General features: G+C 71.4%; 102 protein-coding genes and 3 tRNA genes (2 of these 105 only partly in view). 47 read left to right on the forward strand and 58 right to left on the reverse strand.

Annotated elements, in window-relative coordinates; translation table 11 throughout:
• Positions 1-265, forward strand: the 3' portion of a protein-coding gene (locus tag DEJ19_RS13965; RefSeq protein WP_111095884.1) for a hypothetical protein. The gene continues 200 nt to the left of window position 1, outside the view; only the last 265 of its 465 coding nucleotides appear in the window; its start codon lies off the left edge, out of view; it ends in the stop codon at positions 263-265.
• A 121-nt stretch (positions 266-386) separates the two neighbouring features.
• On the opposite strand, the gene DEJ19_RS13970 is transcribed toward DEJ19_RS13965, so the two are convergent.
• The 4 genes from DEJ19_RS13970 to DEJ19_RS13985 form a co-directional block, all read right to left on the reverse strand.
• Complete coding sequence (locus DEJ19_RS13970; RefSeq protein ID WP_111233993.1) at positions 387-2,216, reverse strand: glycoside hydrolase family 35 protein; 1,830 nt, start codon at positions 2,214-2,216, stop codon at positions 387-389.
• Positions 2,217-2,337: 121 nt separating this feature from the next.
• On the reverse strand, positions 2,338-3,672 hold the full coding sequence (locus tag DEJ19_RS13975; protein WP_171907769.1) for an ABC transporter substrate-binding protein: 1,335 nt from the start codon (positions 3,670-3,672) through the stop codon (positions 2,338-2,340).
• Positions 3,673-3,768: 96 nt separating this feature from the next.
• A complete protein-coding gene (locus DEJ19_RS13980; protein ID WP_084740502.1) occupies positions 3,769-4,740 on the reverse strand; it encodes a carbohydrate ABC transporter permease in 972 nt (323 codons plus the stop codon).
• On the reverse strand, positions 4,737-5,681 hold the full coding sequence (locus tag DEJ19_RS13985) for a carbohydrate ABC transporter permease (RefSeq protein WP_027466150.1): 945 nt from the start codon (positions 5,679-5,681) through the stop codon (positions 4,737-4,739). The genes DEJ19_RS13980 and DEJ19_RS13985 overlap by 4 nt, the downstream gene beginning before the upstream one ends.
• A 196-nt stretch (positions 5,682-5,877) precedes the next feature.
• Here DEJ19_RS13985 and DEJ19_RS13990 point away from each other — a divergent pair, with 196 nt between their 5' ends.
• Positions 5,878-6,903, forward strand: coding sequence for a LacI family DNA-binding transcriptional regulator (locus tag DEJ19_RS13990; RefSeq protein WP_181438279.1), 1,026 nt, complete (start codon positions 5,878-5,880; stop codon positions 6,901-6,903).
• Between the two features lie 497 nt (positions 6,904-7,400).
• On the opposite strand, the gene arfA is transcribed toward DEJ19_RS13990, so the two are convergent.
• The gene (gene arfA / locus DEJ19_RS13995) at positions 7,401-8,906 is read right to left on the reverse strand and encodes an arabinosylfuranosidase ArfA (RefSeq protein WP_110865198.1); all 1,506 of its coding nucleotides are present in this window, start codon (positions 8,904-8,906) and stop codon (positions 7,401-7,403) included.
• A 295-nt stretch (positions 8,907-9,201) separates the two neighbouring features.
• On the opposite strand from arfA, the gene DEJ19_RS14000 reads away from it, so the two are divergent.
• The 3 genes from DEJ19_RS14000 to DEJ19_RS14010 all read left to right on the forward strand — a co-directional run bounded on the left by DEJ19_RS14000 (position 9,202) and on the right by DEJ19_RS14010 (position 12,526).
• Positions 9,202-10,557 (forward strand): extracellular solute-binding protein, encoded by a 1,356-nt coding sequence (locus tag DEJ19_RS14000; RefSeq protein ID WP_111233992.1) that lies wholly within the window; start codon positions 9,202-9,204, stop codon positions 10,555-10,557.
• Between the two features lie 84 nt (positions 10,558-10,641).
• Positions 10,642-11,613 carry a carbohydrate ABC transporter permease gene (locus DEJ19_RS14005; protein WP_027466146.1) on the forward strand — a complete coding sequence of 324 codons (972 nt, stop codon included), beginning with the start codon at positions 10,642-10,644 and terminating at the stop codon, positions 11,611-11,613.
• A gap of 1 nt (position 11,614) precedes the next feature.
• A complete protein-coding gene (locus tag DEJ19_RS14010; RefSeq protein WP_027466145.1) occupies positions 11,615-12,526 on the forward strand; it encodes a carbohydrate ABC transporter permease in 912 nt (303 codons plus the stop codon).
• A 648-nt stretch (positions 12,527-13,174) separates the two neighbouring features.
• Here the strand turns inward: DEJ19_RS14010 and DEJ19_RS14015 are convergent.
• On the reverse strand, positions 13,175-14,005 hold the full coding sequence (locus DEJ19_RS14015) for a siderophore-interacting protein (RefSeq protein WP_111092962.1): 831 nt from the start codon (positions 14,003-14,005) through the stop codon (positions 13,175-13,177).
• 28 nt (positions 14,006-14,033) lie between these two features.
• On the opposite strand from DEJ19_RS14015, the gene DEJ19_RS14020 reads away from it, so the two are divergent.
• Genes DEJ19_RS14020 through DEJ19_RS14035 form a run of 4 tightly spaced genes read left to right on the forward strand, consistent with a single transcriptional unit; the run spans position 14,034 to position 18,218 of the window.
• Positions 14,034-15,137, forward strand: a complete 1,104-nt coding sequence (locus DEJ19_RS14020; protein ID WP_258370900.1) for a FecCD family ABC transporter permease — start codon at positions 14,034-14,036, stop codon at positions 15,135-15,137.
• An 11-nt stretch (positions 15,138-15,148) separates the two neighbouring features.
• Positions 15,149-16,267: a FecCD family ABC transporter permease gene (locus DEJ19_RS14025; RefSeq protein ID WP_111234000.1), complete on the forward strand. Its 1,119-nt coding sequence runs from the start codon at positions 15,149-15,151 to the stop codon at positions 16,265-16,267.
• Complete coding sequence (locus tag DEJ19_RS14030; protein ID WP_110865194.1) at positions 16,264-17,187, forward strand: ABC transporter ATP-binding protein; 924 nt, start codon at positions 16,264-16,266, stop codon at positions 17,185-17,187. Before DEJ19_RS14025 ends, DEJ19_RS14030 begins: the two co-directional genes overlap by 4 nt.
• 11 nt (positions 17,188-17,198) lie before the next feature.
• Positions 17,199-18,218 (forward strand): ABC transporter substrate-binding protein, encoded by a 1,020-nt coding sequence (locus tag DEJ19_RS14035; RefSeq protein ID WP_111023547.1) that lies wholly within the window; start codon positions 17,199-17,201, stop codon positions 18,216-18,218.
• A gap of 81 nt (positions 18,219-18,299) precedes the next feature.
• Here DEJ19_RS14035 and DEJ19_RS14040 read toward each other — a convergent pair whose 3' ends face one another.
• Together DEJ19_RS14040 and DEJ19_RS14045 are read right to left on the reverse strand one after the other, a co-directional pair.
• Positions 18,300-20,354: a transglycosylase domain-containing protein gene (locus DEJ19_RS14040; protein ID WP_258377463.1), complete on the reverse strand. Its 2,055-nt coding sequence runs from the start codon at positions 20,352-20,354 to the stop codon at positions 18,300-18,302.
• A 183-nt stretch (positions 20,355-20,537) separates the two neighbouring features.
• Positions 20,538-20,903 (reverse strand): winged helix-turn-helix transcriptional regulator, encoded by a 366-nt coding sequence (locus tag DEJ19_RS14045; protein WP_111233991.1) that lies wholly within the window; start codon positions 20,901-20,903, stop codon positions 20,538-20,540.
• An 82-nt stretch (positions 20,904-20,985) separates the two neighbouring features.
• Here DEJ19_RS14045 and DEJ19_RS14050 point away from each other — a divergent pair, with 82 nt between their 5' ends.
• The 4 genes from DEJ19_RS14050 to DEJ19_RS14065 are packed head-to-tail and all read left to right on the forward strand — an operon-like array spanning position 20,986 to position 23,576.
• Positions 20,986-22,041: an LLM class flavin-dependent oxidoreductase gene (locus DEJ19_RS14050; protein WP_111233990.1), complete on the forward strand. Its 1,056-nt coding sequence runs from the start codon at positions 20,986-20,988 to the stop codon at positions 22,039-22,041.
• On the forward strand, positions 22,038-22,712 hold the full coding sequence (locus DEJ19_RS14055; protein ID WP_111233989.1) for an NADPH-dependent F420 reductase: 675 nt from the start codon (positions 22,038-22,040) through the stop codon (positions 22,710-22,712). Before DEJ19_RS14050 ends, DEJ19_RS14055 begins: the two co-directional genes overlap by 4 nt.
• Before the next feature lie 47 nt (positions 22,713-22,759).
• Complete coding sequence (locus tag DEJ19_RS14060; protein ID WP_220035340.1) at positions 22,760-23,329, forward strand: GNAT family N-acetyltransferase; 570 nt, start codon at positions 22,760-22,762, stop codon at positions 23,327-23,329.
• Between the two features lie 55 nt (positions 23,330-23,384).
• Complete coding sequence (locus DEJ19_RS14065) at positions 23,385-23,576, forward strand: hypothetical protein (RefSeq protein ID WP_110862603.1); 192 nt, start codon at positions 23,385-23,387, stop codon at positions 23,574-23,576.
• Positions 23,577-23,607: 31 nt separating this feature from the next.
• Here DEJ19_RS14065 and DEJ19_RS14070 read toward each other — a convergent pair whose 3' ends face one another.
• Entirely contained in the window at positions 23,608-24,102 is a 495-nt protein-coding gene (locus tag DEJ19_RS14070; protein WP_111233988.1) for a MarR family winged helix-turn-helix transcriptional regulator, read from the reverse strand.
• A gap of 104 nt (positions 24,103-24,206) precedes the next feature.
• On the opposite strand from DEJ19_RS14070, the gene DEJ19_RS14075 reads away from it, so the two are divergent.
• Both DEJ19_RS14075 and DEJ19_RS14080 read left to right on the forward strand, forming a co-directional pair.
• Positions 24,207-25,139 carry an NADP-dependent oxidoreductase gene (locus DEJ19_RS14075; protein WP_111233987.1) on the forward strand — a complete coding sequence of 311 codons (933 nt, stop codon included), beginning with the start codon at positions 24,207-24,209 and terminating at the stop codon, positions 25,137-25,139.
• A gap of 56 nt (positions 25,140-25,195) precedes the next feature.
• A complete protein-coding gene (locus DEJ19_RS14080) occupies positions 25,196-26,185 on the forward strand; it encodes an alpha/beta hydrolase (RefSeq protein ID WP_110865188.1) in 990 nt (329 codons plus the stop codon).
• 32 nt (positions 26,186-26,217) lie between these two features.
• Here the strand turns inward: DEJ19_RS14080 and bla are convergent, their stop codons facing one another.
• Positions 26,218-27,174: a class A beta-lactamase gene (gene bla / locus DEJ19_RS14085; protein ID WP_111233986.1), complete on the reverse strand. Its 957-nt coding sequence runs from the start codon at positions 27,172-27,174 to the stop codon at positions 26,218-26,220.
• Between the two features lie 42 nt (positions 27,175-27,216).
• Here bla and DEJ19_RS14090 point away from each other — a divergent pair, with 42 nt between their 5' ends.
• Positions 27,217-27,774 carry a GNAT family N-acetyltransferase gene (locus DEJ19_RS14090; protein WP_111233985.1) on the forward strand — a complete coding sequence of 186 codons (558 nt, stop codon included), beginning with the start codon at positions 27,217-27,219 and terminating at the stop codon, positions 27,772-27,774.
• Between the two features lie 160 nt (positions 27,775-27,934).
• Here the strand turns inward: DEJ19_RS14090 and DEJ19_RS14095 are convergent, their stop codons facing one another.
• Complete coding sequence (locus DEJ19_RS14095; RefSeq protein ID WP_111233984.1) at positions 27,935-29,416, reverse strand: mannitol dehydrogenase family protein; 1,482 nt, start codon at positions 29,414-29,416, stop codon at positions 27,935-27,937.
• A gap of 185 nt (positions 29,417-29,601) precedes the next feature.
• Here DEJ19_RS14095 and DEJ19_RS14100 point away from each other — a divergent pair, with 185 nt between their 5' ends.
• The 5 genes from DEJ19_RS14100 (at position 29,602) to DEJ19_RS14120 (ending at position 35,041) form a co-directional block, all read left to right on the forward strand.
• Complete coding sequence (locus DEJ19_RS14100) at positions 29,602-30,240, forward strand: TetR/AcrR family transcriptional regulator (RefSeq protein WP_027466131.1); 639 nt, start codon at positions 29,602-29,604, stop codon at positions 30,238-30,240.
• A gap of 86 nt (positions 30,241-30,326) precedes the next feature.
• On the forward strand, positions 30,327-32,978 hold the full coding sequence (locus DEJ19_RS14105) for an MMPL family transporter (RefSeq protein WP_111233983.1): 2,652 nt from the start codon (positions 30,327-30,329) through the stop codon (positions 32,976-32,978).
• A gap of 196 nt (positions 32,979-33,174) precedes the next feature.
• A complete protein-coding gene (locus DEJ19_RS14110) occupies positions 33,175-33,618 on the forward strand; it encodes a MarR family winged helix-turn-helix transcriptional regulator (RefSeq protein ID WP_017888357.1) in 444 nt (147 codons plus the stop codon).
• Positions 33,619-33,669: 51 nt separating this feature from the next.
• Entirely contained in the window at positions 33,670-33,882 is a 213-nt protein-coding gene (locus tag DEJ19_RS14115; protein WP_027466129.1) for a hypothetical protein, read from the forward strand.
• A gap of 64 nt (positions 33,883-33,946) precedes the next feature.
• The gene (locus tag DEJ19_RS14120) at positions 33,947-35,041 is read left to right on the forward strand and encodes an alkene reductase (protein WP_111233982.1); all 1,095 of its coding nucleotides are present in this window, start codon (positions 33,947-33,949) and stop codon (positions 35,039-35,041) included.
• 94 nt (positions 35,042-35,135) lie between these two features.
• On the opposite strand, the gene DEJ19_RS14125 is transcribed toward DEJ19_RS14120, so the two are convergent.
• Positions 35,136-36,218, reverse strand: a complete 1,083-nt coding sequence (locus DEJ19_RS14125) for a hypothetical protein (protein ID WP_111233981.1) — start codon at positions 36,216-36,218, stop codon at positions 35,136-35,138.
• An 81-nt stretch (positions 36,219-36,299) separates the two neighbouring features.
• On the opposite strand from DEJ19_RS14125, the gene DEJ19_RS14130 reads away from it, so the two are divergent.
• The 5 genes from DEJ19_RS14130 (at position 36,300) to DEJ19_RS14150 (ending at position 41,909) form a co-directional block, all read left to right on the forward strand.
• Complete coding sequence (locus DEJ19_RS14130) at positions 36,300-38,414, forward strand: acyltransferase family protein (RefSeq protein WP_181441608.1); 2,115 nt, start codon at positions 36,300-36,302, stop codon at positions 38,412-38,414.
• 171 nt (positions 38,415-38,585) lie between these two features.
• Complete coding sequence (locus DEJ19_RS14135) at positions 38,586-40,256, forward strand: glycoside hydrolase domain-containing protein (RefSeq protein WP_181441607.1); 1,671 nt, start codon at positions 38,586-38,588, stop codon at positions 40,254-40,256.
• A gap of 29 nt (positions 40,257-40,285) precedes the next feature.
• Positions 40,286-40,507, forward strand: a complete 222-nt coding sequence (locus tag DEJ19_RS14140) for a hypothetical protein (RefSeq protein WP_111233977.1) — start codon at positions 40,286-40,288, stop codon at positions 40,505-40,507.
• Positions 40,504-41,184: a gamma subclass chorismate mutase AroQ gene (gene aroQ, locus DEJ19_RS14145; protein WP_284176457.1), complete on the forward strand. Its 681-nt coding sequence runs from the start codon at positions 40,504-40,506 to the stop codon at positions 41,182-41,184. Before DEJ19_RS14140 ends, aroQ begins: the two co-directional genes overlap by 4 nt.
• A 92-nt stretch (positions 41,185-41,276) precedes the next feature.
• Positions 41,277-41,909: a TetR/AcrR family transcriptional regulator gene (locus tag DEJ19_RS14150; protein ID WP_111233851.1), complete on the forward strand. Its 633-nt coding sequence runs from the start codon at positions 41,277-41,279 to the stop codon at positions 41,907-41,909.
• 127 nt (positions 41,910-42,036) lie between these two features.
• On the opposite strand, the gene DEJ19_RS14155 is transcribed toward DEJ19_RS14150, so the two are convergent.
• The 3 genes from DEJ19_RS14155 to DEJ19_RS14165 all read right to left on the reverse strand — a co-directional run bounded on the left by DEJ19_RS14155 (position 42,037) and on the right by DEJ19_RS14165 (position 44,456).
• Positions 42,037-42,109, reverse strand: a tRNA-Arg gene (locus tag DEJ19_RS14155).
• Between the two features lie 110 nt (positions 42,110-42,219).
• Positions 42,220-43,005, reverse strand: a complete 786-nt coding sequence (locus DEJ19_RS14160) for a dienelactone hydrolase family protein (protein WP_111233850.1) — start codon at positions 43,003-43,005, stop codon at positions 42,220-42,222.
• Positions 43,006-43,034: 29 nt separating this feature from the next.
• The gene (locus DEJ19_RS14165) at positions 43,035-44,456 is read right to left on the reverse strand and encodes a glucose-6-phosphate dehydrogenase (RefSeq protein WP_111101352.1); all 1,422 of its coding nucleotides are present in this window, start codon (positions 44,454-44,456) and stop codon (positions 43,035-43,037) included.
• Between the two features lie 76 nt (positions 44,457-44,532).
• Between DEJ19_RS14165 and DEJ19_RS14170 the strand changes: the two genes are divergently transcribed.
• From DEJ19_RS14170 to DEJ19_RS14185, 4 genes are all read left to right on the forward strand, one after another.
• On the forward strand, positions 44,533-45,690 hold the full coding sequence (locus tag DEJ19_RS14170; protein ID WP_181441590.1) for a Gfo/Idh/MocA family protein: 1,158 nt from the start codon (positions 44,533-44,535) through the stop codon (positions 45,688-45,690).
• Positions 45,687-46,613, forward strand: a complete 927-nt coding sequence (locus DEJ19_RS14175) for a sugar phosphate isomerase/epimerase family protein (protein ID WP_111233848.1) — start codon at positions 45,687-45,689, stop codon at positions 46,611-46,613. Before DEJ19_RS14170 ends, DEJ19_RS14175 begins: the two co-directional genes overlap by 4 nt.
• 134 nt (positions 46,614-46,747) lie before the next feature.
• Positions 46,748-48,562, forward strand: a complete 1,815-nt coding sequence (locus DEJ19_RS14180; RefSeq protein ID WP_111101350.1) for a thiamine pyrophosphate-requiring protein — start codon at positions 46,748-46,750, stop codon at positions 48,560-48,562.
• Positions 48,563-48,662: 100 nt separating this feature from the next.
• The gene (locus tag DEJ19_RS14185; protein WP_111233847.1) at positions 48,663-51,047 is read left to right on the forward strand and encodes a bifunctional metallophosphatase/5'-nucleotidase; all 2,385 of its coding nucleotides are present in this window, start codon (positions 48,663-48,665) and stop codon (positions 51,045-51,047) included.
• A 321-nt stretch (positions 51,048-51,368) separates the two neighbouring features.
• On the opposite strand, the gene efeB is transcribed toward DEJ19_RS14185, so the two are convergent.
• The 3 genes from efeB to efeU are packed head-to-tail and all read right to left on the reverse strand — an operon-like array spanning position 51,369 to position 55,496.
• Entirely contained in the window at positions 51,369-52,673 is a 1,305-nt protein-coding gene (gene efeB, locus DEJ19_RS14190; protein WP_111233846.1) for an iron uptake transporter deferrochelatase/peroxidase subunit, read from the reverse strand.
• Positions 52,670-53,899, reverse strand: coding sequence for an iron uptake system protein EfeO (gene efeO, locus DEJ19_RS14195; protein WP_111233845.1), 1,230 nt, complete (start codon positions 53,897-53,899; stop codon positions 52,670-52,672). Before efeO ends, efeB begins: the two co-directional genes overlap by 4 nt.
• Positions 53,886-55,496 (reverse strand): iron uptake transporter permease EfeU, encoded by a 1,611-nt coding sequence (gene efeU / locus DEJ19_RS14200; protein ID WP_111233844.1) that lies wholly within the window; start codon positions 55,494-55,496, stop codon positions 53,886-53,888. The genes efeO and efeU overlap by 14 nt, the downstream gene beginning before the upstream one ends.
• A gap of 69 nt (positions 55,497-55,565) precedes the next feature.
• Between efeU and DEJ19_RS14205 the strand changes: the two genes are divergently transcribed.
• Complete coding sequence (locus DEJ19_RS14205; RefSeq protein WP_071406483.1) at positions 55,566-56,327, forward strand: trimeric intracellular cation channel family protein; 762 nt, start codon at positions 55,566-55,568, stop codon at positions 56,325-56,327.
• 247 nt (positions 56,328-56,574) lie between these two features.
• The gene (locus tag DEJ19_RS14210) at positions 56,575-57,177 is read left to right on the forward strand and encodes a TetR/AcrR family transcriptional regulator (protein WP_111233843.1); all 603 of its coding nucleotides are present in this window, start codon (positions 56,575-56,577) and stop codon (positions 57,175-57,177) included.
• A gap of 369 nt (positions 57,178-57,546) precedes the next feature.
• Here the strand turns inward: DEJ19_RS14210 and DEJ19_RS14215 are convergent, their stop codons facing one another.
• The 5 genes from DEJ19_RS14215 to DEJ19_RS14235 form a co-directional block, all read right to left on the reverse strand.
• Positions 57,547-59,898 (reverse strand): transglutaminase TgpA family protein, encoded by a 2,352-nt coding sequence (locus tag DEJ19_RS14215; RefSeq protein ID WP_146250701.1) that lies wholly within the window; start codon positions 59,896-59,898, stop codon positions 57,547-57,549.
• 5 nt (positions 59,899-59,903) lie between these two features.
• The gene (locus tag DEJ19_RS14220) at positions 59,904-61,235 is read right to left on the reverse strand and encodes a DUF58 domain-containing protein (RefSeq protein ID WP_111233841.1); all 1,332 of its coding nucleotides are present in this window, start codon (positions 61,233-61,235) and stop codon (positions 59,904-59,906) included.
• Positions 61,235-62,239: an AAA family ATPase gene (locus tag DEJ19_RS14225; protein WP_071406487.1), complete on the reverse strand. Its 1,005-nt coding sequence runs from the start codon at positions 62,237-62,239 to the stop codon at positions 61,235-61,237. The genes DEJ19_RS14220 and DEJ19_RS14225 overlap by 1 nt, the downstream gene beginning before the upstream one ends.
• 203 nt (positions 62,240-62,442) lie before the next feature.
• Complete coding sequence (locus DEJ19_RS14230) at positions 62,443-63,447, reverse strand: sugar phosphate isomerase/epimerase family protein (protein ID WP_111032895.1); 1,005 nt, start codon at positions 63,445-63,447, stop codon at positions 62,443-62,445.
• Positions 63,444-64,685 (reverse strand): Gfo/Idh/MocA family protein, encoded by a 1,242-nt coding sequence (locus DEJ19_RS14235; RefSeq protein ID WP_111233840.1) that lies wholly within the window; start codon positions 64,683-64,685, stop codon positions 63,444-63,446. The genes DEJ19_RS14230 and DEJ19_RS14235 overlap by 4 nt, the downstream gene beginning before the upstream one ends.
• Before the next feature lie 116 nt (positions 64,686-64,801).
• Here DEJ19_RS14235 and DEJ19_RS14240 point away from each other — a divergent pair, with 116 nt between their 5' ends.
• A complete protein-coding gene (locus DEJ19_RS14240) occupies positions 64,802-65,806 on the forward strand; it encodes a LacI family DNA-binding transcriptional regulator (RefSeq protein ID WP_111233839.1) in 1,005 nt (334 codons plus the stop codon).
• Between the two features lie 204 nt (positions 65,807-66,010).
• Here the strand turns inward: DEJ19_RS14240 and DEJ19_RS14245 are convergent.
• From DEJ19_RS14245 to DEJ19_RS14260, 4 genes are all read right to left on the reverse strand, one after another.
• Positions 66,011-66,100 (reverse strand) — tRNA-Ser (locus tag DEJ19_RS14245).
• Positions 66,101-66,609: 509 nt separating this feature from the next.
• Complete coding sequence (locus DEJ19_RS14250; RefSeq protein ID WP_111233838.1) at positions 66,610-67,941, reverse strand: LCP family protein; 1,332 nt, start codon at positions 67,939-67,941, stop codon at positions 66,610-66,612.
• Between the two features lie 172 nt (positions 67,942-68,113).
• A complete protein-coding gene (locus DEJ19_RS14255; protein ID WP_110865503.1) occupies positions 68,114-68,794 on the reverse strand; it encodes a GntR family transcriptional regulator in 681 nt (226 codons plus the stop codon).
• A gap of 169 nt (positions 68,795-68,963) precedes the next feature.
• Positions 68,964-70,418 (reverse strand): MFS transporter, encoded by a 1,455-nt coding sequence (locus DEJ19_RS14260; RefSeq protein ID WP_371836744.1) that lies wholly within the window; start codon positions 70,416-70,418, stop codon positions 68,964-68,966.
• 205 nt (positions 70,419-70,623) lie between these two features.
• Between DEJ19_RS14260 and DEJ19_RS14265 the strand changes: the two genes are divergently transcribed.
• Complete coding sequence (locus DEJ19_RS14265; RefSeq protein ID WP_027466108.1) at positions 70,624-72,009, forward strand: MoxR family ATPase; 1,386 nt, start codon at positions 70,624-70,626, stop codon at positions 72,007-72,009.
• On the forward strand, positions 72,002-74,020 hold the full coding sequence (locus tag DEJ19_RS14270; protein WP_111233837.1) for a vWA domain-containing protein: 2,019 nt from the start codon (positions 72,002-72,004) through the stop codon (positions 74,018-74,020). The genes DEJ19_RS14265 and DEJ19_RS14270 overlap by 8 nt, the downstream gene beginning before the upstream one ends.
• Positions 74,021-74,090: 70 nt before the next feature.
• On the opposite strand, the gene DEJ19_RS14275 is transcribed toward DEJ19_RS14270, so the two are convergent.
• Genes DEJ19_RS14275 through DEJ19_RS14285 form a run of 3 tightly spaced genes read right to left on the reverse strand, consistent with a single transcriptional unit; the run spans position 74,091 to position 76,207 of the window.
• The gene (locus DEJ19_RS14275) at positions 74,091-74,849 is read right to left on the reverse strand and encodes an SCO1664 family protein (RefSeq protein WP_111087262.1); all 759 of its coding nucleotides are present in this window, start codon (positions 74,847-74,849) and stop codon (positions 74,091-74,093) included.
• A complete protein-coding gene (locus DEJ19_RS14280) occupies positions 74,846-75,373 on the reverse strand; it encodes a DUF3090 domain-containing protein (protein ID WP_071406497.1) in 528 nt (175 codons plus the stop codon). Before DEJ19_RS14280 ends, DEJ19_RS14275 begins: the two co-directional genes overlap by 4 nt.
• A 33-nt stretch (positions 75,374-75,406) precedes the next feature.
• Positions 75,407-76,207 (reverse strand): MSMEG_4193 family putative phosphomutase, encoded by an 801-nt coding sequence (locus DEJ19_RS14285; protein ID WP_111233836.1) that lies wholly within the window; start codon positions 76,205-76,207, stop codon positions 75,407-75,409.
• A gap of 68 nt (positions 76,208-76,275) precedes the next feature.
• Between DEJ19_RS14285 and DEJ19_RS14290 the strand changes: the two genes are divergently transcribed.
• The 3 genes from DEJ19_RS14290 to DEJ19_RS14300 all read left to right on the forward strand — a co-directional run bounded on the left by DEJ19_RS14290 (position 76,276) and on the right by DEJ19_RS14300 (position 79,163).
• Positions 76,276-77,493 carry an MFS transporter gene (locus DEJ19_RS14290; RefSeq protein ID WP_111233835.1) on the forward strand — a complete coding sequence of 406 codons (1,218 nt, stop codon included), beginning with the start codon at positions 76,276-76,278 and terminating at the stop codon, positions 77,491-77,493.
• Positions 77,494-77,503: 10 nt separating this feature from the next.
• Positions 77,504-78,658, forward strand: a complete 1,155-nt coding sequence (locus DEJ19_RS14295; RefSeq protein WP_111233834.1) for an AI-2E family transporter — start codon at positions 77,504-77,506, stop codon at positions 78,656-78,658.
• Between the two features lie 76 nt (positions 78,659-78,734).
• Positions 78,735-79,163, forward strand: coding sequence for a BLUF domain-containing protein (locus DEJ19_RS14300; RefSeq protein ID WP_111233833.1), 429 nt, complete (start codon positions 78,735-78,737; stop codon positions 79,161-79,163).
• A 24-nt stretch (positions 79,164-79,187) separates the two neighbouring features.
• Here the strand turns inward: DEJ19_RS14300 and DEJ19_RS14305 are convergent, their stop codons facing one another.
• The 5 genes from DEJ19_RS14305 to DEJ19_RS14325 form a co-directional block, all read right to left on the reverse strand.
• Positions 79,188-79,796 carry a ScbR family autoregulator-binding transcription factor gene (locus DEJ19_RS14305; protein ID WP_146250700.1) on the reverse strand — a complete coding sequence of 203 codons (609 nt, stop codon included), beginning with the start codon at positions 79,794-79,796 and terminating at the stop codon, positions 79,188-79,190.
• Positions 79,797-79,904: 108 nt separating this feature from the next.
• On the reverse strand, positions 79,905-80,375 hold the full coding sequence (locus tag DEJ19_RS14310; RefSeq protein ID WP_051596847.1) for a BLUF domain-containing protein: 471 nt from the start codon (positions 80,373-80,375) through the stop codon (positions 79,905-79,907).
• A gap of 145 nt (positions 80,376-80,520) precedes the next feature.
• Complete coding sequence (locus DEJ19_RS14315; RefSeq protein ID WP_220035336.1) at positions 80,521-81,894, reverse strand: ABC transporter substrate-binding protein; 1,374 nt, start codon at positions 81,892-81,894, stop codon at positions 80,521-80,523.
• Positions 81,895-81,920: 26 nt separating this feature from the next.
• On the reverse strand, positions 81,921-82,862 hold the full coding sequence (locus DEJ19_RS14320; protein WP_027466099.1) for a carbohydrate ABC transporter permease: 942 nt from the start codon (positions 82,860-82,862) through the stop codon (positions 81,921-81,923).
• An 11-nt stretch (positions 82,863-82,873) separates the two neighbouring features.
• Positions 82,874-83,848 carry a carbohydrate ABC transporter permease gene (locus tag DEJ19_RS14325; protein WP_258377449.1) on the reverse strand — a complete coding sequence of 325 codons (975 nt, stop codon included), beginning with the start codon at positions 83,846-83,848 and terminating at the stop codon, positions 82,874-82,876.
• Between the two features lie 202 nt (positions 83,849-84,050).
• Here DEJ19_RS14325 and DEJ19_RS14330 point away from each other — a divergent pair, with 202 nt between their 5' ends.
• Together DEJ19_RS14330 and DEJ19_RS14335 are read left to right on the forward strand one after the other, a co-directional pair.
• Positions 84,051-85,316, forward strand: a complete 1,266-nt coding sequence (locus DEJ19_RS14330) for a Gfo/Idh/MocA family protein (RefSeq protein WP_502869778.1) — start codon at positions 84,051-84,053, stop codon at positions 85,314-85,316.
• Between the two features lie 76 nt (positions 85,317-85,392).
• Positions 85,393-86,406: a LacI family DNA-binding transcriptional regulator gene (locus tag DEJ19_RS14335; RefSeq protein WP_258370904.1), complete on the forward strand. Its 1,014-nt coding sequence runs from the start codon at positions 85,393-85,395 to the stop codon at positions 86,404-86,406.
• 71 nt (positions 86,407-86,477) lie between these two features.
• Here the strand turns inward: DEJ19_RS14335 and DEJ19_RS14340 are convergent, their stop codons facing one another.
• On the reverse strand, positions 86,478-86,933 hold the full coding sequence (locus DEJ19_RS14340; protein WP_111233830.1) for a winged helix-turn-helix transcriptional regulator: 456 nt from the start codon (positions 86,931-86,933) through the stop codon (positions 86,478-86,480).
• A gap of 84 nt (positions 86,934-87,017) precedes the next feature.
• Between DEJ19_RS14340 and DEJ19_RS14345 the strand changes: the two genes are divergently transcribed.
• Positions 87,018-87,713, forward strand: coding sequence for an SDR family oxidoreductase (locus DEJ19_RS14345; RefSeq protein WP_111233829.1), 696 nt, complete (start codon positions 87,018-87,020; stop codon positions 87,711-87,713).
• 84 nt (positions 87,714-87,797) lie between these two features.
• Here DEJ19_RS14345 and DEJ19_RS14350 read toward each other — a convergent pair whose 3' ends face one another.
• The 5 genes from DEJ19_RS14350 to serS form a co-directional block, all read right to left on the reverse strand.
• Positions 87,798-88,361: a GrpB family protein gene (locus tag DEJ19_RS14350; RefSeq protein ID WP_111233828.1), complete on the reverse strand. Its 564-nt coding sequence runs from the start codon at positions 88,359-88,361 to the stop codon at positions 87,798-87,800.
• The gene (locus tag DEJ19_RS14355) at positions 88,358-88,924 is read right to left on the reverse strand and encodes a GNAT family N-acetyltransferase (RefSeq protein WP_111233827.1); all 567 of its coding nucleotides are present in this window, start codon (positions 88,922-88,924) and stop codon (positions 88,358-88,360) included. Before DEJ19_RS14355 ends, DEJ19_RS14350 begins: the two co-directional genes overlap by 4 nt.
• Positions 88,925-88,926: 2 nt before the next feature.
• Positions 88,927-89,011 (reverse strand) — tRNA-Ser (locus DEJ19_RS14360).
• Positions 89,012-89,094: 83 nt separating this feature from the next.
• A complete protein-coding gene (locus DEJ19_RS14365; protein WP_111029845.1) occupies positions 89,095-89,958 on the reverse strand; it encodes an HAD family hydrolase in 864 nt (287 codons plus the stop codon).
• The gene (gene serS, locus DEJ19_RS14370; protein WP_111233826.1) at positions 89,955-91,217 is read right to left on the reverse strand and encodes a serine--tRNA ligase; all 1,263 of its coding nucleotides are present in this window, start codon (positions 91,215-91,217) and stop codon (positions 89,955-89,957) included. The genes DEJ19_RS14365 and serS overlap by 4 nt, the downstream gene beginning before the upstream one ends.
• A gap of 54 nt (positions 91,218-91,271) precedes the next feature.
• On the opposite strand from serS, the gene DEJ19_RS14375 reads away from it, so the two are divergent.
• Positions 91,272-92,342 (forward strand): diacylglycerol/lipid kinase family protein, encoded by a 1,071-nt coding sequence (locus DEJ19_RS14375; RefSeq protein ID WP_111233825.1) that lies wholly within the window; start codon positions 91,272-91,274, stop codon positions 92,340-92,342.
• Positions 92,343-92,360: 18 nt separating this feature from the next.
• Here DEJ19_RS14375 and pheA read toward each other — a convergent pair whose 3' ends face one another.
• The 4 genes from pheA to DEJ19_RS14395 are packed head-to-tail and all read right to left on the reverse strand — an operon-like array spanning position 92,361 to position 95,789.
• Positions 92,361-93,317, reverse strand: a complete 957-nt coding sequence (pheA, locus tag DEJ19_RS14380) for a prephenate dehydratase (RefSeq protein ID WP_111233824.1) — start codon at positions 93,315-93,317, stop codon at positions 92,361-92,363.
• 39 nt (positions 93,318-93,356) lie between these two features.
• Entirely contained in the window at positions 93,357-93,902 is a 546-nt protein-coding gene (locus DEJ19_RS14385) for a MarR family winged helix-turn-helix transcriptional regulator (protein ID WP_017888293.1), read from the reverse strand.
• A 28-nt stretch (positions 93,903-93,930) separates the two neighbouring features.
• Entirely contained in the window at positions 93,931-94,410 is a 480-nt protein-coding gene (locus DEJ19_RS14390; protein WP_111233823.1) for a hypothetical protein, read from the reverse strand.
• Positions 94,407-95,789, reverse strand: a complete 1,383-nt coding sequence (locus tag DEJ19_RS14395; protein ID WP_111233822.1) for a molybdopterin-dependent oxidoreductase — start codon at positions 95,787-95,789, stop codon at positions 94,407-94,409. Before DEJ19_RS14395 ends, DEJ19_RS14390 begins: the two co-directional genes overlap by 4 nt.
• Before the next feature lie 87 nt (positions 95,790-95,876).
• On the opposite strand from DEJ19_RS14395, the gene DEJ19_RS14400 reads away from it, so the two are divergent.
• From DEJ19_RS14400 to DEJ19_RS14410, 3 genes are read left to right on the forward strand one after another with little or no spacing between them, the layout of a single operon-like run.
• Positions 95,877-97,316, forward strand: a complete 1,440-nt coding sequence (locus tag DEJ19_RS14400; RefSeq protein WP_111233821.1) for a glycosyltransferase 87 family protein — start codon at positions 95,877-95,879, stop codon at positions 97,314-97,316.
• Between the two features lie 5 nt (positions 97,317-97,321).
• A complete protein-coding gene (gene moaA / locus DEJ19_RS14405; RefSeq protein ID WP_111233820.1) occupies positions 97,322-98,374 on the forward strand; it encodes a GTP 3',8-cyclase MoaA in 1,053 nt (350 codons plus the stop codon).
• 3 nt (positions 98,375-98,377) lie between these two features.
• Positions 98,378-98,617 carry a MoaD/ThiS family protein gene (locus DEJ19_RS14410; RefSeq protein WP_111233819.1) on the forward strand — a complete coding sequence of 80 codons (240 nt, stop codon included), beginning with the start codon at positions 98,378-98,380 and terminating at the stop codon, positions 98,615-98,617.
• 675 nt (positions 98,618-99,292) lie between these two features.
• Here DEJ19_RS14410 and DEJ19_RS14415 read toward each other — a convergent pair.
• The 6 genes from DEJ19_RS14415 to DEJ19_RS14440 are packed head-to-tail and all read right to left on the reverse strand — an operon-like array spanning position 99,293 to position 104,578.
• A complete protein-coding gene (locus DEJ19_RS14415) occupies positions 99,293-100,393 on the reverse strand; it encodes a calcium:cation antiporter (protein ID WP_017888287.1) in 1,101 nt (366 codons plus the stop codon).
• 12 nt (positions 100,394-100,405) lie between these two features.
• Positions 100,406-101,446 carry an ABC transporter ATP-binding protein gene (locus tag DEJ19_RS14420; RefSeq protein ID WP_258377448.1) on the reverse strand — a complete coding sequence of 347 codons (1,041 nt, stop codon included), beginning with the start codon at positions 101,444-101,446 and terminating at the stop codon, positions 100,406-100,408.
• Positions 101,443-102,243: an ABC transporter permease gene (locus DEJ19_RS14425; RefSeq protein WP_111093072.1), complete on the reverse strand. Its 801-nt coding sequence runs from the start codon at positions 102,241-102,243 to the stop codon at positions 101,443-101,445. The genes DEJ19_RS14420 and DEJ19_RS14425 overlap by 4 nt, the downstream gene beginning before the upstream one ends.
• A 3-nt stretch (positions 102,244-102,246) precedes the next feature.
• A complete protein-coding gene (gene modA / locus DEJ19_RS14430) occupies positions 102,247-103,050 on the reverse strand; it encodes a molybdate ABC transporter substrate-binding protein (RefSeq protein ID WP_111233818.1) in 804 nt (267 codons plus the stop codon).
• Positions 103,047-103,463, reverse strand: a complete 417-nt coding sequence (locus DEJ19_RS14435) for a TOBE domain-containing protein (protein WP_111233817.1) — start codon at positions 103,461-103,463, stop codon at positions 103,047-103,049. Before DEJ19_RS14435 ends, modA begins: the two co-directional genes overlap by 4 nt.
• A 59-nt stretch (positions 103,464-103,522) precedes the next feature.
• The gene (locus tag DEJ19_RS14440) at positions 103,523-104,578 is read right to left on the reverse strand and encodes a ThiF family adenylyltransferase (protein ID WP_181441588.1); all 1,056 of its coding nucleotides are present in this window, start codon (positions 104,576-104,578) and stop codon (positions 103,523-103,525) included.
• Between the two features lie 95 nt (positions 104,579-104,673).
• Between DEJ19_RS14440 and DEJ19_RS14445 the strand changes: the two genes are divergently transcribed.
• The gene (locus DEJ19_RS14445) at positions 104,674-106,326 is read left to right on the forward strand and encodes a glycosyltransferase family 39 protein (protein WP_111233815.1); all 1,653 of its coding nucleotides are present in this window, start codon (positions 104,674-104,676) and stop codon (positions 106,324-106,326) included.
• 63 nt (positions 106,327-106,389) lie between these two features.
• Here DEJ19_RS14445 and DEJ19_RS14450 read toward each other — a convergent pair whose 3' ends face one another.
• The 5 genes from DEJ19_RS14450 to DEJ19_RS14470 all read right to left on the reverse strand — a co-directional run bounded on the left by DEJ19_RS14450 (position 106,390) and on the right by DEJ19_RS14470 (position 111,891).
• Complete coding sequence (locus DEJ19_RS14450; protein WP_110864073.1) at positions 106,390-107,322, reverse strand: 4-(cytidine 5'-diphospho)-2-C-methyl-D-erythritol kinase; 933 nt, start codon at positions 107,320-107,322, stop codon at positions 106,390-106,392.
• 9 nt (positions 107,323-107,331) lie between these two features.
• Complete coding sequence (locus tag DEJ19_RS14455; RefSeq protein ID WP_111233814.1) at positions 107,332-108,651, reverse strand: O-acetylhomoserine aminocarboxypropyltransferase/cysteine synthase family protein; 1,320 nt, start codon at positions 108,649-108,651, stop codon at positions 107,332-107,334.
• Complete coding sequence (locus DEJ19_RS14460; RefSeq protein WP_071406522.1) at positions 108,651-109,691, reverse strand: LLM class flavin-dependent oxidoreductase; 1,041 nt, start codon at positions 109,689-109,691, stop codon at positions 108,651-108,653. The genes DEJ19_RS14455 and DEJ19_RS14460 overlap by 1 nt, the downstream gene beginning before the upstream one ends.
• A gap of 85 nt (positions 109,692-109,776) precedes the next feature.
• Complete coding sequence (locus DEJ19_RS14465) at positions 109,777-110,775, reverse strand: ATP-grasp domain-containing protein (RefSeq protein WP_111233813.1); 999 nt, start codon at positions 110,773-110,775, stop codon at positions 109,777-109,779.
• Positions 110,776-111,048: 273 nt separating this feature from the next.
• On the reverse strand, positions 111,049-111,891 hold the full coding sequence (locus DEJ19_RS14470; RefSeq protein WP_111234342.1) for a helix-turn-helix transcriptional regulator: 843 nt from the start codon (positions 111,889-111,891) through the stop codon (positions 111,049-111,051).
• Between the two features lie 101 nt (positions 111,892-111,992).
• On the opposite strand from DEJ19_RS14470, the gene DEJ19_RS14475 reads away from it, so the two are divergent.
• Complete coding sequence (locus DEJ19_RS14475; RefSeq protein ID WP_110864077.1) at positions 111,993-112,733, forward strand: SDR family oxidoreductase; 741 nt, start codon at positions 111,993-111,995, stop codon at positions 112,731-112,733.
• A 119-nt stretch (positions 112,734-112,852) separates the two neighbouring features.
• On the opposite strand, the gene DEJ19_RS14480 is transcribed toward DEJ19_RS14475, so the two are convergent.
• The gene (locus DEJ19_RS14480; protein ID WP_027466058.1) at positions 112,853-113,125 is read right to left on the reverse strand and encodes a hypothetical protein; all 273 of its coding nucleotides are present in this window, start codon (positions 113,123-113,125) and stop codon (positions 112,853-112,855) included.
• 92 nt (positions 113,126-113,217) lie between these two features.
• Positions 113,218-113,408, reverse strand: the 3' end of a protein-coding gene (gene rsmA, locus DEJ19_RS14485) for a 16S rRNA (adenine(1518)-N(6)/adenine(1519)-N(6))-dimethyltransferase RsmA (protein ID WP_111087865.1). It continues 661 nt past the right edge of the window; only the last 191 of its 852 coding nucleotides appear in the window; the start codon falls outside the window, past its right edge; its stop codon occupies positions 113,218-113,220.

Below are 113,408 nucleotides of genomic sequence, written 5' to 3' on the forward strand. Positions count from 1 at the left end.
GCACCTGTGCGACGACACCCTCCGGTACTCCGGCTTCCTCTCGTCCTGGACCGCCCCGCGTGCGGGGATCACCGCGGTGCTCGACGACGCGTTCGTCGAGTGGCGCGACGATCACGGGGCCGAACACCGACGGCAGATCTGGCTGCTGACCCGGGCACGGGAGGACGACGGCACGAAGTTCGCTCCGCTCTGGCGGTGGCGACGCGAGGCACTCCTCGAAGTTCGAGCGTGGGCGGCGGCTCGCGAGGTCCGAAACGTCCCATGACGCCCGCGATGGAAAGCAGAATCGGGCGTACCTGGTCGAAACTTCCGACCACGTACGCCCGATTTGACCAGGGACGCCCGGTTCGACCTGGCCGCGGGCCCGATTCGACCGGGCCGCGCGACTAGGCCTCGGTGTGACCCAGGTCCGGCTCGACGAGCAGGCACGCGGTGCGGGACGCGGCGGCGTGCAGCTCGAGCACGACGAGCTCGTTGCGACCGTGGCGGAGCACCGGCCCCGGGATCGCCAGGGTCTGCTGCGGGCCTCGCGACCAGTACCGGCCGAGGCAGAACCCGTTGACCCAGGCGACACCCTTCCGGAACCCGTCGAGCGACAGGTACCGGTCGTCCACGGTGTCGAGGTCGAACGAGCCAGCTGCGAACGTCGGTCCGGCGAGCACCTCGCCGCCGGTCGGAACGACCTCGGACAGCGCGGTCACGGCGGCCGGGGCGATGGGGTCGAGGGCGAGCGGCGATGCCGTCCACCGGGCCACCGGGACGCCGTCGATCGAGACGCCCCCGATCAGGCCCTTCGGCTCGCCGATGCGGACGCCGTAGTCGACGCGGCCCTGGTCCTCGACGAGGAGCTCGAGCGTGCCGGTGACCGGTGGCAGGGCGATGGCGCGGTCGTGGTGCTCGCGCTCCAGGACGCCGACCACGACACCGTCGGCCGACACGATCGCGCGGTCACGCACCTCGGTGCCGACGGTCAGCACCCCGCCGGTGGGCAGCTCGACCTCGGCGCGGTAGGCGACGAAGCCGCTCGCGGCCCCGAGGGCGTCGAACGTCGGCGGCTCGTCGTGCGCGGACCACGTCGTGAGCGTGGGCAGCAGGGAACGGAGCGACGCGACGCGGTCCAGACGGACGGCGAGGTCAGTGGCGGGGGTGATCCGGGCCTCCAGGCCGTCGCCGGATGCGGCCACGGGACCGAGGCGACCCGACCCACCGGGCTCCATCGTCGCGGGCAGCGGCGGGACGGGCGCATAGCGCGCGATCACCGCACGGAAGGCGTGGAACTTCTCGGTCGGTCGGCCGGCCTCGTCGAGCGGGGCGTCGTAGTCGTACGACGTCGCGATCGGACGGTAGACGCCCTTGTCGTTCGCGCCGTTCGTGAAGCCGAAGTTCGTGCCGCCGTGGAACATGTAGATGTTCACCGAGCCGCCGGCGGCGAGGAGGACGTCGAGGTCCTCGGCACTGGCGGACGCCGGCGTGGTGTGGTGGTGCTCGCCCCAGCTGTCGAACCAGCCGTCCCAGAACTCCGAGCACATCAGGGGCCCGGTGGGCTGGGCCTGCCGCAGGCGCTCGAGCCGGGCGGCGGAGCGTGAGCCGAACGAACCGGTCTTGTGCAGCGAGGGCAGGGAGCCGTCCTCGAGCATCGTGCCCATCGGCTGGTCCACGCTCGTGAAGGGGACGGTCAGCCCGATGTCGCGGTGCATCTGCTCGAGTGCGCGCAGGTACCCGGGGTCGGAGCCGTAGGCGCCGTACTCGTTCTCGACCTGCACCAGGACGATGGGCCCGCCCTGGTCGATCTGCCGCGGGACCAGCACGGGGGCCAGGTGCTGCAGGTACGTCTCGACCGCTGCGAGGAACCCGGGCTCGTTGCGCCGGACACCCACGGAACCGTCGGCGAACAACCAGTACGGCAGACCGCCGTTCGTCCACTCGGCACAGATGTAGGGGCCGGGGCGGACGATGGCGTGCATGCCCTCGGCGGCGACGAGGTCGAGGAAGCGGCCGAGGTCCAGGCCACCCGACAGGTCGAACTCCCCGGGCGACGGCGCGTGCGCGTTCCAGGCGACGTAGGTCTCGATGGTGTTGAGGCCCATCAGCTTCGCCTTGCGGATCCGGTCGGCCCACAGGTCGGGGTGGACGCGGAAGTAGTGGATCGCGCCGGACAGGACCCGGTGCGGCTCGCCGTCGAGCAGGAAGTCGGTGTCGCCGATGGCGAAGCGCATGGTGTGGTTCTTTCGTTGCCGGCCGGGCCGGGCGTGGAGCGGGGCCAGGCGTCAGGCCGGGCCGGGCGTGGAGCGGGGCCGTGCGGACGTGTCCGCACGGCCCCGCGGGGATGCTGTCGAACTACTTCGACGAGACCGTGAAGCCCTGGTCCTTGCCGTACTTGGCGAGGGCCTTCTGCCAGGCCTGCAGGCCGGCGTCGAGCGAGGTGCCGTTCTCGTACGCCTGGCCGACGGTGTCGGCGTAGACGCTGTTCGCGTACACCTGGTACGGCAGGTAGGTGAAGTCGTTGTCCGAGGACTTCGACGCGTCGACGAGCACCTTGTTGATCTGCTGGCCGCCGAAGTACTCCGGCTTCTCGTCGAGGAACGCCGACGAGTCGAGGTCAGCGGTGGTCGACGGGAAGCCGCCGGACTCCATGAAGACCTTCGTGGACTCCTTCGAGGAGTTCAGCCACTTGAGGAAGCCCGCGGCGAGGGCCGGGTTCTTCGACTGCTTCATGACGACCTGGGCGCTGCCGCCGTTGTTCGCGGTCTGGGCGGTGCCACCGTCGTAGGTCGGCATCGGGGCGACGCGCCAGTCACCCGAGGCCTGGGCGACGCCGGACTCCAGGTTGCCGGGCATCCAGGCGCCGGTGATCATCGTGGCGATCTCACCGTTGCCGAGCTGCTTGTACCAGTCATCGGTCCAGCCGACCGTCTTCGACAGCAGGCCCTGCTCGACGAGCTCGTTCCAGGTGCTCGTCCACTTCTTTGTGCCCTCGTCCTGCAGGTTGATGGTCACCTTGTCACCGTCGGTGGTGAAGGGGGTGCCACCGGCCTGGGCGATCATGCTCGTGGTGAAGCCGGCGTCGCCGGAGTCCGCCGCGATGTAGGCCTTCGGGTCCGCCTCGTGCAGCTTCTTGGCCGCGGTGACGTACTCGTCCCAGGTCTTCGGCACGGCGATGTCGTGCTTGTCGAAGACCTTCTTGTTGTAGAACAGCGCCATGGGGCCGGAGTCCTGCGGCAGGCCGTAGACCTTGCCGTCGATCGACACCGAGCTCCAGGTGCTCTTCGCGAAGTCCTTCTCGAGCGAGTCGAAGCCGTAGCTCGACAGGTCGAGCAGCGACTCGGACAGGGCGAACTGCGGCAGGGCGTAGTACTCGACCTGGGCGACGTCGGGGGCGCCCGAGCCGGCCTTGATCGTGTTCTGCAGCTTCGTGTACTGGTCGGCACCGGTGCCGGCGTTGACGAGCTTGACCTTCACCTTGGGGTACTGCTTCTCGAACGCGGCGACCTGAGCCTTCGCCGACGGGGTCCACGACCAGTAGGTCAGGGTGCCACCGTCCTGCAGGGCCTTGTCGATGTCGTCGGCCGATCCGCCGGAGCCGGAGCCGCCGGAGGCGCACGCGGCGAGGGCGATCGCGGCGGTGACGCCGATGGCGAGGGCGCTGAGGCCGCGCCGGAGACGCTTGTTCATGGGAGTGCCTTTCACTTCTTCGTGGAGGGGGTGGTGCTGCTGTGTGCCGGACCGGAGGACAGGGGCGGGGTCGCCACGGGCCTCCTGTCCAAGGGATCAGGCCTTGACCGACCCGGCCGCGAGGCCGGACTGCCAGAAGCGCTGGAGGAAGAGGAACGCGACCACGATCGGGATGATCGTGAGGAGCGATCCCGTGACGACGAGGTTGTAGATCGGCTGCGCGCCGGACCCGGTGGCCTGCGCGTTCCACTGGTTCAGGCCGACCGTCAGCGGGTACCACTTCGGGTCGCTCAGCATGATGAGCGGCAGGAAGTAGTTGTTCCAGGTGGCGACGACCGCGAACAGCAGGACGGTGACGACACCGGGCGCGAGCAGGCGGAGCGCGATCGTGAAGAAGATCCGGAACTCACCGGCGCCGTCCATGCGGGCGGCCTCGAGCAGTTCGGCCGGGATCGCGTCGACCGCGTAGGTCCAGATCAGGTACATGCCGAACGGGCTGATCAGCGAGGGCAGGATGATCGCCCACGGGGTGTTGGTCAGGCCGACCTGCGAGAACAGCAGGAAGGTCGGGACCGCCAGGGCCGTGCCGGGGACCGCGATGGCGCCGAGGACGACGGCGAAGACCGCGCGGCGTCCGGGGAACTGGAACTTCGCCATGCCGTAGCCCGCGACGGTGGCGAGCAGGGTGGCCCCGCCGGCACCGACGACGACGTAGAGCAGCGTGTTGCCGAACCACTGCAGGAAGATGCCGTCGTTGTACGTCAGCGTGTCGACGATGTTCTGCCAGAGGTTGAAGTCCCCGCCGAACCACAGACCGAACGTGGAGAGCAGCGACGCCTGCGTCTTCGTGCTGTTCACGAGCAGGTAGAACAGCGGCGCGAACGAGTACACGACGAAGACGACCATGACCGCGGTCAGCAGGCCGGAACGCTTCGGCTTGCGTCCGTCGACGTGCTGGTCTGCCTTCCTGGAGGCGCGGATCGAGCGGGTGCGCGGCGCACGTTGCGTCGTGGTCGCCTCGGTCACCGTGGCCGCTGCGGGCCCGGCGGGGTGCTGGATGGTGCTCATCGGTTCTCCTCGCGGGTGCCGCGGACCTGGACGACGTAGGCGATCACCGCGGTGATCACGCCCATCACGATCGCGACCGTGGCGGAGTAGTTGAACTGCTGACCGCTGAAGGACAGCGAGTAGGCGTACATGTTCGGGGTGAAGGCGCTGCCGATGACGTTCGGGGCGAGCGTCTTGAGCAGGTTCGGCTCGTTGAAGAGCTGGAAGCTGCCGATGATCGAGAAGATCGTGGCGATGACCATCGGGCCGCGGAGCGCCGGGAGCTTGATCGAGAAGACCGTGCGCATCGGGCCGGCGCCGTCGAGCTCGGCCGCCTCGTACAGCTCACCGGGGACGGTGCGGAGTGCGGCGTAGAAGATCAGCATGTTGTAGCCCAGGAACTCCCACGTGACCACGTTGCCGATCGACGTCAGGACCCAGCTCGGGCTGAACGGCTGCAGCAGGTCGATGCCGAGCGCGTCGTTCGCGGCGCCCGTCAGCCCGAACTGGTTGCCGTAGATGAAGCCCCAGATCAAGGCCGCGACGACACCGGGAACGGCGTAGGGCAGGAACACCGCGATGCGGAAGAAGCTCGTCCCCCACAGCCGGGCGCTGTCCAGGGCCAGGGCGGCGACGAGCGCGAGGCCGAGCATGATCGGCACCTGGACGACCAGGAAGATCGCCACCCGACCGAACCCGGACCAGAACTTGGCGTCCTGGAAGAGCTGCACGTAGTTGGCGAACCAGACGAACTGGTTGCCACCGATGAGCTGGTCGCGGAACAGGCTGAGCCAGAGCGCGTAGCCGATCGGCACGATGAGCATCAGGACCAGGACGACGACGAACGGGCCGACGAACAGCCATCCGGTGAACCGTCCCCGCGGCTTGGGGCGGCGGCCGGCGGGGCGCTCGGCGGTGGGGCGCGGTGCTGCCTCACCGGGGCGCGCTGCGAGCGTGCTCATGTGACTCCTTCGTCTGCTGCGTTCGGGTGGTCGATGTCGGCGGCTCGGCCCGGGCCGGATCAGGATGTCCGGGCGGTCACCGATGTTGACGTCAACATCGAACGACGCGACGATAGCATGGCAACGTCAACATGCGCTAGCGTCCGGGGAGGCCGTCCGTTCGGCCCCTCGATCCGGAAGGAGCGCCAGCGTGACGATGGAGTCCCCCGCCGGCACCCGCCGCGCCCCCTCGATGGCCGCCGTGGCCGACGCCGCCGGAGTGTCGATGCAGACGGTCTCGCGCGTCGCCCGGGGCTTCGACAACGTCAGCCCGGAGACCCGCGACCGCGTCCAGCGCGCGATGGAGTCCCTCGGCTACCGGCCCAACCGTGCCGCCCGTGCCCTGCGCTCCGGCCGCTTCCGCACGATCGGCGTGATCATGTTCACGCTCGCGTCCTTCGGCAACATGCGCACGCTCGAGGCGATCGCCGACGCCGCCGGGGTCGCCGACTTCACGATCACCCTGCTGCCGATGGCCTCGCGCACCGAAGCGGGCGTCCGTTCCGCGTTCTCGCGCCTGCACGAACAGGCCGTCGACGGCGTCGTGATCATCATCGAGTCGCACATCATCGACACCGCCGAGGTCGTGCTGCCCGACGGCGTGCCGATGGTCATCATCGACTCCACGGGCAGCACCGACCACCCCGCGATCGACACCGACCAGGCCGACGGCGCCCGACAGGCCACGCAGCACCTGCTCGACCTCGGGCACGAGACCGTCTGGCACGTCGCCGGGCCGGAGTCGTCGTACTCGGCCGCACGTCGCCTCGCCGCGTGGCAGGACACCCTGACGCGCGCCGGTCGACCGGTGCCCCCGGTGTTCCGCGGCGGCTGGACGACCGAGCACGGCTACGAGGCCGGGCTCGAGATCGCCGCACGCCCGGAGATCACCGCGGTGTTCGCCGCGAACGACCAGACCGCCCTCGGTGTCCTGCGCGCCGCACACGAGTCCGGACGCCCGGTGCCGTCGTCGCTCAGCGTGGTGGGGTTCGACGACTCCCCCGAGTCCGACTCGTTCTGGCCGCCGCTCACCACCGTGCACCAGTCCTTCGACGAGGTCGGCCGCCGAGCGGTCGCGAACCTGCTCGCCCAGATCGACGGCGAGCGGGTCAGCGTCGCGGCAGACCTGGTGCCGGTGCGGCTCGTCGAGCGCGCGAGCACGGCGCCGCCGCCGGCGCGCTGACGCGGCGCGCGTTTCGCGCTCACCGCCACATCACGTGCGCACGCCCCCGTGATCTGTCGCCCAGCCCGTGAACTCGCGCACATGCCGGCCGGGAGGCCCGGTGCCAGGCCGGCACGGGCCTCCCGGCCGCCGCGCCGCGACGCCACGGCCCTTTCCGCGAAAGCGACAGAATCGCGCCGAACGTCCGTGGAGAACTGTCGGTTTCGCGGACCTGACCCGGCTAACTGCCGACCACCTGTCGCTTTGGCAACCACATGCCGGACGGGAGGCCCGGTGCCAGGCCGCCACGGGCCTCCCGGCCGCCGCGCGGGCCACGTCACGGGCCCAGCGACAGTCCACGCGCCCGTCACCCCGTGAGGTGTCGCTCACCCCGTGAAGTCGCGCCCGGCTCGCGCCGCCCGCCGCACCCCCGCAACGAGCAGAGGACGTCGGGCGCGAGCGCCCGACGTCCTCTGTGCTCACTCGACGCCCGCCGTGGCGTGCGCCGAGGCGCCTTGTCAGCCGATCGAGACGGCGGTCCAGGAGACCGGCGGGAGCTCGATCGTGACGGTGTCGCCCTCGCGGCGGACCGACTCGTTCGTGCGGAGCCCCACGCGCGAGGTGTTCTCCAGGTCGTTCACGGCGTGCAGGTCGTCGTCCCAGACGCCCTCGGCGTGGACGTCACCGGTCGCACCGATGCCGGCCAGGTCGATCGTCACCGTGGTCGGCTCGGACGGGTGGCGGTTGATCAGGAAGACCGCGGCCTTGCCGTCCTCGGACACGGTGGCGGCGGAGTCCACGACCGGGACCTCGCCGTGCTTGCCACCGTCGACCGTGTCACCCGAGGCCTTGACCTGCAGCGAGGTGCCCTGCGCCAGGCGCGAGGTGACCGAGAACGGGAAGAAGGTCGTCTGGCGCCAGGCCGGGCCACCGGGCTCGGTCATGATCGGGCCGATCACGTTGACGAGCTGGGCGAGCGAGGCCGAGGCGACGCGGTCGGCGTGGCGGAGCAGCGAGATGAGCAGGCCACCCACGACGACGGCGTCGGCGACGGTGTAGACGTCCTCGAGCAGACGCGGGGCGACGGGCCACTCGTCGAGCGTGAAGGTCTTGGCCTTCGCTTCCCACTTCTTGATCGACCAGACGTTCCACTCGTCGAACGAGATGTCGATGCGCTTGTCGGACTTCTTCTGCGCCTGGACGTGGTCGGCGGCCGTGGTGACCGTCTTGATGAAGTGGTCCATGTTGGCGCCCGAGGCGAGGAACGACGGCAGGTCGTCGTCCTCCTCGTAGTAGGCGTGCGCGGAGATGTAGTCGACGTCGTCGTAGGTGTGCTCGAGGACGGTGCGCTCCCACTCGCCGAACGTCGGCATCGACGCCCCGGAGGAACCGCAGGCGACGAGCTCGAGGTCGGGCTGGATCTGCCGCATGGCCTTGGCGGTCATGGCGGCGAGCTTGCCGTAGTCGTCGGCGTTCTTGTGGCCGAGCTGCCACGGGCCGTCCATCTCGTTGCCGAGGCACCACATCTTGATGGCGAAGGGTTCCTGGCGACCGTTCGAACGACGGTATTCGGACAGTGCGGTCCCGGCGTCGATGTTCGCGTACTCGAGGAGCTCGATCGCCTCCTGCGTGCCGCGGGTGCCGAGGTTCACGGCGAGCATGAGCTCCGAGCCGACCTGGTCGAGCCAGTGCTGGAACTCGTGCAGGCCGACCTCGTTGGTCTCGGTCGAGTGCCAGGCCAGGTCGAGGCGGCGGGGGCGCTGCTCGACGGGGCCGACGCCGTCCTCCCACTTGTACCCGGAGACGAAGTTGCCACCGGGGTAGCGGATGGCGGAGACGCCGAGTTCCTTGACGAGTTCGACGACGTCCTTGCGGAAGCCGTGCTCGTCGGCGGTCTCGTGGGTGGGCTCGTGGATGCCGTCGTAGACGTGGCGGCCGAGGTGCTCGACGAACCCGCCGAACAGGCGACGTCGCACCGGCCCCACGGTGAACGCGGCGTCGAGGACGAGGTGTGTGCGGGGCATGGATCTCCTTCGATCGTGGCAGTGCGGTTCGTGCGGGGAGCGGGTGGGGCCACGGACGGGAACCGAAGCGGGCCGTCACGAAAGTGAGCGCTCACCTGACAGAAACGCTACCGGGTTCCACGCCGTCGCGAAAGGGGTGGCGGATGCCGGGAGCGAGCGCTAATGTGAGCGCTCACGGAGCACCGGAAGGTCGTTCCGTGTCCGGAGCAGCAGTGCTCCGGGTTCGGAGCAGCGATGCTCCGGCGGGAGCACCGACCCTGTTCCCGAGCCCGGCCCATCCCGATGGAGTGATGCCATGCCGATCCCACCCGCAACACCCGCGTCGCGCCTCTCGCGCCGGGGCTTCCTCGCCGCCGGCGCAGCGGCCGCGACGGTCCTGCCGCTCGCCGCCTGCTCGAGCCCCCTCGCCGCCGGCCTCGCCGGCAGCGCACTCAACCCCGAGACCCTCGTCTTCTGGAACCTGTTCGGCGGCGGCGACGGCGTCCGCATGCAGGCCATGGAGGACGGCTACGCGAAGCAGCACGGCGGCTCGAGCGCGCTGCAGGGCACCACGTTCGCGTGGGGCAACCCGTACTACTCGAAGCTGACACTGGCGACCGTCGGGAACAAGCCGCCGGACGTCGCGGTCGCGCACCTGACCCGCGCGAAGCCGCTCTGGGACGGTGACCTGCTCGACCCGATCACGTCCGACGACCTGGCGAGCGTCGGCCTGAGCGCCGCCGACTTCAACCAGAAGGCCTGGGCGGCGCAGAAGACCGACGGCAACAACATCGCGGTCCCGCTCGACACCCACCCCTTCGTCCTCTTCTACAACGTCGACGTCTGCAAGAAGGCCGGCCTGATCGACGGCGACGGCAACCTCGTCGACCTCAACGGCATGGACAACTTCGAGAAGGCCCTCGCCGCGGTCGCCAAGGTCACCGGCGGCACGGCGCTCAACGTCGCGAACGTGGTGCCGGAGACGGCCACCCCGTGGCGCTTCTTCTGGACGATGTACAACCAGCTGAAGGACGCCACCCCGTTCATCAGCGACGGCGGGTCCAAGCTCACCGTCAACGAGGACGCCTACAACGAGGTCACGAGCCGCACTCAGAAGTGGGTGAAGGAGGGCTGGCTGAACAAGGCGCTCGACTACGCCACCGCGCAGTCGCTCATGTTCGACGGCAAGGCCGGCTTCTTCATGCAGGGCGAGTGGGAGATCAGCACCGCGCAGTCGATCAAGGGCCTGAACTTCGGCATGGCGCCGATCCCGCAGCTCTACGACAAGCCGGCGACCCAGGCGGACTCGCACACGTTCGTCCTGCCGAAGAAGGACCGCACGCCGGAGCAGCGCAAGCAGCACATGCTCTTCATCAAGCAGATGCTCGAGCAGAGCCTGACGTGGGCCGAGGGCGGGCACGTGCCGGCCTACATCCCGACGTTCGACAGCGCCGCGTACAAGAAGCTCACGCCGCAGTCGAACTACGCGGCCGCAGCCGAGACCGCCGTGTTCGACGACGCCGCCTGGTACGGCGGGTCGGGTTCGACGTTCGAGGGCACGGTGGGCGCCCAGCTCGCCCTCGTGCAGCAGGGCAGCTCGTCCCCCGCGCAGGCACTGCGCGCCATCAAGTCGCAGCTCGCGACGTACCTCAACACCCCGAGCCCCCTGTGACCCGGCACGCAACCGCCCGGCGGGACCACCCCGGGCAGACGACCCCCGCGATCGCCGTGAACACCGCGCGAAAGGCACGATGACGTGACCACAGCACCTGTCCTCGACCGGCCGACCGACGCGGCCACCGCGCCGCGTCTCCGCCGGAACCGCTCCTACGGCTCCAGCGTGAACCGCGGCCAGGGCCGCAGCGGCTGGCTGTTCCTCGCCCCGTTCGGCCTGTTCTACGTGGCCTTCCTGCTCGGCCCGACGGTCTGGATGATCGTCACGAGCTTCTTCAACACCTCGACCGTCCGCACCGGGCTCGGCAGCTTCGCCGGGTTCGCGAACTACGCCGAGATGCTCGGGCGCAGCGACTTCTGGTCGTCGCTCTGGCACACGCTGCAGTTCACGCTGTACACGACCCCGCCGCTCGTCATCCTGGCGTTCGTGTTCGCCGTGCTGACGAACCGGATGAACCGCGGGCAGTGGTTCTTCCGTCTGGCGTTCTTCCTGCCGTTCATCCTGCCGTCGGCGACGATCTCGCTGATCTGGGTGTTCATCTTCACGCCGAGCACCGGTCTGTGGGCGAGCCTGCAGTCGGCGATCGGCATGACGCCCGGCTCCGGCATGCTGTCGAGCCCGAACACGGCCATGATCGGTGTCGCGATCGCCACCGTGTGGTGGACCCTCGGCTTCAACTTCGTGCTCTACCTGGCCGGTCTGCAGGAGATCCCGCGCGAACTGTACGAAGCAGCCGCCGTCGACGGTGCGTCGAACTGGCAGCAGATCAAGTCGATCACGCTCCCCCTGCTCGGCCGCACGACGACGCTGGTCGTCCTGCTGCAGATCATCGCGAGCCTGAAGATCTTCGACCAGGTCTACCTGATGACGAACGGCGGGCCGGGCATCTCGACCCAGGTCTCGCTGCAGCTCATCACCGGCGTCGGCTTCACCGACAACCGGCTCGGTGCCGCATCGGCCGCGTCGGTCCTCCTGTTCATCGTGATCGTGGCGATCGCGGTCATCCGGCAGCTCGTCGAGCGCGCTGCCGCCAAGCGAGAGATCGGGGCCTGACATGACCGCCACCGAGAGCATCACCACCGGCCGCAAGCTCCGCACCGGCGTCTCGTCCGCCGCTCCGACGAGCGCCGCGAAGATCGGCGTCAGCGGTCGCGGCTTCACGATCGCGTCGGGGATCGTCCTGACGATCTTCGCGATCATCTGGCTCATCCCGAGCGTGTTCGCCCTGAAGACGTCACTGTCCGACAACGGCGTCGCCGCACTCGGCGCGAATGCGATCCTGTCGAACTGGAACCCGACGCTGCACTCGTACTCGTCGCTGTTCCAGGCCGGCGACATCTGGAACTGGTACCTCGCCAGCGCCATCACGAGCGTCGTCACGGCGGCACTCACCGTGCTGTTCGCGTCGATGGCGGCGTTCGCGCTGTCGCGGCTGGTGTTCCGTGGCCGCAACATCGCGTTCCTGCTCATCATCCTCGGGATCATGATCCCGACGCAGGTGCTGATCATCCCGATCTTCCAGGAGCTCAACGCGGTCGGCCTGCTCAACACCTACTGGTCGGTGATCTTCCCGCAGGTGCCCGCCGTGATCGCGGTGTTCATCTTCAAGCAGTTCTTCGACGGCATCCCCAAGGAGCTGGAAGAGGCGGCACGCATCGACGGCGCCGGCATCTGGAAGGTCTACTGGTCGGTCATCCTGCCGCTGTCGCGTCCGGTGATCGCGGCCGTGACGATCCTGACCTTCGTCGGGGTGTGGAACAACCTGCTGCTGCCGCTGTTCGTGCTGTCCAACCCGGACCTCATGACGATCCCGGTCGGGCTCGCCACGGTCCAGGGCAGCTTCGGGCAGCGCTACGCCGACATCCAGGCCGGTGCGATCCTCGCGGCGCTGCCGCTGATCATCCTCTACCTGATCTTCCAGCGGCAGATCGTGGAGGGCGTGACGGGCTCGGGCCTCAAGGGCTGACGCCACCCCACCACGGACGGGAGGCCCGGTGCCAGCTGGCACCGGGCCTCCCGTCCGTCCGTTGGTCGCGTCGCGAGCGCGGCGCGGCTGGTGCTTTCGGGCGTACCTGGCGGGATCGGGCGTACCTGGTCGAACCGGGAGTACCTGGGCAGAAGTTCCTTGGTGGTATGCCCGAAAGCACCAGGCATCGCGGGTACCAGGGGAAGAACCGGGCGTACCTGGCGAGACCGGGCGTACCTGTGCACAGCGGGCATACCTGGCGGAACCGGGCGTACCAGGGCGAAAGTTCTGTGGCGGTATGCCCGAAAGCACCAGGCATCGCGGGTACCAGGGGAAGAACCGGGCGTACCTGGCGAGACCGGGCGTACCTGTGCACAGCGGGCACACCTGGCGGAACCGGGCGTACTCGGTCGGAAGTTCCTTGGTGGTAGGCCCGAAAGCACCAGGCATCGCGCACGCCAAGGGAAGGACCGGGCGCACCTGGCAGAACCGGGCATACCTGGTGGGAACGGGCGTACCTGGGCGGAAGTTCCGTGGTGGGACGCCCGAAAGCGCCGGGCATCGCGGCTGTCAGGGGAAGGGCCGGGCGTACCTGGCAGAACCGGGCGTACCTGGCGGGAACGGGCATGCCTGGCAGGCACGCGCGGGTCAGGCGGGGACGGAAACCTTCGTCTCGTGCTTCCAGAAGCCGGAGAACGTGATGCGCGACTTCGGCAGGCCCGCACGGTGCAGGTGGCGGCGGCCCTCCGTTGCGAGTCTTGACTCCCCCACGACGAACGCGTAGCCCTGATCGTCGGACGGCACGTGCCGCTGCAGTTCGGCGAGGGCGCCACTGCCGGGGACCGCGCCCGGCTGCCGGACGATCCACGTCACCTGCACGCCGGTGGGGGCGTCGAGGTCGCGGATGTCGGCGGGGGTCGGGACCTCTTGGATGATGCGGCCGACGGTGTCGCGGGGCAACGACGCGGCGATGCCGACGACGCCGGGCAGACCGGTCTCCTCGGCCGCGACGATGACCTCGCTGGTGCCGGCCGGGACGTCGAAGATGCAGCCCTGGTCGAGCATCGCGAGTTCCTCGCCGGGGCGGGCGGAGCAGGCCCAGATCGCGGCGCGGCCCTCGAGCTGACCGCGGTGGTCCAGGTGCACGACGAAGTCGATGTCCAGCTCGGCGGTGCCGTCGGCGAGCAGCCGGTACGCGGCGACGGTGTAGTTCGCGCAGTGGGGACGGATGTCCTCGGGGATGCCGAGGAACGTCGGCCACCACTTCTTGCCGTCCAGGTCGGGCATCCGGAAGGCGTCCTGGTCAGGGCGTCGGACGAACAGGCGGAACCAGTGGTCGAAACCGAGGTAGCCGAACTCGTGCAGGTCATCGCCGGTGACGGTGACGCGCTGCATCGAGGGGGTCACCCGCTGGGTCCGGAGGACACGGGCGCGGAAGAGCCGGGGGTTCGTCGGCAGGAGCCGCGGGGTCTTCGCCATGAGGCAAGGCTAACCTAAGATGACTTCCGTGCCAGCCCCCAATCCCGTTCTGGCTTCCGGTCCGGAGGCCCCCGAACCCGTCGCGTCCAGCACCCGAGACGGCGACGCGTCCCGCGCCCTCGGTGTGCACCGGACCGCGATGCGGCGACGGACCGCGGTCGTCATCGGCCTCGTCGTCGCCCTGGTGCTCGTCGCCGTGGCGAGCATGCTGCTCGGCAGCAACCGCATCGGTGTCGCCGAGGTGTGGGCGGGGCTCACGCGCTCCGGATCGAGCACCGACGAGGCGATCGTGTGGGGGTCCCGCATCCCGCGCACTCTCATCGGTGCTGCGGTCGGGGCAGCCCTCGGCATCGCCGGGCTGCTCATGCAAGGACACACCCGCAACCCACTCGCCGACCCCGGCCTGTTCGGCGTCTCGTCTGGTGCCGGACTCGCGGTGGTGCTCGGCGTCTACGTGTTCGGGGTGACGAGCACGAGCGCGACCGTGTGGTTCGCCCTGGTCGGGGCCCTGGTCGCCAGCGTCGTCGTCTTCTCGGTCACCATCGCCGGCAGCGGCACCGCCAGTCCGGTGCCGCTCGCCCTCGCCGGGGCCGCGGTCTCGGCGCTGCTCGCCGCCCTGACCTCCTTCGTCGTGCTGACCGACCAGGCCTCGCTCGACGCGTACCGGCTCTGGGTCGTCGGGTCCCTCGCGGCACGGCAGCTCGACATCCTCGGGGCGGTGTGGCCGTTCCTGGTCGCCGGGCTCGTGCTCGCGGTGCTGAACGTCCGCGCCCTGGACGCCCTCGGGCTCGGGTCCGAACTGGCGAAGGGGCTCGGCGAGAACGTGCTCGTCGCCCGGCTCGTCGGCCTGGGCGGGATCACGCTGCTCGCCGCCGGGGCAACCGCTGCTGCCGGCCCGATCGGCTTCGTCGGCCTGACGGTGCCGCACGTCGCCCGCGCGCTCGTCGGCACCGGACACCGCTGGACACTGCCGGTCTCCGGTCTGGTCGGCGCCGCCCTCGTGCTGCTCGCCGACGTCATCGGTCGCCTGATCGGCGGGTTCTCCGAGGTCGAGGTCGGCATCGTGCTCGCCGTCATTGGTGGCCCCGTGTTCGTCGCGGTGGCCCGTCGCCGATCGCTGGTGTCGCTGTGAGCGGGGCAGCGGTGCGCAGCACCGGCAGCACGCCCGAGACCACCACGCCCGGCACGCCCGCCTCGGCTGCACGAACCCCCGGCCGCGCCGGCATCCGCATCGGCCCCGTCGGCCTCGCCTGGCACCCCCGGGTGTTCTGGTACACGGTCGGGTCGCTCGCCACCGTCCTGGTGCTCATCGTCATCGGGACGGCGGTCGGCTCGACGTGGATCGCGCCCGGGGTCGTCATCCGGTCCCTGCTCGGCCTGGAGTCCGGGCCGGATGCCTTCATCATCACCACCCTGCGGCTGCCCCGCGTCCTCACCGGCGCACTCGTCGGCCTGACGCTCGGGGTCGCCGGCGCGCTCACCCAGACCTTCACCCGCAACCCCCTCGGCACCCCGGACATCATCGGTGTCACGGCGGGCGCGAGCGTCGGTGCGGTCGCGGCGATCGTCCTCGGCGGCGGGACGTACTCGGTGTCGTCCCTGGTGCTCGGTGGCGGGATCCCGGTGGCCGCCACGATCGGCGCCCTGGTCGCAGCGGTCCTGGTGTACGGCCTGGGCTGGCGCGGCGGCGTGCAGAGCTACCGGCTCGTGCTGGTCGGCATCGGCGTGAGCGCGACCCTCGACGCGGTGACGAGCTACCTGCTCGTCCGCGCGAAGATCACCGTCGCCACCGCGGCGTCCCAGTGGCTCGTCGGCAGCCTGTCGAGCACCTCGTGGGAGAGCGTCTGGCCGCTGCTCGTGGTGGCGGTCGTCGCGGTGCCGATCGCGCTCGCGACGAGTGCTGCCCTCGGCATCGGGCAGCTCGGCGACGAGGTCGCGACGGGCGTCGGACTCGGCGTCCAGCGGCACCGGCTGCTCGTCATCGCGCTCGCGGTCGTGCTCACCGCCGCCGCCGTGGCCGCCGCGGGACCGGTCGGCTTCGTCGCGTTCGTCGTCCCGCAGGTCGGGCTCCGGCTCGCCGGCACGAACCGGCCGCCGCTGCTGCTCGCCGGTGCCCTCGGCGCCGTGCTCGTGCTCGCCGCCGACCTGCTGTCCCGTTCCGCGTTCCCGTGGCAGGTGCCGGTCGGCATCATCACCACCGTGATCGGGGCGCCGTACCTGATCTGGCTCCTCGTCCGTCACCGCAAGGAGATGTCCCGATGACAGCACCACACCAGGACCAGCACGACACCCCCGTCCTCGAAGCCACGGGCCTGTCCGTCGGCTACGACCGCCAGCCCGTGCTGCGCGACCTGGACCTGCGCATCGAACGCGGCACCGTCACGACGTTCCTCGGCGCGAACGGCTGCGGCAAGTCGACCCTGCTCAAGGCGTTCGGCCGCGTGCTCAAGCCGCAGGCCGGCGAGGTCATGCTCGACGGCACCCCGATCCGCAGGGAGCCGAACCGCCAGGTCGCCCGCAAGCTCGCGATCCTGCCGCAGTCCCCCGTCGCCCCCGCGGGCACCAGCGTGCTCGACCTCGTGATGCGCGGCCGGAACCCGCACCAGTCGTGGGCGAAGCCGTGGACCGCCGAGGACGCCGCCGTCGCCGAAGCGGCCATCGCCGCCACCGGCCTGACCGAGGTCGCGCACCGCGACGTCACGAGCCTGTCCGGCGGGCAGCGCCAGCGTGCCTGGATCGCCATGGTCGTCGCGCAGCAGGCCCAGACGCTCCTGCTCGACGAGCCGACCACCTACCTCGACCTCGCGCACCAGCTCGAGGTCCTGCGGCTCGTCCGGCGGCTGAACCGCGAGCAGGGGTCGACGATCGTGATGGTGCTGCACGACCTGTCGCTCGCGGCGCGGTACTCCGACCGGCTCGTGGTGCTGCACGACGGCGGGGTCGTGGCCGACGGCACCCCCCACGACGTCCTCACCCCGGCACTGCTCGAGCACGCGTTCGGTCTGCACGCCCGGGTGTTCCCCGACCCGGTGACCGGTGCGCCGATGATCGTGCCCGAGGCGGACGAGCACGACCCCGTCCCGAGCGCCCCGACGGAGCACACAGCCCCGGGCGCCCGGACCGAGCACACCGTCCCGACGAAAACCGAAGACGTGCTGGCGAGTACCGCGAACTTAGGTTAGCCTCTCCTAACGTGAAGACCTCCCGACGTGGCCACCTGCGCGCCGCCCTCCTGACCTCCGTGACCGTCTCGGCACTCCTCCTGACCGGCTGCTCGAGCACCGGCAACTCGAACGACTCCGACTCCGACGGCGGCACCGCCGCGTCGAAGGCATGGTCGTACGAGGACGCCACGGGCGCCACCGTGAAGGTCGACCACACGCCGAAGCGCGTCGTCGTGCTGAACGACATCGCCCTGTCGTTCATCGAGTACGGCCTGAAGCCCGTCGGCACCTTCGGGCAGCTGACGATGGCGAAGGACGCCCGGTTCAAGGGCCTCGACACCGACGGCATCACGCAGCTCGGCACCGCCTACGGCGACATCGACCTCGAGCAGCTCGCCGCGCTCAAGCCCGACCTCGTCGTCACCTCGGTCTACCCGACCGACGCCAAGGGCACGCTCGACACGAAGCAGCCCGGCTACGGCTTCAAGGACAAGGCGCAGGAGAAGCAGATCGAGGCCATCGCGCCGGTCGTCCAGGTGAAGTGGGGCGGCAAGGGCGAGGACGTCATCGAGAAGATCGCCGAACTGTCCGAGTCCCTCGGCGCGAAGGAGTCGACGGTCGACGCCGCCGAGGAGCGCTTCGACACCGCGGCCGACGAGCTCGAGAAGGTCTCGAAGGAGCAGGACCTGTCGGTCGTCTCGATGTACGCCGACGGTGACGGCGCGTACGTCACCCGCCCGACCGACGAGCCGTCGCTGCAGATGTACGCGTCGTACGGGGTCGACTTCGTCAACCCGAAGCCCGAGGGCTTCTACTGGGGCATCTACTCGTGGGAGAACGCCGGCCAGATCACCGGTGACGTGCTGCTGCTGTCGCAGCAGGGATACCAGGTCGCCGACCTCGAGAAGCAGCCGACCTTCGCCGACAACGCCGCGCTCGAGGCGGGCCAGGTCCACAGCTGGACGTTCCCGGCCCTGGACTACGCGTCGCAGGCCGACTACATGACCAAGCTCGCGGGCTGGCTCGAGGACAGCAAGAAGCTGTCGTAGGACGCAACCGAGAACCGGCCTGGAGGCGCGGTGCCAGCTGGCACCGCGCCTCCAGGCCGTTGGTGGTTGCGTTCCGGGCCGTCAGCCGACCGGCAACGCCGCGTTCACCGCCGTCTGCGCGTCGCGCCAGACGGCCGCGCGCGACCCCGCGTAGGTGCCGCCCTGACCGTTGGAGAACGACCGCAGGTTGTGCTTCGCGCCGTCCGTGTTGCCCTGCCAGTAGGCGGTGACGGCACGCGAGGTCCCGCCCACCAGCCACACCTGGTCCGCCGCGTCCGTGGTGCCGGTCTTGCCGAACAGGGTCGCGCCGTCGGGGGTCTGCCCGCCGCTCGCCGTGCCGCCGCGGAACGCGCCCTGCATGACGTCGAACGCGGTGGCCGCGGTCTGCGGCGACACCGCCTGCGTGCAGGTGCGGGGTTGTCCGCCGAGTTCCTCACCGTCGGGGGCGACGACCTGGTCGATCACGACGGGTGCACAGAACCGCCCGCCGTTCGCGATGCCTGCGTAGGCCGACGCCACCGTGAGCGGGGCGATGCTCTCGGTGCCGAGCAGGGACCCCGGGTTCCAGGGCAGCTCGCCACCGGTCGCCAGGTGCACCCCCAGCCGCTCGGCCACGTCGCGGATGTCGCACAGGTCGAGCTGTTCGGCCATCGACTGGTACGCCGCGTTCACGGACTGCGCCGTCGCGGACCGGACCGAGTACGGACCACGCTGCCCGGGTGAGTCGTTCTTCGGCTGCCAGAACGCCGAGGCGGGTCCACCGCAGGCGGTCCACTCGCTGTGCGGGTGCGGGGTGCCGTCGACGACCGTGTCCGGGCTGCGGCCGGCCTCGATCCACGCCAGCAGGGTGAACATCTTGTAGGTCGACCCGGTCTGGAACCCCGTCGAGCTGCCGTCCGCCTGGTCGGTGGCGTAGTTCAGCGAGGTCGCGGTGCGGGGCGCGTCGGACGACCGGTCGTGGTCGGTGTTCTGTGCCATCGTCAGCACACGGCCCGTCCCGGCCTCGACCGTGTTGAACGTGGCCCCCAGCGCCAGCCGCGTCTCGGTCTTCGGGTCGTACTGGTCGAGCAGCCGCTTCTGTTCCGCGTTCAGGTCGAGGTCGAGCGTGGTCTGGATCCGGTACCCGCCGGTGCGCCAGGCGTCCGCCCGCTGCTGCTTCGTCGCGCCGAGCTGCGGGAGCCGCTGGGCGATGGTCTCCGCGTGGTCACAGAAGAACTCCGCGCCCACCTCGACCGCCTCGCACCCCTGCTGCGGTGCCGTCAGGTGGACGGAGTCGGCGACGCGGGACAGCCGAGCCGTGCGGTACTCCTCGGTCGACAGGTGCCCCTGCTCGTGCATCGACCGCAGGATCACGTTCCGCCGCGCGGCGTTGTCGCGGTGGTGGTCCGGCGTCGACAGGTCCCGTCGCTCCGGCCACTGCACGATCGCGATGAGGGACGCCGCCTCGGCCGGGGTCAGGTCGGTCGCCGACTTGCCGTAGTAGTGCTGCGCCGCCGACTGCACCCCGTAGGTCTGGTCGCCGAAGTAGGCGATGTTCAGGTACGCCGCCAGGATCTGCTGCTTCGTGTACTGCTTCGCCAGGCTGATCGCGAGCTTCATCTCGGCGAGCTTGCGCTGCGGTGTCCGCCGGGTCGCGTCCTCGTACGCGGCCTCGCGCTCCTCGGCCGTGGGCAGTTCGCTCGCCTGCTGCATCTTGATGTTCCGCACGAGCTGCATCGTCAGGGTCGAACCACCCGACCCGCCCTCGGTCCCGGACGTGGCGACGCTCACGAGCGACCGGACAACGGACGTCGCGTCGACACCGCCGGTCTCGTAGAACCGCTTGTCCTCGCCGTCCACCGCGGCGTGCTCCAGGTGGTCGCTGATCTGGTCGAGCGTGAGCTCCTGCCGGTCCTGGTCCCACACGTTCGCCAGGTGCACCGGCTCGCCGCCGCGGTACGCCCAGATCTGGTTCCGCTGCGGCAGCTGCCCGATCTCGATGTCCTCCGGCAGCGACTCGAACACCCCGATCGCCGAGGTCGTGCCGACGCCGGCGACCGCGATCACCGGAGTCACCCCGACGCTCACCAGCAGCCCGGCGAGCACACTGCCACCCACGAAGCCGATCGCGGCTCCCCCTGCACGTCGCATCGTCATGTCGTCCGTTCCCCCTCGGGCGCACCGTCTTCGGCGCGGTCCGGAGAGGCTCGCAGTCCTGCTCGGGCGGTCGCCGGGACTTCCCCGCGGAACACCGTCGTGTCGGCTGGGAAAGTGCCGGGCTCGTGCTCGCGAGTCGGCAGCGGCAGCGGCAGGCGCAGGCGGCCCTCCGGCCCCTCGGGGTCAGCGGGCGTCCGCCGCAGGATCGTCCTGCATCCAGCGCTGTCCCCAGTCGACCAGCGGTGCCAACGCCCGGATGAGCTGCCATCCCGACTCCGACAGTTCGTACCGGATCTGCACCGGCACCGACGGCGTCACCTGGCGCACGACGAGGCCCTGCCGCTCGAGGTCGCGGAGCCGCGCGGAGAGCATGCGGTCCGAGATGCCGCTCACCGTGTGCCGGACCTCGGTGAACCGGCCGGCCCCGCGGGCCAGCGAGAGCAGCACCGCGGCCGTCCACTTCTGCCCGGCGAGCTCCGCCGCCACCTGGAACCGACGGCAGGCTTCCGCGTCGATGTGCTCGAGGACATCCCCGGCGCGATCATTCACTTACCCAGAGTAAGTCACTCACCTTCCGATTGCCAGTGCCTGCGACGCGTTCGAGACTGGATCCGACAAGAGGAGACAAGTCATGCAACTCGGTGTCTACAGTTTCGGCAGCACCGCCCGCGACCCGGAGAACGGCACGGTGGCCACGACGGCACAGGCCACCCGCAACCTGCTCGAGGCGATCACGCTGGCCGAGGAGGTCGGCCTCGACTACTTCGGCATCGGCGAGCACCACACCGCCGAGATGCCGGCCTCGTCGGCAGCCACCATCCTCGCCGGGGCCGCGACCCGCACGCGTCGCATCCGTCTCGGATCGGCCGTGACCGTGCTCAGCACCGACGATCCGGTCCGGGTCTACCAGCAGTTCGCGACCCTCGACGCACTGTCGGACGGGCGTGCCGAGATCACCGCAGGACGGGGTTCCTCGACCGAGTCCTTCCCGCTCTTCGGGCACGACCTGGCCGACTACGACCGGCTGTACGCCGAGAAACTCGATCTCCTGCTGGCGATCGACGCCGGTGACCCCGTGACCTGGTCGGGCACGACGCGGTCACCCCTCGACCACGCCGTCATCGTCCCCCGTCCTGACCGCGGGTCGCTGCCGATCTGGCTCGGAACTGGCGGCAACCCCGGTTCGTCGATCCGCGCCGGACGGGCCGGACTGCCGATCTCGTACGGCATCATCGGCGGCCAGCCGGCACGCTTCGCCGCGCTGGCCGACCTCTACCGGCGAGCGGCTGAGCAGGAGTCGGTCCCCACCGAGCAGGTGCGCATCTCCGTCGCGACGCCCGGGTTCGTCGGCACGGACGGCCCGGCGGCGCGGGACCTCTGGTGGACGGAGTGGAACCGGATGATGACCGGGATCGGGCAGCAACGCGGGTTCGCCCCGCCGTCGCGCCAGGCGTACGACCACGACACCGCCCCCGGAGGAGCGTTGTTCGTCGGTAGTCCGGACGAGGTCGCCGAACGGATCCTGGTGCTCCACGGCCAGATGGGTCACATGCGGCAGTTCTTCCAGGTCGACCTCGGCCACCTCCCGCAGCGCGACTTCCTCCGGACCATCGAGCTCCTCGGTACCGCTGTGAAGCCCCTCGTGGACGCCGAGCTCGGCCCCGAGCCGGCGGTGTTGCCCGCATGACCGCGCCGTTGGACGTCGGGATCATCGGCGCGGGTCGCGTCGGGACCGCCCTCGCCCGGCTCGCCCTCGCCGCCGGCCACCGTGTGCACGTCGCCAACCGTGGCGACCGTGCGACGAACGAGCTGCTGCTCACCGCGACCGCCCCAGGTGCCGTCGCGTCGGACATCGCCGGCCTGGCGGACCGCACCGGTCTGGTCGTCCTCGCCGTCCCGTTCACGGTCGCGCTCGGGCTGCCGCTGGACCGACTGGACGGCGCGTTGGTCGTCGACGCGACGAACCACTGGGAACCGACCGAGGGTCCGCTCGGTCCGGCACCGGACGGCACGAGCGCCCTGCTCGCCGCGGCACATCCCGACCTGCGCTGGGCGAAGTCGCTGAACCACCTCGGCTACCACGACATGGAGGACGACGCCCGACCGGCAGGCACGGTCGATCGCCGTGCCGTCGCGGTCGCCAGCGACCACGTCGTCACCGTGGTCGCCGACTTCGTCGACCGGATCGGGTTCGAGCCCGTCGACGCCGGCCCGCTCGGCAACGGCGTCCTGGTGCAACCCGGGTCAGCAGTCTTCGGCACGTTCCACACCCGCTCGACCCTCCGCGCTGCGCTGGCCGAGGACGCCCGGTTCCGTCCGCACCCCGAGCGCGCCACGGCGAGGGCGGCTCGGGCCTGACCGCCCGGAGGACGGCGGCCGGACACGTCGAGGAGCATGATCGGGCCATGGAGTACTCGACGACGATGCTCACCGAGGAGACGTGGCCCGACTTCGCCGCGCTCGTGACCCGCAGCAACGGTGTGTGGGGCGGGTGCTGGTGCATCGGCTTCCACCCGGACGGCCCACGCGGGATGCCCGACCCGACGACGTCCCACCAGGAGGCGAAGCACCGCCACGTGCGGAACGGCACGAACCACCAGGTGCTCGTCTACGCCGACGGCACGGCGGTCGGGTGGTGCCAGTTCGGGCGGCCGGTCGAGCTGCCGACGATCCTGAACCCCGGTGCGTACGCCCGGGACGCCTCGACGCCGCCGGACTGGCGGATCGGCTGCGTGTTCGTGGAGTCCCGACACCGCGGTCAGGGGGTCGCACGCGCTGCGGTCACGACCGCACTCGACCAGATCCGGCGGGACGGCGGCGGGACCGTCGAGGCCTACCCGGAGCAGACGGTCGAGCGGAAGCCGCAGCGCGGTGCCTACCTGCACACCGGGCCGGAAGAACTGTTCACGCAGTTCGGGTTCGTGCGCGACCGCCGCATCGCCAAGTGGCGGTGGGTGATGCGCACGACGGTGTGACCGGCGTACCCGCTCGACGCCGCACTGCCAGCCCGTCGCGCGTACCGTGGGAACCGTGACACGCACCGCTCCGGTACGACCGCACCGCCTCGCCCTCATCGGCGCCGCCGTGGCCCTGGTGATCGGGGTCGGACTGCTCTTCACCCCCTGGGACGGGCCGGTCATCGTGCTCGCCTGGGCGCTCATCGTCGCCGCGGTCGTCCTGGGCGCCGTCACGCTGTTCCTGGTGCGGGCGCCCCGCAGCTAGGCCGCGCGCCCCCGCCGGCGCGACCGTTCGGTCAGCTGCGCCGCCGCGCGCCCGCGGAGCGTGGCGGATTCGCGCGCAGGTGCTCCGCCGCTCCCCCGAGGATCCGCGCCAGGTCGTCGACGTCCGCGTCCGACATCGACGCGAACAGCAGGGTGTGCAGCGCCTCGATGTGTCCGGGGAAGACCGCGGCGAGGACGTCACGACCGGCCCGGGTGATCGTCACGACCGTGCTGCGTTCGTCGTCGGGCGAGGGCCCGCGGGTGACCAGCCCGCGCTGCTCGAGCAGTTGCGCCTGGTAGGTCAGCCCGCTGCGGCTGTAGACGACCCCGTCGGCGAGGTCGGTCATGCGCTGCTGCCCGCCCGGAGCGTCACCGAGCCGGGCGAGCAGCTGGAACTGCACGTAGCTCAGGCCGCCGACGTCGCGCAGCTGCTGCTCGACCGCGTGGCGCAGCAGGCTGCTCACCTCGGTGAAGGCGAAGTACGCCCCGAGCTGCGTCGGGGTCAGGGAGTTCGGCACATCGGTCACGCTTCCCATCCTACCTGTTGCTTCGAGTTCGAAGCAGTGCTAGCGTCACCGTCAGTTGCTTCGAACTCGAAGTACAACGAGGAACACCGACGAAGGGCACGATCATGCAGGCAGTACGGTTCCACGAGGTCGGCGGTCCCGAGGTGCTCCGCACCGAGGACGTCGAGCAGCCCATCCCGGCGGCCGGGCAGGTGCGGCTCCGCGTCGCCGCCTCGGCGTTCAACGCGGCGGACAACGGGATGCGGGGCGGATTCCTGCCGATCCCGGTCCAGCTGCCGCACGTCCCCGGCTACGACGTGTCCGGCACCGTCGACGCGCTCGGCGACGGCGTCGAGGGGATCACCGTCGGGGACACGGTCATCGCGTTCCTGCCGATGGAGCTCGACGGCGGAGCGGCCGAGTACGTCATCGCCCCGGCCGACGCGGTGGTCGCCGCGCCGACGAGCATCCCGCTGGCAGACGCGGCTGCGCTGCCCTCGGTGGCGCTCACCGCGTGGCAGGCCCTGTTCGACGACGGCCAGCTCGAGGCGGGCCAGCGGGTCCTCGTGCTGGGCGCCGGCGGTGTCGTCGGCAAGTACGCCGTCCAGCTCGCCGTCCGGGCCGGGGTGCACGTCATCGCCACGGCGAGCCCGCGCAGCATCGAGGCTGTCCGGGCCGCCGGTGCCCACGAGGTGATCGACCACACCACGACCGACGTCCGTGCCGCCGTGACGGAGCCGGTCGACGTGCTGCTCAACCTCGCCCCGATCGACCCGCAGGACTTCGCGGCACTCGTCGACGCCGTGCGTGACGGCGGCGCGGTCGTCAGCACCACGGCGTTCATGGCCACGCCGGACGACGAGTCCCGCGGGGTCCGGGCGGCGACGGTGTTCGTCCTGCGCAACCGCGAACGCCTGGCGGAGCTGGTGTCCCTGGTCGACGCCGGAGCGCTCACGGTCGAGGTCACCCGGCGCATCCCGCTGACCGAACTGCCGTCCCTGCACGCCGAGGCGGCCGCCGGACGGATCAGCGGCAAGGTCGTGGTCCTGGTCGGGTGACGGCCGCACACTCCCGCACCAGCACCACCCGCAGCAGCGCCGGATACGCTCGGCGCATGACGGACCAGGGGTGGCACGAGGACGTGCTCGGAGCACCGTACGAGCGGCTCGAACTGCCGCTCGGCACCGACTCCGAGGGACCCGTCGTCGCCACCCTGGTCCGCCGCCGGCACACCCCGACGGACCTGCTGCTGCACGGTCGCGGGCCCCTGCACGGGGTCGACGTGCTCTACGTGCACGGCTGGTCGGACTACTTCTTCCAGGTGGAGCTCGCCGAACGCCTGGAGCGGCTCGGTGCCCGGTTCCACGCGCTGGACCTGCGGAAGTACGGTCGGAGCCTGCGTCCCTACCAGACCCCGGGCATGGTCGACGACCTGGCGGTGTACGACGAGGACATCGCCGCAGCGCTCGACGCGATCTCGGCCGAGCACCCCGGCTCGGACCGGCGCCGACTCGTCCCGATGGGCCACTCCACCGGCGGCCTGACCCTGTCGCTCTGGGCCGCCCGGCACCCGGAGCTCGTGCACGGCCTCGTGCTGAACAGCCCGTGGCTCGAGTTCCAGGCCACCGCGGTCGGCCGGGCCATCGTCGCACCGGTCATCAAGCTCGGTGCCCGTCGAAACCCCCTCGCGCCGATGCCCGCCGTCGACCCCGGCTTCTACACCCGCACCGTCTCGGCCGAGGGCGAGGGGTCGTGGACCTACGAGCAGAAGTGGCGGCCGGAGCGCGGCTTCCCCCTGCACCCCGGGTGGCTCGCCGCGGTGTTCGACGGCCAGGCACAGGTCGAGAAGGGCCTCGGGATCGCGGTCCCGACCCTGGTGATGCTGAGCGACAAGAGCATGCTCCAGCCGCGGTGGGACCCTGGGATGGCGCGGGCCGACGTCGCCCTGAACGTCGACACGGTGGCGCACCGCTCGCTCTCCCTCGGCGAGGAGGTCACGGTCCGCCGACTCGAAGGCGCCCTGCACGACGTCGTGCTGTCCGCGCCGGAGGTGCGGGAACGGGCGTACGACGCGATCGGGCGCTGGGCGAGCACCCTCCGGTAGTCCCGCGACGACAGTCCCGCGACGCTGGCGACTCAGTCGGACAGCCCGGCAACCGCGGTGCGGGTCGCCGCGGCGACGAGCTCGTCAGACGGCTCCGCCCCGGGATCAGCGCGGCTCGTCATGACCACGAGCACGACGGGGTCGCGCCCCGGCGGCGTCACGACCGCGATGTCGTTCCGCACCCCGTAGGACGCCGTACCGGTCTTGTCGGCGACCCGCCACGACGGGTCCACCCCGGCACGGATCGTCGCGTCCCCGGTCGTGTTGCCGAGCATCGCCTCGCGCAGCACCCGACGGTCGGCAGCGTCGAGGGCGTCTCCGAGCAGCATCGTCCGGAGGTCCGCCGCGAACCGCTCCGGCGTCGTCGTGTCCCGTCGGTCACCCGGGATCGCCTGGTTCAGGTCGGGTTCGACCCGGTCGACGCTCGTCGTCCGGTCCCCGATACCGCGCAGCCACCGCTCGACCGCTTCCGGCCCGCCGAGCCGCTCCACCAGCAGGTTCGCCGCGGTGTTGTCGCTGGAGCGGAGCGCCGCATCGACGAGCTCGCGCACCGTCATCCCGGTGTCGACGTGCTCGGTCGTCACGGGCGCGTACTCGAGCAGGTCGCCTCGGTCGTAGTGCACGACGGTCGCCAGGTCGGCGTCGGACGAGGCGTCGAGGACCGCGGCCGCGATGAACACCTTGATCGTCGACGCGAACGCGAACCGCTCCCCCGCGCGGTGCGCGATCTTCCGACCGCTCCCGGTGTCGATCGCGGCGACCCCGAGCCGTGCGTCGTACCGCCGTTCCAGCGCCGCGAAGGCCCGCGCGGTGGCGGGGTCGGTCGCCGGGTCGGTCGACGGCGCCACCGAAGCCGACCCAGACGCAGCGGCAGGAGCAGACGACGTCGGCCCGGTCGTCGCACCACCCGGCCCACCGGAGCACCCCACCAGCCCGACCAGCACCAGCACCGTCAGGGCCGCGGCCGTCGTCCTCGTCCCACCTCGCACGCCCCGAGCCTGCCCGACGACCGTGCAACTACCCTGGGCGGCATGCCAGCTCCCGCCGTCCGCCTCACCCGCCTGGACCCCACCGGCGCCGACCGCCAGGAGTTGCTCGCGTTCCTGACGTCCGAGGAGTTCCCGTTCCACGTCCGACGGCGCATCAGCGCGGCCGACGCGGCGAGCGCCGTCGACTCCGGCGCCTACCGCGACGACGAGCACGACACCTCCTGGCTCGACCACGACGACCTCGGGCGCATCGGACTGGTCCGCCTCGAGGACCTGGCGGACCCCGTCCCCCTGTTCGACCTGCGCCTGGCCGGTCGCTTCCGGGGTCGGGGCCTCGGCGTCCCCGCCCTGCGTGCGGTGACCGACCACGTGTTCACGACGATGCCGGCGATCACGCGTTTCGAGGGCCAGACCCGCGAGGACAACACCGCCATGCGCCGGGTCTTCGTCCGCGCCGGGTGGGTGCAGGAGGCCCACTACCGCGAGGCGTGGCCCGTCGACGGCGGCCCGGCCGTCGGGTCGGTCGGTTACGGCGTGCTGCGCCGCGACTGGGAGACGGGCGAGACCACCCCGGTGCCGTGGGACGACGTCGCGCTGTGAGCGGCTGACGGTTCTGGTCCACGATCCTCGGGGTTCGTGAACCGGAACCGTCATCGCGCGGACACGAACCGCCGTCCTGCGCTCGTCACGTGGGCAGCAGGCGGACGGGAGGCCCGTGGCGGCGCCGCCACGGGCCTCCCGTCCGTCGGTCGGTCGCGTCTCAGGACCGTGACAGGCGCTCCACGGTGGCGTGCGCGCCGTCCGCGATGAGCCCGTCCAGGGCGTCGCGGTACGCGGCGACGAACCGTTCGTCGTCGACCAGGTCGCCGAAGACCTGGCGGTTCGCGATGAAGGCGAGGCGGTCGTCGCGCTGGGTCAGGGCGATGCGGTGCAGGGGCTCGGCGAGCCGGTCGACGATCTCGATGGGTTCACCGGACTCGTCGGTGCCCTCGTCGTAGCGGGCCCACGACGCGACGATGCCGGCGGACAGCGTGACGGGCCGACCGGCCGCCAGGTTCTCGCGCACGACGGGGAGCAGCCACTTCGGGATCCGGTCGCTCGACTCGGCGCAGAGCCGGGCGAGGGTGTCGCGCACCTCGGGGTTCTGGAAGCGCTCGATCAGGGTCGACTTGTAGTCCTCCAGGTCGATGCCGGGCACCGGGTGCAGCGTCGGCGTGCCCTCGTCGTCCATGTAGCGGCGCAGGAAGGTCGCGATCGCCGGGTCCTGCGTGGCCTCGTGCGCGTAGCGGTACCCCGACAGGTACCCGAAGTAGCAGAGCCCCTGGTGGCTGGCGTTGAGGAGCCGGAGCTTCATGAGTTCGTACGGCTCGACGTCGTCGACGAGCTGGACGTCGGCGTCCTCGTAGGGCGGACGGCCGGCGGGGTGGGCGTCCTCGAGCACCCACTGGAAGAACGGTTCGGCGACGACGGGCCAGGCGTCGTCGATGCCGAGCTCGTCGCGGACCCAGGCGCGGTCCTCGTCGGCGGTGACCGGGGTGATGCGGTCGACCATCGAGTTCGGGAACGCCACGTGCTCGTCCATCCAGACCGCGAAGGCCGGGTCCTGCAGCCGGGCGTAGGCGGTGAACATCGACCGTGCGACGTGCCCGTTGCCCTGGATGTTGTCGCAGGACATCACGGTGAACGGGTCGAGGCCGCGGTCCCGTCGGCGGCGCAGTGCCTCGACCACCAGGCCGAACACCGTGCGGGGCGGGCCGTCGCCGCGCAGGTCGGCCGCGACGCCGGGCTCGTCGGCGACGAACTCGCCGGTGACGTGGTCGAAGTTGTAGCCGCCCTCGGTGATGGTCAGGCTGACGATCCTGGTGTCCGGGTGCGCCATCTTCTCGACGACCGCGTCCGGATCGTCGACGGCGAGCAGGTACTCGACGATGCTGCCGACGACGCGTGACTCACGGGTGCCGTCCGGGTGCTTGAGGACGAGCGTGTACAGGCCGCCCTGCTCGGCCATCGCGGTCGCCATCCGACGGTCCTGCTCGAGCACGCCGACGCCGCAGATGCCGTACTCGCGGGCTTCGCCTCGCTGCAGGAGCCGGTCGATCACCATCGCCTGGTGCGCGCGGTGGAACCCGCCGACGCCGAAGTGGACGATGCCGGCGGTGATGCCGTCGCGGTCGTAGGTGGGCACGGCGACACCGCTCGTGGCGATCTCGTCGAGGGTCTCCGGGGACAGGCGGACGGGCATCGGGTACTCCTTCGTACGGCGGCGGATCCGCGGGCGGTGACGCGGCGGTTCGTCCGTCCAGTCTGGCACCCGACACCTCCGACAGAACAGTGGTGCAGCACAGGCGTTCCGCTCCGGGGGACGAACCTGGGGATGCACTCAACCTCGTTGCACCGAGTGCATCGATGCACCTAGTGTTCGATCTCGTGACCATCGCGACCGACCGCCGTGCTGCCCTCAAGGCGAAGCACCGTGCGGCGATCCTGCAGGCCGCTCGCGACCTGATCGACGAGCGCGGCGGCCGCGACTTCAGCGTGGACGACCTCGCCGCCCGGGCCGACATCGCCCGGCGCACCGTCTTCAACCACTTCGCCTCGCTCGACGAGGTCCTGCTGGCCGTGTGCGAGCAGGAGCTGTCCGTCATCATCGACCGGTTCCTCGCCGACATGGCCCGCACCCCGGTGGGCGACGGCAGCCGGGCCTCGATGTTCGACGAGCTCGAGTCCGCCGCCCGCGGTGCCGACCTGGCTCCGGCGATCGCCAGCATGTACCGGATCCTCGGCGACCCGGGCAAGGACGACCCGAAGGCCGCGGTGCTGACCCAGACGGCGTTCTCGCGGGTGACCGAACGGCTCCGGCACGAGGTCGCCCGGCGCTACCCGGCCGCCGATCCCCTCGACGCCGCACTGCTCGTCGAGTCGCTCATGAGCGGCATCGTCGTGATCGCGGAGCACTGGCTGGCGACGTCCGGCCCCGAGCTCGACCAGCCGGCGCTCGACGCGTGGGACGACCTGCTCGCACGACTCGTGCACAGCGTCCGCAGCGGCTACATGGCCGACGACTGACACCGCTCCACCTCCTCATCCCCCAGGGGTCCACCGGCGCACCCCGCACCACCAGCACCTGACACGAAAGGACCGCAGGCAACCGCATGGCCGGTCTCCTCTACCGTCTCGGACGGTTCTCCGCACGACGCCACTGGCTCGTGATCATCACCTGGGTCGTGATCATGGCCGTCGCGGGCGTCACGTACACGCTCTTCGCCGGGACGATCTCGTCGTCGATCACGATCCCGAACACCAAGACCAGTCAGGTGCAGGACCAGCTCGCCGACAAGTTCCCGTCGGCGAACGGCGGCAACGGCACGATCGTCTTCGAGACGAAGGACGGCAAGGCGTTCTCGTCGTCGCAGCAGTCCGAGATCGACGACTTCCTGACCAGCCTCGAGAAGCTCGACGGCGTCAAGGGCACGACGAGCGGCTTCGACACCCAGCAGCAGCTCGACGACCAGCGGCAGAAGATCGTCGACGGCCGTGACCAGATCGAGTCCGGTCGCGCGAAGATCGAGACCGGCCAGGACCAGCTCGACGCCCAGAAGGCGCAGCTCGAGTCCGGCAAGCAGAAGATCGAGGACGCCCAGGCGCAGCTCGACGCGCAGAAGGCCCAGGCGCAGGCAGCCGGTGGCGCAGCCGTCCCCGCCGCACAGGCGCAGGCAGCGGCCGCCCAGCTCCAGCAGGCGCAGGCGCAGATCGACGCCCAGCAGGCCCAGATCGACGCCGGTGAGCAGCAGATCGCCGACGCCCAGAAGACGATCGACACGAACAAGCAGAAGCTCGACGACAACGAGCAGGAGCTCGAACAGGGCTCGGACCTGCTCGACCTGTCGAAGGACATCCGCTTCGTGTCGGACAACGGCAGCGCAGCGATCGGCACCGTGCAGTTCACGAAGTCGACCTACGAGGTACCCGCGGACACGAAGACCGCCATCGCGGACGACGCCGAGTCGGCCGACATCCAGGGCGTCAACGTGTACGTCTCGAACGACATCGCACAGGGTGTGCCGTCGATCCTCGGCCCGGGTGAGATCGGCGGTGTCATCATCGCCGCGATCGTGCTGCTCCTGATGCTCCGCACGGTCATCGGCGCCGCGGTCCCGCTCGTCAGCGCCGTGCTCGGCGTCGGCGTCGCCTCGCTCACCGCCCTGTCGTTCTCGAGCGTCGTCGAGTTCATCTCGGTCACGCCGGTCCTGGGGGTGATGCTGGGCCTGGCGGTCGGCATCGACTACTCGCTGTTCATCCTGAACCGGCACCGGACCCAGCTGAAGCAGGGCATGCAGGTGCACGAGTCGATCGGGCTCGCCAACGGCACCTCGGGCAACGCCGTGGTGTTCGCCGGTGCGACGGTCATCGTCGCGCTGCTCGCGCTGAACATCACCGGCATCCCGTTCCTCGGCCTGATGGGCACGGTCGGTGCGGTCGCGGTGCTCTTCGCGATCCTCATCGCGACTTCGTTCACCCCGGCCCTGCTGTCGCTCATCGGCATGCGGATCCTGCGGAAGAAGGAGCGCGCGAAGATCGGCAACACCGACTCCACGCGGATCCCGAACAAGCCGATGTCGAGCTGGCGCGCGGTCATCACGCTCGTCCTCGGCGTCGCGGTGCTCGGCACCATCGCCCTGCCCGCGACCCAGATGCGCCTCGGCCTGCCGAGCGGTTCGTCCGAGGCCGTGGAGTCGAGCCAGTACAAGGCCTACAAGACGCTCGAGAAGGAGTTCGGCGCCGGGCAGAACGGCCCGCTGCTCGTCGTGGCGACCCTGCCGGAGTCGATCAGCAAGAGCGACGTCACCGCGACCGAGGTCACCATCGGCCAGGCGATCGCGAAGAACGACGACGTGAAGGCAGTCCTGCCCATCGGTGCCTCGAAGGACCGCGACATCGTCGCGTTCCAGGTGAAGCCCTCGGGCGGCCCGGACAGCGTCTCGACCGAGAACGTCGTGAAGGACCTGCGCGAGCAGACCGTCTCCACCGACGACGGCAAGGTCACGCTCGGCGTCGCCGGCAACGCGTCGGCGAACATCGACGTGTCCGAGAAGCTCTCGAACGTGCTGCCGCTCTACCTCGTGGTGGTCGTCGGGCTGTCGCTGATCATCCTGATCATCGTGTTCCGGTCGTTCCTCGTGCCGATCACCGCCACCGCCGGGTTCATCCTGTCCGTGCTGGCGTCGTTCGGTGGTCTGACCGCGATCTACCAGTTCGGCTGGCTCGGCTCGGTCTTCGGCGTGCACGACCCGGCGCCGATCCTGAGCTTCCTGCCCATCATCGAGATCGGCATCCTGTTCGGTCTCGCGATGGACTACCAGCTGTTCCTGGTGTCCGGCATGCGTGAGGCCTACGCCCACGGCGCGAGCGCGAAGGTGGCCGTCCAGCGCGGTCTGCACGCCGGTCGCGCGGTGGTCACGGCGGCGGCGATCATCATGATCTCCGTGTTCGCGGGCTTCATCTTCTCGGACTCGTCCACCATCAAGCCGATCGGCTTCGGGTTGGCGTTCGGTGTCCTGATCGACGCCTTCGTCGTCCGCATGCTGCTCATCCCGTCGGCGATGCACCTGCTCGGCAAGAGCGCCTGGTGGTTCCCGAAGTGGCTCGACCGCATCGTGCCGGACGTCGACGTGGAGGGCGCGAAGCTCGAGCGCACCCACCCGGTCGCCGGCCACGAGGACACGCACACCGGTACCCACGCGCTCCCCGTGGAGCCGGACGCGAACGCGCACGACTCGGGCCACCCGCCCGCGCACCGCGCGTAGTCGACGCACCCGGTCTGGAGGCCCGGGCCGACCCACACGGGTCGGCCCGGGCCTCCAGGCCGTTGCGCCCACCGCCCCGGGTCGCGAGCACGCATGTTCCGACGTTCCACGCGTCGAACGACGGGTGGAACGTCGGAAGACGCGTGCGCGGACGATGCATCGACTCTTTCGTGCACGAACGAAGTACCCTGGACACATGACCCAGACCGCACCGGACCCGCTCGCGCTCGACCGGCAGCTCTGCTTCGCACTCGCGGCAACGAGCCGCAGCGTCATCGGGCTGTACCGCGACCTGCTCGAGCCGATGGGCCTGACGCACCCGCAGTACCTCGTGATGCTCGCCCTGTGGGAGCGCGACCCGCGGTCGGTGCGGGAGATCGCCGGCGAACTGCGACTCGACTCCGCGACGCTGAGCCCGCTGCTCAAGCGACTGGAGGCCTCCGGCTACGTCCGCCGCACCCGCAGCGCCGCCGACGAACGCCAGCTCGAGGTGTCCCTGACGACCGCCGGGCACGCCCTGCGCGACCGGGCCCAGGCGGTGCCACTCGCCGTCGCCGACCGGCTCGGGTGGCCGCTCGCCCGGCTCGAGTCCCTGAAGGACGAGCTGACCGAACTGCTGGAGCGCGTCGACCAGGTGTGATCCGGAGCCATCAGTGCCATAATGGTTCGTGCACGAACGAAAGGATGTTCCGTGGGACGCTTCGGCCAGTGGTACGAACGGTGGAACACGACGCTCATCAACAAGATGGGCCCCTCGCAGATCGGTGCCGGTCGCCCCGAGGGCATCGACGACCGGACGATCGACCGGGGCTGCCCCCTGTGCGGCAAGCCCCTCTCCCAGCACCAGGTGATCCGGCCCGAGGGCCAGGTGCGCTCGTCGACGCTGGTGTGCCCGCGCGACTGACCGCACTGCCTGAAGAAGTGCTCCGAGGCGGAATTGCATCGGACAACTCGTCGTTCGCCCTGACGTGAAGCTCTTCGAACCCGCCTCCATCGGCGCCCTGTCCCTGTCGAACCGCGTCGTCATGGCCCCGCTCACGCGCACCCGCGCCGGCGAGCACGGCGTCCCGAACGACCTGCTCGTCGAGCACTATCGGCAGCGCGCCGGCCTCGGCATGATCATCACCGAGGGCACCTGGCCCGTGCAGGAGGGCCGCTCGTACCCCGGGCAGCCCGGCATCGAGACCGACGACCAGATCGCCGGCTGGCGCCGCGTGACCGACGCCGTGCACGCCGCCGGCGGCACCATCGTCATGCAGCTCATGCACGGTGGCCGCGTCTCGCACACCGACATCTCGCAGACCCCGCGCATCGTCGCCCCGTCCGCCATCGCCGCCCCGGGGCAGACGCACCTGGCCGACGGCTCGAAGGCCGACATGCCCGTCCCGCACGAGCTGACCACCGCCGAGGTGCAGGAGGCCGTGCAGGGCTTCGTGCAGGCCGCCCGCAACGCGATCGCCGCCGGACTCGACGGGGTCGAGGTCCACGGCGCCAACGGCTACCTGGTGCACGAGTTCATGTCGCCGGTGTCGAACACCCGCACCGACCAGTACGGCGGCTCCCCGGAGAACCGCGCACGCTTCGCGGTCGAGGTCACCACCGCCATCGCCGAGGCCATCGGTGCCGACCGCACCGGCATCCGCCTGTCGCCCGAGCACGGGATCCAGGGCGTCATCGAGGACGACGCCGACGACGTGCGCGCCACCTACACCGCCGTCGCCGAGGGCCTCGCGCCGCTCGGCCTCGCCTTCGTCGACGTCCTGCACGCCGAGCCGACCGGTGACCTGGTGCAGCACGTCCGCCGTACCGCGGGCGCACCGTTCATCGTGAACTCGGGCTTCTCGTCGCTCACCACACGCGACGAGGCCATCGCGATCGTCGACGGCGACCACGCCGACGCCGTCGCCGTGGGCCGCGCCGCGATCGCCAACCCGGACCTCGCGCACCGTTGGGAGCACGACGCCGAGCTCAACGAGCCGCGTCCGGAGCTCTTCTACGGCGCGACCGCCGAGGGCTACACCGACTACCCGTCGCTGGCCGAGGCGCGCGCGACCGTCGCGTAGTCGACGCACCGACAAGTCAAACGGGAGGCCCGTGGCGACACCGCCACGGGCCTCCCGTCCGTACCGGGGCCACGTCGCAGGCGGGCGCCGACGGTCAGCGGTCGAGGACCGACATCGACCCGACCACCGCGACGGCCAACGGTCCGCTGTAGGACACGCACACGACGCCCATCCACACGGCTCCCGCCCACGTCGCCCGCAGACGGCTCTTCCGCCGGTCGCGGAGCACCAGGCGACGCCCCGCGGCGGCGATCGCGTCGGCGTGCCCGTCCTCGAGCAGCGAGCGGTCGTCCTGGTACCGGGCGGCGGCGCGCACGACACGGGGCACGACCTCGCCAAGGACTGCCTCGACCTGCACCCACGGCGCAGGGCGCGACCAGTCCGCGGTCCCCGGCGCCGAGAAGACCAGCCGGTCGTCGACCATCTCGACGTTCCAGCCGGCCGCGTGGTCGACGAGCGCCGCCATCACGTCAGGGGTGAGGACGTACAGCGCGTCCTGGCCGTAGTCCTCCGGCGCCCACACCCGGAAGTGCCGGTCGAAGTCGCCTTCCAGGGACATCCGCTGCCGGTGGCGGAGCACCACCGGCAGGTCGCTGCGACGACCGTCGTTCGCCGTGGCGTCGAGGAGCAGGTGCGGCAACGTGCCGGGCAGCCGGACGGTCAGGTACGTCCAGTCCCGCGAGACCATCCAGCGCCGCAGGACGCAGCCGAACTCGACGTCCGGGACGCCGTCGACGTGCACGGGGGCGGTGCCGAACCGGGGGTGGACGCGGATGCCGGAGTAGCGCGGGGTGATCATCGAGTCGAGCGGCTTCGGACGGACCGGACGCGCCGGGTACCCACTGGCCTCCCCCGTCAGCACTGCCCGAGCCTCGTCCGGACGCGGGGGCCGAGGTCGTTCGCCCCGGACCAGGAGCACGACGAGCCCGACCACGCCGGCGACGAGCACCACGAACCAGGCCGCCCAGCGGACGACGTCACCGACACCCGCGCCGTTGTGGACGAGCCCGGTGCCCCAGATCACGAGCGCGGACGCGAGCCACGCGAGCGGGACCTCGATCGCCAGGAGCAGCGCGTTCCACCACCACGGGGCCTGTCGCGGGCGGCGCATCCGCGGTCGTCGCGCCGCCTCCGCCGCGAACTCGTCGTCGGACGCGGTCAACCAGCGCAGATCCATCGGCCCCCCTCTGGAGAAGGATCGTAGCGTCCGCGTCGAGAACGCCCGGCGGAGCCGTCCACGTCTCCTAGGATCGACGCAGTGAGTACAGCAACGCCGGGCGAGCGGGGCCCCGCGCACCGAGCGCGCGACACCACGCGGTGGGACATCCAGGGCCTCCGCGCGTTCGCCGTCCTCGCGGTCGTCGTCTACCACCTGTGGCCGGCTGCCCTGCACGGCGGGTTCGTCGGTGTCGACGTCTTCTTCGTGATCTCCGGCTTCCTGATCACCGGGCTGCTGCTGCGGGAACAGCTCGCGACGGGCACGATCCGGCTCGGACGGTTCTGGTCGCGCCGGGCCAAACGCCTGCTGCCGGCCGCGTTCCTCACCATCGTCGTCACGGGCATCGCGGTGCTCGTCGCCGTGCCGAGCGCGCTGTGGGGGCAGTACGGGCGTGAGCTGATCGCCTCGACGGTGTACCTGCAGAACTGGGAGCTCGCGGCGAACGCCGTCGACTACCTGGCGTCGGCGGACGCCCCCTCACCGTTCCAGCACTTCTGGTCGCTGTCGGTCGAGGAGCAGTTCTACATCCTCCTGCCGCTCCTGCTGCTCGGCGTCGGGGCGCTCGCACGCCGTCGGTTCACGCCGCTGGTGACCGCGCGGCTGCTGCTCGGCAGCGTCGTCGTGCTGTCCCTCGTGTGGAGCATCGTGCAGACCGCCACCGACCCCGGCGTCGCCTACTTCTCCACCGGCACCCGCGCGTGGGAGTTCGCACTCGGCGGTCTCGTCGCCACCGTGCACCTGCCCGAGGTCCGCACCGAGGTCGCCCGACGGGTCCGCCTGGTCGCCACCGGCATCGGCGTCGTGGCCCTCGCACTGTCCCTCGTCGTGATCACCCCGGGGACGGCGTTCCCCGGGATCGCGGCGCTGCTGCCGGTCGCCGGTGCGGCACTCGTGCTGCTGTTCGGCGCGGGGACCGAGTTCGAGGATGTCGGGGCACTCCGGCCCGTGGCCTTCTTCGGACGGATCTCGTACGCGCTCTACCTCTGGCACTGGCCGCTCGTCGTCATCCTGCCGATCATGCTGGGCCGTCCGCTCGACTGGGCGACGAGCTCGGCGGTGCTGCTCGTCGCGATCGGTCTGGCCACCGTGACGACGATCTGGTTCGAGGAACCGGTCCGGTTCTCGACGTGGCTGCGGGACCTGCAGCCCCGGGGCGTCGTCTCGCTCGCCGTCATCTGCAGCTTCACCGTCGTGACGCTCGGGGCCGCCACCCTGACGGCCGTCTACGTGCAGGAGGTCAACGCGACCACGGTCACGAAGCAGGTCACCGCGGAGCAGGAGGACGACGACGAGTCCTGCTTCGGTGCCGCCGCGCGCATCGGGTTCGCGGACCCCTGCGTCGACCCCGAGCTCGCCGACGTCCGTGTGCCCGCTCCGGCCGTGGCCAAGGACGACGACGACAACCGCGCCGAGTGCTGGAGCGGCACGTTCCGGCCCTGCGTCCTCGGCAAGACCACCGGCTGGTCGAAGCACCTCATCGTCATCGGCGACTCGCACAGCAACGCACTGCTCGGTGCGTACGAGAAGATCGCCGACGACAACGGCTGGCGGATCGACCTGGCCGGCGCCGGCGGCTGTTACCTCACCACCGCGCAGCAGGACTCGCTGAGCCCCTCGTCGATGCTGGGCTGCAACTCGTGGAAGCACGCCGCCATCGACTACGTCCGCGAGCACCGCGACGCCGACGCCCTGGTCGTCACCCACTCCACCACGCAGATGCCGGTCAGCCTGCCGCCCGGACCGGCCCGCGACAAGGCCACCCGCAACGGCCTGGTCGACGCGTGGGAGCAGGCCGCCGGTGACGAGCTGCCCGTCATCGCCGTCCGTGACAACCCGGTGCCCCGCCCCGACGTCGTCGCCTGCCTGAGCACGATGTCCGGACCGACGACGGACGCCTGCGACCGGACGCGCGCCGAAGCACTCGGGACGACGGACTCGTCGGTCGAGGCCGTCGCCGCGTTCCGGGCAGCCGGGGGCAAGGCAGCGTCGATCGACCTGAGCCGCTACTACTGCACCGACTCCACGTGCCCGGCGGTCGTCGGGGGCGTCCTGGTCTACCGGGACAGCACGCACATCACCGCGACGTGGGCGTCGTCGCTCGAGCCGTTCCTGGAGCGTGCACTGCAGGACCGGTTGGCGGCGTTCGCGCACTGAGCCGGGCAGCCTGGCCAGCCGGACTGAGCGCTTCATCAGACGATCGTCTGCCGAATTGCAGGACCGTCCCAAGTTGAGGGACGAAGTTGCTCGGACCATGCCGCGGCCGTCAGCATCGCACAACGCGATCGATGGCCAGCGGACGCTCGAGGCAACTGAAGGGGCACCCCCGTGCACATCTCGCGCCGAACTGCGCTCATCGGCATCACCGCCACCGTCCCGCTCGTCACGACCGCACTCGCGGCCCCGGCCGACGCGGCCACTCCCTCCGGCTCGGCCGGCTCCTCCGGCACCACCGGCACCAGCGGTTCCTCCGGCTCCGCCGACTCTGGCGTGCTCGCCGTGCAGCGCTGGCTCAACACGACCTTCGGGCACCTGCACGGGTGGGTGCACGTGGACGAGGACGGACTGACCGGCAGCGGTACCGTGCTCGGGATCGTGCAGGCCACCCAGTCGCTGCTCGGCATCTCCCCCGTCGTCGCGACGTTCGGGCCGACGACCCGTCGGAAGCTCGAGCAGCACGGCGACGTGGGTGCCGAGACGGGCGCCGACGCCGCGACCTGGCGCCGGCTCGTCCAGGCCGGGCTCGTCTGCAAGGGCGCCTCGACCGTCTCACTCACCGGTGAGTACGACGCGGCCACCGTCGCGGCCGTGCAGGCGCTCCGGTCCGACCTGGGTGCCGAGCCCGGCGCGCTCCCGCTGTCGGCCCACCTGTTCGGCGCGCTCCTGACCGTCGACCCCGTGCGACTCGCCTCCGGCGGGTCCCGAGCGGTGCGCGCGGTGCAGCAGTACCTCAACCGCACCTACGCCGAGGCGACCGGCGGCGCGTACGGCAGCACGAGCGGACTCGTCGACACGAGCACGTACTCGGCGGCGATCCGCGCGGTGCAGGTCGCGGTGGGCGTCACGGTCGACGGCGCCTGGGGCCCGGGGACGGCTGCTGCGCTCCGTGCAGCGGGCCCGAGCGTCGTCGGGGTCGGGGCCACCGGCGCCTGGGTGCTGCTCGTCAAGGCGCTCCTGGTGCTGAACGGCGAGCGCGTCGTGTTCAGCAGTGCCTACTCGGCGGCGGACGCCGCGGTGGTCCGTGCGTTCCAGCAGTTCCAGGCGTTCCCGCCCGCCGAGCAGACCGGGACGTGCGACGCCGGCACCTGGGCAGCCCTGGCGGCGAGCACGGGTGACCCGGACCGTGCGACGACCGGTGCCGACACCGCGGTGCGCCTCGACGACGCCCGCGCGGCCGCCGTCCGGGCGTCCGGTGCCACCAGCGTCGGCCGGTACCTCACGAACCACCAGCGTTCCGGGGCACTCGACAAGGCCCTGACCCCCGAAGAACTCCGTGTGATGGCGAGCGCCGGGCTCGGGCTGTGGCCGATCTTCGAGGAGGGCGGGTTCGCCGCCTCGTGGTTCACGGAGGAGCAGGGTGTCCGCGACGCCCACCGTGCCCACGACGCGGCCCGGAAGCTCGGGATCCCGAAGCAGACCACCGTCTACTTCGCCGCCGACTTCGACTCGACCTCGGCGCAGGACGAGTCACTCGTGGTCCCGTACTTCCGCGGCGTCGCCGCCGGCCTGCGGGACCGGGGCAACCTGTACAAGGCGGGCGTCTACGGGTCCCGCGCCACGTGCACCGCGGTGAGCAGCGCCGGACTCGCTCACTTCTCGTTCGTCGCCGGGATGTCGCCGGCATGGGCGGGCAACCAGCTCGAACCCCTGCCGGGCAACTGGTCGCTCAACCAGATCCAGAACCGCACGGTCGGATCGGGCAACGGGTCCACCGAGATCGACGCCGTGGTGGACTCCGGGCGCGACCCGGGCGTCCCCGCAGCTCGGCTGGCCGGCTGACCGGCCGCTGGGACGGATCGAGCACCGCCGTGACCACCACGATCCCGCGTGACGACGAGCCGCAGGCCGCGTTCCCGCACCGCGCCACGTACGTCTTCTCGAACTTCGAGGAGGCGATCTCGATGGACTGCTACTGCGAGGAGGGCGCCGACCACTTCGGCGTCTACCCGTTCTACGACGAGGTCGTGAAACCCATCATCGACGATCTGACCCGACGCGTCCGGCGCCGGTTCGGGAAGGAAACCCCGTGAACACCCCACACCCCAGCACCCCGAACCCCGCCCGCCACCGCACCCGCAGGAGCGCCGCGACGGCGCTCACCCTCGGCCTGCTCGCGGCGGGCATCGCGCTGCCGACGTCGGCAGCGAGCGCCGATCCCCTGCCCACGTCCGCCGAACCGACGGGTTCCACGATGACCATCTCCCACGACGGTTCCGGTCCCACGGCCTCGACGGCACAGCTCGACATGATCGGCTCGCTGATCATCCGCCGACTCGAGCTCGCCGACCCGGTGGCCGAGTCGAAGTGGCTCAGCGGCAAGCCGGTCGCCGACCCGGTGCGCGAACAGGCCGTCGTCGACGAAGCGGTGACCCTGGCAGAGCAGCAGGGCGTCGACCCCGCGCTGGTGACCCGGGTCATCCGCGCGCAGATCGCGGCGAGCAAGGTCGTCCAGCGCGGCCTCATCAACCACTGGACGCACAACCCGTGGACCGCACCCACGACGGCCCCGGACCTGACCACCATCCGCCCCCAGCTCGACGCCATCGACACCGACCTGGTGACCGCGCTCGGCCAGGCCCAGACCGTCGCCCAGGACCACCGGTGCACGCACCTGGTGGACGCGGAGCGGAAGCACCTCGACGTCGGACTCGACTCGCTGCACCGGAAGGGGATCGACGTGGCCTGGCACACGTTCTGCGCCGCCTGACGCGGGCAGGGGACGGGCCGTCATCGTGAGCGGCCCTAGGATGTGGTGTTCACTGATCGCTCAGCTCCGGGCGAGGAAGGACACCGCGCCAGATGAACCAGCGGCAGCTCGCCATGGAGGCCTCTCGACGAGCCATCATCGATGCCGCGGGGCAGCAGTTCGCCGCCTTCGGCTACGAGGCGACCACGTTCTCCCGCGTCGCTGAGGCGATGGGGAAGCCGAAGTCGGCGATCGGGTACCACCTGTTCCCGTCGAAGAAGGACCTGGCGACGGCGGTCATCGAGCTGCAGCAGCAGCGCTGGCGTGCACTCTTCGACGCACTCCCCGCGCAGCCGGGCATCGAGCGGCTGACGGTGTTCCTCCTGACCACCGGGATGGACGTCCGCCGGGGCTCGGTCGCGGGCGGCGCGGTCCGGCTCCTGCACGAACTCGGCAAGGCCGGCGTACCGGTGCCGCGCGGATTCGACTGGTTCGAGATCACGCGGGGCGAGCTGGTCAGCGCCGGGGTCGCGGCAGCGGACGTCGACGCGGCCGAGGTCCAGCCGTCCGTCCTGCTGCTCCTCAACACGACGCTGGGGATGGTGGACGGTTCGACGCAGCTGACCGACGACGAGCTCGTGGCGCAGCTCAAGGCGCTGTGGGCACCGCTCTTCACGTCGTTCGGCATCGCCGGTGCGTCCGAGGTCATCGAGGCGGCCCAGCCGTACTCCCCCGCCACTTCGTGAGCAGGAACGGTCGAGTCCGTCCCCGGGACTCGACCGTTTCTGCTCACCGAGTCGCACGGAGATGACCCTCGCCGGCCGGAACGACGAAGGGCCCCGGTGGAATCCACCGGGGCCCTTCTTCGTCCTGTGCGCTCGAAGGGACTCGAACCCCCAACCTTCTGATCCGTAGTCAGATGCTCTATCCATTGAGCTACGAGCGCGTGGCCTTGCGGCCGTGGAAGACTCTACAACAGGTGCGGCCCGGGCGCCAATCGAGGCGCTCCGACCCCCGTGCTCGGCGTGTCGCGAACGGTCTCCGACGGCAGCTCCGTCACAGCGCCGCGGGCTCCTCGTCGAACACCTCGGCCAGGAACACCCGGAGCGCCTGCCACGACCGGCGGTCGGCACGCTCCTGGTACTGCGCGCCGTGGTCCGGCGCGTCGGTGCCGGGCACGGCGAACGCGTGCATCGCGCCCGAGTACGTCACGACCTGCCAGTCCACCTGAGGTGCAGCCCGCATCTCGTCCTGCCACGCGTGCACGGCCTCGTCCGGCACGACGGGGTCGGCGCCCCCGGTGAGGACGAGCAGCTTCGCACGGATGTCCGCGGCGTCCGAGGGGTCGTGCGCGATGAGGCCGCCGTGGAACGCCACGGCACCGACCAGGTCGGCCCCGGTCCGTGCGAGTTCGAGTGCGGTCGAGCCACCGAAGCAGTAGCCCATCACCACGACACGGGCGGGGTCGACGTCCGGGTCGGCGAGCAGTCGCTCGAGCCCGGCGGTGGCGCGGGCGCGCAGCAGGGGCAGGTCCTGGTAGAAACCGCCGGCGACCTGGGCCGCCGTGTCGTCGCCCGGGCGGACACCGGCGCCGTAGATGTCCGCGCCGAACGCGACGTAGCCGAGCCGGGCGAGCATCGTCACCCGGGCCTCGACGTGCTCGTTCACGCCGTGCCAGTCGTGCACGACGAGGACGGCCGGACGACGGCCCGCGATCGCGGCGTCCTTCGCGAGCACACCGAGCAGTTCGGTGCCCTCGTGGTCGTAGGGGACGTCGTCGACACGGATGTCGGCGCCGGCGGGTTCGGGAACGGTCTGCAGGACGTCGTCGGTGGTGTTCACGTCGCCCGACGCTACGCCGCCACTCGGGCTCAGGCCTCGATGTTGTCCCAGCCGTCGGGGCCGACCGACCCGGCGGCGTACTCGTCGAGGGGTGCCTTGCCGGCCTTCCACGCGTCGAGGAACGGCCCGACGACCTTCCAGCCCTGCACAGCGCTGTCACCGCGGACCGACAGCGTGGCGTCGCCCTCGAGCACGCCGGCCAGCACCTCGCCGTAGGCACTCAGTCGCCCGGGGTTGAACGTCACCTCGAGGCTGGTGTGGTCGATCGTGTACGGGTCACCGGCACCGTTGACGTTGAGCTCGAGCTGCATCTCGTCCGGGGCGATCCAGATGCGCAGCCGGTCGGGCAGCTCGGTGCCGGTGAGCCCCTCGGGCACGTGCGGGGAGTCCTTGAACGTGATGACGATCTCGCGGCGCTGTGCGGCGAGCGCCTTGCCGGACCGCAGGGTGAACGGGACGCCGGCCCAGCGCCAGTTCGCGATCTCCAGGGTGAGCTGGGCGAGGGTCTCGGTGCCGAGCGACGGGTCCACGCCGTCCTCGTCGACGTACGACGGCAGCTGGCGGTCCCCGACGGTGCCGGCGGTGTAGCGGGCGCGCTTGCCCGCGGTGACGACGTCGCCGCCCCACGGCCGGACGGCCCGCAGCACGAGTTCCTTCTGGGTGCGCAGGTCGTCGGCCTTGATCGAGGCGGGGGCCTCCATCGCGACGACGGCCATCACCTGCAGCAGGTGGCTCTGGATCATGTCGGTGAGCGCCCCGGCCTTGTCGTAGTAGCGCGCCCGGCCCTCGAGACCGAGGGTCTCGTCGTAGACGATGTCGACGCGCTCGACGTGCTGCGACGAGAGCAGCGGTTCGATGATGCGGTTGGCGAAGCGCAGCCCGAGCAGGTTGAGGACGGTGGAGCGGCCGAGGAAGTGGTCGACGCGGTGGATGCGTTCCTCGGGGATGAACGAGTGCAGCAGGTCGTTCAGGTGCGAGGCACTGTCGGCGTCGGTGCCGAACGGCTTCTCGAGCGCCAGGCGGGTGCCGGCGGGCAGGTCGAGGTGGGCGAGCTGCTCGCAGCTCTTCTCGGTGACCGCCGGCGGCAGCGCGAAGTAGATCGCGGGGTCGTGCTCGCACGCGGCGAGCAGTGCGCGCAGGTCGTCCGGGTCGGTGACGTCGGCCTTCCGGTAGGTGGAGGCGTCGACCACGGCCTGCAGTCGCTCCGGCAGCGCTGTGTCACCCGAGGCGCCCTCGTCCTCCTCGTTCTTCGACGCCTGCGCGTTCTCGAAGGACTCGCGCACCTGCGCCTTCCAGTCGGCGTCGGACAGGTCCTCGACACCGGCCCCGACGAGCTGGACGTCCCAGTCGTCCTTCACCTGGAGCAGGGTGGCGAGGCCGGGCAGGAGCAGGCGCTTGGACAGGTCGCCGCTGGCTCCGAGGATGAGCAGGCTGGTCTGGAGGCTCGACATGCAGCAGACGGTACTCATCGGCCCCGGTGGATGACCGGGCCGCTACGGTGGTGTCATTCCGGCGCGAGGGAGCACCATGAGCAGTGGGTACGAAGGGCGACGCCTCCGTGTCGCCGTGGTCGGGACGGGCATGATCGCCGGCGTCCACGCCCGGGCGGCCCGGGCCTCCGGTGCCGAGGTCCTCGGCGTGCTCGGCCGGAACGCCGCGCGGTCCGAGCAGGTGGCGGCGCAGCTCGACCTGCCCCGTGGCTACGCCTCCCTCGACGAGGTCATCGCCGACGCCCCCGACGTCGTGCACATCTGCACCCCGAACGACCAGCACCACCCGCAGGCGCTCGCGGTGATCGCGGCCGGCATCAACGTGGTGTGCGAGAAGCCCCTGGCGATCGACCCCGCCCAGGCCGCCGAGCTCGTCGCCGCCGCTGCCGAGGCCGGCGTCGTGGCCACCGTGCCGTTCGTGTACCGGTACCACCCGATGGTCCGCGAGATCCGGGCGCGCATCGCCGACGGGGAGCTCGGCCGACTGCTCGCGGTGCACGGCCACTACCTGCAGGACTGGATGCTCGACGAGGACGCCTCGAGCTGGCGGGTCGACCCGACCTCGAGCGGGCTGTCCCGCGCGTTCGCGGACATCGGCTCGCACTGGTGCGACCTGGTCGAGTTCGTGACGGGCGAGCGCTTCGCCTCGGTGTCCGCCGCGACCGACATCGTCTACCCGACGCGGCCGGCGGCGTCCGGTCCGTCGTTCTCCGGCTCCCCCGACCCGGACCCGGTGGCCGACGCGGCCGAACGCGCCGAGGTCACCACCGAGGACACCGCCGTCGCCACCTTCCGCACGACCACGGGCCGCATCGGCAACGTCGTGATCTCGCAGGTCGCGTCGGGACGCAAGAACCGCCTGTGGTTCGAGGTCGACGGCACCCGCGGCAGCGCGGCGTTCGACCAGGAGCAGCCCGAGTCCGCGTGGTTCGGCAACGAGCGCGGCGCGCAGATCGTGGTCCGTGACCCGTCGCAGGGGTACCCGGACCAGCGCCGGCTGGCGATCGTGCCGGCCGGGCACCCGCAGGGGTACCTCGACGCCTTCGCGGCCTTCGTCGCCGACACCTACACCGCGGTCCGCACCGGAGTGGCCCCCGACGGGTTGCCGACGTTCGCGGACGGCGCCCGCTCCGCCGACATCATCGAGGCCGTGATCGGCAGCGCGGCCGAGACGACCTGGCGGGAGATCCGGTGAAGCTCGGCATGCTGACCGCCTGCCTGCCCGGCTGGTCGCTCGACCGGATCGCCGGGTTCGCCGAGCAGCAGGGCTACGAGCGGCTCGAGGTCGCCGTCTGGCCGGGCACCGGCGGCCGTGACTTCGAGGCGGCGCACCTGCCGGTCGCCACGTTCACCGACGAGGACGCCCTGGCCACCCGCGCCCTGCTCGACCGCACCGGGCTCGAGATCTCCGCACTCGCGTACTACGAGAACAACCTGCACCAGGACCCGGAGCACCGTGCCGCGGTGCGGATCCACCTCAAGCACGCGATCGACACCGCGCAGACGCTCGGCATCCCGTACGTCGGCACCTTCATCGGCCGAGACACCACGAAGTCCGTCCGCGAGAACATGGCCGAGGGGAACCGGGTCCTGCCCGAGCTCGTCGACTACGCCGGCGAGCGGGGCGTGCGGCTCGTCATCGAGAACTGCGTGATGGAGGGCTGGCACCCGGACGGGTACCCCGGCAACATCGCGTACTCCCCCGAGCTCTGGGGCTGGGTCACCGGCCTGGGCTTCGGCCTGAACTGGGACCCGTCGCACCTGACGTGGATCGGGATCGACCCGGTCGAGACGATCCTGCCGTTCGCCGAGCACATCGTGCACGCCCAGGCGAAGGACCTCGAGCTGTTCCCCGAGCGGCGCAACGAGTACGGGTTCTTCGGCAAGGTCGACAAGGGCGACGACCCGTGGGACATGGGCTGGTGGCGGTTCCGGGTGCCGGGCCGCGGCGTCGTGGACTGGCCGCGCGTCGTCGACCGCCTCTACGAGGCGGGCTTCGACGGCACGCTGAGCGTCGAGCACGAGGACCCGCTCTGGGGCGGCACCGACGACAGGGTGCTCGAGGGGCTGCGCATCGCGCACCGCACGCTGCGTCCGCTGATCGCGCAGGAGCAGTAGCGAGCACCCACCGGCAACGAGCACAGGGCCCTGGTCTGGAGGCCCGGATCACGTGACCGACGTCGGTCACGTGATCCGGGCCTCCAGTCCGGTGCCTGTGAACGGACCCGTGCGCGCCCGCGCACGCTGGTGCCATGAGCACGACCGTGAGCGACTTCGTCATCGACCGCATCAAGGCGTGGGGGGTCTCCCGCGTGTTCGGGTACCCCGGCGACGGGATCGGCGCCTTCGACGGCGCGCTCGGCAAGGCGGCGTCGAAGGGCGACGGCCTGGAGTACGTCCGCCCCACGCACGAGGAGATCGCGGCGCTGATGGCGACCGCGCACGCGAAGTTCACCGGCGAGGTCGGGGTGTGCGTCGCGACGTCGAGTCCCGGCGCCTTCCACCTGCTGAACGGCCTGTACGACGCCCAGATGGACAACCAGCCGGTGGTGGCGATCGTCGGCCAGCAGGGGCTCGCTGCGATGGGCTCGTTCACGCAGCAGGAGTCGAACCTGGAGCGCGTGTTCGCCGACGTCGCCTGCTACGTGCAGACGGTGGCCACGCCCGAAGCCGTCGGTGTGGTGCTCGACACCGCGTTCCGCACGGCGTCGCTCCGCAAGCAGCCGGCCGTCGTCGTGCTGCCCCACGACGTGCAGGCGATGGCGTACGACGCGCCGCCGCTGGAGCACTGGGCCTCGCGGTCGAGCGACGTCCCCGCGTCCACCCGGATCACGCCGCCCGCCGACGAGGTCCGGAAGATGGCGGAGATCATCAACGCCGGGTCGAAGGTGACGTTCCTGGTCGGTGCGGGCGCGCGTGGTGCGACGGCCCAGGTGCTCGCCGCCGCCGAGAAGGCGGGCGCGGGGATCATCACGGCGCTCCGTGGCAAGGACGTGATCCCGTCCGACGTGCCGTACCACTCGCAGCAGCTCGGGCTGCTCGGGTCGCTGCCGTCGCTGCACCAGATCCGCGACTGCGACACCCTCGTGCTGCTCGGCACGAACTACCCGTACGGCGAGTACATGCCGAAGTCGGGGCAGGCCCGGGGCATCCAGGTCGACATCAAGCCGGAGCAGCTCGGCCTGCGGTACCCGACCGAGCTGAACCTGTGGGGCGACGTCGGCTCGACGCTCGACGCGGTGCTCCCGCTGCTCGAGCAGAAGACCGACAAGTCCTTCCAAGAGACGGTGGCCGACGAGATGCGCGAGTGGGAGTCGGAGATGCGTGCGCAGTCCGAGGTCGCCTACGACGACGGGGTGAACCCGCGCCGGGTGATCCAGGCCGTCAACGACCGGCTGCCCGACGGCGTCACGGTCACCGCGGACGCCGGCACGACCGCCGACTGGTACGGCCACCACATCCGGCTGCGCGAGGGCATGCGCGGCGACATGTCCGGCCGGCTCGCGACGATGCTCGCAGCCATGCCGTACGCGGTGACGGCGAAGTTCGCGTTCCCGGACCGCCCGGCGGTGTGCACGATCGGCGACGGGGCCTTCCAGATGCTCGGCATGAACGAGCTGATCACCGTGAAGAAGTACCTGGCGGCCTGGCCGAACCAGCAGCTCGTCATCGTGGTCATGCACAACGACGACCTCGGCCAGGTGTCGTGGGAGATGCGCACCGAGGACGGCAACCCGATGTGGCGCGGCTCGCAGGACGTCGAGTCGATCGACTACGCCGGGTACGCGACGCTGCTCGGGTTCCAGGGCATCGCGGTGCACGAGGACTCCGAGGTCGAGGCGGCGGTCGAGCGGGCCTTCGCCCACCAGGGGGTGACCCTGATCGACGCGTACGTCAGCCGGAGCGTCCCGCCGCTGCCCCCGCACATCACGAAGGAGTACGCGATCAACACGGCCAAGAGCCTGCTGAAGGGCGATCCGGTCGAGTTCGACGTCGTGAAGGACTCGGCCAAGGCGATGGCGACCGAGGTCACCGAGCGGGTGAAGGGCGCGCTCGGCCGCGACTGAACCGGGTCGGCGGTGCGAGGGGACGGCCGTGTGAACGTCGTGTGACGAGTTGCGCGGGGGTCTGGCGAGTCGCCTGTGCGTCTTCGTAGGTTCGACCACGATGAACACTTCCCACACCACCGGAACCGCTGGTGCGACGACCCGACGGCGCCTCGGCGCCGGCGCGGCCCTCGCCACCGCCGGGGTCCTGGTCGCACTGTCCGTCCCGTCCGCAGCCGTCGCCGCCGACGGCGACACGACGATCGACATCGTCGACGTCAACGACTTCCACGGTCGCATCGAGTCCGAGGGCACCGCCGCCGACAAGGCCGCCGGCGCCGCGAAGCTCGCCGGCGTCGTGCAGTCGTACCGCGAGGCCAACCCGAACACGATCTTCGCCAGCGTCGGCGACAACGTGGGCGCCTCGACCTTCACCTCGCTCATCCAGCAGGACTCCCCCACGATCGACGCCCTGAACGCCATGGACCTCGACGTCAGCGCGATCGGCAACCACGAGCTCGACAAGGGCCAGGACGACCTGACCGGCCGCATCGAGGACCGCGCCGACTGGCCGTACGTCTCGGCGAACATCGTCAAGGCGGGCACCACCGACCCCGCCTTCACCCCGTACTCCATCGTGGAGAAGGGCGGCGTCAAGGTCGGCTTCATCGGTGCCACCACCGAGGACCTCATCCCCGGGCTCGTCAGCCCCGGCGGGGTCGAGGGCCTCGCGATGGCCCCGATCGTCAGCCAGGTCAACCGGTACGCCGAGCAGCTCACCGACGGCAAGGACGACAACGGCGAGGCCGACGTGCTCGTCCTGCTCGTGCACGAGGGCGCCACCACGAGTGCGCTCACCGACGCCACCGGCACCGGCGCCTTCGGCAAGATCACCTCGGGCGTCTCGTCGAAGGTCTCGGCCATCGTGTCGGCGCACACCCACGCGACGTACAACCACTCCATCGCGGGCCCCGACGGCACGAAGCGTCCGGTGATCCAGGCCGGGTCCTACGGGGTGAACCTCGGACACCTGCAGCTCACGGTGGACGCGGACAAGCAGCTCACCGGCATCACGTCCTCGGTCACCCCCGTCAACGAGGACAAGCGTGTCCCCGCCGACACCACCTCGGTGACCGAGGTGAGCGACATCGTGACCGCCGCGAAGGCCGTCGCCGACGTCAAGGGCGGCGAGAAGCTCGGCGAGATCACGGGTGACCTGCGTCGCGCCGTGCAGTCCGACCGCAAGGCCGAGAACCGCGGCGGCGAGTCCGTCCTGGGCAATTACATCGCCGAGGTCCAGCGCAGCGCCACCGAGCGGAACGGCTCGCAGGTCGCCTTCATGAACCCGGGCGGCCTCCGCACCGACATGGTCTACGCGTCCAGCGGCGCCGGCGACCCGGACGGTACCGTCACCTACAAGGAAGCCGCGCTCGTCCAGCCGTTCGCCAACACCCTGGTGACCAAGGACATGACCGGCCAGCAGATCAAGAACGCCCTCGAGCAGCAGTGGCAGCCGGACGGCCTCGAGCGTCCGTTCCTGAAGCTCGGCGTCTCGGACGGCTTCGCGTACACCTACGACCCGTCCAAGGGTCGCGGCGAGCGCATCACCGCGATGACCCTCGACGGCGAGGCGATCGCGCTGACCGACACCCTCAAGGTGACCGTCAACTCGTTCCTGTCGACCGGTGGCGACAACTTCGCCGCCTTCGCGACCGGCACGAACGTCGCCGACTCCGGCCAGGTCGACCTGCAGGCCCAGGTGGACTACTTCCTCGCCAACCCGAAGGTCACGCCCCCGGTCGACCAGCGCGCCGTCGGCGTCACGGTCACACCGACCCCGGCCGGTGGCTTCCAGCCCGGTGACGCGATCGAGCTCGACCTGTCGTCGCTCGTGTTCAGCAGCGAGGACCCCGCGAAGGCCGGCACCGTCTCGGTCACCGCGGACGGCAAGGAGCTCGCATCGTCGGCGATCGACCCGACGATCACCGACAAGAACGACGAGCAGGGTCGCGCGACCCTGACCGTCACGGTGCCCGAGATCGAGGCGCCGGCCGCACGCGCCGCCGCCCGCACCGCCGGTTCCGTCTCGCTCGCCGCGGTGGCCGAGCCGGTCGCCACGACGGACGCGCCGCTCGTCGTCACCCTGCCGGGTGGCCAGACCGTCACCCTCGCCGTGACGATCCCGGTCGCCGCAGCGGTCGACCCGACCGACCCGACGGACCCGACCGACCCCACGGACCCGGTCGATCCGACCCCGGCTCCGACCCCGAACCCGGGTGGCGGGGTCATCCCCGGCCCCGGCGCGGGTGACGGTGACGACGCCGGCATCGGTGGCGTCGGCGGGACCGACGACGACCCGCGCGCTGGTGGCGACCTCGCCTACACGGGTGCGGACCTGACCGCTCCGGCGATCGCGGCGGGCCTGCTCCTGCTCGCCGGGATCACGGCACTCGTGGTCCTCCGCCGCAACCGCGCACGACGTGCCGCGACGGTCCTGACGGACTGACCCACAGCCTGCGGGCACACACGCGAACGGGCCGTCTCACCCTGGTGAGGCGGCCCCTTCGCGTCGGTCAGGAGGCCCGGAGCACGTCCGGCGCACACCCCGCGCGACCCGGCGGTCACGGTTGCTGTCCCATCCCGGTCGATCACTGCGGATCCGCGGATCCGCGGGGTACTCTCGGGGTTGTCGCACCGCGACGCGTCGTGCCGGGTCGCTTTCAGCAAGTCGACGGTGGTTCCGTTCGGCGAGACTCCGCGACGCGGGCGTCCTCCGCCTCCAGGGAAACGGCGGAGGGCGCCCACCCTCGCGTGTCAGCGACTCAGCTCAGCGGAACAGCTGCTCGCCGATGTACGACCCCTTGCGGGGTGCCGGCGGCACGGCGAACACCGCGGAGCCGATGTGCGAGACGTACTCGTTCAGCCGGTCCGAGGCGCCGAGCTTCCGCTGCAGCCGCGTGAAGTGGTCCGGGTCGTTCACGTAGGCGATGAACAGCAGCCCGGCGTCGAGCTGGCCGTACTCGTTGAGCCCGTCGGTGTAGTTGTACGGCCGGCGCAGGATCTTCACGCCGCCGTTCGCCTCGTGCGCGGCGAGGGCGATGTGCGACGTCGCGTCGATCTTCGTCACACCGTCGTCGTCCTTGGCGTGGAAGTCCGGGGTGGTGTGCTCCTTCCCGCCGGAGAGCGGTGCGCCCTGGATCTTCGTCCGCCCGAACACCCGCTGCTGGTCGCTGACGACGTCGGCGTCCCAGGTCTCGATGTTCATCCGGATCTTCCGCACCACCTGGTAGCTGCCGCCGGCCATCCACCCGGCGTCGCGGTCGAGCCAGACGAACCGGTCGTGGTCGGCGTCGGTCGTGATGTTGCGGGTGCCGTCCTTGAACCCCATCAGGTTGCGGGGCGTGCTCTGGTGCGGCCCGGCCGATGCCCGGCCGAAGCCGAGCACGGTCCAGCGGACGGTCGCGGTGCCGCGGGCCATCCGTGCCAGGTCGCGCACCGCGTGGTACGCCACCTGGGGGTCGTCGGCGCAGGCCTGCAGGGACAGGTCCCCGCCGGTCAGGCCCTCCTGGAGGTTGTCGCTCGGCAGCGTCGGGATGTCGGCGAGCGAGGCCGGACGGCGGTCGGCGAGCCCGAAGCGCTCGTCGAAGACGCCGGGTCCCAGGCCCACCGTGACGGTCAGGGACGCCGGCCCGAGGTCGAGCGCCTCGCCGGTGTCGGCACCGACCCCGTTGCCGTGTGCCGGCTCGACGCTGCCGACGGTCTTGCCGGCCTGCAGCTGGGCGATCGCGGCCGACCAGCGGGCGAGGAGCACCTGCAGCTCGGTCGTGACGGTCGTCGACAGGTCGAACGTCATGTAGACGCAGTACCGCTGCGGGGTGGTGCGGATCCCGCCCTGCGGCTGCCGTGCCGCGGTGGCGTAGAACGGCTGGCTCTGCGACAGGTCGATCGACTCGTCGCCGTTCGTCGCCGCCGTGAACGGGTTCACGCCGGTCGCCGCGGTGGCGCCGCCGATGCCCGCTGCCGCGCCGACCCCGGCACCGGCCACGGCCAGGCCGGCGCCGAACAGACCACGGCGGGAGACGTTCGCCCGGGGTGCGTCGTCCGCCCGCGGTGCCTCGTCCGGCTCGGTCACGCGGTCGCGACCTTCTCGGCCAGACGGGACAGCGGGTCCTGCAGCGCCTGGATCTGCTGCGAGATCGTGTTCGCGTCGGACTTCTTGGTGGCGGCGTCCCACGTGGCGAAACCGCCCAGGTCGTCGGCGTCGCGGTAGCCGTCCATCATCGTGTTCGTGGCGTCGAACTGCTTGGCGATCTGCTTCGTCAGGGTCGGGTCGAGCTTGGTCAGCCCCGGCTTGAGGTACGCGAAGGCCTGACGGGCACCCTCGACGTTGGCAGCGAGGTCGACGAGGTCGATGTGGCTGTACGCCTCTTCCTCGCCGGTGATCTTGTTCGACTGCACCTCTTCGAGCAGACCCGCGGCACCGTTCGCCAGGTCCTCCGGCTTGTAGTCGAGCGTCGGCACGAGCTTTGCGAGCAGCTGCACGTCCTCGGTCAGGTCCGCGGCGGTCTGCTTCGTCGACGCGGTGATCTTCCCGGCCTGGAACAGGTCCTTCTCGACGGCGTGGAACCCGCTCCAGCCGACGGCCGGGTCGAGGTTCGAGGCGCGCATGTCGATCAGGTAGTCGAGGTTGCCGGCGTTGTCGGTGGCCTTGAAGCCCTTCTTGACGAAGCCGTCGACGTCGCTCTCGACGTGCTCGTAGAACGGACGGGCGTTCGCGTAGTCGGTCTTCGCCGCGTCGAGGTCGCCGGCGTCGATGTGCTCCTGCATCTGCTCGACCGCGGCGACCATGTCGGTGACCTGGCCGTCGACGTAGGTCGCGTACCCCTTCGTCCCGTCGCGGAGCAGGGTCGAGGCGCTGCTGTTCGCGGTCGACGCGGCCTTGCCGGTGACGGTGAAGTCCGTCAGCTCGGTCTCGGCGCCGGGGCAGTACACCTGGTACTTCCCGCCGGTCAGCGTGGCGGTGAAGCGGACGGCGTCGAGGCCGGGCGCCAGGTTCTCCTTCTCGCCGAGGATCCGCTGGTCCTGCAGCAGCTCGACCTCGGTGATCGCGGTCGACGACTCGTTCTTGACCGTGAAGGTGACGGGGCCCGCGGGGACCTTCGTCGAGGACACCGCGCAGGCGTCCTGCCCGTCGTTGGTGAGCGTGATGGTGACGCGGGAGACCTTCGCGTCGCCGGAGCCGGAGCCGGAGCCGTCGGCTCCGGTGGACCCGCCGGCGCACCCGGTGAGTGCGAGGGCGGTGACGGCGCCGAGGGCGCCCAGGGTGATCAGGGGTCGGACGGGCTTACCGAAGGACATGGTCGGTGCTCCTTGCAGGGTCCGCGGCCGGAGGGCCACGAGCGGGGACGGGTTCGGGGGTGGGGGTTGTGGGGAGTCGCCGGCGACGGCGGTCACGGAGGGCCAGCAGCGCCTGCGCGGCGGCCGCGATGCCCAGGGCGATCGGCAGCCAGGCCTTCCAGAGCAGCAGGTCGGCGGACCGCGAGTCCGCTGCGGCCACCGAGGCGGCCGACCGCTCGACGCGGGCGTCGGGCACGGACCAGACGGTGCGGTCCAGGGTCGTGGTGCGCGCGGACGGGAGGCCCCCACCGCTCAGCGTCAGCACCTCGCGTTCGTCGCGGGTCGCGTCCAGGACCCCACCACGGACGGTCCACAGGGTCACCGTGTCGCGCACGGCCCAGCGCGCCGCGAACGGGCCGGGGTTCGTCGACGGGGAGACCCCGACGGGCAGGCGGCCGAACAGGCCGACGAGGTCGTCGAGCGTCAGCGTCGCCGGGCGGTCGGCACCGCTCCCCTGCTCACCGGCCCCGTCCTGCACGACGCGCCACCGGTCGGCGGCCACGCCCGCGCGGGTGACGCGGCGGTGGGCCGACGTCGGCAGGGTGATCCGGGCCTCCTGGCCGGTTCCGGTGCCGGCCACGCGGAGGACGCCGGACGCACCGTCGACGCTGGCGGAGACGGAGCTGGCGTCGCCGCTGACCGCGGTGGTGCGGGGCAGGTCGACCCCGCCCGTCGGCACGGCGATCGCGAGTGCCGCTGCCGCCACGGCGAGTGCACCGGCGACGACGGCGCGCACCCGGGGCACGCGGTCCGGCGACGGACGCCAGGCGCGCGGCCAGAGCGTCAGGGCCAGCACCGGGACGACGTAGAGGAACCAGCCGAGCACCTCGATGACCCGCGGGTCCGGCGGGATGCCGAGCACGCCGGTGACCAGCGCGCCCTGCACCGAACCGTTCGGCGCGAGCCACGACAGGTCGACGGTGCGCTGCTGGCCGATGACGATCCAGCCGGCCTCGTGCGCGCGGCGGAGGACGGTCAGCACCAGGCCACCCGCGACGAAGACCAGGAAGACCCCGGTTCCGGTGAAGAACCGCGACAGGTTGAGGCGGACGCCGCCGGTGTAGATGCCGAAGCCGACGACGACCGCGGCCGTGATGCCGATCACGGCACCGAGGGCGGCGAGGCCGGTGTCCGACGACGCCTGGAACGTGGCGAGGAGGAACACCGAGGTCTCGAAGCCCTCCTTCAGGACGGCGAGGAACGCCATGCCGGCGAGGGCCCAGGCGGTGCCACGGCCGAGGGCAGCGGTCGCACTGGCCTCGAGGTCGGCGGTCAGGGTGCGCGCGTGCGTGCGCATCCAGACGATCATGCCCGTGACGAAGACGACGGCGACGATGCCGATGACCGCCTCCATGCCCTCCTGCTGGGCCTGCGGCAGCGCCTGCTCGACGGCCTGCAGCCCGAAGCCGACGGCGATGCTGAGCAGCACCGCGAGCCCGACGCCCGACCACATCGGGGTGAGCGGAACGCGGTTGCGACGCAGGAACGCGGCGATGATGCCGACGATGAGCGTGGCTTCGAGGCCTTCACGGAGACCGATGACGAGAGTGGCGAGCATGACGAAGGTGAGGCTAACCTAACCGCCGAACGGCCCGCCAGTCGTGCGACGTGATGTTTGATGGTTCTCATGAACCTGCTGTCCGTCGACGGCCTGGCGTCGGTCACGAACGTGCTCGACCTCGCCGGGGTCTTCGCGTCCGCCCTGCTCGGCGGCTCCATCGCCCGCGCGATGGACTTCGACCTGTTCGGGTTCCTGGTCGTCGGGTTCGTCTCCGGACTCGGCGGCGGGATGCTCCGCGACACCCTGCTGCAGAACGGGCCACCCGTCGCGCTCGTCGATCCGCTGTACGTGCCGGTCGCCGTCGCCGGGGCGCTCATCGCGTTCCTCGTGTCGTTCTCCGAGCTCACCTGGGACCGGCTGTTCACCGTGCTCGACGCCGCCGTGATCGGGTTCTGGGCCGTGGTCGGCGTGCAGCGGACCTACGACGCCGGGCTCGACTGGCCCGCCGCGATCATCATGGGGACCATCACCGCGGTCGGCGGCGGGGCCATGCGTGACCTGCTGCTGCGGCGGGTGCCGGCGGTGTTCGGCGGGAACGCGCTGTACGCCACCGTGGCCGTCGCTGCGTCGGCCGTGATGGTGATCGCCTCGGCGCTCGGGTCGCCGTCGCTCGGCATCCTGCTCGCGATCACCCTGTCGCTCGGGCTCCGCTGGGGAGCGGTCCGGCGGGGCTGGGGGCTGCCGAACGGCCGTGACTGGCAGCCGAAGTCGACCCTCGGTTCGCTGCTCCGGCGGGGTCGGAGCCTGCGGCCGGACGCGCTCCGGTTGCTCCGGCGCCCGGGCCGTCGGACCGGTGCCGGCAGTGTCCGAGAAGAGCACGAGGACTGAGGGGCTGTCCTCCGGCGCTCCGCGACGGTACGATCAGTACCGCCGGGTATCGACCTGGCAGTTCTGCCGGGCAACGTCCCGGTGAACGCTGTCCGCACAGCACCGACGCGACCCGAACGCGGCGGTTCCGAGCAGACGTGGGGATGGGGGCTTCGCTGATGCCGCGCGGGATCAGACGCGCGGCGCGGCAGGTCTCCACCACGATGCTCTCCCCGACGACCACCAGCACAGGTCGGAGCAGCAACCGATGAGCGACGACGCTTCCCCCACCCAGCGCATCCCGCGCGCCGAGGTCCGGGAACGCCTGCTCGCCGCCGGAGCCGCGGTCTTCGCCGAACAGGGTGTGTACGGCGCGCGGCTCGACGACGTCGCCGCGCGCGCGGGGTTCAGCAAGGGTGCGGTCTACTCGAACTTCTCGTCCAAGGAAGACCTGCTCGCCCAGGTCATGCAGCGGTCAACGAACGTCGTGCTCGGCTCACTGCAGGAACTCGTGCACGCGGACATCGCCGCCGTCGACGTCGGGGACGTCCTGCGCGCCGCGTTCGGGCGGAACGACCAGAGCGAGCAGTTCGCGCTGCTCTCGGCGTTCCGCGGGTACGCGGTGCGGCACCCCGAGTTCCTGCCGGAGTTCATCCGGCAGCGCCGGATCCTGCAGGACGGGGTGCTCGAGCTGGTGCGGCTGTGGCTCGGTGCCCACCCCGAGGTCGAGGTCGGCATGACCCCGGAGGAGTTCGCGACCGTGCTCATCGGGGCGAACGTCGGCCTGGTGTTCGACGCGCCGGCGCTGCCCGGGGTCGATCCGGGCGAGCTCATCGCGACGCTGGTCGAGGCGGTCATCCGCCGGCGCTGACGCGCGGCGCCCCGCTCGGCGGCGCGGGCGGGCGCGGGCGGAGGTTGGCGGGCGGCGGGCGGCGGCGAGGCGCGGCGCGGCGGTCGGGGCTTCGCACCGTGCGAGGTTCGCGACCCCGTGCCCACTCGACCGCCCCGTGCCCGCCTACAGCCCCGCACCGAACCACCAACCACGCACCACCCGACGAACCCCGCACCGTGCAACACCCGCCGAGCCATCGCCCAACAGAGCCCGCACCGTGCGAGGTTCGCCACCCCGTGTCCGCTCAACCGCCCCGTGCACGCCTACAGCCCCGCACCGAGCCACCAACCACGCACCACCCGACGAACCCCGCACCGTGCAACACCCGCCAGCCGGCACGCGCCCGCGTCAGGCCGTGCGACGATCCCGACGGCGGGGCTTCGGCCCGTCGTGGGACCAGGCGGACGACGGCAGCAGGCTCGGCGGCAACAGGCGCGACCGCACGACGCGCACCGTGGGGACCGAGGCGTCGAGCGCCTCCCGAGCGTCGCGGACGTGACGTTCCAACGACGGAGTGTCCACCGATGCAGCCCCGCCGGCGGCGAAGCGTTCGCGATCGACCGCGTCGACCGCGGCCTCCAGGTGCGGCACGACCGACTCCGGTAGCCCGGGCCGCAGGCGTCCGAGCACGGCTCGGGCGGTCCGGGCCACGGCGGCGGGGTCACCCGGCGGCGCCAGGCCCGGGGCGTACCCGTGGTCGGCGACGTCGTCGAGCAACTCCCGCCACGCCTGCACGGCGGGTGACCGACCGGCAGCGATCGCCGACAGCCTCGACCGGCGGCGAACTGCTCGCACAAGGCCCGGGGCGACGAGGACCGCGAGCACGAGCAGCAGGCCCACGAGCAGCCCGACCGGCCCACCGCCGCCGCCGGTGCCGGACGCACCCGTGGCACCCGGAACCGGAGTCGCCGACGGAGTCGGTGACGCTGATTCGTCCGCCGGGGTGGTCTGCTCGGGCGCCGGCAGCGGGGTCTCCGGTGCCGCCGCGGTCGGCGAGGCCGAGGGCTCCTCGGACGGCGCGGCCTCGTCGGAGTCGGGCGTCGGCTCGAAGGCGACCCACCCGGCGCCCTGGATGTACAGCTCCGGCCAGGAGTGCAGCTGCCGGTTCGACACCGCGTACTCGCCGTCGGGCTGCGGCGACCCGGCCCGGTACCCGACCGCGATGCGCGAGGGGATGCCGAGCGTCCGGGCCATCACGGCCATCGCGGACGAGAAGTGCACGCAGTACCCGTCGCGGACCTTCAGGAACGTCGAGACGACGTCCATGCTGTCGCCGTCGTAGCCCTGCTCGACGGGAGCGGTCTCGGAGTACGTGAACAGGTCGCTGCGGAACCACTGCTCGAGTGCCCGCGCTCGCCCGTAGTCGTCGGTCGCGGCGGCTGCGACGCGGGTCGCGGTGGTCGAGATGTTTGCCGGCAGGTCGTCGGGCAGGGCGAGGTCGGTGCGCAGCTGCTGGCGGCTGGGCTCCCGGAAGCCACGGCCGTCGGAGCGGGCGAGCACGCCCGAAGCAGCGACCGCGTCGAGGTAGTCGTTGGCGAACGTCGAGGCCCCGTAGACCTCGTACATCGCGCCGCGGGCGGTCGCGGCACCCGTCGACCGGACGGTGCTCGAGTTCCCCATCCACCGCCACTGCGACAGGTCGAGGTTGGTGGACTGCGACTCGATCGACACCGCACCCGACGGGACCGGCAGGTAGGTGCTGGACAGCCCGGTGATCCGGACGGTCACGTCGCCACGGCTCGCCAGGCGCGGGTTGACGCCCTCGGCCCACTGCTGTTCGTCGGCTGTGTCGGCCTCGGCCGCGTTCGTCACGGTCGGCACCCAGTCCCCCGTGCCGAACTCGTCGAGGTCGGCGAGCTTGAGGTACTCGGGCTGCCCGTCCGACGAGCGGTAGCGGAACACCTCGAGCTCGCTCGGACGGCGCAGGTCGTTGCCGAGTTCGAGCAGGGTGCCGGGCCGTCCGGGCTGGATCGGCGACTGGATCGCACCGGTCACGCCGGACAACCAGCTGGCGTTGAGCGGCACGATCGTCGGCAGCCCGATGGCCACGACGAGCCCGATCGCCCCGACGACCGCGGCCGGCAGTGCGCGCTGCACCGGACGCACGGACAGCCAGAGCAGGGCGAGGAACGCCACCGCCGTGGTGATGACGAGCGGGGTGCCGGCGGGCTGCCCGGTGATGACGCCCGGCACGATCAGGATGACGAGGGCCGGGGCAGCGGCGAGCGACGGGATCCGCGCGATGGCGGCGAGGAACAGCGAGACCGCAGCGACCCAGCCGATCGACGCGGTGACGACGAGCCGGATCGCGTCGGTCTGCGGCAGTGGTGCGGGGTTCAGGCGGATCGCGGCGAGCGTCTCCCCGAGGGCCCCGTCGGCGTCGAGCCACCCGAGCGGTTGGATGTCGTTGACCAGTGCGGCGGCGCACGAGCAGGCGATGACCGTGCCGACCAGGACGACGAAGCGGATGCCGGGCGTCTGGCGGCGCACGGCGAGCATCACGGCGACGAGCACGGCGACGACGACGACACCCGATGCCCACCAGGCGATGCCCTGCACGAGCGGCCGGATGGCGAGGGCGGCGAGGAGCACGGGCACCGGCGCGAGGGCCACGACCCAGGCGCTCGGGACGTCACGCAGGTCGTCGTCGCGGTCGAGGATCTCGCGCACGTCGGCACGGCCACGCGCCGGTGCGCTCACCCCGGTCACCGTGCGGCCCCGGACGGCGTCGCGCCGACGACCGGCACCACGAGGGTCCGCCAGCCGCCGCGGTCGAGGATGCCCCGCACGGCCGGGTCCGGCGGCACGATCGTCGCCAGGATGCCGCGGCTCGACCCGCTGGTCGCGCTGACGAGTTCGGCGGCTTCCTCCGCGGTGCAGGTGCCCGTCACGACGGCGGTCATGCCGTGCACGTCGCGGCCACGGACCTCGGGCAGGACGTCGGTGACTTCGCGGGCGTCGGAGCGGAGCCGGACGTCGGCGAGCCCGACGAGCACGTCGGTGAGCCCGCCGACGTCGCCCGCGTGCCGGGTCGCGCCTTCGGGACCGTCGAACACGAGCACGACACGGGAGGTCCGGGCGGCGAGCGCCCGGGCGACACTGGCGGCCACCACGACGGCGTGTTCGAAGGCCTGGTCGCCGCCCAGGTCGGACAGCTCGGCGAGGTCCTCTCGACCGAGCCGCTGGTAGGACTCGCGCCGGACGTCGAGGGCGATCACGGCCTCGGGCGGCTGGGCCTGGGTGGTCTGGCGGACGTGCAGTTCACCGCGCCGTGCGCTCTGGGCCCAGTGCACGCGGCGGATCGGGTCACCCGGTCGGTAGGGGCGGAGTTCGCTGTCGTCGGCGGAACCACCCTGTCCGACCCGGCCCTCGTCGGCCGAGACCGCACCGGCGAGCGCCCCGGCGTCGATCGCCCCGAGGGGGGCCGAGGCCGGGACGACGACGACCTCCTCAGCAGGGACGACGGGTCGGTCGATGCGGAGCAGGCCGAACGGGTCCTCGACCCGGATCGTCACGGGGCCGACCAGCGAGCGGCCGCGGTGCATCGCGAGCGCCTCGACGTCGAGCGCTGCCGGCGGCAGGTTCGGCCCGACCTCGGCGTAGGTCTCCGCCTCGGCCAGGCTGGCGAAGGCGTCCTCGAGCTGTTCGCGCACGAGCAGCGTCGCCCGCGGGCCGATCCGCAGGCTGGTGCTGCCGAGGGTGATGCGTTCCCGGTAGACCTCGCCCACCTGGACGATCGCCCGTGCGGTGCTGCGGCTGCCGCGGAGCGGGGTGGCGACGACGAACGCCATCACGATGCCGAGCACGACCAGGACGAGCAGCAGCAGGCCGGCCGTGACGGCGACGCTCGTGGTGCCGACCAGACCGCCGCCGACCAGGCCGATGCCGACGGCGATGACCGTCCAGCCCCGGATCGTCGGGCGCGGGAACGGGGTGCGTCGGGCCAACGACAGCCCCCGGCGGCCGAACCGTGCCGCCGTGGACCGCGCGGCACCGACGCGTCGCAGCAGCGACGGCGGTGCCGATGGACCGGCCATCAGGAGCGGACGGGGGTGGCCGTGAACGGGATGGCGGTGTCGGAGACGATGCGGACGACGATCTCGCGCACGGTGTCCTCGCCGGTGCCGCCGAGCCCACGGGCGACCGGCACGAGCCGGTGCGCGAGCACGATCGGGGCGAGCGTCGCGACGTCGTCGGGGGTGACGAACGGGCGGCCGAGCAGGGCTGCGTGCGCACGGGCCGCCTGCGCCAGGTGCAGCGTCGCGCGGGGGCTCGCACCCAGCACGAGGTCGGGATGGGTGCGCGTCGACCGGACGATCGCGATGATGTACGCCTCGACGTCGGGGGCGATGTGCACCCCGGCGACGGTCTCGATGATCGCCCGCAGCGTGGTGACGTCGACGATCGGCCGCAGGCGCGACAGCGGGTCGCTGCCGCCGCGGTTCGCGAGCATCTGCCGTTCGGCGTCGACGCTCGGGTAGCCCATCGCGATGCGGGCCATGAAGCGGTCCCGCTGCGCCTCGGGCAGCGGGTACGTGCCCTCCATGTCGATCGGGTTCTGCGTCGCGACGATCATGAACGGCCGGTCGAGCGGACGCGTCACACCGTCGACGGTGACCTGCGACTCCGCCATCGCCTCGAGCAGGGCCGACTGGGTCTTCGGGCTGGTGCGGTTGATCTCGTCGCCGATGACCACGTTCGCGAACACCGGGCCGGGCGAGAACCGGAAGGTGCCGGACGACTGGTCGAAGATGTTCACGCCCGTGACGTCGGACGGCAGCATGTCCGAGGTGAACTGGATGCGGTTCACGGACCCGCCGACCGAGGCGCCGAGCGCCTTGGCGAGCACGGTCTTGCCGACGCCGGGGACGTCCTCGACGAGCAGGTGTCCCTCGGCGAGCATCACCGTCAGGGCCGTGCGGATGGCTTCCGCCTTGCCGTCGATCACCGTGGCGACCGAGGCCACGATGTCGTCGCCCACCGCCCGCACGTGTTCGAGCGGGAAGGCGGGGTGGGTCGGCTCCGGCACGCAGGGCTCCATCGTCGGGGACAGGTGTCGTGCATGCTACATCGGGCCGGTGACAGCACCCGGTACGGGTGCACGGACTGGTCGTTCCGCGCACCGGTGGCCGATCCGCGTGTGGTGGGGCCGGGAGGCACGGCCCCACCACACGCCGGTCCGTCACCCGGTGCCCGGAACGGTTCACGGGCCTCCAGGCAGTGTTCGGGTCGGCTGACGGACGGTCAGGACCGGGGCGCCAGCGCCGCGTCCGCGGCGCGCAGCACGCGTGCGGCGACCGCGACCCCTTCTTCGCGCCCGAGCTCGGTGTCCTCGTGCTCGATGTTCACCCACATGTCCGGGTCGATCGCACGCAGGGCCTCGAGGAACGTCGTCCAGTACGCCTCGTCGTGGCCCTTGCCGAGCGCGACGAAGTCCCACGCCGACGGCTTCGGCCACTCGTTCGCCCACTCGTCGCCGCCGAGGTTCGTGCGTGACTCGTCCGGCGACAACCGGCGGAACGAGTTGTCGAGCACCCCGTTGATCGCGGCGTGCGGGTTGATCCGGACGTCCTTCGCTGCGGCGTGGAACACGAGCGGACCGAGGTCGTGGGCGACCGCCACCGGGTCCATCTGCTGCCAGAACAGGTGCGAGGCGTCGAGCTCCACCCCGACGTTGGTCAGCCCGCCGCGCTCGACGAGCTCCCGGATCGACGCCGGGTTGAACACGAGGTTCTGCGGGTGCAGCTCGAGTGCGACCTTGACGCCGTGCTCCCGGGCCAGGGCGTCGATCTCCTGCCAGAACGGCACCGCGACGCTCCACTGGTGCTCGAGGACGTCGAGCGCAGCCGAGTTCCAGGCGTTCACGATCCAGTTCGGCCGCGTCCCGCCCGGCTCCCCCGCCGGCAGTCCGGACATCGTGACGACGCGGTCCTGCCCGAGGCGGGCCGCCAGGCGGATGCTGCGCCGGACGTCCTCGGCGTGCGCGGGACCGATCGCCGGGTCGGGGTGCAGCGGGTTGCCGTTGCAGTTGAGCCCGGCGATCTCGACGCCGGTCCCCGCGAACTGCGCGAGGAACGCGTCACGCGCCCCGTCGTCCTGCAGGATCGCGTCGATGTCAGGCACGTGCACCGGGGGCAGGAACCCGCCGGTGTTCAGCTCGATGCCGGTGAGGCCGTTGGCCGCGATGACGCGGAGTGCGTCGGCGAGGGGCCGGTCGTGCAGGATCGCGTTGTAGAGACCGAGCTTCATGCGCGGACACCACCCTCCGTGGTCGGGACGACGGCGTCGGCAACGTCGACGGACGTGCCCCCGGCTGCGGCGGACCGTGCCACCGCGTCGAGGACCTCCATGTTGTGCACGCCGTCGTCGAACGTGGCGTTCGCGGGCAGAGCGTCGGGCACGGCGCCGGACAGCCCCGCGATCTCGTCGAGGAACGCCCGCGCCTGGTACTCGAACATCTGGTTCTGCCCCCAGCCGACCCCCGGGGCGTCCATCGCCATGCCACCCGCGACGTAGGGGTGGTCGGGGCCGAGCACGACCTGGCGGTACCCACCCGTGCGCGAGCCGTCGGACTGCAGCGCGAGGCCGATCTCAGAGGCGCGCTCCTGGTCCCAGCGGGCGGCGCCGCGCTCGCAGAACACCTCGATGACGAGGCCGTTCGGGTGCCCGGCCGCGACGCGTGAGGCCTCGAGCGACCCGACGACCGTGCCGTCGCCGAACCGTGCGCTGAACGTGGCGTAGTCGTCGTTGCCGACGGCCGCGGTCTCTCCGGTGAGCGGGACGGCCTGCCCCCGCAGAGCGTGTCCGGCGGCCACGGGGCGCTCGGTGATCGACGTGGTGAACGTCCCACCGCTGACGCTCCGGACCGGGCCGGCCAGGAACTCGGCGACGTAGGACAGGTGCGAGCCGACGTCGGCGAGCGCGCCGGATCCCGGCGCCCCGGCGAAGCGCCACGAGAACGGGACGTCGGGCGAGGCGCCGTAGTCGGTCCAGTACCGGCCGGAGACGTGCAGGACCCGGCCGAGCGTGCCGTCCTCGACGAGCTCCTTGATGGCCGCGAGGCCGGGAGCCCGGCGGTAGGTGAACCCGATGCGACCGAGCACCCCGCGCTGCGCGGCCTCGGCAGCGGCGGACGCCATCGCGCGGGCATCGTCGAGCGAGTCGGACAGCGGCTTCTCGCACAGCACGTGCTTGCCGGCGGCGAGCAGGCCCTCGACGATCTCGCGGTGCAGGGTGTTCGCGACGACGACGCTCACCACGTCGATGTCGTCCGCTGCCGCGATGGCCCGCCAGTCGGTGTCGTGCCGCTCGTAGCCGAAGCGCCGTGCGGCCTCGGCCGCGAGGGGCTCGTAGACGTCGCCGACCGAGACGAGCCGGACCGGTGGCAGCGTCGAGGTGAAGAGGGAGGGTGCGTTCCGCCACGCAGCCATGTGGGCCTTGCCCGCCATGCCCGCGCCGATGACGGCGACGCCGATGCTGTCGCTCATGTTCTCTCCTTCGAGAAGGTCGCTGGATCCCGATTCTGGAACGTTCCAGAACGTGTCGGTAGACTGTAGCCGCACCAGCCCATGTCCTGTCAAGCACCGTGCCGGAAAGGCTCAGCGTGACCCCTCGCCCGCCGACGATCATCGACGTCGCCGCACGCGCAGGCGTCTCGAAGTCCCTGGTGTCGATGGTGCTGCGCGACGATCCCGGGGTCTCCCCCGCCCGCCGCTCCGCGGTGCTCGCCGCCGTCGCGGAGCTCGGCTACCGCCCGAACCGCGCCGCCGCCATCCTCGCCGGCACCCGGACCCGCACCATCGGGGTCATCGTCGACGACTTCCGCAACCCCTGGTACGTGCCGATGCTCGACGGCATCCGCGAGGCCCTCGCCCCGCACGGACTCCGCCTCACCCTGGCCGACACCCGGGCCAACGCCCACCTCGACTCCTCACCCTTCGACGACCTGGTCTCGCTCCGGGTCGACGGGGTGGTGCTCGCCGCCGAGGGCTTCCCCGACGTCGTCGTCCCCGCCGACACCCCGGTCGTGGTCGCCGGCGCGCGCGAGGACGTCCCGGGCGGACTCGACGTGGTCGCCTCCGACGAAGCCGCCGGCGGACGGTTGGCAGCGGATCACCTGATCGGCCTGGGTCACCGCCGCATCGCCCACGTCACCGGTTCGGGAGGCCCGGCTGCGCTCCGCCGCGACGCCACCGTCGCGCAGCTGGTCGCGTCCGGCATCGAGCCGCTGGTCTACGGCTCCGGCCCGACCTCGGAGACGACCGGCTACGAGGGCATGCGGCTCGCCCTCCGGGAGCACCCCGACCTGACCGCGGTGTTCGCCGCGAACGACGTCATGGCGATGGGTGCGATCGCCGCCGTCCAGGAAGCCGGACTCCGCGTGCCGCAGGACGTCTCGGTGATCGGCAACGACGAGACCCCGCTCGCCGCGTCACCCCTGCTGCGCCTGACGACGGTCGACCCGCACAACGACGAGGTCGGGCGCCTGGCGGCTGCGCGGTTGGTCGAGCGGATCGGCGCGGCTGCAGGGGCGCCGGCCGATCCCCTCCGGACGCTCGTGCCGCCGACGCTCGTCGTGCGCTCGACGACGGGGCCGCCGCGCGCCTGAGCGGTGACCGCCCCGGGGCCGACGCCGGCGGGACAGAGGTGCGCCGGGCCTCCAGGCCGGGTGCGAGGTGACCGGAGGTCAGACGCGCGCGCCCTCGAGCCGCGGAACCCGGTTCCAGCAGGCTCGGCCGCCATGCGAGGCGCCCGGGAACGACGAAAGCCCGGTCCGATCGGACCGGGCTTTCGTGCTGCAGTTCGTGCAGTGCGGAGACGGAGGGATTTGAACCCTCGGTCCCCTCAAAGGGGACTCCACCTTAGCAGGGTGGTGCACTCGGCCGGACTATGCGACGTCTCCAAGCGCTCTCGCGAGCGCTGCGACCACCATACAGGAGGACCGCGCCACTCTCGACCCGACGAACACCCGCGCGTGGCACGACCCGTCACACTCGGTCCCCCGAAGTGGGGACACGTGGGGGTTGTCGGGGCGTACCCCACTGCATACCATCATCGGGACGCGGCAATCACGTTCCGGGGCTCGTCCCCGTCGTCGCGACACAGCACCCGACGTCGTTCCCCGTGCGGGCCCGGCGCGCCCGATCGCGTGGCGCCCGGCGGGGAGCGACTTCCCCTGGGGGCGCGGCCCACCACCGCGCCCCCGTTTCTGCGTTCGGGGGCGGGTGCACTGCTGACGTTCGGGCGCGCGCACGGCAACGGCGGGCCCACGAAAGCGACACTGCGCCACCGAGCTCGGCCGTCACTGGCGCCAGGGCGACAGAGTGCCGCGGATGTTCGGCGGCAGTCTGTCGCTTTCGCGGAAGGGGGCAGGGGCGGGAGGCGGCAAGCAAGCGACCGTCCGCCCGCGCCTCAGTACCCGAACGCCTTGGAGCAGGTCTGCTGGTCGGCGGACTGGCCCTCGAGGCCGTCGATGGTCTCGGGCGTCGCCGAGGGGGTGCGCGGCGCAGCGGACGACGGCGCCGCCGGTGTCGCCGGCGTCGCGGGCTCCGGCGCAGCGGCCGACGACGACGGTGCAGCGGTCGGCTGCTGCGGATTCGGCTGCGTCGGGTTCGGCTGCGTCGGACTCGTCTCGGACCCGATGCCCGTGCTGTCCGCCCCGAGGGAGAACGACTGGTCGGCCTTGATCTTCGCGAACAGCCGGTCGGCCAGGTACGTCGTCGGCTCGACCTTGCCCTCGTAGACACCGGTGCCGCCCGTGGTGCCCGGGTACTGCACGAAGTTCACCTGCGCCAGCGGCAGGTCACGCAGCGCCAGGCCCATCTGCACCATCGTCCCGATGTCGTTCAGGCTCTGGGACAGCTGCATGTTCGACGCCGCCGCCCGGGCCAGCTTGTACAGGCGGGCCGGCGAACCGAGGGTGTCGTTCGACTTCACGGTGCGGAGCAGCGACGACAGGAACACCTGCTGGCTCGAGATCCGGCCGAGGTCCGACCCGTCGCCGACCCCGTGCCGGGTGCGCAGGAACGCCAGGGCCTCGTCACCCTGCAGGGTCGAGGTGCCGGCCGGCAGGTTCAGCCCGGTGTACGAGTCGGTGATCGGCTGGGCGACGCAGACCGGCACGCCGCCGATCGCGTTCGACATCTCGATGACGCCCTTGAAGGACACCGCCGCCGAGTACTGGATGTCGAGCCCGGTCAACCCGGCGACGGTCTGGGTGACGCAGTTCAGGCCGCCCTCGCCGAACGAGGTGTTGATCGGCTGCGCCGCCATCGCCGGGGCTGTGCCCGTGCCGTCGGTCTTCTTGCAGGCCGGGATCGGTGTGACGAGGTCGCGCGGGATGCTCACCGCGGTCGCGTTGGTGTGGTCGGCCGAGACGTGCAGCAGGATGTTGACGTCGTTGAGGGTCGCATCGCGCTCCCCGAAGGCTGCGCTCTGCTCGGGGTCGTTGTCGGTGCCGACCACGAGCATGTTGAACCCGCCCTTGAAGGCGCTGATCGGCTTCGCGCCGCCCTTCGCCTGCGGTGCGGGCTGGCCCTGGATCTCGACGCCGTCACCGAGGTCGTCCGTGACCTGCTTCGCCGCGATCGCCGTGACCGAGACCGAACTCACCAGGGCCACTGCGACGACGGCGGAGACCGTCTTGGCAGCGGTCGCGAAGGGGCTCGAGCGCCGCAGACGTCCGTGCCGTGCGATCCCGGACGCTCGGTTCAAGCGGTGGGATCGATCGCGGACGTCGTTCACGGGCACTCCTGTCGTCGGTGGACACGCCGGGGACGGCAACCGATCAAGGCTGCCACGACGTTGCCTGACGATCCAGTGCGAGGGACACCGGTGACACTCGCTGCTCAGTGCCGCGACCTGCGGATCCACGGCGGTCGGCGCGGACCTGAGCGAATCCGCAGCCGAGGTCGGTTCAGGCCGACACGACCACCCGGAAGCGGTCGGGCAGGGCGATCAGGGCGGACGACAGGTCGAGGAGCGCCGCGGCACAGTCGTCGAGGGCGTCTCGCTCAGCAGCGGCCACGGCCCGCTCGACGATCTCGACCCGTCGTCGCCGGTCGACCACGGCATCGATCCCGTTCGCCAGGGCGACGTCGTCGGTGAAGAACATGTCGAGCACGATGCGCTGCGACAGCAACCAGTCGCCGCTGACCGACGACCCGCGGCGCCGCAGGTACCAGGCGCCGAGCTCGACGAAGGCACCGGCTTCGGTCCAGCACTCCCGCAGCCACACCTTGTCGAACCGGTCGTGGTACCCGACGGAGTTCGACGGCGGATCGACGAGCAGGGCCTGGGCGATCCGCATCCGCTCGATCATCTGGTCGACCGACCACTGCGAGATCACGACACCGACGTACCGCTGCACGCTGGCCAGCTGCAGGGACTCGAGGGTCACGAGGGCTTCGCGCACCGGTGTGCGCGACACCCGCATGTCCGATGCCAGGGTGTCGAGCCGCAGCCGCTGCCCGCGGCGGTACTCCCCCCGCAGGACGTTGTCGAGCAGTCGCAGGAACACCGCGTCGCGCAGCAGGCTGCGGCGCAGGCCGTGGGGATCGAGGCCGCCGACGCCTGCTCGGATGGGGGTGTGCTCCATCAGCCCAGGCTCACGCACGGACGGCACCCCCGAGGCGAGGGCGGTCGCTGCCGTGGATCGTGGTCGCGGGTGTCGCGCTGTGGAGGAGTGCCATGCACGCACATTGACAGCGCTGCGACGGCGGCGCTAAACACTCTGAATACAGAATGTCAGACCGCCGCCGCCGGGCTCACCTCCGGTCGGACTTCGCGTCCCCGGTGAGCACCGAGAGCGGTTGGGTGACGTCCTCCAGCCCCTTCCGCGCGGCGTCGACCCCGAATATCAAGGCCACCACGCCGCCGCCGATCATCACCGCGGATCCGAGCAGGTACCCCCAGAACAGCGGCTCCCGCGACGAGCCGTCACCGATGAAGGCACCGTAGATCGCCGGCGCGACCGCACCGAAGATCTGCGCCAGGGCGAAGAAGTACGAGATCGCCTGCGACCGCAGCTCGAGCGGGAAGATCTCGCTGACGGTCAGGTAGGCGCTCGACGCCCCGGCCGAGGCGAAGAAGAACGAGACGCACCAGAACGCGACCTGCACCGTCGCCGAGATCGCGTCGGCCCGGAACAGGAACGCCGACGTGGCGAGCACGAGGCCGGAGACCAGGTACGTCAGGAAGATCATCTGCCGACGACCCCAGGTGTCGAAGAAGCGCCCCAGGATGATCGGGCCGAGCAGGTTGCCGATCGCGAACGGGAAGAAGTAGACCGCCGTCTCCGCCGTCTTCAGGCCGAAGAAGTTCGTGAGCACCAGGGCGTAGGTGAAGAAGATCGCGTTGTACAGGAACGCCTGCGTGATCATCATCGTCGCGCCGACGAGCGTCCGGGTCGGGTACTGCTTCAGGAGCACACGCGCGATGGCCAGGAACCCGACGCGGTCGGTCGGCGTGACCGTCATCGCCTTCGACTGGTCGACCTCCGGCAGGGGCTTGCCGGTCGCCTTCTCCACCGACTCCTCGATGCGGGAGACGGTGGCCTCGGCCTCTTCCTCGCGCCCGTGCGTCATCAGCCACCGCGGACTCTCCGGGATGTGCCGTCGCAGGAAGATGATCGCGATGCCGAGCACCGGGCCGAGGAAGAAGCCGATGCGCCAGCCGATGTTCTCGGCGAAGTAGGACGTGTCGAGCAGGTAGATGTTCGCGAACGCGCCGAGTGCGGCACCGCCCCAGTACGTGCCGTTGATGGCGATGTCGACGTGCCCGCGGTACTTCGCCGGGATGAGCTCGTCGATCGCCGAGTTGATCGCCGCGTACTCACCGCCGATCCCCAAACCCGCGACGAACCGGAAGGCCGCCAGGAACCAGAAGTCCTGCGCGAGGCCCGCGATGCCCGAACCGACCAGGTAGATCGCGAGCGTCAGGATGAACAGCTTGCGGCGCCCCAACCGGTCGGACATGCGCCCGAACACCAGGGCACCGACGACCTGGCCGACCAGGTAGATCGTGCCGAGGGACGTCACCTGCTGCGTGGACAGGTTCAGGTCCGCCTGGAAACCCGCGTTCGACACGATCTGGATCTCGAGACCGTCGAGGATCCAGGACACGCCGAGTCCGACGACGACGCTCCAGTGGAACCGGGTCCACGGCAAGCGGTCCATCCTGGCGGGCACCAGGCTCTTGATGGTTGCGTTCGCGCTGCTCACGAAATGGGACCGTACGCCGAGATCGCCGATGTGGTTCAGATGCGGAACGAGCAACCGGGGGCGGAGCCGGATCCCCCTACTTCGAATCCGGCTCCGTCGCCGGGATCTCAATGATCGCAAGTGCGATGGAAACCCACAAGCGGACGGGAGGCGCGGTGCGGGCTGCCACCGCGCCTCCAGTCCGCAACGGCGTAACGTCCAGAACGTGACCCGACCTGACATCCGCACGGTCGGCGAGCTCCGCACCTCTGGTCACGTCCAGAAGACGGTCCGCGCCGAGATCCGCGACAACCTGCTCACCGCCCTGCGCCAGGGCACCGATCCGTGGCCCGGCCTGCACGGCTTCGAGACCACCGTCATCCCCCAGCTCGAACGCGCCCTGATCGCCGGCCACGACGTCGTCCTGCTCGGCGAGCGCGGCCAGGGCAAGACCCGGCTGCTCCGCACCCTGCAGGGCCTGCTCGACGAGTGGACGCCGGTCATCACCGGCTCCGAGCTCGGCGAGCACCCGTACGAACCGATCACCACCGCGAGCATCCGGCGTGCCGACGACCTCGGCGACGCCCTGCCGATCAGCTGGCGGCACCGCGACGACCGCTACGTCGAGAAGCTCGCGACACCGGACACGAGCGTGGCCGACCTGATCGGCGACGTCGACCCGATGAAGGTCGCCGAGGGCCGCAGTCTGGGCGACCCGGAGACCATCCACTTCGGGCTCGTCCCCCGTGGGCACCGTGGCATCGTCGCGATCAACGAGCTGCCCGACCTGGCCGAACGCATCCAGGTCGCGATGCTCAACGTGATGGAGGAGCGCGACGTCCAGATCCGCGGCTACGTGCTGCGACTGCCGCTCGACGTGCTCGTCGTGGCGAGCGCGAACCCCGAGGACTACACGAACCGCGGCCGGATCATCACGCCGCTGAAGGACCGCTTCGGCGCCGAGATCCGCACGCACTACCCGATCGAGCTCGACGACGAGATCGCCGTCATCCGGCAGGAGGCCCAGCTGACGGCCGAGGTCCCGGACGCCCTGATCGAGATCCTCGCCCGGTTCACCCGCGCACTGCGTGGTTCGAGCGCCGTCGACCAGCGCAGCGGTGTGAGCGCCCGGTTCGCGATCGCCGGTGCCGAGACGGTGTCCGCGGCCGCGGTGCACCGCGCAGCACGCCAGGGCGAGGACGAGGCGGTCGCACGGCCGATCGACCTCGAGACCGCGGTGGACGTCCTCGGCGGCAAGATCGAGTTCGAGAACGGCGAAGAGGACCGTGCCGACGAGGTCCTCGAGCACCTGCTCCGCACCGCGACCGCCGAGACCGTGCGCTCCCGCTTCAAGGGTCTCGACTTCGCGGTGCTCGTGGACGCGCTCGACGGCGGCACGATGGTGACCACGGGCGAGCAGGTCAGCGCCCGGGCGTTCCTCGAAGGCCTGCCGTCGATCGGTGAGTCCGACCTGTACGACCAGGTGTGCGACCGGATGGGTGCCACGAACGACGGCGAACGCGCCGGCGCGATCGAGCTCGCCCTCGAGGGCCTGTTCCTGGCCCGGCGCATCAGCAAGGAGTCCGGCGGGGGCGAAGCCGTCTATGGCTAGGCAGAACCGGCGCCTGACGCGCGACACCCGGTACGGCCGGTACACCGACGGCCCCGACCCGCTCGCCGCCCCGGTCGACCTGGCCGAGGCGCTCGACGCCATCGGGCAGGACGTGATGGGCGGCACGTCGCCCGAGCGCGCGATGCGGGAGTTCCTGCGGCGCGGGGGCCGGACGCAGCGCGGTCTCGACGACCTGGCCCGACGGGTGGCCGAACGCCGCCGCGAGCTGACGAGCAAGAACAACCTCGACGGCACCCTGCAGCAGGTGCGCGAGCTCCTCGACCAGGCGCTGCTCGCCGAGCGCGGGGAGCTCGCCCGCAACGTCGACCTCGACGACGGCGACCGTGCCCTGGCCGAACTGCAGCTCGACAGCCTGTCGCCCTCCCCCGCTGCCGCCGTGCAGGAGCTCGGCGACTACGACTGGACGAGCCCGGCCGCGCGCCAGAAGTACGACGAGATCAAGGACCTGCTCGGCCGCGAGGTGCTCGATCAGCGCTTCGCCGGCATGAAGCAGGCGCTCGAGGGTGCCACCGACCAGGACCGGGCCGCGGTCAGCGCGATGATGCAGGACCTCAACGCCCTGCTCGAGGCGCACGCCCGCGGCGAGGACACCCAGCAGCAGTTCGACGACTTCATGGACCAGCACGGCGAGTACTTCCCGTCGGACCCGGCGAACGTCGACGAGCTGCTCGACGACCTGGCAGCCCGCGCGGCCGCGGCGCAGCGCATGCGCAACTCGATGACCCAGGAGCAGCGGGACGAACTCGATGCCCTCGCCCAGCAGGCCTTCGGTTCCCCCGACCTGATGGGGCAGCTGTCCCAGCTCGACAGCACCCTGCGCGCACTGCGTCCCGGCGAGGACTGGGGCGGATCCGAGCGCATGGAGGGCGAACAGGGGCTCGGGTTGGGCGACGGCACCGGGGTGTTCCAGGACATCGCGGACCTCGACGCCCTCGCCGACCAGCTCGCTCAGTCCGGGCCGGGCTCGGAGCTCGACGACCTGGACCTCGACGCGCTGTCCCGGCAGCTCGGCGACGAGGCTGCGGTCGACGCGAAGACCCTGCAGCGCCTCGAGCAGGCGCTCCGGAACTCCGGGGCGATGCGCCGCGGAGCCGACGGGCAGCTCCGGCTCACCCCGAAGGCGATGCGGCAGCTCGGCAAGAGCCTGCTCAAGGACGTCGCCCAGCGGATGTCCGGTCGCCAGGGCGCACGGGACCTCCGTCGCTCGGGCGCCGCGGGCGAGCCCTCGGGGGCGTCACGGCAGTGGGCGTTCGGCGACACCGAGCCGTGGGACATCCCCCGCACCATCACGAACACCGTCGTGCGGACGGCGGCCAGCGGGCGGCAGGGAGCCGGCGTGCGCCTGAGCATCGAGGACGTCGAGGTGCAGGAGACCGAGGCCCGCACCCAGGCCTGCGTCGCGCTGCTCGTCGACACGTCGTTCTCGATGGCGATGGAGGACCGCTGGGTGCCGATGAAGCGCACCGCCCTGGCGCTGCACACCCTGGTGTCGACCCGGTTCCGCGGCGACGACCTGCAGCTCATCGCCTTCGGTCGCGAGGCCGAGGTGATGGACGTCGAACAGCTCGTCGGGCTCGACGCGATGTGGGACAAGGGCACGAACCTGCACCACGCCCTGCTGCTCGCCAACCGGCACTTCCGGAAGCACCCCACGGCCCAGCCGGTGCTCCTCATCGTCACCGACGGCGAGCCCACGTCGCACCTCGAGCCGAACGGGCAGGTCTGGTTCGACTACCCGCCCGACCCGGTGACGATCGCGCTGACCGTGCGGGAGCTCGAGAACGCCGGACGCCTCGGTGCCCAGACGACGTTCTTCCGGCTCGGCGAGGACCCGGGGCTCGCCCGGTTCATCGACGCGATGGCGAAGCGGGTGGACGGCAGCGTCGTGGCGCCGGAGAACGACGACCTCGGGGTCGCCGTGGTCGGCTCGTACCTCGGCTCGCGTCGCGGGGTCGGCGGCGCGCTCTTCCGCGACGACCGGGGGCTCTGAAGCCCACACGGGACGGACTGGAGGCCCGTGGCGACACCGCCACGGGCCTCCAGTCCGTCCTTGGGTGCGTCTAGAACAGCGGCCAGGGCACGGCGGGGCCGTGACCGGGCGGCGGCGGGAAGATCCCGACGGCGCGCAGGGCCGCGCAGCGCGCCCGGAGCGTGTCGATCTCCTCGTCCGTCAGGTGCTCGGCGAGCTCGTCGCCGAGACCGCCGCGCAGGGCGTCGGACACCCGGTCGAGGCCCTCGAGCTCGTCGGGACCGAGCGGCTCCCCGATCCAGCCCCACAGGACCGTCCGGAGCTTGTGCTCGACGTGGAAGGTGAGCCCGTGGTCCACGCCGAAGCGGTGGCCGTCGGGCATCGCGAGCACGTGCCCGCCCTTGCGGTCGGCGTTGTTCACGACGACGTCGAAGACGGCCATCCGGCGCAGGGCCTCGGAGTCCTCGTGCACGAGCGTCACGGGCTGGTCGTGTTCGTCGATGGCCTCGAGCACGGGCAGCCAGGGCGAACCGTCCGCCTCGGCGAGCTCCGGTGCCACCAGGTCGACGGCGTCCTGCTCGGGGTCGACGTCCTGCCAGCGCTGCACCATGCCGGGCCCGAACGGACCGTCACCCATCCACGTGGGCGGGACGACACCCCAGCCGAACGCCTCGGAGACCAGGTGCGCGGCGATCTCGCGGCCGGCGAGCGTGCCGTCCGGGAAGTCCCACAGCGGGCGCTCGCCCTCGACGGGCTTGTAGACGACGGTCGCACCGTCGAGTTCGGCGAGGAAGGTGGCGTTGGACGCCTCACGGATGCGCGCCCGGACGGACAGCGAGCCGTCGCTCATGCGTCGCCGGGCGGACGACCGGCGGCGACGACCTCGCGCGTGCGCTCGACGAAGGCCCGGGCGGTGCCGACCGGGATCTTCACCTGGAACAGCTCGGCGGGCTCGGGGATCTCGACGACGGCCTCGATCTCGATGCCGTCCTCGCTCTCCTCGGACACGATCTCGACCTCGTCGTCGATCGGGTACGCCTCGATGACGACCTGCGCGGTGGACGGGTCGAAGCCCAGGCTCAGGGCCCCGGCGCGGAACTCGGCCTCGACGGGCTGGTCGAGCGGCTCCGGGTCGCGGAGTTCGACGGGCACCGACGGCGGCACGCTGAAGCGGTTGTCGTCGACGGTCGCGACCTCGTCGAGGAGCTCGTCGATCTTGTCGGCGAGCACGGCGGTCTGCTCCTTCTCGAGCGCGACGCTGGTGACGCGCCGGCCGGAGCGGGCCTGGATGTAGAAGGCGCGCTCACCCGGACGGCCGATGGTGCCGACGACGAGGCGGTCCGGCCAGTCGAAGCCGTGGACGATGGTGGGCATACCCGCATTGTAGGAGCGCTCGGCTCCGCCCGTTCAGGGTCGGGCAGGACCCGCGGGCGCGTCGGGCGCGTCGGGCGCCGGACGCCCGGTGCCGGTGTGCGCATCGGGTGCCGGGTTGCCCGCGCCGCCGCCGACCGCGGCGTCCCCGCTGGGTGCCGAGGCGGTGCGCAGCCAGGACAGGTCACCGGACTCGGTGTTCGTCGCGACGACCTCGGGGCGGTGCTCGCCGTAGCGCACGACGGACACCGAGGCCGGGCCGACGCCGATGCGCTGGAACAGGTCCAGGTGCATGCCGAACGCGTCGGCGAGGACGCTCTTGATGATGTCGCCGTGGCTCACCGCGACCCAGACGGCGCCGGGTCCGTGCTCCGCCTCGACCTCGGCGTCGATGCGCCGGACGGCCGCGACGGCCCGGGACTGCATCGTCTGCATGGACTCACCGCCGGGGAACACGACGGCGCTCGGGTTCGCCTGCACCGTGCGCCAGAGGGGCTCCTTCGCCAGGTCGGCGAGCTTCCGGCCCTGCCACTGCCCGTAGTCAGCCTCGGTGATGGCCCGCTCGATCAGCGAGGCGGGTGCACCGGTCTGCCGGTCGGTCTGCCGGTCCGTCTGCCGGTCCGTCTGCCGGTCCAGGATCGCGCGGGCGGTCTGCCGGCAGCGCTCGAGCGGACTCGACACCACGGCGACGACGGGCACCGCGGCGATGCGCTCCGCGGTCCGCTCGGCCTGGGTGCGGCCGACGGCGTCGAGTCGCACGCCGGCGGTGCGTCCGGCCAGGACGCCGGTGGCGTTCGCGGTGGTGCGTCCGTGACGGACGAGGAGGACGGTCGCCATGCGCCCGATCCTAAGCGCGGGACGCGGTCGCCCTTGACGGGCCGCCCGGGGACCGATCAGATGGGGGCATGGCCGGGCGGCATCGACTCGCACTCTTCGCCACGTCGACGGTGACCGGGTTCGGGATCGCGACGTGGATCACCCGGACGCCCGCGATCCGCGACGAGCTCGGAGCCTCGATCGAGGCGATGGGCCTCGTCCTGCTCGGGCTGTCGATCGGGTCGATGATCGGGATCCTCGGCGCCGGGGCGCTGGTGCGACGGGTCGGCAACCGCCCGCTCATCCTGCTCGGGGGCGCGCTGCCCGTCGTCGGCATGGTGCTCGTCGCGCTGCTCGCCCCGGCGCAGGTGACCGCCGGGGTCTGGGCCGGGCTGTTCCTGATCGGCTTCGGGGCGGGCGTCGCCGAGATCGGGCTGAACGTCGAGGCCGCCGCGGTCGAACGGCAGATCGGGCGACCGGTCGTGCCGGTGCTGCACGCGTGCTTCAGCCTCGGCAGCGTGGTCGGTGGGGTCGTCGGCATCGCCATGACGGCGGCGGGGACCCCGGTCCGGGTGCACCTGCTCGTCGGCGCCGCGGTGATGGCCGCGCTGGCGGTGTTCGCGGCGCTGAACCTGCGGCCGGTGCCCCGTGAGACACCGACCGATGCGTCCGCCGATGCCCCCGGCACCCGCAAGGGAGCCCGCCGCTCCGTCCTCACCGTGCAGCTCGCCATGATCGCCGTGATCACGCTGGCGATGGCCTTCGCCGAGGGTGCCGCGAGCGACTGGCTCCCGCTGCTGATGACCACCGACCACGACGCCCCCGAGTCCGTCGGGTCCCTCGTGTTCACCGGGTTCGCCCTCGCCATGCTCATCGGTCGTGCGGCCGGCACCCCGCTCGTCGCCCGGTTCGGACGCGCCCCGGTCGTCCGGGTCTGTGCCGCGGTCGGTGCGGTGGGGGTCCTGCTCGTCGTGCTGTCACCGAGTCCGGTCGTCACCGCGGCGGCCGCCGGCGTCTGGGGTCTGGGCATCGCGCTCGGGTTCCCGCTGTCGATCTCCGCCGCCGGCGACCACCCCACCGACGGCGACCGCCGGGTGTCGGTGGTGGCCACCGCCGGGTACATCGCGTTCCTGGTGGGGCCGCCGCTGCTCGGCTTCGTCGGGGAGCACCTCGGCCTGCAGACGGCGATGCTCGTGCCCCTCGTCCTGCTGGTCGCGGCGTTCCTGGTCGCCCCGGCGACGCGGGGACAGGACACCGGGCGGACGATCGAGCCGGCGGAACCGGCGCGTCGGCCGTCCGGTCGGTAGCGTCTCGGGCATGCCGTTCTTCCGCGACGCCCCGCGCCCGACCACCCCAGCCCCGCCGTCCAGGGTCCAGGCCGCGTGGTCCGACTCCGCCGGACACCTCGCGACCCGGTGCCTGCAGCTCATCATCGTCGTGGTGGTCGTCGCCGGCATCGTCTGGGCGAGCAACATCCTGAGCGTCGTCACGATCCCGGTGCTCCTCGCGCTCATCATCGCGTCGGCCATGCACCCCGTGGTGTCGTGGCTCCGCAAGCACCGGGTGCCGTCGGTGCTGGCCACCCTCGCGGTGCTCATCGGCGTCCTCGCGATCCTGGGGCTGATCGGCTGGCTCATCGTCGTCGCGGTCGAGAACCAGTGGGCACAGCTGCAGAAGTCGGCAGTCGACGGATTCGAGCAGCTGCAGACCTTCGCGAAGACCCTGCCGTTCTCGATCTCCGACAAGCAGATCGACGACGCCGTCGCCGGGGCCTCCGACTTCGTCACGAGCGCGCAGTTCGGCTCCGGTGCCCTCGCCGGAGCCTCGGCCACCGCGAACTTCCTGACCGGGCTCGTGCTGATGATCGTCGTGCTGTTCTTCTTCCTGAAGGACGGCCCGAGCATCTGGGAGTTCCTGCTCCGCCCCTTCACCGGTGAGCGCTACGCCCGAGCACGTCGCGTCGGCGACCGGGTCGTCTCGACCCTCGGCGGGTACGTCCGCGGGACGGCCACCGTCGCTGCTGTGGACGCGATCGGCATCGGTGTCAGCATCGCGATCCTGGGCGTCCCACTCGCCCTGCCGCTGGCCGTCGTCGTCTTCATCACGGCGTTCATCCCGATCGTCGGTGCCACCGCCGCCGGCATCCTCGCCGCCCTGGTCGCGCTCGTGGCCCTCGGCCCGGTCAAGGCGCTCATCGTGATCGGCATCGTGATCGTCGTGAACCAGCTCGAGGGCAACTTCCTGCAGCCGGTCCTGATGGGTCGCACCCTCAAGCTGCACGGCCTCGTCATCCTGATCGGGCTGACCGCCGGCACCGTCCTCGCCGGCATCACCGGCGCGATCATCTCGGTGCCGCTGATCGCCGCCGCCTGGGGCGCGATCCTGGTCTGGGACGGCCCGAACACCCCGGCACGACCGTGGCGGAAGAAGCGCAACGAGGACGTCACCGCGCACGAGCTGCCGCAGGGCTGATCCGGAGCGCCGATCCGTGAGGCGCGTTGCGGACATCCGCTTCGCGCAGCGGCCTTCCACCCAGCAGGATGGAGGAGTGCTCGTCTCCATCGTCTACATGAGCCGTGCCGTCGTCCCCTTCGACGACCAGGCCATGGCGGTGCTGCTCGCGGAGTCCCGGCTGCGCAACGAAGCGCTCGGGGTCTCCGGGCTCCTGCTCGCCAAGGGCGGCCGGTTCATGCAGCTGCTCGAGGGGCCCGCGTGGAGCGTGCAGGACCGGTACGACGTCATCGCGAAGGACCGACGGCACGGTGAGGTGAAGTCCCTCGTGCGCGAGGACATCGAGCGCCGACGGTTCGACGGCTGGTCGATGGCCTACCGCGCGCTCGACGACTCGGACATCCGGTCCGAGGAGGGCTTCAGTCCCTTCCTCTCCGGCACGATGGACTTCCCGCGCTCGTTCGACCGGACCGGTGCGGCCTGGCTGCTGAAGTGGTTCCGCGACCGCGAGCTGCACGACCTCTGATCCGACCCCGCACGCCGTCACGGATCAGCCTTCGCCGAACGCGTCCTCGACGACGGCGAGCAGCCGGTCGCGGTGCTTCGGGTCCGCCGTCGCCGCGATCACCACGCGCCACATCGTCGCCACGGCCGGCATCAGGTCGGTGCGCCGCGTCCGGACGTCGGACACGAGCTGCACGCCGGTGAAGTAGGGCACCACCGTCGATCCGAGCTGCTCCGCGGTCAGGTCCGTCCGGAGTTCCCCGCTCGCGACCGCCAACCGGAACACGTCGACGATCCCGCCGATCCACTGCTCGTAGAAGCTCAGCGTCGCGGTCTGGAACTCGCCGCGCTCCAGCGACAGCCGGATCCCGGCCCGCACGATCGGGTCGGTCCGGAGCAGGTCGGCGATGCCGTGCGACGCACCGATCAGCGCGGCGACCGGCGAGCTGTCGGTGTGGCTGACGACGTCGAAGGTGCGGGCGTTCTGCTCGCCGATGACGCCGAGCGCCAGGGCGAGCTTCGTCGGGAAGTGGAAGTGCAGGGTGCCCTGCGAGACGCCCGCCGCGCGGGCGATGCCCGCGATCGTCGCGCCGGCGAAGCCGACGCGGTCGAACTCCTCCGCCGCGGCCACCAGGATCTGCTCACGTCGTTCCACGGGACCAGTCTCACAGTCTGGAGGGACGGGGCGGGCCCGCACCGTCCCTCCAGTCCGAGGGGTGGTGCGGCTCAGGCCGCGTGCCGGCAGTCCGAGGGGCGGCGCGTCTCAGGCCGCGTGCCGGCCGAGCGTGATGCGCTCCTCGGGCAGGTCCTGCAGGTCGCGCCCACGGAACCAGCGGAGCAGCCAGTCGGCGGGCGTGCCCGCCACCCCGGTCGGCAGGCCGGTGCGGTCGCTGAGGAAGGTACTGAACCCGGGCTCGTCACGGAGTTCGTCCCCGGTCGGGCTGCCGAACGCCATCGCCCAGCCGTCGAACCGACGCGTGCTGATGGACTCACGCGACAACGACTTCACGCCGGTGTGCCGCGGGTCGCGCTCGATCGCGGCGAAGCGGTCCTCGACGCTCCAGACCGGACCCTCGAGCACCTGCATGAAACGGCCGCCCTTGGCGAGCAGGAGCCCGGAGACGCCGAGCGCGTGGTTGCGGAGCCGCGCCTCACGCAGCATGGCGACCAGCTGGTCGTCGGTCAGGTCGTCGACGGCGACGGACATGTAGACGAGGGAGGTGAGGGAGGTCATCCCCTGCAGTCTGGGTCGTGGTCGGCGGCACGGTCAACGCGTCGTCCGCACACCGCACCGGACGGTGCGGCATGCGGACGACGGGCGGGGTGTCGGGTTTCGGGTTTCGGGTTTCGGGTTTCGGGTTTCGGGTTTCGGGTTTCGATCAGGTGAGGGCGAGCAGGTTGTTGACCTGTTCGTTGACCCCGGTCAGCGTCGAGATCGGCTTGCCGTTCGCGTAGACGTCGTCGAAGGCGGGCTGCAGCAGGGCCTGCACGTCGGCGGGGTTCTTCGTGACCGGGAACAGGAACGTGGTGTCCTCCTCGACCTGCCGGGTGAACGCCGAGACGTCGAGCCCGCGCTTCCGGAACGACGCCACGGCAGCCTCGGTGCCAGCGGGACGAGCGGGGAACACGATCCCGCTCTCACCGACGATCCGCTGCGCCTCGTCGCTGCCCAGGAACGCCACCCACTTCGCCGCGGCCTCGGGGTCCTTCGCCTGCTTCGTGATCGAGTCGCCGAGCCCGTTGAACATCGACGCACGGTGACCCGACGGGCCGATCGGGGTCGGGGCGACCGCGACGTCGAGGTCCTCCATGCCGAGGTACGAACCGATCATCCACGAGCCGTTGAACGACAGCGCGCACTTGCCGGCGCCGAGCTGGACCTCGGGCCCGGTCGTGGTGGAGAACACCCCGTACTTCGCCATGTAGCCCTTCTCGGCCAGCCGGTAGTACCAGGCGAGGGTGTCCTGCACGACCCGCTCGTCGTAGCGGAACCTGTCGCCCCACGGGTTCTCGTTCGTGTAGAACCAGTCGACCGATCCGGTGAACGGCGACCACTGGGTCTGTCCGAAGCCGTCGCCGCCCGAACCGTTCGACGAGATGCCGTAGACGGCGACGTCGTCCTTGTCGAAGCCGTCCTCGTCGCCGCGGCGGCCCTTCGAGTCCACCGTCAGCCGCGCGAGCATCCGTTCGAACGTGCCGCCGTCGTCCGGGTTCCACTCGAGCGACCCGAGCTCCTCGGCGGAGACCCCGGCGTTCGCCATCGCCTTCCTGTCGTAGAACATCGCGACGGTGTCCCAGTCCTTCGGGGAGCCGTAGCGGTGGCCGTCCTGGCCCTTCCACAGTTCGGCGAGCCCGGACTGGTAGTCGTCGTCACGGATGCCCTTCGTGGCGTCGAGTTCGTCGAGCTTGTAGAGCACGTCGAGGTCGGCGTACTGCGGGAACTTCGTCAGGTGGTCGGTGAAGACGTCGGGCGCGGTGCCGGCGATGAAGCCCGCGGTGAGCTTGGTCCAGTAGTCGTTCCACCCGAGCTGGGTGATCTTCACGGTGATGTCCGGGTTCGCGCGGTGGAACGCGTCGGCGACGGCCTGGTACGCGGGCTGCTGGTTGGCGTCCCAGAGCCAGTAGCTCACGGTGCGCGCACCCGACCGGTTCGTCGTGCGGCGACCGGGCGACGAGCAGGCGGCGAGCGCACCGAGGGCCAGGGCGGAGGCACCGCCGGCGAAGAGCGTGCGGCGGGTCAGTTGGTTCGTCATGGTGTTCGTCCTGTCCGACAGCCGGGTCACTTGATCCCGGAGAAGCCGATGGAGTTGACGATCCGCTTGGCGAAGACGCCGAACAGCAGGATCATCGGGAGCGCCGCCACCAGGGTCGCGGCCATGAGCCCGGCCCAGTCGGTGCCGGACTGCGGGGTCTGCGACTTGAAGACGCCGAGCGCGACGGTCAGCACCCGCGAGCTGTCGGTGTACGACACCATGAGCGGCCAGAAGTAGTCGTTCCAGCTCGTGATGTACGTCAGCACGGCGAGGGTGGCGATCGGGGCCGCCGCCATCGGGATGACGAGCCGGAAGAACACGCGGACCTTGCCGGCGCCGTCGATGAGCGCCGCCTCTTCGACCTCCTTCGAGATGCCGAGGAAGAACTGCCGCAGGAAGAACACCGCGAACGGGGTCATGAACATCGTCGGCAGGGCGATGCCGAGCAGGTTGTCGACGAGCCCGAGCTGCTTGATGAGGGTGAAGTTCGGCAGCAGCGTGAAGATCGCGGGGACCATCAGCCCGGCCAGGAACACCCCGAACACCTTGTCGCGACCGGGCCAGCGCAGCCGGGCGAAGGCGTAGGCGGCCGCTGCCGAGAAGAACACCTGGCCGACGGTGACGAGCGTCGACACCAGGATCGAGTTGAGCAGGTACCGCCAGAAGTTCAGCGCGGCGCCGGAACCACCCTGCGCCAACGCCTCTTCGGTGGACTGTAGGCCGAAGACCCGCTCGAACCCGCCCAGGCTGAACCCGACGGGCAGCAGCGAGGTGGGGTCGGAGTTGATCGCGGTGTTCGACGACAGCGCGGTGCGCAGGATCCAGTAGAACGGGAACAGGGTGACGACGATGACGAGGATCATCGCGACCCAGGCGAGCACCCGGCCGAGCGACGGGCGTCGACGGTGGCCGGCGCCCATCCGCGGCGGGCGGGACGTGGTGACGGAACGGGTGAGTGTCGTGGTCATGGCGCTTCCGTTCAGTCCAGGTCGGACTCACCCGAGCGGGTGAGGCGGTACTGGATGATCGTGATGATGCTGAGGACGATGAGGAGCGCGACCGAGACCGCGGACGCGTAGCCGAACTGGAACCGGCCGAACGCCAGGTTGTAGATGTAGTTCTGCACGACGTTCGTGGCGTTCGCGGGGCCGCCCTGCGTGGTGACGGCGACGGTGTCGAACACCTGGAACGACCCGATCACGGTGATGATCAGCACCAGGGACAGGATCGGGCGGAGCAGTGGCACCGTGATGCGCCAGAACATCTTCCACTCGCTCGCACCGTCGATGCGTCCGGCCTCGTACACGGTCTCGGGCAGCGACTGCAGGCCGGCGAAGATGAGCAGTGCCGTGTAGCCGACGTGCCGCCAGACGTTGATGAGCGCGATCGAGGGGATGCCCCAGACGTCGCTCTGCAGGAACGGGATGCGGTCGAGCCCGAGTGCGGCGAGCATCTCGTTGCCGATGCCGAGCTGGGTGTCGAGGATCCAGAGCCAGACCAGGGCGGCGACGACGTTCGACACCAGGTACGGCGCGAGCACGATGCCGCGCACGAAGGTCGACTTGGTCAGGCGGTGCATCATCACGGCGATGAACAGCGCGACGACGGTCTGGATGACGATGTTGATGAGGACGTACTCGACCGTCACCACCATCGAGTGCCAGAAGATCGAGTCCTGCACCAGGCGGGCGTAGTTCTGCAGGCCGGTGAACTCGGGCTCGGTGAGCAGGTTGTACGACGTGAAGCTCAGGTAGATGCCCCGCACGGTCGGCCAGGCGAGGAACACCGCGAACCCGACGGCTGCCGGGGCGATGAAGACGAGCGCGAGCCACAGGTCGTTCCTGGGGCGGCGCCGTGGTGCGGTGGTGCGGGCACGGGCGAGGTCGGCGGACCGACTCCTCGGTCTCGTGCTGGCGGTCGTCAAGGGTGACGACACAGGGCTCTCGGTTGCCATCGCGACTCCTTCGTCTGCGGTGGACTGACGTGCAGCAGTCCGTGAGCCGGGAATCTACACGTGGGGACCACTGCTGGCAAGAGGCTCTTTCCGGGCTGTCGACAGGGGTTGTCACGTGTAGACAGGCTGTGTCAGGATGGCGCTCGATCGCATCGGAGCGACCCGCTCGGCGACGCATCCCACACCCCTGGAAAGGTCACTGATGATCTCTGTCGGAATGGTCGGCGCGGGCCAGTTCGCCCCCCAGTTCGCCAAGCTGTTCAAGCTCCACCCCGACGTGGACCGGGTCTACGTCACGGACCTCGTCGGCGAGCGCGCGTCCGAACTCGTCGAGACGCAGCACCTCGACGGCACGTTCCCGGACTTCGACGCCGTCCTCGCCTCGGACGTCGACGCCGTCGCGATCTTCACGCAGCGCTGGACCCACGGCCCGCTCGTGGTCAAGGCCCTGCGCGCCGGCAAGCACGTGTACTCCGCCGTGCCGATGGCGATCTCGGTCGACGAGATCCGCGACATCATCCAGGCGGTCCGCGAGACCGGCCTGACCTACATGATGGGCGAGACGAGCTACTACAACCCCGCGACGGTGTTCGCCCGCAAGCAGGTCGCCGCCGGCGCCTTCGGCCGGGTGTTCTACGCCGAGGGCGACTACGTGCACGACATGGACCTCGGCTTCTACGCCGCGTACCAGTACAGCGGCGGCGACGAGTGGAAGCGCACCGCCAGCTACCCGCCCATGCTCTACCCGACGCACTCGGTCGGCGGGGTCCTCGGTGCGATCCCCGGGCACGCGGTCAGCGTCAGCTGCATCGGCGTCAAGGACGACCGCGGCGACGGCGTCTTCGACAAGGACGTCAGCCAGTTCGACAACGACTTCTCGAACGCCACCGCCCTGTTCGAACTCGACAACGGCGGCGTCATGCGCATCAACGAGATGCGTCGCGTCGGCTACCCGTCGCACATCCGTGAGTCGCGCTTCCGCTACTTCGGCACCGAGGCCAGCTTCGAGCAGCTCGCGAAGACCAGCGTCTGGCAGGACAAGGAGGACTCGTACGACATCAGCGACAAGATCGACACCCAGGCGACGATGTCCCTCGACGACCCGCGCCTGGCCGACGTCGACCCGTCCCTGCGCGACGCGTTCGTCTCCGGCTACGCCGAGGTGCACGACACCGACCGTCTGCCCGCCGAGTACGACGGTGTGCCGACCGGGCACGAGGGCAGCCACCAGTTCCTCGCCGACGACTTCGTCCGTGCCGTCGTCGACCGGACCCTGCCGCCGGTGAACGCCTGGACCGCCGCGCGCTTCACCCTGCCGGGCATCATCGCCCACCAGTCCGCGCTGCAGGGTGGCGCCCGCCTCGACGTGCCGGACTTCGGTGACGCCCCCGAGACGACGAGCGCTGCGACGGCGAACGCACCGACGTCAGCGGCCAGCACGTCGTCGGCTACGATCGCGTCCGAGTAACACGTGTCGTTCGGGTGCCGGTCCGTCGTGGGCCGGCACCCGAACGACGCTCCCGGACCCGACGAAGGTGGCACCCGTGACCGTCCCGACGAACCCCAGGGCGGTCACCCGTGCGGACGTCGCCCGCTACGCCGGGGTCAGCACGTCCGTCGTCAGCTACGTCGTGCACGACGGACCGCGCCCCGTGGCCGCCACCACCGCCGCCCGGGTGCGCGAGGCCATCCGCGTCCTCGGCTACCGCCCGAACGCGAGCGCCCAGGCCCTGCGCACCGGCTCGTCGAAGATGCTCGGCCTGATCGTGCCCGAACTCGACAACCCGTTCTGGTCCGAGCTCGCCGTCGCCGTCACCCACGCCGCCGCCGCACGCGGCTACGACGTCCTGCTCGCCAACAGCGACGGTGACGCCGCCCAGGAGCGCGAGCGACTCCGCAGCCTGTCCGCGCGCCAGGTCGACGGCATCATCGTGACGAGCATCATGACCCACCCGGACCTGTCGACCGTCACCGACCCCGGCCTGCCGATGGTCCTGCTCAACACGTTCTTCGAGGTCCCCGAGTACGCCAGCATCGGTGTCGACGCCCTGCGTGGCGCTCTCGACGGCACGCAGCACCTGGTCGAGCACGGCTACCGCTCGATCGGCCTCGTGATGGGGCACACCGGCTCGATGGAGCTCCGCGAGCAGGGCTGGATGCGTGCCCTGCGCCAGGCTGGCCTGCCCGACGGGCCCATCGTCCGCACCGACTTCACCCGGCGCGGTGGCTACGAAGCCGGCCTCCGCATGTTCGCCGACGAGACCGGACCCCGAGCCGTCTTCGTCAGTTCGGACATGCAGGCGATCGGCGTCATGCGCGCACTGTGGGAACTCGGTCTGCGCGTCCCCGAGGACGTCGCGATCGTGTCGTTCGACGGCGCGGCCGAGGCGGACTACACGAACCCGCAGCTCACCACGGTCCGGCAGCCGATCGAGACGATGGCGGTCGCCGCGGTCGACCGTGTGCTCGGCCTCGACGCCGACAACCAATGGCACCGCGACCTGGTCCCCGCCGAGTTGGTCCTCGGCGCGAGTTGCGGGTGCGACGTGCGGCGCTGACGCACCCAAAAGCGGACTGGAGGTTCGGGGGCGGGGCCGCCACGGGCCTCCTGTCCGTCAGCCGGTCGTGTTCAGGACGCCGGCTCCATGACGGCGCGGAGGCGCGCGGTCGGGATGCGCTCCTGCGCATCCACGGTCACGGCGGCAGCCTCGACCGCCTCACCGGTCTCGGCGTCGACGAAGCGCAGGTCCGACGCCCGCTCGGACGGCCGGTGCCGGTCGGCCCAGCCGCCGAGCGCGAGCAGCACGAGCGACAGGTCCCGGCCGGCGTCGGTCAGGACGTACTCCTCGCGGGCACGGGCGCCCTCGGGCTTGTAGGTCGTGCGTTCGAGCACTCCCCCGTCGACGAGTGAGGCCAGGCGTGCGGTCAGGACCTCGCGCGGGATGCCGAGGCTCTGCTGGAACTGGCTGAAGCGGGTCGAGCCATCGACGGCGTCGCGGACGATCATGAGCGTCCACTTCTCGCCGAGGACGTCGAGGGAGCGTGCGATGGGGCAGCGCTCGTCGCCGCCGAGGATGCCGAGCATGCGTTCATCCTAGCTGGGTTCGATTTCCGGACACAACGTGCTAGGTTCGGTTTCCGTACTCAACTTCTCTCGTCTGGAGCACTCATGACCGACCTCACCAATGCCGTCGTCCTCGTCACCGGAGCGAACGGGGGCCTCGGCGCCGAGTTCGTCCGCCAGGCCCTGGAGCGTGGCGCCACCAAGGTCTACGCGACCGCCCGCAACCCCCGTACCTGGGACGACGAGCGCATCGTCCCGCTCGCCCTCGACGTCACGAGCCAGGAGAGCGTCGACGCCGCGGCCCGCACCGCAGCCGACGTGACCGTCGTCGTGAACAACGCCGGGATCGCCGGCTCTGACCCGCTCGTCGACGTCTCCGTCGAAGAGGTCGAGCGCATCTTCGCCACCAACGTCTTCGGTGCACTCCGCGTCGCCAAGGCCTTCGCCCCCTCGATCGCCAACGGTGCGCTGGTCGACGTGCACTCCGCCCTGAGCTGGGTCGCCCTCGCCGGCGCGTACTCGGCGTCGAAGGCCGCGTTCTGGTCGATCACGAACTCCCTGCGCCTCGAGCTCGCACCCCAGGGCACCCAGGTCGTCGGCGCCCACCTCGGCTACACCGACACCGGCATGACCGCCGACCTCGACGTCGAGAAGTCCGACCCCGCCGACATCGTCCGGTCGATCTGGGACGCGGTCGAGGTCGGCGAGCACGAGGTCCTCGCCGACCAGGTCAGCCGCGACGTCCGTGCCGGCCTGAGCGCCCCGCTCACCGCGCTCTACCCGATGCTCGCCAGCGCCTGAGGCCGGTTCTCGTCGGGACGGTGACGGTTCTGGTTCGCGAAGACCCGGGTTCGTGAACCAGAACCGTCACCCGCCCCGATCGCGTCAGCCGCCCGCGCCGCGGTCGGTGATCCGACGGTTCGTGGCGGTGATGGCGGCGCGCTCGTCGTCAGACAGGCCACCGGCGTGGAGGATCCGGCTCAGCACGTCGCTCTTCCGCTCGATGTAGTCGTCGATGTCCTCGGCCTCGGTGGCTGCCCGGCGTTTCACGGCGGCGTACTCGTCGCGGAGCGCCGGGTCGGCACGCAGCACGTCGCGGACGGCCAGGTGGTTCCGCAGCGCGAGCGACCCGGCCGCGACGACGTAGGTGTTGGTCGGGGCGAACCGCTCCGGTGCCCGGAACGCCTGCCTGTCCGGGACGCCGAGTTCACCGCGCGGCTCGAAGCCGATCGTCGCCATCGCCGCCACTGCAGCCGGGACGTCGGCAGTGTCCACCACGACGTCGACGTCGAGCACGGGCTTCGCCGCCAGGCCCGGCACGGACGTGCTGCCCACGTGCTCGATGCTCCGGAACGGCACATCGGCGTCGTCGAGCGCGGCGGCGTACGCATCGTGCAACTGCCGGAACCGCTCGGGCCAGGACGACCGGTACTCGACGACCTCGATCACGGGGTCGGGGTCGGCGTCGGCGTCGGCGTCGGCGTCGGCGTCGGCGTCGGCGCGAGGAGCTGGAACATGACGTGGTCGCGCCAGACCCCGTCGATCTTGATGTACTCCGGCGCGAAGCCGTACCGGGTGAAGCCCGCCGACTCGAGCGCGCGCTGCGAGCCGACGTTCTCGGGCAGGGTCTCGGCCTGCACGCGGTGCAGACGGAGCACGTCGAACGCGTGATCGGCCGCCGCGCGGACGGCGCGGGACGCGTGACCTTGGCGGGTACGGTCGGCGCGGATCCAGTAGCCCATCGCGCACGACTGCAGGGCGCCGCGGACGACGCCGCTCAGCGTGATCCGGCCGAGGAGTTCCCCGTCGGTCGACTCGATGACGAACGGCACCGCGTTGCCCGCGCGCTGCGTGGCGAGGGCCTGCGTGATGACGTCCCGCTGCCCGGACTCCGTGTAGTACGACGGCGCTCGCGCCGGTTCCCACGGTCGCAGGTGGTCGGCGTTCTCGGAGATGACCGCAGCCAGGACGGCCGCGTCGTCGAGGCGGAGTGGGCGCAACCGTGTGTCCATCGCGGAGGGTGTGGGATTCGAACCCACGAGACATCTCTGCCCACCTGTTTTCAAGACAGGCTCCATCGGCCGCTCGGACAACCCTCCAGTGACGCGACCACGTGGCGAGACGTGATCGCGTCCCGGGAAGTCTACCCGGGCCTCCAGGCAGGGGTGCGCGCCAGCGCGGACTAGCGGGGCAGGGAGTCGAGCGCCGCTGCCAAGCCGTCGTCGGTGATGCCGCCGGTGAGCTCGTTGCCGGCGTCGACGACGTCGTCGGGCGCCTGGCCCATGACGACGCCGCGACCGGACGTCGAGGCCCAGCGGAGCATGTCGATGTCGTTGCGGCCGTCACCCGCGGCGAAGACGCGGGAACGCGGGATGTCGAGCCACTCGCGGACGCGCTCCATCGCGGTGGCCTTCGTCACGCCCTCCGGAGCGATGTCGAGCCACGACGTCCAGCCGACGGAGTACGAGACCTTGTGCAGGCCCATCTGCTCGACGATCTGCAGGAAGTCCTCGGTGTCGTGGCCGGGCGAGATGACGACGACGCGGGTGGCCTCGACGCCGAGCAGCTGCTCGAACGGCACGTGCTCGCCCTCGACGGTCATCGTGTCGTCGGGGAAGTTGCCGGACAGCAGGAAGTGACCGGTCTCGTCCTCGACGCCGAACGCGGCGTTCTCGAGCGCGCCGTGGATGGTCTGCAGCACCTCGGACGGGTCGAACCGCTCGACGTGTTCGCGCACGTAGGAGCCGTCGGCGCGGCGGGCCAGGATGAGCGCACCGTTCGCGCACACCAGGTACTTCGGCCGGATGCCGAGGGTCTCGAGCAGGGGCACGGTCATGCCCTCACTGCGGCCGGTCGAGAGCATGACCTCGTGGCCGGCGGCCTCGGCGTCACGCACGGCGGCGACCACTGCCTGCGTGATGACACCGTCCTCGCGCATGGTGGTGCCGTCGATGTCGAGCGCGACCAGCCAGCGCTTGGTGCGGGCGGGCGCGTCGGTACCCGCGCCCTGCTCGGTGCCGTCCACGAACCGTCCCTGGGTGCTCATCGGGGCTCGATCACCTCGACGCCACCGAGGTAGGGGCGCAGGACCTCCGGCACGACGACGGAACCGTCGGCCTGCTGGTGCGTCTCGAGGATCGCGACGATCCAGCGGGTGGTGGCGAGGGTGCCGTTCAGGGTGGCGACCGGGGCGGTCTTGCCGCTCTCGGTGCGGTACCGGATGTCGAGGCGGCGGGCCTGGAACGTCGTGCAGTTCGACGTCGAGGTGAGCTCGCGGAACGTGCCCTGCGTCGGGACCCAGGCCTCGATGTCGTACTTCTTCGCGGCGCTCGTGCCGAGGTCACCGCCGGCGACGTCGATCACGCGGTAGTGCAGCCCGAGGTCCTGCAGCATCTGCTCCTGGTACCCGACGAGCTTCTCGTGCTCGGCCTCAGCCTGGTCGGGGTGCACGTAGGTGAACATCTCGAGCTTGTTGAACTGGTGCACGCGGAGGATGCCGCGGTTGTCCTTGCCCGCCGACCCGGCCTCACGCCGGTAGCAGGTCGACCAGCCGGCGTAGCGGTGCGCGGTCTTCTCGATGTCGAGGATCTCGTCGGCGTGGAACCCGGCGAGGGCGACCTCGCTCGTGCCGGTCAGGTACAGGTCGTCGGCTTCGAGCCGGTAGACCTCGGCCGCGTGCTCGCCGAGGAACCCGGTGCCGGCCATCGTCTCGGGTCGGACGAGCGTCGGGGTGATGAGCGGTTCGAAGCCGGCAGCGATCGCACGGTCGAGGCCGAGCGACATCAGCGCGATCTCGAGCCGGGCGCCCATGCCGCGCAGGAAGTAGAAGCGCGAGCCGGAGACCTTCACGCCACGCGGGATGTCGATGATGCCGAGGTGCTCACCGAGGTCGGCGTGGTCCTTCGGCTCGAAGTCGAACTCGGGCTTGGTGCCGACGGTGCGGAGCGTGACGAAGTCGTCCTCGCCACCCTCGGGGACCCCGGGGAGCACGACGTTCGGGATGCCGCGGACGACGGTGTTGAAGGTGTCCTCGGCCGCGGTGACGGTGGCCTGCGCCTCCTTCACCTTGGCGGCGAGGGCCTGGGCCTGCTGCACGAGCGCGGCCTTCTCGTCCTTCGGGGCCTTGGCGACGGTCTTGCCGAACGCGTTCTGCTCCGCACGGAGCGACTCGAACGAGGTGATCGCGCTGCGGCGGGCGGAATCGGCGGCGACGGCTTCGTCGACGACGGCCTCGGAGGCACCGCGTGCCCGCTGTGAAGCCTTGATGACGTCCGGGTTGTCGCGAAGCAGCTGTGGATCGATCACCGCTCCATCCTAGACAAGGCAACCGCACGCAGCCTCGATCGGTAGCGTGAACGTATGTCGACCCCTTCGGAGACCGCGCCCGCGGACCAGGACGCCCTCCCCACCGAGCAGCGGACGGCCGCGGTGGTCTACAACCCGGTCAAGGTCCACCTGCCGACCCTCAAGCGCACCGTCGAAGAACAGCAGCAGGCAGCCGGCTGGGCCGACACCCTGTGGTTCGAGACCTCGGAAGAAGACCCGGGCGGCGGCATGGCCCGCGCCGCGATCGAGGCCGGTGCCCACGTCGTCGCCGCAGCCGGCGGTGACGGCACGGTCCGTGCGGTCGCCGAGGTCGTGCACGAAGCCGGTTCGACCCTCGCCCTGCTGCCGAGCGGCACCGGAAACCTGCTCGCCCGCAACATGAAGCTGCCCCTCGACGACCTCGGCGCGAGCGTCCGGACGATCTTCCACGGCGACGACCGCAAGATCGACTTCGGCATGCTCAAGGTCGAGCGACCGGGCGGCGAGCGCGAACGCTTCGGCTTCCTGGTGATGGCGGGCCTCGGGCTCGACGCCCGGATGCTCGTGAACACCCGCCCCGAGCTGAAGAAGAAGGTCGGCTGGCTCGCCTACGTCGACTCGCTGTTCCGTTCGGTGCGCGACGCCAACGCGTTCGAGTTCCGTTACCAGCTCGACGACGACGGCAACCACTCGCTCCGAGCGCACTCGCTCATCGTCGGCAACTGCGGGATGCTGCAGGCCGGCGCGATCCTGCTGCCCGACGCTGAGATCGACGACGGGGTGTTCGACATCGCCGTCATGCGGCCGCGCGGCTTCTTCGGCTGGGTGCGGATCGGCGCCCGGGTGTTCTGGGAGAACGGGATCCTGCGGGCGTTCCGCCGGTCGAACCTGGGCAAGACCGCCGTCGGCAAGAAGATCGTCTCGAAGTCGCGCGAGGAACGACCCCTGCGCTACCTGCGCGGGCAGGAGTTCACGGCGCGGCTCGAGCGGCCCGACGAGTTCGAGATCGACGGCGACCCGGTGGGCGAGGTCATCGCCTTCCGTTCGCGCATCGACCCGATGGGGCTCTCCGTGCGCGTGCCGGACCCGGCGGACGACCGCCACGGCTCGCGCCAGGTGCCCTGACCCGGGGCGGTTCCGCCGCTACCGCGCGCCGGGCTCGCCCGACACGATCGCGCGCAGCCAGTCCCGCGCCTCGACGAACGCGGCGTCCGAGTAGCGCGCCGGAACCTCGGGGCGGGCGCCGTCGGCACGCGGGTACGACCCGAGGAACGTCACGCGCGGGCTGAACCGGCGCAGGCCGAGCAGTGCGTCCGCGACCCGCTCGTCGCGCACGTGCCCGTCGAGGTCGATGACGAACCGGTAGCGGCCGAGCTCGTCACCGATCGGGCGTGACGACAGCAGCCCCATGTTGATGCCCCGCGTCGCGAACTGCTCGAGCATGTCGACCAGGGCGCCGGGGTGGTCGGCGGGCAGCTCGACGATGACGCTGGTCTTGTCGGCGCCGGTCGGTTCGGGCAGCGCGAGGGTCTTCGACACGAGCACGAACCGGGTGACCGCCGAGGCGTTGTCGCCGATGGACGACGCGAGCACGACGACGTCGTGGTGGTCGGTGATGCCGGGCGGCGCGACGGCGGCGTCGGCCGTGGGGTCCGCCTCGAGCAGGGCGAGGGCCGCGGCGACGTTCGACGACGCCGGGATGTGGCCGTGCCCGGGCAGGTTCGCCTCGAGCCAGTTGTGGGTCTGCGCGTAGGCGACCGGGTGCGCGTTCACGGTGTGGACGTCGGCCAGCGTCGTGCCGGGTCGGGCGACGAGCACGAAGTCGACGGGGACCAGGTACTCCCCCACGATCCGCACGCCGGGGATCCGGGCCAGGGCGTCCTGCGTGGCGCTGACTCCACCGTCCACGCTGTTCTCGATTGCGATGACCGCCCCGATCGACCGCCCGGACATGACGTCGTCCAGGGCCTCACCGACGTTGTTGACACTCCGCCAGGGCTTGCCGGCGGCGGCCTCGACGAGCTTGAGGGCCGCCTCGGTGAAGGTGCCGGCGGGTCCGAGGTAGGAGTACGTGTCGGACGGCGCGGCGGGGTCGGTCATGCGGCGAGCCTATTGCAGGGACGCGGAGGCCAGGCGGCCTCAGTCGGTCGCCGCACCCGTCAGCCGCTGCTCGCAGATCGCGGTGTCGTCGTCCTCGCGCGGGTAGGTCAGCGCTGCGAAACGCCCCTCGGGGTCGAGCCGCGTCAGGAGCGACGCCGCGATGCCGTCGAGCTGCGCGACCTGCTCGTCGGAGAGCGCGTCGATGACCACCCGGCGGGCGGTGCGGACGTGGTCCGGGGCAGCGTCGACGATCGTGGCGTACCCGGCGTCGGTCAGGCGGACGTCGGTGGCCCGGCGGTCGGAGGTCGACGGGCACCGGGTCACGAGCCCGCGCTTCTCGAGCCGGGACACCACGTGCGACAGCCGCGGCAACGAGGCGTTCGTGGCCGAGGCGAGCGCCGACATCCGCAGGGTCCGGGTGTCGGTCTCGGAGAGCATCGCGATGACCATGTAGTCGAAGTGCGTCAGGTCGGCGTCACGCTGCAGCTGCTGGTCGAGCGCGGCCGGCAGGAGTTCCATGACCGCGACGAGCTTCATCCACGCGCGCAGCTGCTCGCGGGTGAGCCACGGGGTCTCGTCGGTCATGACCTGATCATACCGAAAGGTTGTCTCTTTAACCAGTGGTGCGCACCGCGGACGAACCGGACGAACCCGCCGAACCAGACGGCCCGCCAGCGCGACGCGACCGCACCACCCCGATGACGAGCACGACCACCACGACGACGAGCAGCGCCCCCTCGACGAGCAGCAGCCGCGTGCCGTAGTCGAACGGCAGCACGGTCGGGTTCTTCTGCCCGTGGTCCTTCGCAGCGATCTCCGGCAGGACCACCAGGGCGAGCACGCTGCCGAGCACGATCGCCGAATGCACGACGACGAGTACCCAGGCCCGCAGCGAGCGTCCGGCCCGACGCAGCAGCAGCCCGGCACCGACCACGAACGGCGACAGGACCGCGTCGTGCAGCACCACCGCCGCGAGCAGCCAGACCCCGAGCCCGCCGATGCGGTTCGGCTTGACGGACGTCACGAGCACGTACGCCCCGAACGCGATGACCAGCACGCCGATCACCACGAGCACGATCCGCGCGGCCTTCACCGGAGCACCTCGATCTTCTCGATCCACTTGGTCTGCAGCACACCGGGCCGCCCGGGAGCGATGATCCGCGCCGGGAACCCGTGGTCCAGGTCGAGCGTCGCACCGTTCAGCTCGAGGGCGACGAGGGTCGTCGGGTCCTCGGCGTACTCCGGTCCCATGTCCATGATCCGGTAGCCGCCGTGCCGCTCCAGGCTCGTCACGCGCACGTGCGACCCCCGCGGCGCCTGCACGGCGTCGAGCAGATCGCGCATCCGCACGCCCTTCCAGGTCGCCATCTGGCTCCACCCCTCGACGCAGGAGATCGGCAGGTCGACCTGCGCGGTGCCGAGCGCGACGAGTTCCGCCCGGACGAACGTCCGGCTCACGTCGTGGCCGACGACGGTGAGCGTCCAGTCGGCGGCGGTCGCGGTCGCGAGGACGCCGGCTGCCCGCGCGGTCCGGTTGACCGGCAGCCCGTTCGCGCCGATGCCGCGACCGCGGGCGCCGAACACGTTGAACGGTTCCGCGAGCTTCGAGGACTGCCCCGCCGTGAGCGCGACGACACCGACGGTCGCCGCCGTCACGCCGGCGAAGAACCCGCGTCGGGCGATGCGCTGGCGTCGTCCGGTGGCTGCTTCCGGCGTCGGCCTGGAGGCCCGGCTCGCCTCCGGCACGTCGGCCGTCGGCTGGGCGGGACTCGGCTCCTCGGACACCTCGCGGGTCTCCGGGGCCGTGTCGGGTCCGGTGGGACGGGGCTCGGCGCCGCCGGGGGCGTCGTCGACGCCGTCGATCCAGCGGAACACGCGGCCCAGCAGGCCGGGGGCGGTGGACCCGGTGGTCTCGGAGACCGCAGCGCGCGGGGCGGACGCTGGATGAGCCTCCAGACCGGGTGGGAGCAGTTCACTGCCGGACGCGGGGTCCGCGATGAACCGGCCGTGCACGTCGTAGGAGTCGCGCTTCCGCCAGTAGCGGGCGATGACCGGCAGCTTGGCGGCGATGTGGATGGCCAGCGAGCCGATGATCACGTAGGCCAGGGCGTTGTGCACCTGGCGGAACGGGAACGGCCACGGGTACCACTGGTACGTGTTGAGCAGGCCGGTGACGACCTGGATGATCGACGCGGACACGAGCACCGCGATCGACAGCCGCTCGAGCAGGTGCAGCACGCCGCGCACCGGCGGCACCTGCACCAGGGCGGGCATGACGGTGTTGAGCTTGGCGAGCAGCAGCGGGATGATCGCGATGCCGGTCGTGATGTGCAGGCCCTGCGTGAACTGGTACAGCTGCGTCGGACGGGTCGGGAACCGCATCCAGCCGAGCGGTTCCTGCAGCAGGTGGCTGTAGATCCCGGTGCCGAAGCAGACCAGGAACGCGATGCCGAGCAGGCGCCCGAGCACCACCGCCGAGCGGGCGTTGCGGTTGGGGGACGCCAGAGCTGCTCGTCCGTCGTGCAGCAGGCGCTGGAGGCCGGATAGCCTCGACGGACCATGAGCGACCGACTGCGTGCCCTCCGACCGTCCCTGGCCGACGGCACCGCCGCCCGGATCGGCACGGTGCTGGCCGTCGTGGGAGTACTCGCCCTGTCGGGCGTCATCGCCGTCGGCGTCACGCATCTGGGGTTCCTCCGATCGGGCCATCGTTCTGCATTCGTTGCGTGGACGCTGATCGCTTGGACCGTCTTCGTGATCGCCGTGCTCGCGGTGCGTTTCGTGCCCGTCCGGTGGATGACCACCATGGTCATCGGCGGAGCGGTGGTGATCGGCATCGCCGCGCTGGTCGGCCCGCCCAACACGAGCACCGACTCCGCTCGGTACGCGTGGGACGGCATCGTCCAGCATGCCGGTGTCTCACCGTACGCGCACACCCCCCAGTCCGCGGCACTGTCCGGTCTCCGACCCGACTGGTTGTTCCCCGACAAGGTGGACGGCACGTGCGATCCGTTGAAGCCCCGGTTCCGCGGACTCGGCGACGGCGCCGACGGACACTGCACCGCGATCAACCGGCCGGACGTCACGACGATCTACCCGCCGATGGCGCAGCTGTGGTTCGCCGCGGTGCGGTTCTTCGTGCCGGCGACCGCGCAGTACCTGCCGTTCCAGGTCGCCGGGCTGCTCGTGTCGCTCGGTGTGACCGTCGGGCTCGTCCTGGTGCTCCGCCGGATCGGCCGTCCGACCTGGTGGGCGGCGCTCTGGGCCTGGTCGCCGCTCGTCGCCTCCGAGGCGGTCACCAACTCGCACGTCGACGTCGTCGGCGCCGCCCTCGCCACGGCCGGTGTCGTGCTCGTGGCGTTCGGCCGGCCGATCTGGGGCGGCATCGCGCTCGGGGCTGCGACCGCGACCAAGCTCATCCCGGCGATCGTGTACCCGCCGTTGCTCGGCCGCGGTCGGGCCTGGTGGGCGATCCCCATCGGCATCGCCGTGTTCGGGCTGCTCTACGTGCCCTACGTGCTGACGACCGGGCTCGACGTGCTCGGGTACCTGCCCGGTTACCTGAGCGAGGAGGGCTACGAGGACGGCTCCCGCTTCGCGCTGGTGTCGCTCGTGGTCAAGGGCGACGCGGCGACCCTGGTGGTGGGGCTCCTGGTGCTGCTCGCGGCGTTCGTGGCGTGGCGGTTGTCCGACCCGGCGCGGCCGTGGTCGGGCGAGGTCCTGATGATCGGCGTGACGTTCCTCGCCGTGACACCGCGCTACCCCTGGTACGCGCTGCTGCTCATCCCGTTCGTGGTGCTGTCCGGGCGGTGGGAGTGGTTGTCGATCGGCCTCGCCATCGCGCTGCGCGGGGTGTGGCCGTCCGCCGACGCCTACCGGTGGTGGTTGCTCGCGGCCGTGGCGGTCATCGTGGTCGTCACACTGCTGCGCACGGAGCGGTCGGAGTGGCGACGGTGGTGGGAGCGGCTGACGTTCCGGCGCGTGGAACACGTACGCTGACGACCATGGCACCCGCGACCCTGCTCGGCACGACCGGCTCCGTGGACCCGGCTCCCGCCGGACTCGTCGACCGCTTCGGGCGTCGCGCCGTCGACCTGCGGGTGTCGCTGACCGAGCGCTGCAACCTCCGCTGCACGTACTGCATGCCCGCGGCCGGGCTGCCGTTCGCCCCCGACGAGGCCCTGATGACGGCGACCGAGATCGAGCGGCTGGTCCGGATCGGCTCGTCGCGGTTCGGCGTCCGCAAGGTCCGGTTCACCGGCGGGGAGCCGATGCTCCGGCACGACCTGGTCGACGTGATCGCCCGGTGTGCCGCGCTGCCCGACGCCCCGGAGCTGTCGCTCACCACGAACGCGATCGGCCTCGCCCACCGCGCACAGGGCCTGTACGACGCCGGGCTGCGGCGCGTGAACGTCTCGCTCGACACCGTCGACCCCGACGTCTTCACCACCGTGACCCGCAGGCCGTTCCTCGACAAGGTGATCGCCGGGCTGTCGGCCGCGCACGACGCCGGACTCGACATCAAGGTGAACGCGGTCCTGTTGCGCGGCATCAACGACGAGGCAGCCCCGGAGCTCCTCCGCTGGTGCCTGGAGCGTGGCTACGAGCTGCGGTTCATCGAGCAGATGCCCCTCGACCCCGACCACGCGTGGGACCGCACCTCGATGATCACCGCGGCCGAGACCCGCGCGCTGCTGGCGACGTCGTTCGTGCTCACGCCGGACGACGCCCCGCGCGACGGTGCCCCGGCCGAGCGGTACCGCGTGCACGACGTCGTCACCGGCAAGCCCCTCGGCACCGTCGGGATCATCGCGAGCATCACCGAGTCGTTCTGCGCCGACTGCACCCGCACCCGGCTGACCGCCGACGGGCACGTGCGCAGCTGCCTGTTCTCCGACGAGGAGACCGACGTGCTCGGGCCGATGCGCTCCGGGGCGGACGACGACGAGGTCGCCGAGCTCTGGCGGCTCGCGATGTGGGCGAAGCCGCGCGACCACGGTGACGATAGCGACGAGCTCGTGCACCCGACGCGTGGCATGAGTGCGATCGGCGGCTGAGGCATGACCACGATCCGGTTCTTCGCCGCTGCCCGCGCTGCCGTGGGTGTCGACTCGCTGACCGCGTCGGGGCCCACCATCGAGGCCGCCCTCGGCGCGATCGACGTCGTGGACCCTGCGCGATGGAGTGCGCTGCAGGAGCGCTGCTCGTACCTGGTCGACGGTGTGACCACGCGTGACCGGTCGACCTCGCTCGACGGTGTCGAGGTCGTCGATGTCATGCCGCCCTTCGCCGGGGGCTGAGTTCGGCGGCTGAGCGGTAGTACGCCCGTTCCTTCCCAGAACGCCCGCGATACCTGCCGTTTTCGGGCATACCGTGTCGGAACTTCCGACCAGGTACGCCCGATCCGACCAGGTACGCCCGGAACGACCAGGTACGCCCCGAACGACCAGGCACGCCAGACTCGACCCCGCGCCCGCGCGCCCCGCGCCCGCGCCCGCGCACCCCGTGCCCGTTCCTTCCCAGAACACCCGCGATACCTGGGGTTTTCGGGCACACCTGGTGCGAACATCCGACCAGGTTCGCCCGATTCGACCAGGTACACCCGGAACGGCCCAGTACGCCCGATTCGACCCCGCGCCCGCGCACCCCGCGCCCGTTCCTTCCCAGAACGCCCGCGATACCTGGGGTTTTCGGGCATACCTGGTGCGAACTTCCGACCAGGTACGCCCGACTCGACCAGGTACGCCCGGAACGACCCGGTACGCCCGACTCGACCCCGTACCCGCGCACCCCGCGCCCGTTCCTTCCCAGAACGTCCGCGATAGCTGGTGCTTTCGGGCATACCTGGTGCGAACTTCCGACCAGGTACGCCCGATTCGACCAGGTACGCCCGGAACGACCCGGGGCAGCCAGCCCCGCGCCCCGCCCGCGCCGAACCAGCCCAGCCGAACCAGCCCAGCCGACCCCACCCCGCCCTACGGCGAGACGGACAGCACGATGAACGCGGCGAAGATCACCAGGTGCACCCCGCCCTGCAGCCGCGTGGCACGACCGGGCAGCACGGTGAGCACCGCCGCGACGATCGTCAGCGCGAGCAACACGATCTGCGACGGCCCGAGCCCGAGCAGCAGCGTCCCCGGCATGAACAGCGACGCGACCGCGATCGACGGGATCGTCAGACCGATCGACGCCATCGCGGACCCCATCGCCAGGTTCAGGCTCGTCTGGATCCGGTTCCGTGCGGCGGCCTTCGACGCCGCGATGCCCTCCGGCAGCAGGATGAGCAGCGCGATCACGACACCGACGAAGGACGGCGGGAACCCGACGGCGGCGACCCCGGCCTCGATCGCGGGCGACTCCACTTTGGCGAGCCCGACCACGGCGACGAGCGCGACGACGAGCAGCCCGAGCGACACCATCGTGGTGCGACCGGACGGGCGTGCGGCGTGGGCGTCCTCGGACTCGACGAGCACCCCGCCGGCACGGTTGACCGGCAGGAAGAAGTCGCGGTGCGCCACGGTCTGCGTGACGACGAACAGCCCGTAGAGCACCAGTGACGCGATCGCGACGAACACGAGCTGCGTCCCCGTGAAGGACGCGTCGTCGGTGCCGGTGGTGAACGTCGGCAGCACCAGGGTCAGCACGGCGAGCGCGGCCACCGTCATGGTCGCGGCGCTCGCGCCCTCCTGGTTGAAGCGCACGGTGTTGTGCCGCAGGGTCCCGATCAGGATCGCGAGGCCGACCAGCCCGTTCATCGTGATCATCACCGCCGAGAACACGGTGTCGCGCGCCAGGGTCTCGGCCTGCGCACCGCCCGAGCTCGACAGCGAGATGATGAGCGCGACCTCGATGATCGTCACGGCGACGGCCAGCACGAGCGAGCCGAAGGGCTCCCCCACCCGGTGCGCGACGACCTCGGCGTGGTGGACGGCTGCGAGCACCGTGACCGCGAGCACGACGGCGACGACGACCACCACGGCGGTGCCGAGTCCGTAGCGGCCGTACGAGAACGCGAGCACGACGGCCGCCAGGATCGGCGTGGCCACGGGCCACACCTTGGGGAACCAGGAGGTCATCGGACCATTGTCTCAACCGCGGGGCGCGTAGACCGCCACCTCGGCCGCGGGGACGTCGATGCGCACCGCGTCGCCGGGGGCGATCCCGAGCGCGGTCAGCCGCGCGAGCGTCAGGTCCGCCACCAGGTCACCGGCCCGCACCCGCACCAGTCCGTCGCGCGGTTCGAGCGACGAGACGGTGCGCGCGGCCCCGGCACCGTCCCGCGTCAGCACGGCGGCCGTCGGGTGGAAGGCGGCCAGGGCGGGCCGGCCGGGAGGCACGGCGTGCGCCCCCGACGCCAGCTCACCCCCGCCGTCGATCGCGATCCCGCCCCCGGTGGCGGTCCCGCGCACCAGCGCGAGCCCGGAGAACGTCGCGGCGAACGCACTCGTCGGACGACCGAGGACGGCCGCAGGGGTGCCCTGCTCGACCACCCGTCCACCCTCGAGCACGACGACGCGGTCGGCCAGTGCGACCACCTCGACCGGGTCGTGGGTGACGAGCACCGCGGGCCGGCCGGCGACAGCGGTCCGGAGTGCCGCGCGGACCTCGTCCTGCGCGCCGACGTCGAGCGCCGAGGTCGGTTCGTCGAGCAGCAGCACCGCCGGGTCGGTGGCGAGCGCGCGCGCGATCGCGACGCGTTGCGCCTGTCCTCCGGAGAGCGTGCGTGGGTCGCGCGTGGCCAGGTCGGCGACCCCGACGGCGTCGAGCGCGTCGCGGGCACGTTCCCGAGCCGCGGCGCGACCGGCTCCGGCCGCACGGGGCCCGAAGGCGACGTTCCCGACGACGTCGAGGAACGGGAACAGGTCGGACCGCTGCGCGACGAGTCCGATCCGGCGACGGTGTGCGGGCAGGGTGTGCCGCGGGCTCGAGACCTGCACCCCGTCGAGTTCGATCCGGCCGGCATCGATCGGCAGCAGCCCGGCCAGGGCCTCGAGCACCGTCGACTTGCCCGCACCGTTCGGCCCGATGACGGCCAGGCACTCCCCCGCACGGACCTCGATCGCGACGTCGACGTCCCGCGTCCCGACGACGACGTGCGCCCGGACGCCCACCGCACCCTCGGCCGTCACGCCAGGGCTCCGCGGGCGCGGAACGACGAGGCCCCGATGACGACGACGGCCACCACGACGAGCACGACCGCCAGGGCCACCGCGGTGTCCGGGTCGACCTCGCGCTGCAGGTAGACCTCGAGCGGCAGGGTCCGCGTGACCCCCTGCAGGCTGCCGGCGAAGGTCAGGGTGGCCCCGAACTCGCCGAGCGCCCGGGCGAAGCAGAGCACGAGCCCCGAGACGATGCCGGGCAGGACCCGCGGCGTCGTGACGGTCAGGAACGTCCGGGTCGGTCCGGCACCCAGGGTCGCCGCGACCCGTTCGTAGCGGTCGCCCTCGACGCGGAGCGCACCCTCGACCGAGGACACCAGGAACGGCATCGCGACGAAGGTCTGCGCGATGACCACCGCCGTCGTGGTGAACGCGATGTGCAGACCGTGGTCGTCGAGGAACGCCCCGACCACCCCGAGCCGACCGAAGGCCGCGAGCAGGGCGAGACCACCGACCACCGGCGGCAGCACGAGCGGCAGGAGCACGACGGCCCGGGCGACGCCGACCCAGCGCGACCGCGACCGCGCGAACAGCACGGCGAGCGGGTACCCGAGGACGAACGCGACGCCCGTGGCTGCGAGTGCCGTGCCGAGGCTGAGCCCGAGCGCGGTCAGTGACGCGGTGGAGGTCACGAGCCCGACGAACGACGACCAGTCCACCCGGCCGAGCATCGCGAGCACCGGCACGACGACGAACAGCCCGCCGAGCACCGCGGGCAGCGGGAGCCACCACGCGACCGGCGGCCGTCCGTCAGCGCGCGGAGCCACGGGTCAGGGCTTCCCGAAGCCCGCGGAGGCGAGCACACGCTGCCCGGCGGCGGAGCGGACGTACTCCGAGAACGCCTGTGCGAGCGCCGGGTCCTCGGATTCCCGGAGCACGCCGATCGGGTACGTGTTGACAGCCTTGCCCGACTCGTCGAACGGGACCCCGTCGACCTTGCCGCCGGCCCCACGGACGTCCGTCACGTAGACGAGTCCGGCATCAGCCTGACCGGACTCGACCTTGCCGAGCACGTCGGTCACGGACTGCTCCTCACTGACCGGCTCGAGATCGACGCCCGATGCGGACTCGACCTCCGCCGTCGCGGCACCGCACGGCACCGGGGCGGCGCACGTGACGAGCTGGACGCCCGGAGCCGTCAGGTCGTCGAGGTCCGTGATGCCCTTCGGGTTGCCCGGTGCGACGGCGATCTCGAGGACGTTCGTCGCGAAGTCCCGCGGCGAACCGCTCGCCAGGTCGATCGACGGCAGCTTCGCCATGTTCGCTTCGTCGGCGGACGCGAACACGTCGGCGGGGGCACCGTTCTGGATCTGGGTGACGAGGTCGCTCGAGCCGGCGAACGAGAACCGGATCGATGCACCGGGGTTCGCGGTCTCGAACTGCTTGCCGAGCGTGGTGAACGTCTTCTGGAGGGACGCCGCCGCGAACACGGTGATCGAACCGGTCGGCCCCTCGGTGTCGGAGCCCGCCGGGGCCGATGCCCCCGACCCCGCGTCCGGAGTCGTGCACGCAGCGAGCCCGAGCGCGACGGTGGCGGCGAGGGCCAGCGCCGCGAACGGCCGGAGGCGGCTCATCTTTCGTCCTCGTGCCGGGCAGGTGCCTCGACGGCGACCATCGTGGCCTTCACGGACGCCACCGCGACGGACCCGACCTCGAGCCCGAGGTCGCGGACGGCTTCGGCACTCATCAGGGACACCACGCGGTGCGGGCCGCACTGCAGCTCGACCTGCGCCATCACGGTGTCGACGACCAGGTCGGTGACGATCCCGACGAAGCGGTTGCGCGCCGAGCTCTTCACCGCGGACGCCGGGTCGGTCAGCTCGGAGCTGCGTTCGCGTGCGTACGCGGCGACGTCGCGACCGTCGACCACGGCTCGCCCCGCGTCGTCCGTGGCACGGGTGAAGGTGCCGCCGTCGACGAGCCGACGAACGGTGTCGTCACTGATCCCGAGGAAGGCCGCAGCATCCCGTACCCGCAGTTGCGTCATGATCCACCGATCCTATCCGCGGATGCGGCGGCAGGGGCGGTGGAGGGGGCCGGGCTGGGTCAGGACCGGTGCTCGATCGCCACGGGCAGCCCCTCGCGACGCCAGGCCTCGAAGCCGCCGTCGAGGACCGTCACGCGCCTCCCGGCCGGTTGCCGCGCCGCCCACGCGTCCGCACGGGGGCCGCGCGCGCAGTAGACGACGACCTCGTCCGCACCGGTGTCGTCGGTGACGGCACCGGCGACCACGCCGGCCGCGCGTTCCTCGTCGGTCCGGACGTCGACGACGACCAGCGGGTCCGACGGGTCCGCCACCCTGGCGGCCAGGGCGGACGGCGCGATGCGCGGCGTCGCGGAGGCACCAGCAGGTGCCGGTCGACGCGAGGCGGGTCCGCGACGGACGGGGCTCTCCGTCCAGCGCCACCGGCGGGCGTCGACGGTCAGCACGCGTCCGAGCAGCGGGTCGCCGTTGCCGGTGACCAACGCGAAGACCTGTCCTGCCATCACCGCACCGACCGCACCGCACAGGGCGGGGACCACGCCGTCCAGGGCGCACGAGCCCTCGTCAGGCAGCGCGTCGGGGTGCAGGTCGTGGAAGTCGACGCCGTCCGGCCCGGCGTCGCGGAAGACGCTGACCTGCCCGTCGTGGCCGAGCACGGTGCCCCACACGAACGGCACGCCCGCAGAGGCGCAGGCGTCCGAGACGGCCCGGGTGACCACGACCGAGTCGGCGGCGTCGACCACGACGTCGTGTCCGGCGACCAGGTCCGGCGTGAACGACCCGACCACGGCGACCGCGTCGAGTCCCGGGTCGACGGCGACGGCCCGGGCGACCGCGACCTGCGCCTTCGGCGAGCCGACGTCCGCGGCGGTGAAGAGCGTCTGCCTGGCCAGGTTCGAGGCGTCGACCACGTCGGGGTCGACCACCGTGAGCCGACCGATCCCGGCGAGGTACGCGACCACCGGCGCCCCGAGCCCGCCGGCCCCGACGACGAGGATGCGCGATGTGGCCAGGCGTCGCAGCCCGGTGACCCCGACATCGGCGAGCGCGGCGGTCCGCGAACCGAGCTGCGTCCGCCCCGGGGAGAGCGCGGCGGCGGGGGCGACGAGGGGTTCCATCCCGTCATTCTGGCCCGTCGCACCGAACTCCTGCATGTGAGAGTTCAGCGCCCGGACGCGGCGGATCCCCAGAGCAGATCGGTACGGTCGCGGGCGTGAGTTCCCCGCGCACCGGTACCGTCCCGGTCCGACGCACGACGTCGGACGCGTCGGTGCGCGCGCGCTCGCTGGGGCTCGTCGTGGCGGCTGTCCGGGCCCTCGCACGGACCCCCGAGATCACCGTCGGCGCGCTCGGCGTCGTCGTCGCAGCGGCCTTCAGCTGGGTGCCGTCGGTCTGGTACGACGAGGCCGCGACCATCGCGAGCGCACAGCGCAGCTGGCCGGCGCTCTGGGCCGAACTGCAGAACGTCGACGCCGTCCACGGCCTGTACTACGCCGTGATGCACGTCTGGTTCACGCTCGTCGGGTACTCGCCGTTCACGCTGCGGTTCCCGAGCGCGCTGGCCATCGGGGTGTCCGCCGGCCTCGTCGTCGCCCTCGGCCGTCGTCTCGGCGGGGTGCGGCTCGGCGTCGTCTCCGGGATCGTGTTCCTGGTCCTGCCCCGCGTCGCCTGGGCCGGCACCGAGGGGCGCCCGTACGCCACCGTCACGACCTTCGCCGTCGCGCTGACCCTCGTGGGGATCACCTCGGTCCGGCGCACCCGGACCCGGCACCACGCAACCCGGTGGTGGGTCGTCTACGGCCTGCTCGCCGTGGTGGCCGTGCTGTTCAACGTCTACCTGGCCCTGGCCGTCGTCGCGCACGGGGTCGTGCTCCTCTGGACGGCCGTCGCCGACCGTGCCGCACGGCGCGACGCCGTGCTCTCGCAGCGCAGCGGTCGGGTGGCCGCGCCGATGGTCAACCGCGCCGCCTTCGTGCGCTGGGGCGTCGCCGCCGTCGGGGCCGCGCTCGTGGTGTCGCCGTTCATCGTCCTCGCCGCAGGGCAGGCCAAGCAGGTCGGCTGGATCACCGGCGTCGGGTGGGCCACCGTGCGCCAGGTCGTCGCGACCGCCTGGTTCGGTGCCGTCTGGCCGTACGCGGTGCTCGGGTGGGCGCTGATGATCGTCGGCGTCGTGCTCGCCGTCCGGGCCACCCGACGCCCCTCCCCCGCCGCCCGTGACCTGCTGCGGATGCAGGCCGTGCGCGTCGCCGTCCCCCTGACGATCCTGCCCACCGCACTGCTCGTCGGCGCGACCGCGGCCGGGGAGCACCTGTACTCCCCGAAGTACGCCAGCCTGAGCCTGCCGTTCGTCGCGCTGCTCATCGGCCTGGCGATCACGGCGATCCGACCCCGGCGGTGGCTGGCGCTCGCGGTCGTCGGGATGCTGCTCGTGTCGGCACCGACGAGCACGATCGTCCGGCTGCCCCACGCGAAGCAGGACTCGCACTGGGCGAACGCGGCGGCCATCATCGAGCGCGAGCGGGACCGGCGCACCGACCAGAACGAGGGCGTCGTCTTCGGCAGCGTCTGGGAGCACCCGGGCACCACCGCGCAGGTCATCGCCGACTCCTACCCCGAGGCCTTCACCGGGATGCGCGACCTCGCCGTCGCCGAGACCGGTGCCGAACGCGGGCAGCTCTGGAACGTCAACGGGGACATCGCGACGACGGTGCCCCAGCGGATCTCCGGCATCGACACCGTGTGGTTCGTCGGCGGCAAGTCACGGAACATCCGCCCGCAGGTCACCGACACGCTCGTGGCCGAGGGGTTCCACGTCGTGCGCTACTGGCACACCGGCACGGTCATCCTCTGGAAGTACAGCCGCTGACGGTGGCGGTCCAACCGCTGACGGTGGCGGTCCAACCGCCGACGGCTGTGCCGGGGCGTCGGGTCAGTGCACCACGCGTGCGCCGTGCACCGGGCCGGTGGCGCGGAGTGCGACGAGCCCGGCGGCGCTGAGCTCGACCTGCAGCTCGAGCGCCGCATCACGGTCACCGACCAGGAACGCCACGGTCGGTCCGCTGCCGGACACCAGGCCGGCCAGGGCACCGGACTTCTCACCGAGCTCCAGCGTCGCCGCGAGCCGGGGCTGCAGGCGCATGGCCGGTGCCTGCAGGTCGTTGTGCACGCAGTCCGCGAGCAGGTCGGGGTCGCCGGCGCGCAGGGCCTGCAGCACGTTCGCCTCGACCACGGGGTGCGAGGGCGCCGGGGAGATGTCGGCGCGGTACCGCTCCCGGTGCTCGTCGAGCGCACGGTAGACGGCCGGGGTGCTCAGCCCGTCCTCGCTCAGGGCGAGGACCCAGTGGAACTCGCCCTTGGCCAGCGCCGGGCTCAACTCGTCGCCGCGACCGGTCCCGACGGCGGTGCCCCCGGCGAAGGCGAACGGCACGTCGGCGCCGAGCTGCGCGGCGAGCCGGAGCAGCTCCTCGCGACCGAGCGCGGTGCCCCAGAGCGTGTCGACGGCGAGCAGGGTCGCCGCGGCGTCCGCGGAGCCACCGCCCATGCCGCCGGCGACGGGCACCTGCTTGTCGATGGTCAGCCGCACGCCGCCGCGGTGTCCGGCCGCGTCGGCCACGAGCCGGGCCGCACGGATGGCCAGGTTCGACTCGTCGACCGGCACGGTGCTCGTGTCGATCGGGCCCGTGAAGGTGACCGAGAAGTCGTCGGCGGCTTCAGCGGTGACGTCCTCGTACAGGGACACCGCCTGGTACGCCGTGGCGACGTCGTGGTAGCCGTCGTCCTGCAGCGCCCCGACGGACAGGAACACGTTGATCTTGCCGGGGGCGCGCGTCCGCACGCGGGTCGGTGCGGCCAACGTGGTCATGCGCCCAACCTATCCCGCTGCGGCTGCCGTGAACCCCCGCGCCAGGTCCGCGGTGATGTCGTCGATGTGCTCGAGGCCGATCGACAGGCGGATGAGCCCGTCCCCCACCCCGGCGGCAGCCCGCTCGGCGGAGGTCATCTGCACGTGGGTGGTCGATGCCGGGTGCACGACGAGTGAGCGGACGTCACCGAGGTTCGAGACGTGGTCGAACAGCTCGAGCGCCGCCACGAACCGTCGGCCCGCGGCGACCCCACCGGCCAGGTCGAACGACAGAACGGCCGACGGCCCCTTCGGCACGTAGCGCTGCTGCAGGTGGTGCCACGGCGAGTCCGGCAGGCCGGCGTAGTGCACGTGCTCGACCTGGTCGTGTGCGTCGAGCCAGCTCGCCACGGTGGCGGCGTTCGACACGTGCCGGTCCATGCGGAGCGACAGCGTCTGGATGCCCTGCAGCACCAGGAACGCGTTGAACGGTGCGATCGCGGGCCCGAGGTCGGCGGACAGCTTCGAGCGGGTGCGCTGGATGAACGCCCGCCGCCCGAACTTCTCGGCGAAGTTCGTGTTCGCGAACCCGGACTGCTCGGTCGAGGCCAGCTGCGGGTAGGCGTCGGCGTGCGCGGCCCAGTCGAAGTTCCCGCTGTCGACGATGAGCCCGGCGATGGCGCTGCCGTGTCCGGCCAGGTACTTCGTCGCGGAGTGCACGACGATGTCGGCGCCGTGCTCGATCGGGCGCACCAGGTACGGCGTCGCGATGGTGTTGTCGACGATGAGCGGCACACCGGCCTCGTGTGCGACCCCGGCCACCCCGGCGAAGTCCAGGACGTCCCCGCGGGGGTTCGGGATGGACTCGCCGAAGAACGCCTTCGTCTCCGGGCGCACCGCCGCCGCCCACTCGGACAGGTCGGTCGGGTCCTGCACGAACGTGAAGGTGATGCCGAGGTCCCGCAGGGTCGACGCGAACAGCGTGTAGGTCGCGCCGTACAGCGAGGCGCTCGACACCACGTGGTCACCGGCGCGTGCGACACCGAGCACGGCCAGCGACGTCGCCGCCTGCCCGGACGCCAGCGCCAGCGCACCGATCCCGCCCTCGAGGTCGGCGACCCGGCGCTCGAGGGCTGCCGCCGACGGGTTGTTCACCCGCGTGTAGGTGTGGCCGGGAGCGTCGAGCATGAAGCGCGCGGCCGCGTCCTCGCCCGACGGGTAGACGTACGCGGCGCTCTGCGCGATCGGCGGCACGTTCGCGCCCCAGCCCGGGTCGGCCTTGAAGCCGGCGCGGATCTGGCGGGTCTCGAACGCCCAGCCGTCCTCGGCGTTGGTCGGCGCGGCCCCCATCAGGACTGCGCCCCGACCGACTGCCGGACGAGCGGGATGACCTGCTCGCCGAACCGGTCCATCTCCTCGAGCTGCGGCGAGAACTGCAGCAGGAGCGTGTCGACCCCGGCGTCCTCGAACTCCCGGATGCGGTCGGCCACCTGCGACGGCGTGCCCACGAACCCGGGGCGCAGGCCGCGGTTCGACACCGAGTAGTCCTCGAGCGAGGGCACGTGCTCGAGCTGCGACTTCGAGATGAAGTCCTGGTACGACTCGTACGCCTTGCCGTGCTGCACGTCGGTGATCCGGGCGAGCTCGGCCTGCGCCTCTTCCTCGGTCTCGCGCACGATGACGTACGCGGCCATGCCGAACGCCTCGAACGGCGGCAGGCCGGCGTCGACGCGGCGCTGCTTCATCTCGTCGATCTTCGCGCGGAGCTCCTCGACCGTGCCGCCGTGCGTGACGTAGGCGTCGGCGTACCCGGTGATCGCAGCCTTGCCGGCCTCGCTCTCCCCACCGGCGTAGATGCGCGGCGTCACGCGGGGCTTCGGCTCGAGGTGCGCGTTCTCGATGTCGTAGTACTCGCCCGAGAACGAGTACGGGGTCTCGCGCCACAGGCCCTTCATGACCTCGACGAACTCCGCGGTGCGCTTGTACCGGTCGTCGTGCTCCGAGAAGATCCCGCCGTACTGCTTCGCCTCCTCCGCCCACCAGGCGCTCACGACGTTGAAGGTGAACCGGCCGCACGAGATGTCATCGATCGTCGCCGCCTGCTTCGCCGTCACCGCGGGCAGGTGGTACCCGGGACGCATCGCCGCCATGATCTCCAGGCGCTCGGTCGTCGCCGCGATGGCCGCCGCGAGCGACCAGGCCTCGAGCGAGGGCGCCGCCGTGCCCTTGATGTCGTTGAGGTTGAGCTCCGGCACGAGTGTCAGGTCGAAGCCGATCCGCTCGGCGCGCTGCGCCAGGCGCTTCACGTAGTCGAAGGTGACCGGCATGTTCTCGTTGTCGACGTTGCGCAGCCAGCCGCCGAAGAGCGGGGTCCAGTATCCGAATCGCACGTGTGTTCCTTGGGGGTGTGGGAAGGCGGACTGGAGGCTCGTGGCGGGCCCGCCACGGGCCTCCAGTCCGGTGGTTCTTGCGTTCTCAGGCCGTGAGCTGCGCCGCGTACTCCGCTGCCAGCAGGCCACCGAGGTACTTCGCGATGGAGCGCGGGCCGGAGGCCGGCGCGGACTCCTCGACCGCGGGGTTGTAGTTCGTGTTCGTGTTGATGTCGTAGACGACGGTGCGGCCGTCAGTCGTCTCCATGAACTCGACGCCCGCGATGGTGATGCGCTGGTCGGCGAGGAACGTGCGGAGCTGCTGGACCAGCGGGTGCTCGGCGGTGATCTCGGTCCGGACGGCGAACGCCGGGGGCGCGCCGACGGTCTCGGTGCCGGGCACGTCGCAGACGGCACCCGCGATGACCTGCGGCACCTCGCACGCGTCGGCGGGGCAGAGCTCGAAGCTGCCGGCGCTGGTGTCGACGCGGACCGCGTACACGAACTCGCCGCCGACGAACTCGACGCGGGTGATGAAGGGCTCGCGGGCCGTCAGGTACTCCTGCAGCAGGGTGATGCCGTCGACCGGGGCCTCGAACTCGGGGCTGTCGACGTAGGCGTCGAACTCGGCGAGCGAGTCGAACCGCCGCACGCCCAGGCCCTTGCCGCCCTGGTTGTGCTTCGTGATGAAGGGGACGTCCTGCCCGTCGGTGAAGGTGCGGGCGGCGTCCTTGAGCGTCGTCGTGCCGAACACGGCGGTCGTGCGGGGCACGTCGAACCCGGCCTGCTGCAGGAGCCCGTGCTGGGCGACCTTCGACACCTCGAGCTCGAGCACGTGGCTGCCGCCGACGACCTGGCGACCGGCACGCTCGAGCCAGCCGAGGATCGCCCGGGTGTAGTCCTTGCTGTGCTCGTGGCCGCGGGTGTGGGAGCTCGCGGACATGCGGCTCCAGTAGACGCCGGGTGCCGGCTCGGCTGCGAGGTCGATCTGCCCCTCGGTCAGCAGGATCTCCTCGACCGGGACACCCTCGGCCTCGAAGGCCGCGGCGAGCGGGGGGAACCACTCGGGGTTCTCGTGGATGACGTACACGCGCGGAGTGCTCACGCCCCCACCCTAGGCACGGTATACCGCACGTGCCCAAGTGTGTGACGTGGCGTTGCTTCTCGGGGCGGGCGGGGCGCGGGGCGCGGGGCGGGGGCGGGGCGGGAGCGGGCGGGTCGCACGGTGCACGCTTGTCCGGTCGGTGCGAGGTTGGTCGCTCGGTGGCGGACTGGAGGGCGGCACCGAGCGGTCAACGGCGCACGGGCTGACCAACCTCGCACCGTGCGGGGTCGACCAACCTTGCACGAGCCGAGCGAACTCGCACCGTGCGCCGTGTCAGCCGGCGAAGGTCTGCTGTCCGACGACGCCGAGGAGCTCGAGCTTCTGCGCGTCCTCTGATCCTGGAGGCGCGGTGAAGAGCAGCAGGGCCTGCGCCTGGTCGTCGGTGTGCAGCACCTGGCAGTCGACGGTGATGCGGCCGAGCTCCGGCTGCACGATCGTCTTGTTGTCCGACCAGCGCGTGGCCACCTCGTGCTTGGCCCAGAGGTCGCGGAACTCGGCACTGCGCGTCTGCAGCTCGGCGATGAGTTCCGTCGCCCGGCGGTCGCCCGGACCCGCGAGCCCGACGGCCGACCGGAGCGACGCGACCACCACCCGACCCAGCCGCTCGTGCTGCTCGGGCGCGTACTTCGCGAGCTCCTCACCCGTCACGAACCACCGCCACGCCTGGTACCGGCGCTTGCCCGGCAGGCCGACCGAGCTGCTGAGGAGCGCCGCCGCGAGCCGGTTCTCGACCAGGGTCTCGCCCAGGTGACTGACGACGATCGCCGGGGTGTCCTCGAGCCGGTCGAGCACCCGCAGGATCGCCGGGTCGACGTGGTCGGCGCGGTGCATCCGGGTCGGGGCGTTCTGCCCGGACAGGTGGAACAGGTGGTCGCGCTCGTCGAGGCTGCACCGCAGGGCCCGGGCGATCGCGGCGATCATCTGCTCGGACGGCTGCGGTCCGCGCTGCTGCTCGAGTCGCGTGTAGTAGTCGACGGACATGCCGGCGAGGGCAGCGACCTCTTCACGGCGCAGCCCCGGGGTCCGGCGCCGTGGACCCTGCCCGAGACCGACGTCCTCGGGGCGCAGCAGCTCGCGGCGACGGCGGAGGAAGTCGGCGAGCGCGGCACGGTCCATGGGTCGATTGTCGTCCGCTTCCGGCCCGGGTGCCAGGGATCGCCGATCCCCCGATGACCGCGCTCTGGTTGCGTCCCTGTCCACGGAGCATCGTGGTGGTCATGGACATCACGAACTCCACCGTCTTCATCCCCGGCGCGACCTCGGGCATCGGTCTCGCGCTCGCCCAGCGCCTGCAGGCCGCCGGCAGCACCGTCGTCATCGGCGGCCGTCGCCAGGCGCTCCTCGACTCCCTCGCTACCGAGCACGGCTTCGGCACCGTGCAGATCGACGTCGCCGACGCGGCGTCCATCGAAGCCGCCGCCACCTCGGTGCTCGAGGCGTACCCGTCGCTCGATGCCCTGATCACCATGTCCGGGATCATGCGCGACGAGGACCTCCGCGACCCCGAGCACATCCACGACGCCCTCGAGCTCGTCCAGACGAACCTGGTCGGCACGATCCGCCTCGTCGACGCGTTCCTGCCGCACCTGCTCGCCCAGCCCTCGGCCACCCTGATGACCGTCACCTCCGGTCTCGCGTTCGTCCCGCTCACCGCATCACCGACGTACAGCGCGACGAAGGCCGGTGTGCACGCCTACACGCAGGCCCTCCGTCAGCAGCTCGTGGGGTCGTCGCTCGAGGTACTCGAGCTCGCCCCGCCGGCCGTCATGACCGACCTGATGGGCGGCGCGGACTTCGGCGGCATGCCGCTCGACGCCTTCGCCGACGAGGTCATGGCGCTCATCGAGTCCGGCGCTGCCCCGGAGATCCTGGTGCAGAACGTGCACCCGCTGCGCTTCGCCGAGCGGAACGGCAACCACCAGCAGATCCTCGAGATGATGGCGTCCCGCGAGCACTGACCCGGGCGCCTCGAATGGTGCGAGGTTCCGTGTTCGGTGTGAGGCACTTCGGCTCGCACCGACCACGGAACCTCGCACCATCGCGGTCAGCTGCAGCCCGGACGACACACTCGTTGAACTCAGCGCGCCTGGCGAATGCGCGCGATGGGTTCGGCTCTGCAGTCCGGATCGATCGACTCGATCGCGCGCCGTCGGCGCTCGCGGCGTTCTTCGAACGTGCCTTCAGGTCGCGGCGTCCGAGCGAACAGCGCTTGCCGCTCGGCGTCGGTGAAGATCCGCGGCCCCGGCGGCCGACCAGGATCCGCGCTGAGCAGGGCGCGCCGACGTCCGGCTGTGAGCTGTTCCTCGGTCGGGCCGCGGCGGATCGGTCGTCGTGGTTCGGTCGGCTGCATGGTCGCTCCTCGGTCGATGAGATCAACCGTAGGAGCACCGAACGGACATCACGAAACATTCCGTATTTCGCTGACGCCAGGCGTGAGAAGGACTACTCCGCAGCCGCCAAGACCGTCCGCCCGAGCCGCACGAAGTCGTCCACACCGATCGCCTCACCCCGGGCGGTCGGGTCGATGCCCGCCGCCGTCAGGACCTCGGACGCGTGCGCACTGCCGCCGAGCACCCCCGACAGGCTCTGCCGCAGCATCTTGCGTCGCTGCTGGAACGCCGCGTCCACCAGTG

Source organism: Curtobacterium sp. MCSS17_016, from assembly GCF_003234255.2.
In the GTDB taxonomy this organism is placed as follows: Bacteria; Actinomycetota; Actinomycetes; order Actinomycetales; family Microbacteriaceae; genus Curtobacterium; species Curtobacterium flaccumfaciens.

What these genes read in the sequence shown, in the direction of transcription:
- DEJ19_RS13970 (WP_111233993.1), bottom strand. Translation starts at nt 2,216, where the DNA reads ATGCGCTTCGCCATCGGCGACACCGACTTCCTGCTCGACGGCGAGCCG.
- DEJ19_RS13975 (WP_171907769.1), bottom strand. Translation starts at nt 3,672, where the DNA reads ATGAACAAGCGTCTCCGGCGCGGCCTCAGCGCCCTCGCCATCGGCGTC.
- DEJ19_RS13980 (WP_084740502.1), bottom strand. Translation starts at nt 4,740, where the DNA reads ATGAGCACCATCCAGCACCCCGCCGGGCCCGCAGCGGCCACGGTGACC.
- DEJ19_RS13985 (WP_027466150.1), bottom strand. Translation starts at nt 5,681, where the DNA reads ATGAGCACGCTCGCAGCGCGCCCCGGTGAGGCAGCACCGCGCCCCACC.
- DEJ19_RS13990 (WP_181438279.1), top strand. Translation starts at nt 5,878, where the DNA reads ATGGAGTCCCCCGCCGGCACCCGCCGCGCCCCCTCGATGGCCGCCGTG.
- arfA (WP_110865198.1), bottom strand. Translation starts at nt 8,906, where the DNA reads ATGCCCCGCACACACCTCGTCCTCGACGCCGCGTTCACCGTGGGGCCG.
- DEJ19_RS14000 (WP_111233992.1), top strand. Translation starts at nt 9,202, where the DNA reads ATGCCGATCCCACCCGCAACACCCGCGTCGCGCCTCTCGCGCCGGGGC.
- DEJ19_RS14010 (WP_027466145.1), top strand. Translation starts at nt 11,615, where the DNA reads ATGACCGCCACCGAGAGCATCACCACCGGCCGCAAGCTCCGCACCGGC.
- DEJ19_RS14015 (WP_111092962.1), bottom strand. Translation starts at nt 14,005, where the DNA reads ATGGCGAAGACCCCGCGGCTCCTGCCGACGAACCCCCGGCTCTTCCGC.
- DEJ19_RS14030 (WP_110865194.1), top strand. Translation starts at nt 16,264, where the DNA reads ATGACAGCACCACACCAGGACCAGCACGACACCCCCGTCCTCGAAGCC.
- DEJ19_RS14040 (WP_258377463.1), bottom strand. Translation starts at nt 20,354, where the DNA reads ATGACGATGCGACGTGCAGGGGGAGCCGCGATCGGCTTCGTGGGTGGC.
- DEJ19_RS14050 (WP_111233990.1), top strand. Translation starts at nt 20,986, where the DNA reads ATGCAACTCGGTGTCTACAGTTTCGGCAGCACCGCCCGCGACCCGGAG.
- DEJ19_RS14055 (WP_111233989.1), top strand. Translation starts at nt 22,038, where the DNA reads ATGACCGCGCCGTTGGACGTCGGGATCATCGGCGCGGGTCGCGTCGGG.
- DEJ19_RS14060 (WP_220035340.1), top strand. Translation starts at nt 22,760, where the DNA reads ATGGAGTACTCGACGACGATGCTCACCGAGGAGACGTGGCCCGACTTC.
- DEJ19_RS14075 (WP_111233987.1), top strand. Translation starts at nt 24,207, where the DNA reads ATGCAGGCAGTACGGTTCCACGAGGTCGGCGGTCCCGAGGTGCTCCGC.
- DEJ19_RS14080 (WP_110865188.1), top strand. Translation starts at nt 25,196, where the DNA reads ATGACGGACCAGGGGTGGCACGAGGACGTGCTCGGAGCACCGTACGAG.
- DEJ19_RS14090 (WP_111233985.1), top strand. Translation starts at nt 27,217, where the DNA reads ATGCCAGCTCCCGCCGTCCGCCTCACCCGCCTGGACCCCACCGGCGCC.
- DEJ19_RS14095 (WP_111233984.1), bottom strand. Translation starts at nt 29,416, where the DNA reads ATGCCCGTCCGCCTGTCCCCGGAGACCCTCGACGAGATCGCCACGAGC.
- DEJ19_RS14105 (WP_111233983.1), top strand. Translation starts at nt 30,327, where the DNA reads ATGGCCGGTCTCCTCTACCGTCTCGGACGGTTCTCCGCACGACGCCAC.
- DEJ19_RS14110 (WP_017888357.1), top strand. Translation starts at nt 33,175, where the DNA reads ATGACCCAGACCGCACCGGACCCGCTCGCGCTCGACCGGCAGCTCTGC.
- DEJ19_RS14125 (WP_111233981.1), bottom strand. Translation starts at nt 36,218, where the DNA reads ATGGATCTGCGCTGGTTGACCGCGTCCGACGACGAGTTCGCGGCGGAG.
- DEJ19_RS14150 (WP_111233851.1), top strand. Translation starts at nt 41,277, where the DNA reads ATGAACCAGCGGCAGCTCGCCATGGAGGCCTCTCGACGAGCCATCATC.
- DEJ19_RS14165 (WP_111101352.1), bottom strand. Translation starts at nt 44,456, where the DNA reads ATGTCGAGCCTCCAGACCAGCCTGCTCATCCTCGGAGCCAGCGGCGAC.
- DEJ19_RS14170 (WP_181441590.1), top strand. Translation starts at nt 44,533, where the DNA reads ATGAGCAGTGGGTACGAAGGGCGACGCCTCCGTGTCGCCGTGGTCGGG.
- DEJ19_RS14180 (WP_111101350.1), top strand. Translation starts at nt 46,748, where the DNA reads ATGAGCACGACCGTGAGCGACTTCGTCATCGACCGCATCAAGGCGTGG.
- DEJ19_RS14185 (WP_111233847.1), top strand. Translation starts at nt 48,663, where the DNA reads ATGAACACTTCCCACACCACCGGAACCGCTGGTGCGACGACCCGACGG.
- efeO (WP_111233845.1), bottom strand. Translation starts at nt 53,899, where the DNA reads ATGTCCTTCGGTAAGCCCGTCCGACCCCTGATCACCCTGGGCGCCCTC.
- efeU (WP_111233844.1), bottom strand. Translation starts at nt 55,496, where the DNA reads ATGCTCGCCACTCTCGTCATCGGTCTCCGTGAAGGCCTCGAAGCCACG.
- DEJ19_RS14205 (WP_071406483.1), top strand. Translation starts at nt 55,566, where the DNA reads ATGAACCTGCTGTCCGTCGACGGCCTGGCGTCGGTCACGAACGTGCTC.
- DEJ19_RS14210 (WP_111233843.1), top strand. Translation starts at nt 56,575, where the DNA reads ATGAGCGACGACGCTTCCCCCACCCAGCGCATCCCGCGCGCCGAGGTC.
- DEJ19_RS14220 (WP_111233841.1), bottom strand. Translation starts at nt 61,235, where the DNA reads ATGGCCGGTCCATCGGCACCGCCGTCGCTGCTGCGACGCGTCGGTGCC.
- DEJ19_RS14225 (WP_071406487.1), bottom strand. Translation starts at nt 62,239, where the DNA reads ATGGAGCCCTGCGTGCCGGAGCCGACCCACCCCGCCTTCCCGCTCGAA.
- DEJ19_RS14230 (WP_111032895.1), bottom strand. Translation starts at nt 63,447, where the DNA reads ATGAAGCTCGGTCTCTACAACGCGATCCTGCACGACCGGCCCCTCGCC.
- DEJ19_RS14235 (WP_111233840.1), bottom strand. Translation starts at nt 64,685, where the DNA reads ATGAGCGACAGCATCGGCGTCGCCGTCATCGGCGCGGGCATGGCGGGC.
- DEJ19_RS14255 (WP_110865503.1), bottom strand. Translation starts at nt 68,794, where the DNA reads ATGGAGCACACCCCCATCCGAGCAGGCGTCGGCGGCCTCGATCCCCAC.
- DEJ19_RS14270 (WP_111233837.1), top strand. Translation starts at nt 72,002, where the DNA reads ATGGCTAGGCAGAACCGGCGCCTGACGCGCGACACCCGGTACGGCCGG.
- DEJ19_RS14275 (WP_111087262.1), bottom strand. Translation starts at nt 74,849, where the DNA reads ATGAGCGACGGCTCGCTGTCCGTCCGGGCGCGCATCCGTGAGGCGTCC.
- DEJ19_RS14280 (WP_071406497.1), bottom strand. Translation starts at nt 75,373, where the DNA reads ATGCCCACCATCGTCCACGGCTTCGACTGGCCGGACCGCCTCGTCGTC.
- DEJ19_RS14285 (WP_111233836.1), bottom strand. Translation starts at nt 76,207, where the DNA reads ATGGCGACCGTCCTCCTCGTCCGTCACGGACGCACCACCGCGAACGCC.
- DEJ19_RS14290 (WP_111233835.1), top strand. Translation starts at nt 76,276, where the DNA reads ATGGCCGGGCGGCATCGACTCGCACTCTTCGCCACGTCGACGGTGACC.
- DEJ19_RS14295 (WP_111233834.1), top strand. Translation starts at nt 77,504, where the DNA reads ATGCCGTTCTTCCGCGACGCCCCGCGCCCGACCACCCCAGCCCCGCCG.
- DEJ19_RS14310 (WP_051596847.1), bottom strand. Translation starts at nt 80,375, where the DNA reads ATGACCTCCCTCACCTCCCTCGTCTACATGTCCGTCGCCGTCGACGAC.
- DEJ19_RS14315 (WP_220035336.1), bottom strand. Translation starts at nt 81,894, where the DNA reads ATGACGAACCAACTGACCCGCCGCACGCTCTTCGCCGGCGGTGCCTCC.
- DEJ19_RS14320 (WP_027466099.1), bottom strand. Translation starts at nt 82,862, where the DNA reads ATGACCACGACACTCACCCGTTCCGTCACCACGTCCCGCCCGCCGCGG.
- DEJ19_RS14325 (WP_258377449.1), bottom strand. Translation starts at nt 83,848, where the DNA reads ATGGCAACCGAGAGCCCTGTGTCGTCACCCTTGACGACCGCCAGCACG.
- DEJ19_RS14330 (WP_502869778.1), top strand. Translation starts at nt 84,051, where the DNA reads ATGATCTCTGTCGGAATGGTCGGCGCGGGCCAGTTCGCCCCCCAGTTC.
- DEJ19_RS14340 (WP_111233830.1), bottom strand. Translation starts at nt 86,933, where the DNA reads ATGCTCGGCATCCTCGGCGGCGACGAGCGCTGCCCCATCGCACGCTCC.
- DEJ19_RS14345 (WP_111233829.1), top strand. Translation starts at nt 87,018, where the DNA reads ATGACCGACCTCACCAATGCCGTCGTCCTCGTCACCGGAGCGAACGGG.
- DEJ19_RS14355 (WP_111233827.1), bottom strand. Translation starts at nt 88,924, where the DNA reads ATGGACACACGGTTGCGCCCACTCCGCCTCGACGACGCGGCCGTCCTG.
- DEJ19_RS14365 (WP_111029845.1), bottom strand. Translation starts at nt 89,958, where the DNA reads ATGAGCACCCAGGGACGGTTCGTGGACGGCACCGAGCAGGGCGCGGGT.
- DEJ19_RS14375 (WP_111233825.1), top strand. Translation starts at nt 91,272, where the DNA reads ATGTCGACCCCTTCGGAGACCGCGCCCGCGGACCAGGACGCCCTCCCC.
- pheA (WP_111233824.1), bottom strand. Translation starts at nt 93,317, where the DNA reads ATGACCGACCCCGCCGCGCCGTCCGACACGTACTCCTACCTCGGACCC.
- DEJ19_RS14385 (WP_017888293.1), bottom strand. Translation starts at nt 93,902, where the DNA reads ATGACCGACGAGACCCCGTGGCTCACCCGCGAGCAGCTGCGCGCGTGG.
- DEJ19_RS14400 (WP_111233821.1), top strand. Translation starts at nt 95,877, where the DNA reads ATGAGCGACCGACTGCGTGCCCTCCGACCGTCCCTGGCCGACGGCACC.
- moaA (WP_111233820.1), top strand. Translation starts at nt 97,322, where the DNA reads ATGGCACCCGCGACCCTGCTCGGCACGACCGGCTCCGTGGACCCGGCT.
- DEJ19_RS14410 (WP_111233819.1), top strand. Translation starts at nt 98,378, where the DNA reads ATGACCACGATCCGGTTCTTCGCCGCTGCCCGCGCTGCCGTGGGTGTC.
- DEJ19_RS14415 (WP_017888287.1), bottom strand. Translation starts at nt 100,393, where the DNA reads ATGACCTCCTGGTTCCCCAAGGTGTGGCCCGTGGCCACGCCGATCCTG.
- modA (WP_111233818.1), bottom strand. Translation starts at nt 103,050, where the DNA reads ATGAGCCGCCTCCGGCCGTTCGCGGCGCTGGCCCTCGCCGCCACCGTC.
- DEJ19_RS14435 (WP_111233817.1), bottom strand. Translation starts at nt 103,463, where the DNA reads ATGACGCAACTGCGGGTACGGGATGCTGCGGCCTTCCTCGGGATCAGT.
- DEJ19_RS14440 (WP_181441588.1), bottom strand. Translation starts at nt 104,578, where the DNA reads ATGGAACCCCTCGTCGCCCCCGCCGCCGCGCTCTCCCCGGGGCGGACG.
- DEJ19_RS14450 (WP_110864073.1), bottom strand. Translation starts at nt 107,322, where the DNA reads ATGACCACGTTGGCCGCACCGACCCGCGTGCGGACGCGCGCCCCCGGC.
- DEJ19_RS14455 (WP_111233814.1), bottom strand. Translation starts at nt 108,651, where the DNA reads ATGGGGGCCGCGCCGACCAACGCCGAGGACGGCTGGGCGTTCGAGACC.
- DEJ19_RS14470 (WP_111234342.1), bottom strand. Translation starts at nt 111,891, where the DNA reads ATGGACCGTGCCGCGCTCGCCGACTTCCTCCGCCGTCGCCGCGAGCTG.
- DEJ19_RS14475 (WP_110864077.1), top strand. Translation starts at nt 111,993, where the DNA reads ATGGACATCACGAACTCCACCGTCTTCATCCCCGGCGCGACCTCGGGC.
- DEJ19_RS14480 (WP_027466058.1), bottom strand. Translation starts at nt 113,125, where the DNA reads ATGCAGCCGACCGAACCACGACGACCGATCCGCCGCGGCCCGACCGAG.